This is a genomic window from Flavobacterium orientale, assembly GCF_014638005.1.
Lineage (GTDB): Bacteria > Bacteroidota > Bacteroidia > Flavobacteriales > Flavobacteriaceae > Flavobacterium > Flavobacterium orientale.
On the sequence record NZ_BMFG01000001.1, the window covers coordinates 173,015 to 264,324 of the forward strand.

77 protein-coding genes and 5 tRNA genes (1 of these 82 cut by a window edge) are annotated in these 91,310 nt (G+C 35.6%); 53 read left to right on the top strand and 29 right to left on the bottom strand.

The features are described 5' to 3' along the window. The 7 genes in view from IEV15_RS00810 to IEV15_RS00840 are tightly spaced (at most 18 nt apart) and all read right to left on the bottom strand, a layout consistent with a single transcriptional unit that may run on beyond the window. Window positions 1-372: the 5' portion of a sodium/sugar symporter gene (locus IEV15_RS00810; protein WP_188360593.1), read on the bottom strand. It extends 1,290 nt beyond the left edge of the window; only the first 372 of its 1,662 coding nucleotides appear in the window; its start codon is at window positions 370-372; the stop codon falls past the left edge of the window. 6 nt (window positions 373-378) lie between these two features. Then, window positions 379-1,437 (bottom strand): UDP-glucose--hexose-1-phosphate uridylyltransferase, encoded by a 1,059-nt coding sequence (locus tag IEV15_RS00815; RefSeq protein ID WP_188360594.1) that lies wholly within the window; start codon window positions 1,435-1,437, stop codon window positions 379-381. Window positions 1,438-1,440: 3 nt separating this feature from the next. Then, window positions 1,441-2,604: a galactokinase gene (gene galK / locus IEV15_RS00820; RefSeq protein WP_188360595.1), complete on the bottom strand. Its 1,164-nt coding sequence runs from the start codon at window positions 2,602-2,604 to the stop codon at window positions 1,441-1,443. Next, a complete protein-coding gene (locus IEV15_RS00825) occupies window positions 2,601-4,928 on the bottom strand; it encodes a glycoside hydrolase family 2 protein (RefSeq protein WP_188360596.1) in 2,328 nt (775 codons plus the stop codon). The genes galK and IEV15_RS00825 overlap by 4 nt, the downstream gene beginning before the upstream one ends. A gap of 18 nt (window positions 4,929-4,946) precedes the next feature. Continuing rightward, entirely contained in the window at window positions 4,947-5,954 is a 1,008-nt protein-coding gene (locus tag IEV15_RS00830; RefSeq protein WP_229734068.1) for a glycoside hydrolase family 53 protein, read from the bottom strand. A gap of 2 nt (window positions 5,955-5,956) precedes the next feature. Next, complete coding sequence (locus IEV15_RS00835; RefSeq protein WP_188360597.1) at window positions 5,957-7,042, bottom strand: glycoside hydrolase family 53 protein; 1,086 nt, start codon at window positions 7,040-7,042, stop codon at window positions 5,957-5,959. Window positions 7,043-7,048: 6 nt separating this feature from the next. Next, window positions 7,049-8,104 carry an aldose epimerase family protein gene (locus IEV15_RS00840; RefSeq protein ID WP_188360598.1) on the bottom strand — a complete coding sequence of 352 codons (1,056 nt, stop codon included), beginning with the start codon at window positions 8,102-8,104 and terminating at the stop codon, window positions 7,049-7,051. Between the two features lie 101 nt (window positions 8,105-8,205). Here IEV15_RS00840 and IEV15_RS00845 point away from each other — a divergent pair, with 101 nt between their 5' ends. Then, entirely contained in the window at window positions 8,206-9,204 is a 999-nt protein-coding gene (locus IEV15_RS00845; protein WP_188360599.1) for a GntR family transcriptional regulator, read from the top strand. Window positions 9,205-9,215: 11 nt separating this feature from the next. On the opposite strand, the gene IEV15_RS00850 is transcribed toward IEV15_RS00845, so the two are convergent. The 5 genes from IEV15_RS00850 to IEV15_RS00870 all read right to left on the bottom strand — a co-directional run bounded on the left by IEV15_RS00850 (window position 9,216) and on the right by IEV15_RS00870 (window position 14,331). Beyond that, window positions 9,216-9,668 carry a KTSC domain-containing protein gene (locus tag IEV15_RS00850; RefSeq protein ID WP_188360600.1) on the bottom strand — a complete coding sequence of 151 codons (453 nt, stop codon included), beginning with the start codon at window positions 9,666-9,668 and terminating at the stop codon, window positions 9,216-9,218. A 174-nt stretch (window positions 9,669-9,842) separates the two neighbouring features. After that, a complete protein-coding gene (locus tag IEV15_RS00855) occupies window positions 9,843-11,786 on the bottom strand; it encodes an OmpA family protein (RefSeq protein WP_229734069.1) in 1,944 nt (647 codons plus the stop codon). A 130-nt stretch (window positions 11,787-11,916) separates the two neighbouring features. Next, on the bottom strand, window positions 11,917-13,701 hold the full coding sequence (locus tag IEV15_RS00860) for an Ig-like domain-containing protein (RefSeq protein WP_188360602.1): 1,785 nt from the start codon (window positions 13,699-13,701) through the stop codon (window positions 11,917-11,919). Between the two features lie 126 nt (window positions 13,702-13,827). Then, window positions 13,828-14,031 carry a DUF3185 family protein gene (locus tag IEV15_RS00865; protein WP_188360603.1) on the bottom strand — a complete coding sequence of 68 codons (204 nt, stop codon included), beginning with the start codon at window positions 14,029-14,031 and terminating at the stop codon, window positions 13,828-13,830. A 227-nt stretch (window positions 14,032-14,258) separates the two neighbouring features. Then, window positions 14,259-14,331 (bottom strand) — tRNA-Met (locus IEV15_RS00870). A 106-nt stretch (window positions 14,332-14,437) separates the two neighbouring features. Between IEV15_RS00870 and IEV15_RS00875 the strand changes: the two genes are divergently transcribed. Beyond that, entirely contained in the window at window positions 14,438-15,799 is a 1,362-nt protein-coding gene (locus tag IEV15_RS00875) for an alanine/glycine:cation symporter family protein (protein ID WP_188360604.1), read from the top strand. Continuing rightward, entirely contained in the window at window positions 15,786-16,673 is an 888-nt protein-coding gene (era, locus tag IEV15_RS00880) for a GTPase Era (RefSeq protein ID WP_188360605.1), read from the top strand. The genes IEV15_RS00875 and era overlap by 14 nt, the downstream gene beginning before the upstream one ends. A gap of 46 nt (window positions 16,674-16,719) precedes the next feature. Here era and IEV15_RS00885 read toward each other — a convergent pair whose 3' ends face one another. Continuing rightward, window positions 16,720-17,217: a hypothetical protein gene (locus IEV15_RS00885; protein ID WP_229734070.1), complete on the bottom strand. Its 498-nt coding sequence runs from the start codon at window positions 17,215-17,217 to the stop codon at window positions 16,720-16,722. Window positions 17,218-17,391: 174 nt separating this feature from the next. Between IEV15_RS00885 and der the strand changes: the two genes are divergently transcribed. Together der and IEV15_RS00895 are read left to right on the top strand one after the other, a co-directional pair. After that, window positions 17,392-18,702, top strand: coding sequence for a ribosome biogenesis GTPase Der (gene der / locus IEV15_RS00890; RefSeq protein ID WP_188360606.1), 1,311 nt, complete (start codon window positions 17,392-17,394; stop codon window positions 18,700-18,702). A gap of 208 nt (window positions 18,703-18,910) precedes the next feature. Further along, window positions 18,911-21,694, top strand: a complete 2,784-nt coding sequence (locus IEV15_RS00895) for a TonB-dependent receptor (RefSeq protein WP_188360607.1) — start codon at window positions 18,911-18,913, stop codon at window positions 21,692-21,694. A gap of 52 nt (window positions 21,695-21,746) precedes the next feature. On the opposite strand, the gene IEV15_RS00900 is transcribed toward IEV15_RS00895, so the two are convergent. From IEV15_RS00900 to IEV15_RS00920, 5 genes are all read right to left on the bottom strand, one after another. Further along, complete coding sequence (locus tag IEV15_RS00900) at window positions 21,747-22,547, bottom strand: TPM domain-containing protein (protein ID WP_188360608.1); 801 nt, start codon at window positions 22,545-22,547, stop codon at window positions 21,747-21,749. After that, window positions 22,547-22,984: a TPM domain-containing protein gene (locus IEV15_RS00905; protein ID WP_188360609.1), complete on the bottom strand. Its 438-nt coding sequence runs from the start codon at window positions 22,982-22,984 to the stop codon at window positions 22,547-22,549. The genes IEV15_RS00900 and IEV15_RS00905 overlap by 1 nt, the downstream gene beginning before the upstream one ends. A 6-nt stretch (window positions 22,985-22,990) precedes the next feature. After that, window positions 22,991-23,575: a LemA family protein gene (locus IEV15_RS00910; RefSeq protein WP_188360610.1), complete on the bottom strand. Its 585-nt coding sequence runs from the start codon at window positions 23,573-23,575 to the stop codon at window positions 22,991-22,993. Between the two features lie 136 nt (window positions 23,576-23,711). After that, a complete protein-coding gene (locus tag IEV15_RS00915) occupies window positions 23,712-24,041 on the bottom strand; it encodes a MerR family transcriptional regulator (RefSeq protein ID WP_188360611.1) in 330 nt (109 codons plus the stop codon). Continuing rightward, complete coding sequence (locus tag IEV15_RS00920; RefSeq protein ID WP_188360612.1) at window positions 24,041-25,021, bottom strand: M23 family metallopeptidase; 981 nt, start codon at window positions 25,019-25,021, stop codon at window positions 24,041-24,043. Before IEV15_RS00920 ends, IEV15_RS00915 begins: the two co-directional genes overlap by 1 nt. 180 nt (window positions 25,022-25,201) lie before the next feature. Here IEV15_RS00920 and alaS point away from each other — a divergent pair, with 180 nt between their 5' ends. From alaS to IEV15_RS00955, 7 genes are all read left to right on the top strand, one after another. Further along, a complete protein-coding gene (alaS, locus tag IEV15_RS00925; protein WP_188360613.1) occupies window positions 25,202-27,874 on the top strand; it encodes an alanine--tRNA ligase in 2,673 nt (890 codons plus the stop codon). 7 nt (window positions 27,875-27,881) lie between these two features. Next, window positions 27,882-28,835, top strand: coding sequence for a GSCFA domain-containing protein (locus tag IEV15_RS00930; protein ID WP_188360614.1), 954 nt, complete (start codon window positions 27,882-27,884; stop codon window positions 28,833-28,835). A 111-nt stretch (window positions 28,836-28,946) separates the two neighbouring features. Continuing rightward, window positions 28,947-29,477 carry a DUF6252 domain-containing protein gene (locus tag IEV15_RS00935; RefSeq protein ID WP_188360615.1) on the top strand — a complete coding sequence of 177 codons (531 nt, stop codon included), beginning with the start codon at window positions 28,947-28,949 and terminating at the stop codon, window positions 29,475-29,477. Window positions 29,478-29,753: 276 nt separating this feature from the next. Beyond that, complete coding sequence (locus tag IEV15_RS00940; RefSeq protein ID WP_188360616.1) at window positions 29,754-31,718, top strand: tetratricopeptide repeat-containing sensor histidine kinase; 1,965 nt, start codon at window positions 29,754-29,756, stop codon at window positions 31,716-31,718. Between the two features lie 131 nt (window positions 31,719-31,849). Continuing rightward, a complete protein-coding gene (locus IEV15_RS00945) occupies window positions 31,850-32,041 on the top strand; it encodes a hypothetical protein (RefSeq protein WP_188360617.1) in 192 nt (63 codons plus the stop codon). A 6-nt stretch (window positions 32,042-32,047) separates the two neighbouring features. After that, a complete protein-coding gene (locus tag IEV15_RS00950; RefSeq protein ID WP_188360618.1) occupies window positions 32,048-32,698 on the top strand; it encodes a response regulator in 651 nt (216 codons plus the stop codon). Between the two features lie 29 nt (window positions 32,699-32,727). Beyond that, the gene (locus tag IEV15_RS00955; protein ID WP_188360619.1) at window positions 32,728-33,420 is read left to right on the top strand and encodes a DUF4230 domain-containing protein; all 693 of its coding nucleotides are present in this window, start codon (window positions 32,728-32,730) and stop codon (window positions 33,418-33,420) included. A gap of 32 nt (window positions 33,421-33,452) precedes the next feature. On the opposite strand, the gene IEV15_RS00960 is transcribed toward IEV15_RS00955, so the two are convergent. The 5 genes from IEV15_RS00960 to IEV15_RS00980 all read right to left on the bottom strand — a co-directional run bounded on the left by IEV15_RS00960 (window position 33,453) and on the right by IEV15_RS00980 (window position 38,985). After that, the gene (locus IEV15_RS00960; protein ID WP_188360620.1) at window positions 33,453-33,761 is read right to left on the bottom strand and encodes a rhodanese-like domain-containing protein; all 309 of its coding nucleotides are present in this window, start codon (window positions 33,759-33,761) and stop codon (window positions 33,453-33,455) included. Window positions 33,762-33,840: 79 nt separating this feature from the next. Then, window positions 33,841-35,598 carry an aromatic amino acid hydroxylase gene (locus IEV15_RS00965; RefSeq protein WP_188360621.1) on the bottom strand — a complete coding sequence of 586 codons (1,758 nt, stop codon included), beginning with the start codon at window positions 35,596-35,598 and terminating at the stop codon, window positions 33,841-33,843. A gap of 548 nt (window positions 35,599-36,146) precedes the next feature. After that, a complete protein-coding gene (locus IEV15_RS00970) occupies window positions 36,147-36,677 on the bottom strand; it encodes a DUF4136 domain-containing protein (RefSeq protein WP_188360622.1) in 531 nt (176 codons plus the stop codon). A gap of 92 nt (window positions 36,678-36,769) precedes the next feature. After that, entirely contained in the window at window positions 36,770-38,755 is a 1,986-nt protein-coding gene (hutU, locus tag IEV15_RS00975) for a urocanate hydratase (RefSeq protein ID WP_188360623.1), read from the bottom strand. 53 nt (window positions 38,756-38,808) lie between these two features. Continuing rightward, window positions 38,809-38,985 carry a C1orf53 family protein gene (locus IEV15_RS00980; protein ID WP_188360624.1) on the bottom strand — a complete coding sequence of 59 codons (177 nt, stop codon included), beginning with the start codon at window positions 38,983-38,985 and terminating at the stop codon, window positions 38,809-38,811. A 28-nt stretch (window positions 38,986-39,013) separates the two neighbouring features. Between IEV15_RS00980 and IEV15_RS00985 the strand changes: the two genes are divergently transcribed. From IEV15_RS00985 to hemL, 4 genes are all read left to right on the top strand, one after another. Beyond that, window positions 39,014-39,349: a hypothetical protein gene (locus tag IEV15_RS00985; RefSeq protein WP_188360625.1), complete on the top strand. Its 336-nt coding sequence runs from the start codon at window positions 39,014-39,016 to the stop codon at window positions 39,347-39,349. Between the two features lie 93 nt (window positions 39,350-39,442). Then, window positions 39,443-40,339 (top strand): 1-aminocyclopropane-1-carboxylate deaminase/D-cysteine desulfhydrase, encoded by an 897-nt coding sequence (locus tag IEV15_RS00990; protein WP_188360626.1) that lies wholly within the window; start codon window positions 39,443-39,445, stop codon window positions 40,337-40,339. Next, window positions 40,332-41,186, top strand: a complete 855-nt coding sequence (locus tag IEV15_RS00995; protein WP_188360627.1) for a glucosaminidase domain-containing protein — start codon at window positions 40,332-40,334, stop codon at window positions 41,184-41,186. Before IEV15_RS00990 ends, IEV15_RS00995 begins: the two co-directional genes overlap by 8 nt. Window positions 41,187-41,213: 27 nt before the next feature. Next, window positions 41,214-42,500, top strand: a complete 1,287-nt coding sequence (hemL, locus tag IEV15_RS01000; protein ID WP_188360628.1) for a glutamate-1-semialdehyde 2,1-aminomutase — start codon at window positions 41,214-41,216, stop codon at window positions 42,498-42,500. Between the two features lie 52 nt (window positions 42,501-42,552). On the opposite strand, the gene IEV15_RS01005 is transcribed toward hemL, so the two are convergent. Beyond that, window positions 42,553-42,906, bottom strand: a complete 354-nt coding sequence (locus IEV15_RS01005) for a hypothetical protein (protein WP_188360629.1) — start codon at window positions 42,904-42,906, stop codon at window positions 42,553-42,555. A gap of 65 nt (window positions 42,907-42,971) precedes the next feature. After that, window positions 42,972-43,436 carry a DUF4890 domain-containing protein gene (locus IEV15_RS01010; protein ID WP_188360630.1) on the bottom strand — a complete coding sequence of 155 codons (465 nt, stop codon included), beginning with the start codon at window positions 43,434-43,436 and terminating at the stop codon, window positions 42,972-42,974. Window positions 43,437-43,583: 147 nt separating this feature from the next. Between IEV15_RS01010 and IEV15_RS01015 the strand changes: the two genes are divergently transcribed. After that, window positions 43,584-43,844, top strand: coding sequence for a hypothetical protein (locus IEV15_RS01015; RefSeq protein ID WP_188360631.1), 261 nt, complete (start codon window positions 43,584-43,586; stop codon window positions 43,842-43,844). A gap of 68 nt (window positions 43,845-43,912) precedes the next feature. On the opposite strand, the gene lysS is transcribed toward IEV15_RS01015, so the two are convergent. Beyond that, on the bottom strand, window positions 43,913-45,601 hold the full coding sequence (gene lysS / locus IEV15_RS01020) for a lysine--tRNA ligase (RefSeq protein ID WP_188360632.1): 1,689 nt from the start codon (window positions 45,599-45,601) through the stop codon (window positions 43,913-43,915). 125 nt (window positions 45,602-45,726) lie between these two features. Here lysS and IEV15_RS01025 point away from each other — a divergent pair, with 125 nt between their 5' ends. Then, the gene (locus IEV15_RS01025) at window positions 45,727-46,569 is read left to right on the top strand and encodes a hypothetical protein (protein ID WP_188360633.1); all 843 of its coding nucleotides are present in this window, start codon (window positions 45,727-45,729) and stop codon (window positions 46,567-46,569) included. A 6-nt stretch (window positions 46,570-46,575) separates the two neighbouring features. Further along, window positions 46,576-47,286, top strand: coding sequence for a lipoyl(octanoyl) transferase LipB (gene lipB / locus IEV15_RS01030; RefSeq protein ID WP_188360634.1), 711 nt, complete (start codon window positions 46,576-46,578; stop codon window positions 47,284-47,286). Window position 47,287: 1 nt separating this feature from the next. On the opposite strand, the gene rnhB is transcribed toward lipB, so the two are convergent. Beyond that, the gene (gene rnhB, locus IEV15_RS01035) at window positions 47,288-47,893 is read right to left on the bottom strand and encodes a ribonuclease HII (protein WP_188360635.1); all 606 of its coding nucleotides are present in this window, start codon (window positions 47,891-47,893) and stop codon (window positions 47,288-47,290) included. Between the two features lie 194 nt (window positions 47,894-48,087). Here rnhB and IEV15_RS01040 point away from each other — a divergent pair, with 194 nt between their 5' ends. The 13 genes from IEV15_RS01040 to IEV15_RS01100 all read left to right on the top strand — a co-directional run bounded on the left by IEV15_RS01040 (window position 48,088) and on the right by IEV15_RS01100 (window position 66,285). Continuing rightward, entirely contained in the window at window positions 48,088-51,228 is a 3,141-nt protein-coding gene (locus IEV15_RS01040) for a SusC/RagA family TonB-linked outer membrane protein (RefSeq protein ID WP_188360636.1), read from the top strand. 11 nt (window positions 51,229-51,239) lie between these two features. Next, window positions 51,240-52,871, top strand: a complete 1,632-nt coding sequence (locus IEV15_RS01045; RefSeq protein WP_188360637.1) for a RagB/SusD family nutrient uptake outer membrane protein — start codon at window positions 51,240-51,242, stop codon at window positions 52,869-52,871. 17 nt (window positions 52,872-52,888) lie between these two features. Further along, a complete protein-coding gene (locus tag IEV15_RS01050; protein WP_188360638.1) occupies window positions 52,889-53,623 on the top strand; it encodes a hypothetical protein in 735 nt (244 codons plus the stop codon). A 375-nt stretch (window positions 53,624-53,998) separates the two neighbouring features. Beyond that, complete coding sequence (locus tag IEV15_RS01055) at window positions 53,999-55,885, top strand: S8 family serine peptidase (protein ID WP_188360639.1); 1,887 nt, start codon at window positions 53,999-54,001, stop codon at window positions 55,883-55,885. A gap of 230 nt (window positions 55,886-56,115) precedes the next feature. Then, window positions 56,116-58,014 carry a putative porin gene (locus IEV15_RS01060; protein WP_229734071.1) on the top strand — a complete coding sequence of 633 codons (1,899 nt, stop codon included), beginning with the start codon at window positions 56,116-56,118 and terminating at the stop codon, window positions 58,012-58,014. A 57-nt stretch (window positions 58,015-58,071) separates the two neighbouring features. Next, window positions 58,072-59,433, top strand: a complete 1,362-nt coding sequence (locus IEV15_RS01065; RefSeq protein ID WP_188360641.1) for a pyridoxal-phosphate dependent enzyme — start codon at window positions 58,072-58,074, stop codon at window positions 59,431-59,433. A 102-nt stretch (window positions 59,434-59,535) separates the two neighbouring features. Then, window positions 59,536-60,816 (top strand): DUF2851 family protein, encoded by a 1,281-nt coding sequence (locus IEV15_RS01070; RefSeq protein WP_188360642.1) that lies wholly within the window; start codon window positions 59,536-59,538, stop codon window positions 60,814-60,816. A 5-nt stretch (window positions 60,817-60,821) separates the two neighbouring features. After that, window positions 60,822-61,244: a 6-phosphogluconate dehydrogenase gene (locus IEV15_RS01075; protein ID WP_229734072.1), complete on the top strand. Its 423-nt coding sequence runs from the start codon at window positions 60,822-60,824 to the stop codon at window positions 61,242-61,244. Continuing rightward, window positions 61,241-61,468 (top strand): PspC domain-containing protein, encoded by a 228-nt coding sequence (locus IEV15_RS01080; RefSeq protein ID WP_188360643.1) that lies wholly within the window; start codon window positions 61,241-61,243, stop codon window positions 61,466-61,468. The genes IEV15_RS01075 and IEV15_RS01080 overlap by 4 nt, the downstream gene beginning before the upstream one ends. 86 nt (window positions 61,469-61,554) lie before the next feature. Then, window positions 61,555-63,051 carry an alanine/glycine:cation symporter family protein gene (locus IEV15_RS01085; protein ID WP_188360644.1) on the top strand — a complete coding sequence of 499 codons (1,497 nt, stop codon included), beginning with the start codon at window positions 61,555-61,557 and terminating at the stop codon, window positions 63,049-63,051. Window positions 63,052-63,164: 113 nt separating this feature from the next. After that, entirely contained in the window at window positions 63,165-64,034 is an 870-nt protein-coding gene (locus IEV15_RS01090; RefSeq protein ID WP_188360645.1) for a ComEA family DNA-binding protein, read from the top strand. A gap of 36 nt (window positions 64,035-64,070) precedes the next feature. After that, window positions 64,071-65,240 carry an acyl-CoA dehydrogenase family protein gene (locus tag IEV15_RS01095; RefSeq protein WP_188360646.1) on the top strand — a complete coding sequence of 390 codons (1,170 nt, stop codon included), beginning with the start codon at window positions 64,071-64,073 and terminating at the stop codon, window positions 65,238-65,240. Between the two features lie 103 nt (window positions 65,241-65,343). Beyond that, window positions 65,344-66,285 (top strand): hypothetical protein, encoded by a 942-nt coding sequence (locus IEV15_RS01100; protein WP_188360647.1) that lies wholly within the window; start codon window positions 65,344-65,346, stop codon window positions 66,283-66,285. Window positions 66,286-66,307: 22 nt separating this feature from the next. Here IEV15_RS01100 and IEV15_RS01105 read toward each other — a convergent pair whose 3' ends face one another. Next, the gene (locus tag IEV15_RS01105) at window positions 66,308-67,375 is read right to left on the bottom strand and encodes an endonuclease/exonuclease/phosphatase family protein (RefSeq protein WP_188360648.1); all 1,068 of its coding nucleotides are present in this window, start codon (window positions 67,373-67,375) and stop codon (window positions 66,308-66,310) included. Window positions 67,376-67,561: 186 nt separating this feature from the next. Here IEV15_RS01105 and rpsU point away from each other — a divergent pair, with 186 nt between their 5' ends. The 21 genes from rpsU (at window position 67,562) to IEV15_RS01210 (ending at window position 90,702) form a co-directional block, all read left to right on the top strand. Continuing rightward, the gene (gene rpsU, locus IEV15_RS01110) at window positions 67,562-67,756 is read left to right on the top strand and encodes a 30S ribosomal protein S21 (RefSeq protein ID WP_188360649.1); all 195 of its coding nucleotides are present in this window, start codon (window positions 67,562-67,564) and stop codon (window positions 67,754-67,756) included. Between the two features lie 70 nt (window positions 67,757-67,826). Further along, window positions 67,827-68,720, top strand: coding sequence for a tyrosine-type recombinase/integrase (locus tag IEV15_RS01115; RefSeq protein ID WP_188360650.1), 894 nt, complete (start codon window positions 67,827-67,829; stop codon window positions 68,718-68,720). Between the two features lie 35 nt (window positions 68,721-68,755). Further along, complete coding sequence (gene hpf / locus IEV15_RS01120) at window positions 68,756-69,058, top strand: ribosome hibernation-promoting factor, HPF/YfiA family (RefSeq protein ID WP_188360651.1); 303 nt, start codon at window positions 68,756-68,758, stop codon at window positions 69,056-69,058. A 90-nt stretch (window positions 69,059-69,148) separates the two neighbouring features. Next, window positions 69,149-69,222: transfer RNA gene (locus IEV15_RS01125), tRNA-Thr, on the top strand. An 85-nt stretch (window positions 69,223-69,307) separates the two neighbouring features. Beyond that, window positions 69,308-69,388: transfer RNA gene (locus IEV15_RS01130), tRNA-Tyr, on the top strand. A gap of 102 nt (window positions 69,389-69,490) precedes the next feature. Then, window positions 69,491-69,562: transfer RNA gene (locus IEV15_RS01135), tRNA-Thr, on the top strand. Between the two features lie 53 nt (window positions 69,563-69,615). Then, a complete protein-coding gene (tuf, locus tag IEV15_RS01140) occupies window positions 69,616-70,803 on the top strand; it encodes an elongation factor Tu (RefSeq protein WP_188360652.1) in 1,188 nt (395 codons plus the stop codon). A gap of 56 nt (window positions 70,804-70,859) precedes the next feature. Continuing rightward, window positions 70,860-70,933, top strand: a tRNA-Trp gene (locus IEV15_RS01145). A gap of 13 nt (window positions 70,934-70,946) precedes the next feature. After that, window positions 70,947-71,144, top strand: a complete 198-nt coding sequence (gene secE / locus IEV15_RS01150; RefSeq protein ID WP_188360653.1) for a preprotein translocase subunit SecE — start codon at window positions 70,947-70,949, stop codon at window positions 71,142-71,144. 8 nt (window positions 71,145-71,152) lie between these two features. Next, a complete protein-coding gene (gene nusG, locus IEV15_RS01155; protein WP_188360654.1) occupies window positions 71,153-71,704 on the top strand; it encodes a transcription termination/antitermination protein NusG in 552 nt (183 codons plus the stop codon). Window positions 71,705-71,769: 65 nt separating this feature from the next. Further along, window positions 71,770-72,207 carry a 50S ribosomal protein L11 gene (gene rplK / locus IEV15_RS01160; protein WP_188360655.1) on the top strand — a complete coding sequence of 146 codons (438 nt, stop codon included), beginning with the start codon at window positions 71,770-71,772 and terminating at the stop codon, window positions 72,205-72,207. A 10-nt stretch (window positions 72,208-72,217) separates the two neighbouring features. Then, complete coding sequence (gene rplA, locus IEV15_RS01165) at window positions 72,218-72,907, top strand: 50S ribosomal protein L1 (RefSeq protein WP_188360656.1); 690 nt, start codon at window positions 72,218-72,220, stop codon at window positions 72,905-72,907. Between the two features lie 22 nt (window positions 72,908-72,929). Beyond that, window positions 72,930-73,445, top strand: a complete 516-nt coding sequence (gene rplJ / locus IEV15_RS01170; RefSeq protein ID WP_188360657.1) for a 50S ribosomal protein L10 — start codon at window positions 72,930-72,932, stop codon at window positions 73,443-73,445. 62 nt (window positions 73,446-73,507) lie between these two features. Next, window positions 73,508-73,885, top strand: a complete 378-nt coding sequence (rplL, locus tag IEV15_RS01175) for a 50S ribosomal protein L7/L12 (RefSeq protein ID WP_188360658.1) — start codon at window positions 73,508-73,510, stop codon at window positions 73,883-73,885. A gap of 267 nt (window positions 73,886-74,152) precedes the next feature. Next, on the top strand, window positions 74,153-77,965 hold the full coding sequence (rpoB, locus tag IEV15_RS01180; RefSeq protein WP_188360659.1) for a DNA-directed RNA polymerase subunit beta: 3,813 nt from the start codon (window positions 74,153-74,155) through the stop codon (window positions 77,963-77,965). 78 nt (window positions 77,966-78,043) lie between these two features. Next, window positions 78,044-82,351, top strand: a complete 4,308-nt coding sequence (gene rpoC, locus IEV15_RS01185; RefSeq protein ID WP_188360660.1) for a DNA-directed RNA polymerase subunit beta' — start codon at window positions 78,044-78,046, stop codon at window positions 82,349-82,351. Between the two features lie 5 nt (window positions 82,352-82,356). Continuing rightward, on the top strand, window positions 82,357-82,668 hold the full coding sequence (locus tag IEV15_RS01190; protein WP_188360661.1) for a DUF3467 domain-containing protein: 312 nt from the start codon (window positions 82,357-82,359) through the stop codon (window positions 82,666-82,668). A gap of 318 nt (window positions 82,669-82,986) precedes the next feature. Continuing rightward, window positions 82,987-83,349, top strand: coding sequence for a hypothetical protein (locus IEV15_RS01195; RefSeq protein WP_188360662.1), 363 nt, complete (start codon window positions 82,987-82,989; stop codon window positions 83,347-83,349). A 319-nt stretch (window positions 83,350-83,668) separates the two neighbouring features. Then, window positions 83,669-83,863 carry a DUF8694 domain-containing protein gene (locus IEV15_RS01200; RefSeq protein ID WP_188360663.1) on the top strand — a complete coding sequence of 65 codons (195 nt, stop codon included), beginning with the start codon at window positions 83,669-83,671 and terminating at the stop codon, window positions 83,861-83,863. Between the two features lie 269 nt (window positions 83,864-84,132). Next, window positions 84,133-84,474: a hypothetical protein gene (locus IEV15_RS01205; RefSeq protein WP_188360664.1), complete on the top strand. Its 342-nt coding sequence runs from the start codon at window positions 84,133-84,135 to the stop codon at window positions 84,472-84,474. Window positions 84,475-84,816: 342 nt separating this feature from the next. Continuing rightward, window positions 84,817-90,702 carry a RemA C-terminal-like gliding motility protein gene (locus IEV15_RS01210; protein WP_188360665.1) on the top strand — a complete coding sequence of 1,962 codons (5,886 nt, stop codon included), beginning with the start codon at window positions 84,817-84,819 and terminating at the stop codon, window positions 90,700-90,702. 258 nt (window positions 90,703-90,960) lie between these two features. On the opposite strand, the gene IEV15_RS14665 is transcribed toward IEV15_RS01210, so the two are convergent. Next, on the bottom strand, window positions 90,961-91,089 hold the full coding sequence (locus IEV15_RS14665; RefSeq protein ID WP_262891219.1) for a hypothetical protein: 129 nt from the start codon (window positions 91,087-91,089) through the stop codon (window positions 90,961-90,963). Between the last annotated feature and the right edge of the window lie 221 nt (window positions 91,090-91,310).

The window sequence follows — 91,310 nt, forward strand, 5'->3', positions numbered from 1 at the left end:
TTTTAGATTGGTAGAAAATCGTTTTTCAACAAACTCCGGTATGGTATAAATTCCTTTTTCAATAAAAATAGGGAGGAAGTATTTTCCAACAATGATTAGCGTAATGGCTGCCATCCATTCATACGAGGAGATGGCTAAACCAACGGCAAATCCTGAGCCTGACATTCCGATAAATTGTTCGGCAGAAATATTAGCGGCAATTAAGGACGTTCCAATTGCCCACCAAGGCAATGATTTACTGGCTAAGAAATAATCTTCTGCATTTTTTTGATGTCCTTTTTTGTCGCGAGACATCCATAATCCTACGCTTAAAATTAAGATTGCATAGCAAACAAAAACAACATAATCTAATGTTTCAAAACCTGTATTCATATTCGTCTAGTTTGGTTCTTTTTTCAATTTATAATGTAAGGTAGGTAAGTCTCGTAAAATTGCTGCACTTTTTTCGGGAGAAATATCCCGTTGTGCTTCTCCCATCATTTCATAGCCTACCATAAATTTTTTAACGGTAGCACTTCGCAACAAAGGTGGATAAAAATGCATGTGAAAATGCCATTCAGGGTGGGAAACTCTATCCGTTGGAGCTTGATGGATTCCGGACGAGTAGGGGAATGAGGTTTCAAACAAATTATCATATTTGATTGTGATTCCTTTTAAAATTTCGGCAAATGCAAGTGTTTCTTCTTTCGACATTGCGATGATGGTTCCAAAATGTCTTTTGCTGATTAGTAGGGTTTCATAGGGCCAAATTGCCCAAAAAGGAACCACAACTGCAAAATGTTCGTTTTCTAGAACGATTCGTTCCTTTTTTATTAATTCTGCATCTAGATATTCTTTTAACAAGCTTCTTTTGTTGGTTTCAAAATATTTTTCAAGGCTGTTTTGTGTTTTAGCAACTTGAGTGGGTAATGACGATTGTGCCCAAATTTGTCCGTGCGGATGTGGATTACTACAACCCATCACAGCCCCTTTGTTTTCAAAAATCTGTACGTAATTGATAAAGTCTTTGCTTCCCAATTCAATGTATTGTTCCTTCCATGTTTGAATTACTTTTTCAATGTCTGAAACCTCCATTTCAGGAATTGTTAGGTTATGCTTTGGCGAAAAACACACTACTTTGTTGATGCCGCGTTCCGGTTTTAATTGAAACATCGGATTTAAATTAGGTTCATGAACTACTTCTTCTTCTAACAAAGCGGCAAAATCATTCTCAAACACAAAACAATCGGTATAGTTGGGATTTTTAATCCCGTTGGAACGTTCGTTGCCGGGACACAAATAACAATTGGCATCATATTCGGGTAATGCCTCCGAATTATTTTTTTCATTTTGCCCTTGCCATGGTCTTTTGGTGCGATGTGGCGAAACCAAAACCCATTCGTCTATTAATGGATTATAGCGACGATGTGGGTGATCGTTGGGGTTGAATGTTTGCATCTTTTATACTTTTGTTGTTCCTTTTGAAATTTTGATTTTATAGGCGGATAGTTCAATACCAAAAGCATTTCTATACGTTTCAGATACTTTAGCTATTAGCTCATTTTCGGTTCCTTTTTCTACCAGATTGATGGAGCAACCACCAAAACCACCACCCATCATTCGGGCTCCTAAAACTGATTTTTCAGAACGTACAGCGTTCACTAAAAAATCAATTTCAGTACAGCTTACTTCATATTCTTTTGATAAACCTTCGTGGGTTTCATACATCAATTGTCCTAGTTTTTCAAAATCATTTTTGTCTAATGTTGCCACGGCTTCATTTACTCTTCGGATTTCATTGATTACAAAATGACATCGTTTAAAAAGCAATTCGCCCAATTCATTTTTTACATTGGCTAAATGATTTTCGGTGCAATCTCTAAAGCTTTTCACTTCCGGGAAATGACTTTTGATGATGGACAAACCTTGCTCCACTTCATTTCTACGGTCATTGTATCCGGAAGTTAAATGGGTGTGTTTCACATTGCTATCCAGTAAAAGTAATGCATATTTTTTAAAATTGGCGTTGTGGTATTCATATTCAAGCGAGGTGCAATCTAATTTTATTGCTTTGTTTTTCTTTCCAAATACACTCGCAAATTGGTCCATTATGCCACATTTTACGCCTACAAAAGTGTGTTCAGATTTTTGGCCGATTAAAGCAATTTCTTCTTTGCTTACGCCTAAATCAAACAACTTGTTCATTGCATAGCCAAAACCACATTCTAAAGCCGCAGATGAAGATAAACCGGCTCCCATAGGGATGCTACTACTGAAAACTATGTCAAACCCTTTTTCTGGAAACCCTTTTGATTTTAATTGGTGTAAGACTCCTAAAATATAATTCACCCACATTTTGTCAACGGGCACTAATGCATCATTGCTATGAAATTTATAAGCGTCATTTAAATCTTTTGCTACAATGGTACAAACACCAGTATCGTTTGTTGAAACGGCAAAGCAAATGTATTTGTTGATGGCTGCCGGGAGTACAAATCCGTCGTTGTAATCTACGTGTTCACCAATAATGTTGATTCGTCCCGGAGATAAAAAAACAGCTTCGGGTTTGTTGTGGAACTGCTTTTCAAAATGTTTAGTCGTTTCTTTGATTAACTTCTTTTTCATGGCTTTAATTCAAGTGTTGCTTCTTTCAATCCTTTGGCTGTGGCTTTAATTTTGATTCCTTTTTTAAAAGTAGTTGTTCGCACTAAAATTGTAGCCATACCAGCTTCTGCCGGAAATGGATTTTGACCAACTAATTCAACATCGGTACCTTCAATACTAAATGTAATCTCGGTTGTTGCATCCGAAACCAAATTTCCATTTGCATCAGTTATTGTAGCATACACAAAAACAACATCGGGAAAATCAGGATTTATTTTCACGGTTGATTCATCATAGCTTACAACTATTTTTGAGGGTTCATTGGCTGATTTTACACTATGTTCCGCTACTTTTTTTCCATTTATAAATCCTTCAGCTCGTAGTGTTCCTTTTTCAAATTTTGGAATAGAAAAAACAAATGGCGGATGGGGTAATTCATTAGAAAAAGGAGAAATAGTTGGTTTTTGTCTACTGATCAAAATGTCATTCACATAAAATGCGACTTCCTCACAATTACTGAAAACAGTTACGTCCAAAGGCGATTTTTCATTCCAATAGGAAGCAATATGAATCACGGGACCCGAAACTAATTTTTCGTTTAACTTCACTTTTGGAGAACGCTGACTTTGGTAGAAATAATGAGCAAATTTCGGGATACGAAAAATATCGCTGATGCCAGAACTTTCGATATCATCGGCATATCCGCGATTGTAATCAAACATCAGCCAATTGGCTTGACCAATAGTGTGTTTCCCTTTCAAATTTGAATTGAATGCTTCTTGATAATTGAATGCTTGTTGCAGCAATCGTTTTTCGCCGAAAGCACGCAATTGTCTGCTGGTGCGTTCTTCTTCTTTCAAATTGGAATAGGAAGTTTGATTAAAACCGGCGTTTTGAGCGTAATATTCCCAATCGCCATATTCAGCTATGAAGATTTTTCGGTTTTCTTTTTCGTAGTTGTTCCAATACTCCGGTGCTTTTCCGTGTTGACGAGCGGGAATATAAAGGTCGTAATTCGGATTATCAATCCAACCGGCGGTATATATGTTGGCATAAGGCAATTCACCCCGCAAGATTTCATTCGCCTTTTTCATGTAGGGTTCCTTCATGTCGCTTTCGTTCAGTGAAACTTCCCAAAAAACGACACTAGGATGATTTCGGTCTCTTCGGGCTAAATCCCGAATTTCCTGATAGGAGTTTTCTATAAATTTTTCGTCACCCGTAAATTGCCAACCTGAAATGCAATTCATCACTAAAAGTCCTAATTCATCACAAGCTTTCATGAAAGATTCGGTTTGCGGATAATGGGACATTCGAACAAAATCAAAACCTGCATTTTTAATTTTCACTGCATCGCGGTAATTGGCTTCGTCGGAAAGTGCATAGCCAATGTATGGATATTCCTGATGACGATTGGTTCCGTTGATGAATACTTTTTCATCATTCAAATAAAAGCCATCAGCTTTGAGCTCTGCTTTTCTGATTCCGGTTTGAATAGTTTGAGAGTCGATGGTTTTTGAATCAGCAATCAAATGTACTTCTACTTCGTATAAATTTGGGTTTTCAATTCCCCATAATTTTGGATTTAAAATTTCAACACTTTGCGAAAGTGATGCGTTCGAATTGGGCTCCATCGTGACTTCATTCGTTGTAAAAGAAATCGCTTCTGAACCATTTTTAAATGTGATGGATGCTTTTACTTTTTTCGATTTATCATCTTCATTCTTCACATGAATTTTTACACTACCGCTCGCTTTTTCTTTAGCAATGGTGTTGAAATTCACTAAAATTCCGCCACTATTTACTTTATTAGCATGAACGGCATCTGTGATATACGTTTTGTTTGTTTGGATTAAATAGACATTGCGATAAATACCGCCGTAATAATTAAAATCTAATGTTTTTAATGTTTTCCCCGGAGGAATTTGCGGATTGTCCTGATTATTTACTTTGACAATAATAGTGTTGTCGTGTGGTAAAACGATGTCAGTTATGTCAACGGTAAACGGCAAATAACCCCCTTTATGGTGTGTCATTAATTCACCATTCACCCAAACCCAAGCTTCATGCATAACGCCTTCAAAGTAGAGGAAAACTTTGTCATCAGTTTTTGGATGGTCAAATTTTTTCTGATACCAACAATCGCCTTGCCATTGATTGTTGACAATCAAAGGTTCCACTTGAGCCGTGTGTGGAAGTTGTACTTTTTCCCAATTGAGAGCAGTGGAGTCTTTCGTAAAAGTCCAATCGGAGCCAAAATTAACTTTGGTGCGGTTGGAAGTAGTTTCTTTTCCACAAGAAATAAAAAGCAGCGAAGTTAAGAAGAGTAAAATATAGTGTTTCATTGAGAATTTTTAAGCAAATTAATCTTTAAAAGCATCCAAAGCCGGAGAGGGTTGTCCGTTTTCCAGCCAGGCACTTAAACTGTAACCACTCCAGCTTTTTTCGCCTTGGGGTTCCCAGTATAAAATACCTAAGCCTTTGTTGTTAGGAACATTCTTGACTGCTTTGATGGTGGCTTCTAAAAGTTCTTTCGTGTTTTCAACTTTGTCATATTCGCCTCCCACTTCCACCACCATCACTTCGGTGTTGTAACGAGTTACTAAATCATTCAAGTTGAATTCTAAATTGGCAATAGTTTCTGTGTAATCTTTTTTCACCCAAAACGGATAATAGGAAAGTCCGATGACATCATATTTTACATTTTGAGCTTTGGCATTGTCAAAGAAAGTTCTGAATTTTTCGATGTTATCACCTTCGTCTAAATGCACGATTACTTTTATGGATTTATCCACCGCTTTTACAGCATCGTAGCCTTTGTTTAATAGAATTCCCAATTGGTTCCAATTGTCGGTACTTCCTTCGGGCCAAAGCATGCCGCCGGGAATTTCGTTACCGACTTGTACCCATTCGGTTTTTACTTTGGCTTTTTTTAAAGCCGTCATTACATCAAAGGTGTGGTTGTAGACTTCTTGAGCTAACTTTTCAAACGGAAGGTCTTTCCAAGCGGCGGGTTTGTTTTGTTTTCCCGGATCGGCCCATGAATCACTGTAATGAAAATTAATCATGATGCGAAAACCCATTTTTTGAGCCCGTTGAGCTAGAGCAACCGTTTCCTCTTTGCTACAATGGCCACTTCTTGGATCATCAGACGGATTGACAAACACACGCAAGCGAACCGTGTTCATGCCTCGGTCTTTCAATAATTGTAAGCCATCTTTTTTGGAGCCATCCGTATCATAAAATTGATAACCGGTTGCTTCCATTTGTGGTAACCATGTTACATCGGCACCTTTTGAAAATTCAACATTGTTTTGAGCAAAAGAGAGTTGCATGGTTACAACCAACAGGAGTACTTGAATTTTTTTCATCATTATTCTTTATTAAATACCTGAATTGCAGGTAAGGCGTTGTTTTCAAAATTCCAAAGAGCTTGGTTTTCCCAAGACGAACCATTGGTAGCTTGGCTTCCTCTGAAAGAAATCCACTCGGTTCCCCAATAGGCAAAACCTAATCCGTGGGGACTCTGTTTTAAACGGTTTTTAATTTCAAGTAAAAAGTTTTTTTGTCCTTCGGGGGTGGCAGGATAAGCCGGAATCAATTGGTCTTCTAAGCCAACGATGTTGTTTGTCCAGTCGTTCCATTGCAAGGTGAACGGATAGGCTGTTTCTGCCAAAAGCACTTTTTTATTGTGGGTTTGTCCCAATGTATTCATGGTTGAAGAAAGTGTTTCTAAATTTTTTCCATGCCAAATGGGATAATAGGATAAACCGATGTAGTCATAATCAACCGTAGTCATTTTGTTAAAAAACCATTCTGCACCGTTTAACCCTGCAAAATGCACCATGATTTTTGCTTGCGGACGAACGGAGCGAACGGTGGCACTTGCCGTTTGAAGTAGCTGAATACATTGGGCTTCATTGTTAATCAAATGGCCATCAGGGAAAAGTAATCCCACATTAATTTCATTGCCAATTTGGATGATGTCCGGTTGGATTTCATTCAGAAGCGATGTGGTATAGGTGGCTACTGCTGCTTTTAATTCTGTGAAATTTAACCCTTGCCACTCGGCAGGTTTTGCTTGATGACCCGGATCTGCCCAAGTATCGGAATAATGAACCGTAAGCCAAACTTTCATACCCGCTTGTTTCGCACGTTGGGAAAGAATTTTTGCTTCCACCAAACTCGAATGAATCGAAGATGGATTTTTCCACACTCGGATGCGGACTGTGTTGCAACCCGAATTTTTTAATGTGGTTAAGACGGCTTCGTTTTGTCCGTTATTTTTATAAACAGCTCCTGCACCTTCTGCTTCGGGTAGAAATGAAAGGTCGGCAGCTCTGATGAAATTATCTTCAACGACCGGAATTTCTTCTTCAGGAGTTTTATCATTATCAGAACAACTTACGAAAAGAAGTAAAGCGGGAATAATCAGAAAAAGTAAGTGTATTTTTTTCATAGTTTTTTAATTTATATGTTCAAAAGAAAAGATGGTTTGATGGTGGTAACGCTCTCCTTTTTTTAAAATAGCAGAAGGAAAATGAGCATGATTTGGTGCATCAGGAAAATTTTGTGTTTCAAAACATATCCCGCTTTTTGTATGATAGGCTGCGTTTTCTTTTCCCTTAATCATTCCAAAACAATTACCACCCACATAAATATGCACTGCCGGTTGATTGGTTGTAATATTCATATTGATTTTTGTTTTATCACTGAAAAGCGAAGCAGTAATTTTTGCCTTTTGATCAATAACGAATGTTGTGTCAATTGAAGTAGGACATTTTTTTTGCTGCATGAAATCAAAAGGACAGTTTGCAGTATGTAAAAGATTTCCTGTTGGAATATTTAGTGTGTCAGTTTCAAGAACTTTAGCCGCATTCACAAGCAAAGATTGCTTTTCGATACTATTTTGATGACCTTCTAAATTGAAATAACTGTGTTGTGTTACATTTAAAATGGTATCCTCGGTTGCATGAGCATGATATTCTACCACTACTTGATTGTTTTCCGTCAATAGGTACGTAACTTCAATCGTCAAAATTCCAGGATAATTTTCTTCTTCGTTTTTACTTATATATTGTAAAGTAATAGATGGAGATTCTCCTTCAATTCTATTTTTTAAACTCCAAAATTGTTTACTTAAGCCGTCATTTCCACCATGAAGGTGATGATTACCATGATTTTTATGTAATTGAATTGTTTTTCCGTTTAAAATAAAAGAGCCTTCATTTATTCTTCCGGCATACCTGCCCACTACAGCTCCAAAATAAGGGGCGTTTGGCAAATTGAACGAGTCCACATAAGCTTGTAAAGTATCAAAGCCTAAAACTACATCGATTTTTTCTAGATTTGCGAGAGGCACTTTTATAGATGTAATGGTTGCTCCATAATTGATTACAGCCAATTCCATCCCGTTTTTATTGGTCAAAGTATAACAAAAAACTTCTTTTCCGTCAGGAAGCAAACCGAAGGATTTCGTGTTTTTAGGGGAGGCAAATTGTGAATAATTATTTTTTTGCATGCTATTTTTATAGATATGCTAACAAAATTAGAAAAGTTTTGTTGTTTATCATACCAGTACCTACCAGTTTTTGTAACTTGCCCACCAGTTAATTCCTTTTTATGAAACTAATAAGCTTAGAGACTCAGTCAGGTATTCCAAAATACAAACAAATTATTTCGTCTGTAGAAATTGCTATAGCAGAAAATCGTTTAAATAGAGGAGATCAATTGCCATCCGTTAATAAATTGTGTTTGGAATTCTCCATTTCAAGAGATACTGTTTTGTTAGCCTATGATGAGCTCAAAAAACGTGGAATTGTATTTGCCATTCTTGGGAAAGGGTATTACATAAAAAGCACCGAATTTAGCTTTGAGCACCGCTATTTTGTTTTGTTTGATGAATTGAATGCCTTTAAAGAAAATTTATATAATTCTTTTTTAGAAGCAATTGATAATCGGGCACAAATTGATATTTTCTTTCATCATTTTAATTTGGACATGTTTCGAAAGTTAATTAATGAAAGTAATGGAAATTATTCCAAATATATTATCATGCCCACTAATTTAAAAGGAGCGGCTGCCATTATAAAAACATTGCCTAAAAATGATGTTTATATTTTGGATCAAACCAATGATGAACTGAGTGGATATCCTTCGGTGCATCAAAATTTTGTGAAAGACGTTTTTTCCGCTTTAGTGAAAGCCAAACTTTTGTTGAAAAAGTATGAACGCTTGGTTTTGATTTTTCCGGGATTCAAAGAACCATTGGGAATGGTGGAAGGGTTTGAGAAATTTGGTGCTGATTTTTTATTTGAAAATACAATTATTCCAAATTTTGAGCATCAAATTATAAAAAAAGGGACTGTTTATATTATTCCCAATGACCGGCATTTGGTAGAAGTAATTGAACAAGCTAAAAAGCAAGAGTTACAGATTGGTTTGGATTATGGGATTATTTCCTATAATGATACGCCTTTAAAAAAGGTAGTAGAAAATGGAATTACTACGATTTCAACTGATTTTACAGCAATGGGATTGCTATTGGCTGAAATGATTTTGAACAACAAAAAAGATAAAATAGAAAATCAAAGCGACTTACTAATCAGAAAGTCGCTTTAATGTTTTTATATTTATTCTGCTGCTACTAGTTTGCTGGCACTACGGTATACAAACTCATTATAGATATGTCTGCGTGCAAAACGAGCAGGCGATTCCGCATTCACCAATTTGATATAAGTAACTTTGGGTACGCCAAAATATTCAAACGAATTTCCGTCTAAAAAGTTGATGTATAAAACTCCGTTTTCGAAATAAAAATCAAGAATTCCAGAAGTTGTTGTCGTTTTTACATACTCTTCTTTTACTTTCTCTTGAGTTTCAGGTGCGATACTTACTAAAAAGTGGTAGGCTTCAATAATTTCTTTACTGCGTTCTTCAGCGGCATGGCGTTCATCAGCATCAGCAATGGTGTCAGGATGAATGTCTTTCATGCTGTTGCGGTAAATAGTTTTTAATTCCTTAAGGGTTGCTGTTTTAGTAACATCAAGCAATTTTCGGTATTCTGAGATTTTCTTCGAATTCATAAGTTAACTGTACATTCGTGATTGTTCACGATTTAAATTTTTTGCAAAAGTAGTCTTTTTATTTTACTATTCACCATAAAAGTAGCGACCAACCCTTTGGTAGTGAAATCGTTTTCAATCAAAAAGGCAAGGAATGTATCCTTGCCTTTTATTTTAATTGTGTTTTTTGGCGTTTTATTTTGCCGGAAAAATATCGATAATTACTGTACGATTATAAAATCGTTCTTCAGGAAGTTTGTTGTCAAAAGGAGATAAAGCTTCATTTTCACCATTTCCTTTAACTGTGAAAGTCACATCTTTTCTTCCCGCTTTTAATAAGCTGTTTTCCAAAATTTGTTTTACATCATTTGCTCTAGCCAAAGATAATACTTGATTATTTGCAGCATCACCAATCACATCAGTATAACCATTTATAACTACCCGTCCGTTTGAAGGGATTTTTGGAGTTACAATTTTTGATAAATAATCTTCATAGATTTTAATTGCTTCCGAATTGTTGAAATCATAAATTACACTATAACGCATGCTTTCTTCGTTAACTGAAGGTTTCCAAAGCACTACATGAGCTTCTTTATCTTCTCTCACAATTTGACCATCAGGAGTAGTTGCTATCATAGAAATGGTATAATGACCTTGTTCACGAGTTCCTAAAATAGTTTTAGTTGGAATGCTGGCCGATTCTTCTGTATAAGGGCCGTATTTTTGAATAGTCCCTTTTTCATCTTTTACTTCTACATTCCAAAATTTGAAAGCCTCTTTAGCACCCGGTAAATCAAAAGTAACATAGCTACTTTGTGGGGCTACTTTTGGACCTGTTAAAACTATTGGTTTCAATGGAGCATTTGATCCACTTTGAAATTCCATCAATAATTCAGGAGAGCTACTTTCAATAGAAACTCTTCGGTCACCTTGACGTAATAATTCCAGTTCTAATGTTCCACCAACTTGTTCTGATGGTAATTTAGGTTTTGTTCTACCTTCAACTGTTATTCTTGCCGGAGCAATTTCAAACACAGAAGTTAAATACGATTTAACCGACTCTGCCATTACTTTTGCGTCTTCAGGTCCTTTTTCTGATGAACCAACCAATTTGATTGTAGTAGATGGGTTTTTTTGCATACGATCACCTAAAATATTCAAGATGTTATAATAGACAACCATTCCACGATCAGAGCGACCAGAAAGATTGATTGGCTTGGTTGTTTCCAACTGATCTTCTTTAAAATCCTTAACTTGATTTTTGTTTAACAACACATATCGTGAAGGAATTTCTGTAGAGCCTAAATCAAAAAACACATAGTTTCTCAATGGAAAAGTCTCACTTACACTTGGTGAAGTATTTTCATTGCTTGGTGAATTAACACTAAAAGCATAAGGTTTGATTGTAGGTTCTTTTGTCAACGATTCAATTTCTTTTCCTTGACCAAATTTTAAAACGGCACCAACTCTAAGCGTTGAAACATTCCATGATTCAGATGAACGCGGGTTTTGTCCAAAATAAGGGTGAAAAGCAACATAAGGAGACACTACAAATTGTGTTTTGTTCTTTACTGAAGAAAGCATGATATCATATCCCATTCCAACTTGCATGGAAATTATTGATTCTCTTGTATCGCTAAAATCACCTCTTACTGCCGGTGTTGGTTCTTGATCAGGAAAATCAGGGTTTATTCCTAATTGATATCGGAATGAATTTTCAAGATTGAAAGCAAAACGAGGACCTCCATAAATATAAAAATCATTTCTAAAAGGAGCGATTCTTAAACTTGGCTCAATAGTAAGATAGGTAGTTTTTGTTTTTAAGTCGGCCGGACAATTACAAACGGTCATCACCTGATCAAAAGAAGCACTTCGGTCGTCAAAGCCTGCTTGAAAGATAAAACCTAGAACCGTTTTTGGTTTATAATATTCGATAGAAGGAGCGATGAATAACCCTGAACCAAAACCATTGTGAAATGCAGCAGGCACAGTTAAATCAGCATTTAAATTTTGTGTGGTACCACGATAAAAGTTCAAATTAGAACCGGCTGCTACACCAAAATACCAACTTGGTCGTGTAAAAACTGTCTCCTGTGCCTGAGATGAAAATTGAACTCCCATTATAAAAACAAGTAGCATAATGACGCTCTGTTTTTTTAAACTTGAATAGGATGTTTTTGTTAATTTAATATTATTGTTCATTGTAATGAAATTATAGTTGTTAAAAAAGGGTTTCAAACACCTTGGTGATTAAAACCCTTTTGTTTTTTTAGTTAGGTACGTTTATCGTTGTGTTAACCATAGTTACTGAAGCAACCAAAGAAATAGCTCTACCATTAAGAACGGTTTGCACTGTGTTTCCAGCGGTAGATAAAGTTACACCAGAGTTTGTTACAATGGTTCCCACCATTACACCACCACCGGCACTATTAATTATTGCTGTACTTCCCACTTGCCAAAACACATTTGAAGCAGAAGCTCCATTGATTAGGTTGACACTTTTTGCACCGGTTGGTCCGGCGATTCCAACTGTTAATCCTGAAGCTGTTTGGAAAACCCAAACGGCATTTGGATCGCCTTGAGCATCTAAAGTCAAGTTACCATTCGAAATATTAAAAGTGCCACTGTTTGATTTATAAACTCCCGGAGCTAAAGTCAATCCTCCCAATTCACCTGCACCCGGATCAATTCCGCCAGGCATTGCAGCTGGAGATAAGGCAATGTATAATGCATTGGCATCAAGCAAGGCTTGTTGAGCAATAGCAAAAGTAGTAGCATTACCCGGTGTTGGAGGGGCAGTATATATTCCGCCTGAAACTAGACCAACATTTAACGGTGTTTCTGTATAAATAGCACCTGTTAAACCATCGTGAAATCCAGTAACTAAGGTAGAAGCTGCAGTTGTTGCAATGCCTCCATTGATAATTACAGTGTTTATTCCTTGATTGGTAACGCCCGCATTTCCGCCAAAACTGGCGATATCGTCAAGCGAGCCTATATCAGGAATTCCTGCGGCACTTCCAATAGTTGTAAAACTCCAAACATAATTAGCAGTTAAGCCATTTCCAGTTGGATTTTGAGCACCAGTAGTAATGGTCGCCGTATAGGTAGTGTTTTCAAGCAAAGCTGAGGTAGGAGTAAAACTTACCATAGCACCTGTAAAACTAAAAGATACCGGAACCAAAGTTGTTCCGTTCATTAAAGTAAATGTACTGTTGTTAATAGTGGTAGGATTCATTACTTCACTAAATGTAGCTCTAATCACTTTATTCAAAGAAACATTTGTAGCATTGTTCAAAGGATCAGTAAAAACTACAAATGGAGCAACGATTGCACCTGTTGTGAACGTCCATTCATAATCACTTGCCATTGTTACACCAGATAAATTTTGTACACCACTTGCTATTATAGCAGTATAGGTTGTGTTTGGAAGTAAATTTACTGTTGGAGTAAAAGTTACTAAGGCACCAAAATAGTCAAATGTAACAGGAACAGCAGTTGTGCCGTTCATTAAAGAAAATGTAGCGTTTGTAATTGACAAAGGATTCATCGCTTCACTGAATGTAGCCGTGATAACTTTGTTTAAAGGAACACCGGTTGCTTCATCAATAGGATCGGTTGCTAAAACAATTGGTCGTATAGTGATGCCTGTTGTGAAACTCCAAACATAAGCAACTTGTAATGCGTTTCCTTCTTGATCTTTTACAGTTGTTTTAATTCTACCTGTATAGGTAGTGTCTTCGGATAGGTTGTTAGAGGGAGTAAATTTTACAGTAGTACCTGATGCATCATCTTCAAATGTAATCGTTCCTTCAATAGGAGACAATCCTTCAATTGTGAACGATTCATTTGTAATTGTAGACGTTCTCATTTGTTTGTTAAACGTCACAGAGATTACCTGATCAAAAGGAACATTTAATGCACCATTAGTCGGAATAGTAGAAGTTACCAAAGGACATAAACCACTTACAGCAATCTCTTCGTCGTCAGAACAAGATTGAAATAGCACGATAACGGCCAAGGTTAAAATCTTAAAAAAGTTTTTTGTTTTCATTATTTATTAGGTTAAATTATAGATTGGGGAATGAACCATAATCCACAACAAAGGTTGCCTAATAAATAAGTGATGTTGTTACACAATTAGTGTTTTAAATTATACAATTCAGGTTTGTTGCATGTGTCATGATTTTTTTTTCAAAAATGTTACCAATCCTGCAACAGCTAGAACACCACCGATAATCATGCTTATCATTCCTTTATTATCTGTTTTGCCAAACAATTCACCAATTTGAGAACTAGCGGAATCCATGTGATTCATGCCATAAATAAGTAGAGCTACACCAACGCCGATAAGTACCAGGCTAATAATTTTTTTAGAATCCATGATTGAAGTTTTAGAAGTTATTAGTTAGCAAGGTAGGGTATTATTTAATAGGGGAATGATTTAATTTCTTTTTCGGAACTTTTTAAATAAAAAAAAAGAACCAATTTCTTGATTCTCTTTGCTTAGTAGTGTGAGTTTAAATCTTACCTGTGTCCGTCTGGGCTGATATGAGCCTTCCGATTTATGTAATAAAAAAAGCTTCATATTTCTATGAAGCTTAATTCTAGTAGCGGGAACAGGACTCGAACCTGTGACCTTCGGGTTATGAGCCCGACGAGCTACCTACTGCTCTATCCCGCGATGTTTCGGGTGCAAATATACAACCTTTTTATACAATTGCAATATTTTTTTTAATTATTGTGTTTTTTGATCGTTGTAATTTGGGTATATTTGAGAAACAAATCACATGATTTATCTGACCGATCTTATTTCAAAATGGACTAACTCTTTGGAGTGGATGATGTTAGTTATGGTAATTGGTGGTGGTTTATTTTTGATAAGTTATGCGAAGTTTAAGCCCTATTTTTATTTTAAACACGCTCTTCAAATTGTTGCAGGAAAGTTTGATAAAACCGAAGATGTTGGTCAGGTAAGTCATTTCCAAGCTTTATCGGCTGTAATTGCAGCAACGGTTGGATTGGGCAATATTTCCGGAGTGGCTGTTGCTATTTACAGTGGTGGTCCCGGAGTTGTTTTTTGGATGTGGGTTACTGCTTTTATCGGCATGGGAATCAAATTTTATTCTTGTACGTTGGCAGTATTACTGCGTGAGGTGGATGCAAATGGCATTGTCAGAGCCGGTCCGATGTATTATATGTCAAAAGGTTTAGGGAAAATAGGGAAGACTCTGGCGGTTTTCTTTGCATCGGTCACTCTATTAGGCGTATTGCCGGTTTTTACAGCCAATCAGTTGACGCAATCGTTGATGGAAGTTTTGCAACCCAATACTTTTTGGGCAATTGGAGATTTTAATTGGAAACTACTTTTTGGTTCACTATTGATTGTGATTACCGCCACAATTATTTTTGGCGGTTTAAAGAAAATTGTTCGCGTCACTTCGGCTTTGGTTCCTTTTATGGTTGTGATTTATTTGTTGGTGGCACTATTTATTTTGGTAACAAATGGTACTAAAATCTTACCCACTTTTCAATTGATTTTTACAGAAGCTTTCAATTGGGAGACTTCCGTCATTGGTGGTTTGTCGGGTTTAATCATCATTGGTATGCGAAGGGCTGTTTTTTCTAATGAAAGCGGATTGGGAACAGCACCCATTTATCATGGTCAATCCAAAACTAACGAACCTGTTCAAGAAGGTTTGGTTGCCATGCTCGGACCGTTTATTGACACGATTATAGTTTGTACGATTACGGCATTACTGATTTTGATAAGCGGTGTTTATTTGGAAGGCGATAAAAACGGTATTGTTTTAACCATGGCTGCTTTTGATCTATTATTGTTCGGATTTGGCAAACCCTTGTTGTTAATTTTGGTGTTGGTTTTTGCTTTATCTACGTTGTTTACCTATTCTTTTTATGGTACACAATGTTTAACTTTTCTCGGAGGAATAAAAATTGGCAAGTATTACAACCCAATTTACTTATTGAGTATTATCTTTGCAGCAATTGCCTCTCTTGAATTTGTAATCGGATTGATAGATTTGGCATTTGCTCTAATGAGTATCAGTAATATGATTGCATTAGTGCTTTTGGCACCCAAAGTAAAAGAAGCGACCTATCATTATTTTAAAAATCAGTATGGAAAATCATAAAGCCGGATTCGTCAATATCATTGGAAATCCAAATGTAGGAAAATCAACTTTGATGAATGCGTTCATTGGAGAAAAATTGTCCATTATTACTTCAAAGGCACAAACAACGCGTCACAGAATTTTAGGAATTGTAAACGGCGATGATTTTCAAGTGGTTTTATCAGACACTCCCGGAATTATAAAACCGGCTTATGAAATGCAGGAATCCATGATGCAGTTTGTAAAATCAGCTTTTGAAGATGCCGATGTTTTGATTTATATGGTTGAAATAGGAGAGAAGGAGTTAAAAGACGAAGCTTTTTTTAATAAAATCATTCACACTTCCATTCCGGTTTTGTTGTTGTTGAATAAGATTGATAAATCCAATCAAGAACAATTGGAAGAACAGATTGCTTTGTGGAAAGAAAAAGTGCCCAATGCCGAAATTTTTGCCATTTCAGCTTTAGAAAATTTCAATGTTAAAGAAGTGTTCAATAGGATTTTAGAATTGTTACCACTTTCACCGCCCTACTATCCAAAAGATACCTTAACCGATAAACCGGAGCGTTTTTTTGTGAACGAAACCATTCGCGAAAAGATTTTAATGCATTATGATAAAGAAATTCCTTATGCTGTTGAGGTAGAAACGGAAGAGTTTATCGAAGATGAAAACATCATCCGAATTCGTTCCATAATCATGGTGGAACGCGATACACAAAAAGGAATTATTATTGGGCACAAAGGTGCTGCTCTAAAAAGAGTAGGCGTTCAATCTCGTGAAGATTTAGAAAAATTCTTCGGTAAACAAATTCACATCGAACTTTTTGTTAAAGTAAGTAAAGATTGGCGAAGCAATGCGTTTCAGTTAAGACGATTGGGGTATAATCAGAAGTAGGTGATTGGTGATGGGTGATTGATCCTTTCGTTTAAAAAATAAAAAGTTATTCTTCCAAAATTTTATCCATCAAAACTTCCAATTCTTTGGCTTGCTTCAATCCTTTTTTTCGGTTAAGACGAGCAATAAAATAGAGCAAAAACCAAATGTTTACCATGGCAAACATCACAACCAAATCAAATCCATAGGCTTGATTTAATGACCATTTGGAAAAAGCTATCATTGAAAAAATGACAAATATTCCTGCCACTACAAAGTGAAGAAACATAAATAATGTCCACAAAACAGGATCCGGGCCATACAAACCTCTTATAAAAGTATTGCCATCTTCCATTTTTTCAATTTCTAAATGCAAATGAGGCGAATGTTTCTCTCGATGTAACATACCGATGTTTAACCAAATATGATGTCCTGAAACTTTTATTTTATAATCAGGTTCAACTTTTTCTTTCAGTTGTTCGCAACTGTTTAAAATGTCATCATAGGATTTGGTCACTACTTTATCAAAGCGATATCGAAGCGATATTTGTTCGTCTATATCCATTTTTGGTTGGGCTTGTTTTTGAGATACTAATTTACGAATTATATATTGGAACGTAAAATTAGTAGCTTTATTTTTAATTATTACTTCAAAAAGCAGCTCAAAATTTGCATAAAAGTTTAAACGCTGTACTTCAAACAAAAAAGCTACCTTTGCAAAATATTAGAAATTAGAAGTATGAGTACTATTGTAGCCATTGTAGGAAGACCAAATGTTGGAAAATCAACACTTTTTAATCGTTTGATAAAACGAAGAGAAGCAATTGTTGACTCCGTAAGTGGTGTAACCCGCGACCGAAATTATGGAAAAAGTGAATGGAATGGAAAGGAATTTTCAGTAATTGATACCGGTGGATACATTAAAGGTTCAGACGATATTTTTGAAGCAGAAATCCGTAAACAAGTAGAATTAGCCATTGATGAAGCTGATGTTATTATGTTTGTGGTTGATGTTGAAGAAGGCATAACGCCAATGGATGATGAGGTGGCAAAATTACTTCGCAAAATCACCAAGCCTGTTATTGTGGTGGTTAACAAAGTAGATAATGCCATGCGTGAAAAAGACGCCTATGAATTTTATAATTTAGGATTAGGCGAGTTCATCACTATTTCAAGTACTTCCGGAAGTGGAACAGGAGAGTTGTTGGATGAACTAATCAATGTTTTTCCAAATAGACCCGAACCTACACAAGAAGAAATAGAATTGCCTCGTTTTGCTGTAGTTGGCCGTCCTAATGCCGGAAAATCAAGCTTTATCAACGCACTTATTGGTGTAGATCGTTATATAGTTACGGATATTGCCGGAACAACTCGAGATTCTATTGATACCAAGTACAACCGATTCGGTTTTGAATTTAATCTGGTAGATACTGCCGGAATTAGAAGAAAAGCCAAAGTGAAGGAAGATTTAGAATTTTATTCTGTTATGCGTTCTGTTCGAGCTATTGAACATGCAGATGTTTGTATTTTGATGATTGATGCTACTCGAGGATTTGAAGGTCAGGATCAAAGTATTTTTTGGTTAGCTGCTAAAAACAGAAAAGGGATTATCATTTTGGTTAACAAATGGGATTTAGTTGAAAAAGAAACCATGTCAACCCGTGATTATGAAGTAAAAATCAGAAAAGAGTTAGAACCTTTTACAGATGTCACTATTTTATTCGTTTCGGCTTTGACCAAACAACGTTTGTTGAAAGCGTTAGAAGAAACCGTTAAAGTTTTTGAAAACAGAAGACAACGGATTCCAACTTCAAAATTCAACGATTATATGTTGAAATTGATTGAAGCCTATCCGCCACCGGCTTTAAAAGGTAAATATGTGAAGATTAAATATTGCATGCAGTTGCCAACTCCAACACCTCAGTTTGTGTTTTTTGCCAACTTACCACAATATGTAAAAGAAGCTTACAAACGATTTTTAGAAAATAAAATCAGAGAACATTGGGATTTTTCAGGTGTTCCGATTGATATTTATATTAGAGAAAAATAAAAATTAGATTTCTATTCTAATCCATTAAATAATTAAGGTTCATTAAGTTTTATTGACTAATGAACCTTAATTGCTTAATGGATTTTTTATTTCGAGTTTGAATTGTAATTTTAAATGTTAAAGTTTGTGTAAGAAATTTTAACATTTCATACTAAAAGTGTTATTTCGCTGTTATAGAATTTTCTCACAGCCAAATTTTTAACATTGTATGTCTAAACATTTCCTAACCCTAGCTTTGTTTTTTTGTATTTGTATTGCCAATAGTCAAAATTTTGTAACCGTTAAAGGTAAAATAATTGATGAAACATCTAAACTTCCCCTTGAATCGGCAACAGTTTTTTTAACTTCAAAAAAAGACTCCACCGTAATTGATTATACTATTTCGGAAAAAAACGGGAATTTTGAACTCAAAACGCGTAAGAATGACCAAGCGGTATTTTTAAAAGTTTCCTACATGGGCTATAAAAGTTTCAGAAAAGAAATCAATGATTTGAAAGAAAACTTAGAATTGGGATTTATCTCTCTGAGTGAAAATGGCACCGCATTGGATGAAGTGGTTATAAAAGGCGAAGCACCACCGGTTCGAATTAAAAACGACACTTTAGAATTTGATGCCGCTTCTTTTAAAGTAGGAGCCGATGCCAATGTTGAAAAACTGCTCAAACAATTACCCGGAGTTGAAATTTCTCCCGAAGGCAAAATTACAGTAAACGGAAAAGAAGTCAACCAAATTCTTGTGAACGGAAAACCGTTTTTTGGCAAAGACGGAAAAATAGCTACGCAAAACCTACCTGCTGAAATTATAGAAAAAATTCAAGTAGTTGATACAAAAACCAAAGCAGAAGAATTGTCTGGAGATACCGCTTCCGGTGAAGAAAAAACAATCAACCTAACCATTCAAGAAGATAAAAATAAAGGTTTTTTTGGTAAAATTATGGGCGGTTATGGTTCCGATGAACGGTATGAATCCAGTTTGTTGCTCAATTGGTTCAAAGGCGAACAAAAGATTAGTGTCTTAGCTTCGGCAAACAATATCAACTCGGTCGGGTTTTCGATGAATGAGATTTTTGATAATATGGGTGGCGGTAGGAATGTATCGGTTTATTCCAGTGATGACGGCTCTTTTGGAATTAACGGAATGAGTTTTGGCGGAAGTAATGGCATAACCACTTCCAATTTAATTGGAATTAATTATGCCGATAAATGGTTAAAAAAAGTAGATGTAAATAATAATTATTTTTTCACCAATGCCGAAACCGAAAATGTAAATCGAACTTCACGGACTAATTTATTGCCAACTGAAACTACGTTTACTGAATCAAATTCTACTTCAAATCGAATTGGGAATTCGCATAATTTGAGTTTTAATTTCGAAATAAAATTAGACTCAACCGCTACTATTTATTTGGAGCCAAGACTTGTTAAAGCTTTAAATAAAGACCGTTTCAACACTAATCAAGAAACACGTAATCAGGCAAATGAACTTTCCAATGAAAGTAATTCTAATACATTTTCAGATGTGGATGATACTTCTTTTGAAAACAGTATTTACTTCTTTAAATCATTCAAAAAGAAAGAGCGTGGAATTTCTGCTTCGTTAACAAATGAACATAAAAAAACAAACACTTTTTCTAATTTGAATTCTTCTACATTTTATTATTTAACGGGAGAACCGGATGATATTCGAGATCAAAATGTTTTTAGGGATAGAAAATTTAATAAGGTCGAAACAGAAGTTCGCTACAGTGAACCCATAACCGATTCATTAAAAGTAAGTGTAGCGTCGCAGTTTACTTATTATGCTTCTAAAGATTCAGATGCAACCTTTGATTTTGATGAAGTTGCCGGGAGTTATTCTGAATTTAATGCTCCGTTATCCAACGAAATTAATTCGAGTGTTATTAAAATTCACCCATCTGTCAGATTAAGTTGGAATAAAAAGAATTTAAGAGCCGGATTTGGAGCCGGTCCTGAGTTTGTTACATTTAAAAACGAATCCGATTATTTGGCAGTTACTACACGATTGAATAAAAATTATGTTTTCCCAAGAGGTAATGCTAATTTATATTACACGATTAGCAAAGGAAAATCTATTTACGCCAATTATAATTTTAAGATGGAATTGCCATTGGCTAACCAATTTCTTCCGGTTGAAAATCTTTCTAATCCATTAAATACGATTGTTGGAAACGGCGACTTAAATCCTACTCAACAGCATTCTGTTTATTCTAATTTTAATAATTATGATTGGCAATCAAGAAGTGGTTTTTTCTTTTATGCTGGAATGACAATGTCTAAAGATCAAATTGTTTCTTCTACTGTTTATGATGAAAGTTTTAGAGCACAAACCACGTATGAAAATGTAGACAAAGGATTGAATAGTTATATGGGTGTTTCCTGGAGCAAATCATTCAAAAAAGAAAAAAGAAATTTACGTTTAAGCGTTGGTTTAGATTCCGGTTACAATATCAATCAAGGATTGACTAATGCCGAATTGTACGAAGCAAAAGGATGGAGATTAGAACCACGAGTAAGTTTAAATTGGAGTATTGAAGATTTAGTAACCATCGCACCAAGTTATAGTTACAATTTCAATTCAACCGATTTTAAAAATTATGTAATTGAAAACGCCAACAATTTTGTACATCGTTTCAAAATGGAATTTACCAGTTATTGGCCGAAGAAAGTAGTTTTTGGAAATGATTTTGGATATACCTATAACTCCAACATTGCCGATGGTTTTCAAAAAGATTTCTATTTATGGAACACCAGTTTGGGATACAATTTTTACAAAGACCGATTGCTGGCCAAAGTGAAAGTATATGATGTATTAAACCAAAATGTAGGTGTTAGGCGAACCATCACGCCAACCGCAATTACCGATACGGAAAACATCGTTTTACAACGTTATGTCATGTTTTCTCTGACTTACAAATTAGATAAATTTGGAGGTAAAAAAGATAAAGAAGGCGGAATGTTTATTTTAGATTAAAAGAAAAAAGCGACTTGGAATAGTCGCTTTTTTTTATGTTTAAGTTGTTTTTTTACCAACCACCACTTGCACCGCCGCCGCCAAATCCGCCGCCGCCGCCAAATCCGCCAAAACCACCTCCGGAAGAACCGCCACCAAAACCACCTCCGAAACTACCACCACCGCCTCCACGGCCCATTCGGCTTAGGATGATTACGTCAAGTAAATCAGGCCCGGAAAAAGTTCCTGTGTTGTTGTTTCCACCATTTTTTTTGTTTGAAAGGATGATAATCATGATTATAAAAAAAAGAAGAATAAAAAAAATAAAACCACCACCACCATTTTTATTTTTTAAATCGTTTTTATATTCACCACTCATAACTTGCATGATGGCTGTTGTTCCCTTGTCAATTCCTTCAAAATAGTTGCCGGTTTTGAATTCGGGTTTAACTACTTGCTCAATGATTCGTTTAGCTAAAGCATCGGTTAACAAATGTTCTGCTCCGTATCCTGATTGAATGGACATTTTACGGTCGTCTTTTGCAATTAAAAAAACAATACCATTGTCTTTACCTTTTTGACCAATTTTCCATTTATGACCAATATCGGTTGCATAACGATTAATATCATCTCCGTTGGTAGTTTTGATCACTAAAACCAATAGTTCTGTTGAAGTGCTGTCGTAATAGTTTTTTAATTTTTCATATAAAAAACGATATTCATTTTCAGATAAAGTATTTGTTTGATCTATGATGGGCTCAATCTTAGTTGGAGCTTCGGGTATTTTATTACTTTGAGAAAATCCAACAAATGAAATTGTGGCTATCATCAAGATAAGTAGTGGTGTACTGATTTTCTTAAAATAACTATACATTATCCTTTTGATATTTCGTTGGAAAGTTCATTAGAATCATCATTTTGAAAAGGAAAATTATGTTTAAGTTTTTCGCCGGCTCTCAAAATGCCCTCAATCAATCCTTTTTTGAATTGTTTCTTTTTAAAATTTTCTATCACAATATCTTTGGTACAATCCCAAAAATCAGATTCAACAACATCGTTGATTCCTTTGTCTCCAATAATTGCAAAAGTGTGATCTGAAACACCAACATAAAATAATACACCATTTCGCAATGCCGTTTCATCCATTTTAAGTTGATGAAAAACCTCTTGAGCTCTTTCAAGAGGTTTTAAATCTGTATGGTTTTCAATGTGAACTCGTATTTCGCCGGAGGTGTTTTGTTCAGCACTATGAATAGCTTGCACAATTTCTGCTTCTTCCTCTGCCGTTAGAAAATCTTCAACGATTGACATATTTTTTTAAAAATTAAAATTTACATCCGGGGCAACATCGGCTCCCTCAACAGATTTGAAACGTTCCATTTCTTTGAAGCCCATAATTCCGGCAAATAAAACAGCAGGAAACGATTTGATTTTTTTGTCATAAACATTAACCGTTTCGTTATAGCGATCTCTAACTACATTAATTCTGTTTTCTGTTCCTTCTAATTGTGATTGCAATTCCAAAAAGTTTTGATTGGCTTTTAAGTCAGGATAACGCTCAACTGTTACTAATAAACTTTTTAAAGCACCGGCTAGACCATCTTGAGCTTGTTGAAATTGTGCCATTTGTTCAGGTGAAATATTTGTAGGGTCAATAGTAATTGAAGTGGCTTTTGCTCTAGCCTCAATAACTGCTGTAAGGGTTCCTCTTTCAAAATCGGCAGCACCTTGAACGGTTTTAACCAGATTTCCAATTAAATCATTACGTCTTTGATAACTGCTTTCAACATTTGACCAAGCAGTTTTTGCATCAGCTTGAACAGCTACCAATCCATTGTAGGAAGAAGCAGCAATAATTACCAACACTAAAATAATTCCAACGGGGATTAACCATTTTTTCATACTATTTGTTTTTTAAGGTTTGATGTTGCGTTACTGAAAACCTGAGTTTCTTAGCAACTGAGTTTGTTTTTAATTATTTATTCTGTTTTTAAAACTTTTATTTAAAAGACCTTTTACCGGTCACCAATCACCATTTTTAAAGTCCTTCTTTAATTTGCATTAGTTGAGCTTTGATTCCCTCTAATTTAGAGATAATTTCATATTTGTCTAACGTTTTCTTTTGTCCTTCTTTCAAATGGATTTTTGCTCCATCCAAAGTAAAACCTCTTTCTTTTACCAAATGAAAAATCAATTGTAGATTTTTGACATCTTCCGGCGTAAACATTCTGTTTCCTTTGGCATTTTTCTTTGGTTTTAAAATGTCAAATTCTTTATCCCAAAAGCGAATTAACGATGCGTTTACGTCAAATGCTTTGGCCAGTTCGCCAATGCTGTAATATCTTTTTTCTGGTAAGTTTAAATGCATTAGTCGAGAGCTTGGTTTTCTTGGTTAGCAATTTTGGAAATAGCAATATATTCTTGAGCGGAAATACTTCCGTAGTAAAAGTTAATCGGGTTGATAGGTTCGCCGTCTTTGTGCACTTCATAATGAAGGTGAGGAGCCTCACTACGTCCGGTGCTTCCAACTAAACCAATGATGTCACCTCGTTTCACTTTTTGTCCGGCTCTCACTTTAAATTTGCTCAAATGAGCATAAAAAGACTCATAGCCATAACCATGTCTGATAACTATTAAGTTACCATAACCCGACAATGAATTGTCAGCTCGTTCTACAACTCCATCACCACTGGCATAAATTGGAGTTCCGGTTTTAGCAGTAAAATCCATTCCGTAATGGAATTTCCTAATTTTGGTAAACGGGTCATTTCGATAACCAAAACCGGAAGCCACCCGAGTTAAATCTTCATTTTTAACCGGTTGAATTGCCGGAATAGCGGCTAGTAATTTTTCTTTATCTTTTGCTAATCGTAAAATTTCATCTAATGATTTTGATTGTATGGCAAGTTGCTTAGAAAGCATATCCACTCTTTTTGTCGTGTTGATGACCAATTCAGAATTATTATAACCTTCCAATTCTTTGTAGCGGTTTATTCCGCCAAATCCCGCTTTGCGTTGTTCGTTTGGAATAGGAGAGGAGTTAAAATAGACGCGATATAAGTTGTTGTCTCTTTCTTCAATGCTTTCAATCACTTCGTCCAGTTGACTCATTTTTTTATTTAAAATAGCATACCGCAATTTTAAGTTTTCAATTTCTCGAGCTTGCAAACGGTCTTTTGGCGTTTCAAAATAAGGCGTGTTGATTAAAAGTACAAAACATAAAAAACCAAATAGAGCTGCAGAAACTAAAAACAATGTTATATAGCCGAGTCTTCGGCCCTTTTTCGGACTGATTTTTTTATAAGCTAAACTTTCGGTATCGTAATAATACTTTACTTTCTTCGACATTTCTTAAATTATACTATTTTTGTGCTTTCAAAATGGATTAGACGAACAAATTTAAGAAATGTTTCATTCTAATACTAATTTTAATTTTTTTAGGTTTGAATAAGTAACAAACGATAGAAACTATTCTAAATTGTAGTAAAATTCCAAAATTTTGAATCGTAAACATTGAATTTATTTTAAATGAAATCACAAGATATCCGCAAGCAGTTTCTGCAATTTTTTGAAAGTAAAGGACATTTAATCGTTCCTTCGGCTCCTATTGTTCTGAAAGATGATCCAACCTTGATGTTTAACAACTCAGGAATGGCTCAATTTAAAGAATATTTTTTAGGAAATGCCGAGCCTAAAAGCAAGCGAATTGCCGATACTCAAAAATGTTTGCGAGTTTCCGGGAAGCATAACGATTTGGAAGATGTTGGGTTTGATACCTATCATCACACCATGTTTGAAATGCTTGGCAACTGGTCATTTGGTGATTATTTTAAAAAAGATGCCATCAATTGGGCTTGGGAATTGTTGACCGAAGTTTATAAAATTCCCAAAGAAAATTTATATGTTTCTGTGTTTGAAGGAAATCCCGAAGAAAATGTGCCTTTTGACCAAGAAGCTTGGGATATTTGGAAGGAATTGATTGATGAAGACCGAATTATTCTAGGAAATAAAAAAGATAATTTTTGGGAAATGGGCGATCAAGGACCGTGCGGACCTTGTTCTGAAATTCACGTTGATTTGCGTTCGGAAGAAGAAAAAGCAACCGTTTCCGGAAAGAGTTTGGTGAATAACGACCATCCTCAAGTGGTGGAAATCTGGAACAACGTTTTTATGGAATTCAATCGTAAAGCCGATGGTTCGTTAGAAAAATTACCCGCTCAACATGTAGATACCGGAATGGGATTTGAACGTTTGTGTATGGCTTTGCAAGGAAAAACATCCAATTATGATACCGATGTTTTTTCGCCTTTAATTGAAAAAGTTGAACAACTTACTAGTTTGAAATATACTTCTAACGAAGTTGCAACTATATCAGAAGAACAAAACAAAACCAATATTGCTATTCGTGTAATTGTAGATCACGTTCGTGCTGTTGCTTTTGCAATTGCAGATGGACAATTGCCTTCTAATACCGGAGCCGGTTATGTGATTCGTAGAATCTTGCGTCGGGCGGTTCGTTATGGATTTACATTTTTAAATAAAAAAGAGCCTTTTATTTATGAATTGGTTGCTGTTTTATCCAATCAAATGGGCGAGTTTTTCCCAGAGATTAAAATTCAAAAACAATTTATTGAAAATGTAATTAAAGAAGAGGAACAATCGTTTTTACGAACAATTGCTGCAGGTTTGTTGATTTTAGAAAGCTTAATGCAAGAAGTAAAGATTTATCAAGAATTAAGTGATAAAAATGTCAAACCAATCATTTCGGGAAAGAATGCTTTTGATTTATATGATACCTATGGCTTTCCAATTGACTTAACTGAATTAATAGCAAAAGAGAAAGGTTTTGAAATTGATTTGGCAGGCTTTTATAGCGAAATGCAAAAGCAAAAAACACGTTCCCGTGCCGCTTCTGAAGTTTCAACCGAAGATTGGTCAGTTTTAATTCCAGGAAATGTTGAAACATTCGTTGGTTACGACAAAACCGAAAATGAAGTAAAAATCACTCGAATTCGAAAAGTAAATTCAAAAAAAGACGGAATTTTATACCAAATCGTTTTAGATAATACACCATTTTATCCCGAAGGTGGAGGGCAAGTGGGCGATACAGGTATTTTAGAATGGGATAGTCAATCTGTATTGATTTTAGATACGAAAAAGGAGAATAATTTAATAATGCATTTGACTCATTCTTTACCTGACGAAGATGATTTAAAAGGAACATTCAAAGCTAAAGTGAATGAAGTTGCAAGGTTAAAATCATCCAAAAATCACTCCGCTACACACTTGATGCATTTGGCTTTGAGAACAATTTTAGGGAAGCACGTGGAGCAAAAAGGTTCATTAGTGAATCCGAATTATTTGCGTTTTGACTTTTCGCATTTTTCGAAAGTTTCTGATGAAGAAATCAAGCAAGTGGAAGACTTCGTAAACCAACGCATTGAAGAGCAACTGCAATTGGTTGAACACAGAAATATTCCAATTCAGCAAGCGATGGAACAAGGTGCAATGGCTTTGTTTGGCGAAAAATATGGCGATTCTGTTCGTATGATTGAATTTGGCGATAGCAAAGAATTATGTGGTGGCATTCACGTGAAAAATACAGCCGATATTTGGCATTTCAAAATTATTTCTGAAGGAGCTGTAGCAGCGGGAATTCGTCGAATTGAAGCGATTACCGGTGATGCCGTAAAAGACTTCTACAAAAATCAAGAAAATACATTAGTTGAACTAAAAGAAATGTTGAAAAATCCGCAAGATATTTTAAAATCCGTGGTTTCTTTACAAGATGATAATGCCAAATTGAAAAAGCAAATTGAGCAATTGTTGCGTGAAAAAGCAAAAAACTTAAAAGGTGAATTAGCTTCAGAATTACAAGAAGTTAACGGCATAAAATTCTTAGCCAAACAAGTCGATTTGAATCCGGAAGGTGCAAAAGATTTGGCGTATGAATTAGGTAATTTAGGCAATAATTTATTTTTAGTTTTGGCTACAGCCGATGAAAATAAACCGATGTTAACCTGTTATATTTCTAAAGAATTAGTAGCTTCTCACAATTTAAATGCCGGACAAGTCGTTCGAGAATTAGGAAAATATATTCAAGGCGGCGGCGGCGGACAACCATTCTTTGCAACAGCCGGTGGTAAAAATGTGGACGGAATTAAAGAGGCGTTAGCGAAGGCGGTTGAATTTATAAAATAGTTTATAAATGAATTTCAGAACTCCAATTTCCCTTTCTACAAATGATAATCAAATTGATTATACTGCCAGATTGGTGTTAATGGGTTCGTGTTTTGCTGAAAACATTTCTGAAAAATTCAGTTATTATAAATTCCGTAATTTGGTAAATCCTTTTGGTATTATTTTTAATCCGTTTTCAATTGAAAGTAGTATTGAACGAATTACTCAAAAGAACTATTTTACTGAAGATGCTATTTTTTTTCACAATGATTTATGGCATTGTTTTGAGGTGCATTCCGAATTGAGTAATGCCAATAAGGATGAATTGCTGGCAACTTTAAATGTTATAATTGATACTGCATTTCTCGAATTTCAAAATGCTACAACTTGTATCATAACTTATGGAACTTCTTGGGTTTATAGAAATAATGAATCAGGGAAAGTAGTAGCCAATTGTCATAAAGTACCTCAGAAGGAATTTTCAAAAGAATTGCTTTCTATTGCTCAAATTGAAGCCAGTATTCAAAGAAGTTGTGCTTTACTTCAAGAAATAAATCCAAATTGTCATTTTATATTCACCATTTCACCCGTTCGTCATTTAAAGGATGGTTTTGTAGAAAATCAATTGAGTAAGTCGCATTTAATTGCAGCAATTCACAACTCGCGATCCGCAACCCGCAATTCAAACTATTTTCCAAGCTACGAAATTATGATGGATGATTTGCGAGATTATCGTTTTTATGCAGAAGACATGTTGCACCCCAACCAAGTTGCGATCGATTATATTTGGACTATTTTTAAAAACACCTTTATTTCAGAGGGTTCGTTTTCTCTTATGAAAGAAATCGAAACGATTCAAAAAGCATTTTCACATCGACCTTTTAACTTACAATCTGAAGCACACCAAAAGTTTTTATCCAATTTAGAAAGAAGCATACAACAATTGCAAAAGTTGCATCCCGGATTAAACCTGACATTTTAAATTTCTAATTTACTACATTGAACTACTAAAAATACGGCAAATGCCCTATTGATTGTTTTGTAATTGTATTGCAATTTTGGTTTATAATTTTAACCAATAAAAAATACTCTTATGAAATCAATTAAACTTATCTGTGCGTTATTAATTGCCGGTTCATTTTCATTTTTTACATCATGTAGCAGTGATGACAATGGAGGTGGAGGTGGTAATGCTGCAGCGGGAACCATTAAAGCGAAAGTAGATGGGACTAATGTAACAACAATGGAAATGGTCACATTAGCTAATCAAGTTGGTACCATGTTGTCTATTCAAGGAAATACGGGAGGCACTTCCAGTAAAGCATTTGTCTTGAATGTGACCACATTTGACGGGGTTGGCACTTATGATATTGGTGGAACACTCGGTTTAGGTCAAGCTAATGCAAGTTACACCGAGTTCAATGTCAATTTATCTAATCCTGCCGCTTCCGAAACAAATATTTGGTCAGCTCCTTATACAGGTGGCGATAAAGTTGGAGAAATTAATGTTTCTGAGATTACTGCTACTCACATCAAAGGAACATTTAGTTTTTCTGCTAAAAATTCTGATGATAATAGTATGAAACAAATTACTGAAGGTTCATTTAATGTTGAACTAGACTAAAAATAGTTTTGGTGGTTTTTTTTAAACTTTCCATTCGAACTACTTCTCGTTTGGAAAGTTTTTTTATTTCATTTTATAAATTATGATACAAAATTTAATGAAGTCTCCCAAATCAACAATTGTGACTGTTTTTATTTATTTTATTGTAATAGCTGTGTTACTACTTAATATAATTTACTTAATTAGTTAATTATGTAGTAATTTTTATGAAAATTTGTCAAATTAATTGTTGTAGTTTTTGAAAAAAGTTATATTTGAGAATTAACAATCTAAATAATGAAAAATAATTTTTTCAATTTTTTGATTCTCATTTTGATTCTATCTTTTTGTGATACTTCTGCTCAAGTTATAAAGCAAGCTAAAAAGGATAGTTTACAAACAATAACCAAACAAAGCAATTCTCTTTCTAAAGTAAAACACTATTTAAATCTTTCTGATAAATTCAGTACGGTTAATCTAGACTCGTGTTTGATTTATGCTCAAAAAGCTCATGCTGAATCAAACAAGATAAAAAGTGATTCTGTTTATGCTGATGTTTATAACAATTTGGCCAATTCCTATGAATATAAAGGAATGGCAGATTCCGCATTAGTTTACCATCTCAGAGCTTTAAGCAAAAGAAAAATTCTTGGAAATCAAATCGCAATTGCTGATTCCTACAACAATCTAGGTGTGGCATATGATCAATTGGGAAAATTCAAAGAAGCACTTTATTATTATTTTAAAGCCTTAAAAATCTATGAAAATCAAAAGGATTTAACTAAAACGGCAATGGTGAATGCCAATATCGGAATTATTTATAAGCAACAGAAATCCTTTGATAAAGCCTATTTTTATTATAAAAAAGCCAATGAAATTTATGTCAATCAGCAAGATGATTTTGGCATCATGGTTACCAGCGGAAATATTGGTTCTGTTTTGATAGATTTGAAACGTTTCGAAGAATCAATTTCCTATTCTGAAAAGGCACAAGAGGGATATGAGAAATTAAAATATGATCGATATGTGCCCTATTCTATTTCAAATATTGGAATTGCTTATGATAGTTTGAAGCAATTTGAACAAGCAGAAAAAATGTATCAAAAGTCAATTGATTTACATAAAAAATATGGAAATCATTTCGAAACAGCCAATATTTTGAATGCACTTTCAACGTGTTTAATCAAACAAAAAAGATTCAAAGAAAGTATTGCATATTCTAATGAATCACTTGCCTTTATCAACAAGACCGATGCAAAAAAATTACTGGTTAGTCAACTGCAAAACTTAGCAAAAGCACATGCCGGTTTGGGTGATTTTAACACTGCTTTTTCATATTCAGAACAATACAACAAAATAAAAGATACACTTTTTGAAAATGAAAAAACCAAAGCTATTTTTGAATTAGAAACCCGTTATGAAACCGAAAAAAAGGAAAAAGATTTAGCAAATGAAAAGGTAAAAGTAACACAACGCGAATTAGAATTAAAGCGAAAAAACATGCTGCTTTATGTTGCATTTGGATTGGGATTAACCTTTCTGATAATTGGCTATTTATTGTATAAGCAACAAAAATTAAAGAACATTCAATTGAAAAAAGAAAGTGATTTAAAAGCAGCTTTAGTTAAAATTGAAACACAAAACAAACTACAGGAACAACGACTTCAAATTTCGCGAGATTTGCATGATAATATAGGTTCGCAACTTACATTTATAATTTCTTCTATTGATAATTTAAAATATTTTGATTTAGCAAAAGAGAAACTTAATTTGAAATTTGATTCCATTAGTGGTTTTACAAAAAATACGATTATCGAGTTGCGAGATACTATTTGGGCGATGAATAAAAATGCAATTACCGTTGAGGATTTGCAAATCAGAATAGCCAATTTTATTGAGAATGCACAATTAGCTACTAACGGCATTTCATTTGATTTTGTAAAAGGAACTACAGGTAATACAGATAACATTTTTTCATCTGTTGAAGGGATGAATATTTACAGAATCATTCAAGAAGCAATTAATAATGCTGTTAAATATGCTAATGCAACCCATATAGAAGTGACATTTTCTCAAGAAGAATCAGGTTATACATTTGTGATTTCTGACAATGGAGTTGGTTTTTCAGAATCTGAAATTCAACATGGAAACGGATTGAATAACATGAAAAAAAGAGCCTTAGATTTACATGCCAATTTAATGATTACATCTAAAACAAACGAGGGAACGAAGGTGACTTTAAAAAAACAACAAACAGAATAGGGCAGTTGTCGTATTGCATTGTGTTGATTTTGAAATTACTTTTAAAGACTTTATCGGATTTAATTATGAGTTTAGTTTTTGTGTTTTTTAGTTTACTAATTGGGTTCATTTTAATACTTAATCATTTTAAAATGAAACAAAGTATGAAACATCATGATTTAAAAATAATTTCTATTCAAAATTCGATTATTGATGAAAAAAACAAAGCATTTGAATTGATAATTGAAAACAATAAAGCAAATACCAGTGATACTATCGTAAATGATATGTTTAGCTCAATTCAATTAAAATTAGAATTATTACACGCTCTTTCTAATAAATAAAAGTCAATGAAAATTAAAATAGCCATAGTAGATGACAATAGTTTTTTGATTAAAGCTGTTGAAGAAAAATTGTCTTTTTTTGATACTATTCAGGTTAAGTATTCTGCTTTAAATGGAGCTGAATTATTAACAAAATTAGATGCCAATCACAATATTGATTTGTTATTGATGGATATTGATATGCCTATTTTGAATGGAATTGAAGCAACTGCACTTGTTAAGCAAAAGTACCCTCATATCAAAGTGATAATGCTGACTGTTTTTGATAATGATGAAAATATATTTAATGCTATCAAAGCCGGAGCCGATGGTTATTTACTGAAAGAAGTAAACCCCGCCGATTTGCATCAAGGTATTTTGGATACTTTGAATGGAGGAGCCGCAATGAACCCGTCGATTGCCTTAAAAACCCTCAAGTTGTTGCGAAATCCTGAAGATTTTAATTTTAAGGAAGAACAAACAGATATAAAATTATCTACCCGTGAAATTGAGGTTTTAGAACAACTAAGCAAAGGATTAAATTACAATCAAATTGCCGATAATCTATTTCTATCTCCTTCAACAGTCAGAAAACACATTGAAAATATCTATTCCAAATTGCAAGTTCACAGCAAATTAGAGGCGATTCAAAAAGCTCAAAGTAATAAATTGATTTAACTTTTTTACCTTCGTAGCAAAATAACACAATGGCTACCCGAAGAAATCAATCTACAGAAACTCAAATAAAGAATGTTTTAGTGCCAATAATTCAAGCAATAGGAAGATCAGGCAAGCTGATTTACATTCTTATTTTTGGTGTTTTGTTTTATTTGGCCTATCAATTTTTTACTAGTGACAGAAGTTCTTCGACTTTGGAATATAACTCCTCTTTGATTGAAAAGCAGCTAAAAAATGTTTCCAAGTTGGTGGTTACTGAAGGTCATTATTCTCAAGTGATGACCTATAAAGACCAAAAAAACTATTTTATGAATTTGGTTTCTTTTGATAAAAAAGCTTTGATGGTTGTGAATGCAGATGTTACAATTTCCTATGATTTAAGTAAAGTTACTTATGATATTGACGAAAAAAATAAATCCATTACAATAAAAAATATACCGGAAGCTGAAATGAAAATCAATCCTGATATTCATTTTTACAGTATTGATGAAAGTATGTTTAATCCGTTTGGAACTTCCGATTACAATAAAATCAGAACCAAAGTAAAAGCGGAGCTCGTCAAAAAAATGGAAAAATCCAGCTTGAAAAAAAATGCTGAAAATCGCTTGATAAGTGAGCTTTCAAAGATTTTGATCTTGACTAACACAATGGGATGGACATTAAAGTATAACGGCGAAGTTATTATTACAGAAACTGCCTTATCAACCAAAATAAAAACATAAAAAAAAGCCCTGAAAAGAGCTTTTAAAATATATTATAACTTATTTTCAAGGCTTTGCCAACCGCCTCCGTTAATCACATCGATTCCGTTATTTTTTAAAATGGATGCCGCTTGACTGCTTCGCATACCGCTTTGACAACAAACAATAACCGGTTTGTTTAGTTTTTTAATATCACTAATTTTAGAGGACAAACTTGACAACGGATAATTTTTTGAGCCACTGATATGTCCTTGCTTAAATTCTTCTGTTGTTCTAACGTCAATAATTATTGCCCCTTTTGATTTAAACTCTTGAATAGCATCGTTTTTTGATCCTAAACCTAATAATTCTAATAATCCCATGGTTTTAAATTTTAATGAGACAAAGATAGATAGGGTTAATAAATAGCACAGTTACAAATGTTACAAATCTAAATAGCAATTAAACAGCTTGTGATTCAAAAATTAATTCAAGTCCATCGTTAATCAAATTCGAAACTTGAGGGCGTTGCGTTTTTACTTTTTCCAAATGAATAATAACCTGTTCCAGCAAAGCTTGGTCGTTTGTTTTATGAGCTAATTCAATGATTTCAAGAGAAAGCAACCAATCGTTTGGATGGTTTTGTTTTAGCATTTCAAATGTTTTTTCAATGGACATTAGTGCTGTTTTGTTGTTTCTAACTTGGCGAATGTTTAAATATAATTGTTCTAATTCTTCACGCTCAGGAGATTTTTTTGCTTTAATGGTATGACTTGATGGTACATGATCAATCATGTCAAAACTATTTACATCGGCAGGACCTGAAAAAGCCGAGATTACTTTTTTACCAACGGCCATGTCATAAATACCCCATTCCGGTTGAAATAAAACGGTGTCATTGTGTTTTACCGTACAGTTTTTAAAACTAATCAGTATGATTTCACCTTGTAAATTTCTTGAGCCTGTAATTATCTCTCCGGAAACAGTAATGTTCCCTTCAAATTCTAAAGTAACTTTTTCTGCTTCATAAATATCATAAGCTCTCAAATCTCTTGGACTCATGTCTTCAATGGCAAGATTAATCCCTTTTAACATGCCAATAGGGCTTCCAAATCCATCTTTATGTGAATTTGTGCCGTGACCTACTAATTCTTTGTTTCGGTAGGATAGAGCCGTTTCTCCGGTTGTTTGAATGTAAATGGATTTTCCGTTATGTTCAATTACGTTGGTGAACACACCTGAAATTTGCAATCCTGTGCTCAGCTCAATGGTTCCTAACGTTTTCGAATCGATCAGTTTTTGAACACCTTTTGGGCCACCGGTTCGTATCGCCATTGTATTGGCAAATTCTTCTAGAACAAGACTCAAATGAGCAAAATCAGGAGTTACATAAAGTTGTGGTTGTGGTTGCGTAATGTCAAAACTTTGGTCTGCAGCCGAAATATCGTAGGGTATTTTTTTTACTTGGTCGGTCATACACCAAGCACTTTCTCCAATCGATGATAAAAGTCCTGCTCCATAAATCTTTGGGTTTTCGGGTGTGCCAATTAAGCCGTATTCTACAGTCCACCAATGTAAATTTCGGATACGTGACATTTCTGAAAGTTCACCCATGTTATTTTGTAAATAAGCCACTTGGTCTTCGGCTTTTTGAATTTCATCTTCAGGAGTGCCTTCTGCTTCTTTTAAGATGGATAGCAAGCGGATGGCTTCATACATTTCGTAATCACGTGACGATGAAATGGCTTTGCAGCCAATTTCTCCAAATCGACGTAAATATTCAGCATATTCGGGATTGGCAATAATAGGAGCGTGGCCGGCACCTTCATGAATGATGTCCGGTGCTGGGGTGTATTCAATATGTTCTAATTGTCTGATGTCGCTGGCAATAACCAAAACGTTATAAGCCTGAAATTCCATAAAAGCATTTGGTGGAATAAATCCATCAACGGCAACAGCAGCCCATCCTATTTCTTTTAGGATGCGGTTCATGCCATACATGTTAGGGATGTTATCTACTTCTAGTCCGGTTTTTTTTAATCCGTCTAAGTAGGATTCGTGTGCTACTTTTGAAAGATAGTCCACATTTTTCCGCATAACATACCTCCAAACCGCTTGATTGATTGGTGTGTAATCTTCATAAACCTGAGGTTTTATGAACTGTTTTAGATGTTTTGGAAGTCTGTCTATCAGTGGGTTGCTTTCAAAATGGGTTTCCATACCGTTTGTTTGTTGATGTCTTGTAAAGGTAAAAAACTTTAGTGTCACTGCAATCAAACCGGAATAAGTTTAACTTATTTTAGTATTTGTGTTGTTTTTTGAAGTTTTTAAATTTTTTTTTGATTCTGAATAGGAAGGAATAAAAATGATGTTTTTAATGCATTTTTCATACACTATCTATGCTTTATCTATGCTTTATCTATGCTTTTGACCTGTCCCTGACCCGTCCTAAAATAACTATACAGGTTATTAAATAAATCCTATTATAGTTATACAACTGTATAATACTTTCGGTTTGTATTGTGTTATTTTCTTCTGTCTCTAAATTATGGTATTTGTTAAAATCTGTCACCTTTAGTGCTTTATTCTTGCTTTATTTAGGCATTATACATGCTTTAATCCTATCGTTGACCTGTCTTAGCGTGGTAAATGACCCTTCTAAATGACTATACAGATTATTTAATAAATCCTTTAATAGAGCTTTGAATATTATAAAAAAAACCACAGGGTTGCTGTGGTTTTAGTTTTTCAATTCTATTTCTTGACTTTTATTTTTTCGGTGGATATTGTGCTAAAATTTTAGTTACAAATTCTTTAATTCGTTCGTCTTTTTTGTTGGTGTTTTGTGTTAAAACTCCCGAACCTTCGCCTTGCCAAACCAGTTCATTTTTTTTGGTATCGATTATATCGATGTAAAGGGTTCCTTCGTTAACGGTGCTAACAGAGGTTCTACCTCCCCACATCCAAGGGTCAAATCCCCAACCCCAGCCCCAACCCCAGCCAAAGTTGTTGTTCCAAACATCAACCCGTTTGTTGTCTTTGGTGAAGATGCTGATTAATACATCCGGATTTTCGCTTTTAGCGAATCCTTTTGCGAGTAATTCTTCATCAATTGCTTTTAGTATTCTTTTTTTATCCAGATCAGAAATTTCCACTTTGTCAATACTTGGTTTGTGATAAGCAAAAGTTTTGTATTGTTCAAAAGGTGCGGTTTTGTCGAAATCTGAAGCTACTCTCACGGAGCTACACGAAGCTAGGGCAAAGAGTAGAAGAAAGGGAATGAGTTTCATTGTTTTCATCGTATTTTTTGTTTAATCGTTTAACTGTTTAATCGTTTGATTAGTTGGGATTTGATTAAACAAGGTTCAACAATTTTAAACAAAATCAAATTTTAAACCCTTTTAAACAAATCATCATCTACTACATTAGGGATGGTAACTTTTAATAAAGGTTGCGTTTCCATGGCTCTTTTTATTGCAAAGATGGCTCCTTCGTTTCTGGCCCAATTTCTTCGGGCTATTCCATTGTTTACATCCCAAAACAACATGGCTTTTAACCGTCTGTCGCTGTCACTACTACCATCAAGAACCATTCCAAATCCTCCATTTATAACTTCGCCCCATCCAACACCACCACCGTTATGGATTGATACCCAGGTAGCTCCGCGGAAACTGTCGCCAATCACATTATGAATGGCCATGTCTGCCGTAAAACTAGAGCCGTCATATATGTTGGACGTTTCCCGATAGGGTGAATCGGTTCCGGAAACATCGTGGTGGTCTCTACCTAAAATAATATAGCCAATTTCATTGTTTGCAATGGCTTTATTGAACGCTTCCGCAATTTTCATTCGTCCTTCTGCGTCGGCATATAAAATTCGGGCTTGTGAACCCACAACCAATTTATTTTTTTGGGCTTCTTGAATCCATTTGATGTTGTCCTGCATTTGTTGTTGGATTTCGATCGGAGCTTTTTTAGTCATTTCTTCCAATACTTCACAAGCTATTTGGTCTGTTTTGGCTAAATCTTCCGGATTTCCACTAGCACAAACCCAACGGAAAGGACCGAATCCGTAATCGAAACACATCGGTCCCATGATGTCTTGCACATAACTTGGGTATTTGAAATGAATGCCATCTAATGCCATAACATCGGCTCCTGCTCGAGAAGCTTCTAATAAAAAGGCATTTCCATAATCAAAGAAATAGGTGCCTTTTGCGGTATGTTTGTTGACTGCTGCTGCATGACGAATCAATGTTTCTTTTACTTTAGTTTTGAACAATTCGGGATTGTTGGCCATCATTTCGTTTGATGCTTCAAACGATTGTCCTACCGGATAGTAACCACCAGCCCAAGGATTGTGAAGTGATGTTTGGTCAGAACCTAAGTCAATATGAATGTTTTCTGTGTCAAAACGTTCCCAAACGTCTACGATATTGCCAAGGTAGGCGATAGAAACAACTTCTTTAGCAACTTGAGCTTTTCGAACACGTACGACTAAATCATCTACGTTTTCAATTACTTCATTGATCCAACCTTGTGAATGACGAATATGTGTAATTTTCGGATTTACTTCTGCACAAACCGTAATACAACCCGCTATGTTTCCTGCTTTGGGTTGAGCTCCACTCATGCCGCCTAAACCCGAGGTTACAAAAAGGGCACCTGCGGGTTCTTTTTTAATTTTTCTAAATCCGTTTAAAACCGTAATGGTTGTTCCGTGAACAATACCTTGCGGTCCAATATACATATAGCTTCCCGCTGTCATTTGACCGTATTGCGAAACGCCTAACGCATTCATTTTTTCCCAGTCATCCGGTTTTGAATAATTTGGAATAACCATACCGTTCGTTACCACAACTCTTGGAGCCTCTTTGTGTGATGGAAACAATCCCATCGGATGACCGGAATACATTACCAAGGTCTGTTCGTCTGTCATTTCAGACAAGTATTTCATGGTTAACAGGTATTGTGCCCAATTTTGAAACACAGCACCATTTCCACCATAGGTAATTAATTCATGCGGATGTTGAGCCACAGCATAATCCAAATTGTTTTGAATCATTAGCATAATGGCTTTTGCTTGCTCGCTTTTTCCCGGATATTCTGAAATGGGTTTTGCATACATGCGATAGTCCGGTCTGAAACGGTACATGTAAATCCGACCATATTTTTCTAATTCTTCTTTAAATTCAGGTAGTAGCGTTGCGTGGTGTTTTGCTTCGAAATAGCGTAATGCATTTTTTAAAGCCAGTTTTTTTTCCTCTTCAGAAAGAATTTCTTTTCGCTTTGGAGCGTGGTTTATTTCAGTATCGTATGGTTTTATTGCCGGAAGTTCGTTAGGAATACCTTGTTTAATTTGTTCTTTGAATGTCATTTTTTTTCTGTTGTAAGTTGTCTGTTGTCTGTTGTCTGTTGTCTGTTTTCTGATTACTTTTTAATCGCACCTGTTTTTTTATCATAGCCATAGGGACAATGACGGCAGCCGCTTTTGCAGCAATAGCCTCGTTTTAAATGGTGTTTTTCGGTGAAACATTTATACCCTTCAGGGGTGTAATAAAAATCTTCACCTTCGATTAATTTATTTTCAGAATTTGGTGTATTCATAGCTACAAAATTAGCAACTTTGCAACAAATGATTGTAGTAGTTTTTAAATATTTAACCCCAAAGCGTTTTCGAGGCATTACGCTTTTTCCTTTTGTGGTGTTAAAAAGCAAATTAGATAAGCAAAATTTGGTTTTGCTGCATCATGAACGCATTCATTTGAGACAGCAACTTGAACTGTTGGTTGTGCCTTTTTTTATTTGGTATGGTATTGAATTTCTAATTCGATTGTTTCAAACCCGCTCCCGAATTAAAGCGTATCGCATGATTTCATTTGAGCAGGAAGCTTATGAAAATGAAAATGACCTCGACTATTTGAAGAAGAGGTCATTTTGGAATTTCTTAAATTACCTAAATTTTAAGTAATCCACTTACTAGTAGCCCTATTTTTTCTTATTTTGTTATATATCTTAAAATAAATACGCTTTTTATTAAATTTGAAATTTTCTTTTCCACTTCATGAATCAACAAATTATAAAATTCAAAACTACTTCTCAATTTGTTTCCATTAAGCGAGACGATTTGATTCATCCCTTTGTTTCCGGAAATAAATACAGAAAATTGAACTATAATTTAAGGGAGGCAAAACTTCAAAAGGCAACAACTTTGCTTACTTTTGGTGGGGCTTTCTCCAATCATATTGCTGCTGTTGCTTTTGCAGGAAGAGATAATGGGTTACAAACCATTGGTGTTATTCGTGGCGATGAATTAGACAATCAGATTGCACAAAATCCCACTTTGCAATTTGCTCAAGAAAACGGGATGCAGTTTAAATTTGTTTCAAGAGCTGCTTATAGAGACAAAGATAGTCCTGATTTTTTGTTGGCATTACAAGCTGAATTTGGTAATTTTTATCTACTCCCTGAGGGTGGTACAAACGGCCTGGCAGTAAAGGGTTGTGAAGAGATTTTAACACCCGAAGATGCTGATTTTGATTACATCTGTTGTGCGGTTGGAACAGGCGGCACAATTTCCGGGATTATAAATTCCACCTTGCCCCATCAAAAAGTTTTGGGTTTTCCTGCCTTAAAAGGTGATTTTTTATCAAATGATATTCGTAAATTTGCCAACAATGAGCGTTGGGAATTGATTACAGACTATCATTTTGGGGGTTATGCGAAAGTTACACCTGACTTGATTTTGTTTTTGAATTCTTTTTATGAACAAACTAAAATACCTTTAGATCCCGTTTATACCGGTAAGATGGTTTTTGGTTTGTATGATTTGATTCAAAAAGATTATTTTCCTGAAAATGCAAAAATATTACTAATTCACACCGGAGGTTTGCAAGGAATTGCCGGAATGAATGAAAAAATTGGTTTAAAAAATTGGCCCAAAATTAAATTCGATGATTAAAAAACTTAGTCTTTTATTGCTTTTATTTTCCATTGTTGCTTGTAACACTTCTAAACCAGTGGTTCGCACAACAAAGTCAGAACCGGTTACTCGAACTGTTCGAAAACCGGTAGCTAAAACTTCTTCAACAACTAAACCAACAACACAGTATAAAACAGCTCCAAAGACAGAAGTTTTACATGCCACTTCTAATGTAAAAGTTACCACTGAAATTGTTTTGAAATACATTGATGATTTTAAAGATATTGCCAAAAATAACATGCAACAATATGGCATTCCTGCCAGTATCACTTTGGCTCAAGCTATTTTGGAATCGGGTTCAGGATTGGGTTCGTTAAGTCAACGAGCTAACAATCATTTTGGCATCAAATGTCATAAAGAATGGACGGGGCCTTCTGTAGCTCATGATGATGATGCCGCTCAAGAATGTTTTAGAAAATACGATCATCCAAGCGAGTCTTTCAGAGATCACTCCCTTTTCTTAACTTCAAGAAGTCGTTACTCCAGTTTGTTTCAATTACCACAAGATGATTATAAAGCTTGGGCAAGAGGTTTAAAGGCAGCCGGTTATGCTACTGATCCGAAATATCCGGATAAATTAATCAGTTTGATTGAACGTTACCAATTGCAACATTATGACCAAGAAGTACTGGGAGGTTTAACATCTACTTCTAAAAATGCAGTTGCTTCAGTTGAAACGCCCAAGAATATGCAGATTTACACTGTAGAAAAAGGTGATACTTTGTATGGCATTGCCCGAAAGTTCAATATGACCGTTGATGAGATAAAAAAGAAAAATAACCTAAGAGATTCCGATTTGATTATTGGACAAACGCTACGATTATAATTCCACCTATAAAAATTTAAGATTATTATGTTATATCAAAGAAGCAGTTCTTTATTTGCTGCAGCAGAACAAGTTATTCCCGGTGGTGTTAATTCACCTGTGAGAGCGTTTAAAGGTGTTGGTGGAACTCCCATCTTTGTAGAAAGAGCAAAAGGAGCTTATTTGTATGATGTAGATGGCAATCGGCTGATTGATTATATCAATTCTTGGGGTCCTATGATTTTAGGACATGCTTATGAACCTGTTGTTGACGCTGTGATTTCAAAAGCTAAATTAGGTACTTCCTTTGGAATGCCTACTGAAATAGAAACTCAAATCGCTTCTTTGGCTTTATCGATGATTCCGAATGCGGATAAAATCCGTTTTGTAAACTCCGGTACAGAAGCATGTATGAGTGCTATTCGATTGGCTAGGGGTTTTACCGGACGGGCAAAAATTGTAAAATTTGCGGGTTGTTATCACGGTCATTCGGATTCTTTTTTAATTCAAGCGGGTAGTGGAGCCATTACCTTTGGTACTCCAAACAGTCCCGGAGTTACACAAGGAACGGCTCAAGATACTTTATTGGCAGACTTCAATGATTTGGATTCTGTCAAAAAATTATTTGAAGCGAATCCCAATCAAATAGCTGCTATAATTGTTGAACCTGTAGCCGGAAATATGGGATGTGTCCCGCCATTAGCCGGTTTTTTAGAAGGATTACGGGCAATTTGTACGGCTCATAATTCTTTATTGATTTTTGATGAGGTCATGACCGGTTTTCGATTGGCAGCGGGCGGTGTTCAAGAGCTTTACAATATCAAAGCTGACATTACTTGTTTTGGGAAAGTAATTGGCGGAGGTTTACCTGTTGGAGCTTTTGCGGCCCGAAATGAAATAATGAATTTTTTAGCTCCGGTTGGGCCGGTTTATCAAGCGGGCACCTTGTCCGGTAATCCATTAGCTATGGCAGCCGGATTGGCGATGTTGACTGCTATTTCAAGTGATAAAACCCTTTTTGCCCGATTGGATGAAAAGACTGCTTATTTGGAAGTCGGCATTCGAAATGTTTTGAATAAGTACACTTTACCTTTTACCATCAATAGGGTGGGTTCTATGATTTCTGTTCATTTTTCAGAACAACCTGTAATTGATTTTGCAACAGCAAAAGCCGGAGATAATGAAACGTTTAAGAAGTTTTTCCACGGTTTGTTGAACGAAGGTGTATACATTGCTCCATCAGCATATGAAACATGGTTTATTACTGATGCTTTAACTTATGAGGATTTGGATTTTACTATTTCAGCTATAGATAGAGTTGTAGCAACCCTATAAAAAAAGGCTCCAATTTTCGTTGGAGCCTTTTTTCTTAGTTTAGGTGTTTTATTTATTTTGTAAACTTTTCAAACAATTCTTGGTTTGTTTTTAGTTTTTCAATCTGTCCTTCATTTAATAAACTCAAAAACTTTTTGCCTAAGCCTTTTTTCAATGCTGCTTTTTCTTCTTTAGAGATGGTTGAATCGTTTAATAATTCCATTCTCAATTGTAAAAAACTTTTAAGATTTTCCTCTTGCGTGCCATCAAAATCAACATATTCAGACAATAAAATCATATCCGATTTTAAAGTTTCCTGCATTAAAATTTCTTTTCTTTCGTCAGACATTGAATCGTCTAATTGTTGAGCTGACATTGTTGTTGAAAAAGCCAAACAAGCTAATCCGGCAAAAATTATATTTTTCATTGTGTTCAAGGTTATTGATTAGAAGGCGAATATACTTTATTTTTTAAAACCTTCAAAATTTGAGCTTACTTTTTTTCTTCTTTGTTTTTGAATTTACCCATTTTTTTCTTTGCCATTCTTTGTTTTTGCATTGCTTGTTTTTCTTCAAACTTTTCAAATTGCTCTTGAGTTAGAATTTTTTTCATTTCAGCTTTCATAGCGATTTGATTGTCCAATCTTTCGTTTTGCATTGCATATCTTTCCTCAGCACTCATCGCTTTTTTGTCCGCTTTTTTTGCTTTCATTTCTGCTCTTTTGGCTTCGCTTTTTTTGCTGTTTTCTAAAACAATTTTTTTAATCTCAGTGCGTTGCTTTTCCGTTAAATCCAAATCTAGGGTCATTTGCTTAACACGAAGTTCAGCTCTTTGTTCCGGAGTCATTGCTTCCATTGTAGCAGCTCTATTTTGTCTGTCCCCTTTTTTTGTTTCTTTTTCTTGTGCGAATGTGGCAGCACTTACTACCATCAATGCCATAATAATTACTTTTTTCATGATTGTTATATTTTATGATTATACCACTTTGACCGAAGTAGCTTCAAAAGGTTTAATCGGTTGCTGTCTTTTAACTTTTTAAATGGATTTATTTAACATTATTAAAAAAATAGTATCTTGCTTTTTCTAACCAAAAAAACATAAAAAATGGAAACAATTCAAGATCAAAATTTAAAACCAATGTCAGTTAAAGATTGGGTTATCACGCTGTTAATCATGGCTATTCCGCTAGTGGGTTTTATAATGCTTTTTGTTTATGCATTCGGTTCTAATGAAAACATAAACAAACAAAATTGGGCCAAAGCTCAGCTTTTGGTTGCGGCTATTGTACTTGGTTTTGTTTTGCTGTTGTTTATGATTTTCGGAGCCTTTTTTGCATCAAGCTTTTCAGGAATGCAACACTATTAAAAATAGAATTGCAACTAAAAAAGGTGTCCTTGTTTAAATGACACCTTTTTTTATGTTTAAAGTACTAATTATTTCAATTCCACTGTTTTGAGGTCACCATCTACTTTTACAGTGATTAATCCGTGTTTTGATAATCCTTTCATGGCCGCATCCCATTTTTTTCCACTTAAAGCTGCTTTTTCTTTAAGTTCAGGAAGCGACATGATGTTTTCTTTTTTCAATAATTCAATAATGCCTTTTTCTTCTTCTGTCAATTCAATTTGTTTTTTCTCCGGACGCATTTGCGGGAAAAACAACACTTCTTGAATCGATTGGTTGTTGGTTAAAAACATGATGAGTCGGTCCATTCCAATTCCCAATCCGGAAGTTGGCGGCATTCCATATTCTAAAGCTCTAAGGAAGTCGTTGTCAATAAACATCGCTTCATCATCACCTCTATCTGCTAATTTTAATTGGGCTTCAAAACGTTCTCTTTGGTCAATGGGGTCATTTAATTCAGAATAGGCATTGGCTATTTCTTTTCCGCAAACCATTAATTCAAAACGTTCGGTTAATTCCGGATTGCTGCGGTGTACTTTACACAGCGGACTCATTTCTTTTGGATAATCTGTAATGAAAGTAGGTTGGATAAAATTTCCTTCGCATTTTGCACCAAAGATTTCATCAATTAATTTTCCCTTACCCATAGTTTCATCTACCGGAATGTGCATTTTTAAAGCGGCTTCTCTAATCTCATTTTCTGTTTTTCCTGAAATGTCAAAACCTGTAAACTGAATAATGGCATCAGTCATAGTTACTCGGGCATAAGGAGCTTTGAAGTTCACTTGATGTTCGCCAAAAGTAGCTTCGGTGGTCCCATTTACTTGAAGGGCACAATATTCCAAAAGATTTTCAGTGAATTCCATCATCCAGTTATAATCTTTGTAAGCCACATAGATTTCCATGGCTGTAAATTCCGGATTATGAGTTCTATCCATTCCTTCGTTACGGAAGTTTTTAGAAAATTCGTAAACCCCATCAAAACCACCCACGATTAGACGTTTTAGGTATAATTCGTTGGCAATTCGCATGTATAAAGGAATGTCTAAGCTGTTGTGATGAGTGATAAACGGGCGGGCTGCGGCACCTCCAGGGATTGGTTGCAACACCGGAGTTTCCACTTCAAAATAACCCTTGTCGTTGAAAAAAGTACGCATTGCATTAAACAATTTTGTTCGCTTCACAAATACTTCTTTCACTTGTGGGTTTACAACTAAATCCACATAACGCATTCGGTAACGCAATTCGGCATCGTTAAAAGCATCGTGTACTTTTCCTTCATCATCTACTTTTGGTAAAGGTAACGGTCGTAACGTTTTACTCAGAAAAGTAAAATGATCCACTCGCACACATTGTGCACCTACTTTTGTTGTGAATAATTCGCCTTCTACTCCTATAAAATCTCCTAGGTCGGTTAATTTTTTAAAAACTTGGTTGTATGTTGTTTTATCCTCTCCCGGACAAATTACGTCACGGTTCAAGTATAGTTGTATTCTGCCATCACTATCTTGTAGCTCTGCAAAAGAAGCTTTTCCTTGGTCTCTAACGCTCATGATTCTTCCGGCAAGATTTACTTTTTTGCCTTCTTCAAATTGGTCTTTTACCTGTTTTGAAGAGTGAGTTACCGGATAAAGATCAGCGGGATATGGGTTTATACCCAATTCGCGTAACGCATTCAGTTTTTCTCTTCTTATAATTTCTTGTTCCGAAAGTTGCATAGCCTAATTTTTAGCGTGCAAAGATAGGTATAAAATAAAAATGTAACAATTTGTTTTTTAGAATTGAAAACAAAGATTATCAAAATTTAAAAACATATTTGTAGTTTTGAAAAAAATAATAACTCATGAAAACAAACTCACTTATTTTATTGATTGGTATCTTATTCTGTTTAAGTAGCTGTGCGATTACGGAAAATTTAATTATTAATGAAGACGGTTCCGGAAAGTTTGCCTACGATATTGACATGTCAGAATTGATTGCGTTAGCAGGCGAGGTTGGACAACAAGAAGAATCAAGTTCAAAAAACAAGAAAAGTAAAAAAGATAAAAAAGGCAAAGAAGCTGTCAATGAAAAAATAATGGACAGTACGTTTTCATTTAAATCCCTATTAGCTGAAAAAAGTGACAGTATTTCTAAGTTGCCGCTTGAAGAGCAAAAACGGTTGAAAATGTTAGAACGTTTTTCGATGCGAATGGTTGTTAATGAGCCAGAAAAAATCATGACCTATTCGATGTTTACCGATTTTAGTTCGGTAAATGAATTGCAAGAAATCATGTCGCCCATGAATTCTATGAAATCGTTAGGCGGAAATAATAAATTGGCCGGGTCGTTAAGTGAAATGAAAGAAGATGACAGTTCTACCCGTTTTTATTATGATGGTAAAAAATTTACTAAAACGGTTACTGCAACAAATCTGAAAGAAACGTTGTTGAATGAATTAAAAAATGAGGAAAACGACTTGGAAGATTCAGAAGAACTTTCAGAAGAAAGTCTTTCGGAATCCTTTTCTATGATCTATGAGCAAAGCTCTTTTAAAATGGTTTATCAATTTCCAAAACCTGTAAAAAGGGTGTCTATTGAAAACGCTCAATTTAGTGCCGATAGAAAAACCATTACGGTTGAATATCCCATGGAAACCTATATGGAAAAACCGGAATCTATGAGCTTTGAAATAGATTTTGAATAAAATACAATGAATAAAAAAATTGCATTTACCGATTTAGGATTAAAAGATTACAAAGCAACTTGGGAGCTACAGGAAAATTTGTTTGCTTCCATAGTTGATTTAAAAATTCAAAATCGTCGTCTTCAGGAAGAAACGCCAACACCTAATTATTTTCTATTTGTTGAACATCCTCATGTTTACACTTTGGGAAAAAGTGGTGATTTGTCTAATTTGTTACTTTCCGAAGAGCAATTAGAAAAAAAAGAAGCCACTTTCTATAAAATAAACAGAGGAGGTGACATTACCTATCATGGTCCGGGACAAGTTGTGGGTTATCCTATTTTGGATTTAGAAAACTTTTTTACTGATATTCACAAATATCTTCGTTTTTTGGAAGAAGCTATTATTCTCACCTTACAAGAATATGGCATAGAAAGCGAACGCAGTCCCGGAGAGACAGGAGTTTGGTTAGGAGTAGGTACGCCATTTGCCCGTAAAATTTGTGCTATGGGTGTTCGAGCCAGCCGATGGGTAACTATGCATGGATTTGCTTTGAATGTAAATGCTGATTTGGGTTATTTTGATAATATAATTCCTTGTGGCATTCGTGGTAAAGCGGTAACTTCTTTGCATGTTGAATTGGGAGTTACCTCCGTTGATGAAGAAGAAGTGAAACAAAAAATTACCGCCCATTTTTTGAATTTGTTTGAAGGCAGTATCGAAGTTGCTACTTTTTAATTTATACATCAAAATCCAATTTCAATTGATCGGGCAATAATCTGAAGCTTTTTCTGTGGTATTTTGTGATGCCATATTTTTGAATGGCTTCTCTGTGTTCAATGGTTGGATAGCCTTTATTTTTTTTCCAATTATACATTGGGAATTCTTCGTGAATTGTATTCATGTATTCGTCTCTATAGGTTTTAGCCAAAACAGATGCTGCGGCAATACTCAGGTATTTACTATCCCCTTTTACGATGCAAGAAAAGGGTGTCTCATTGAAAGGGTAGAATCGATTTCCGTCTACAATAATATATAAAGGTGTAGGATTTAATTTCTTTATTGATTCCTGCATGGCTTTTATGGATGCGTTGAGAATGTTTATCTCATCAATGATTTCCGGTTCAAGATGTGTCACTGCAAAAGCAATTGCAACTTCTTCAATTATGGGTTTTAGATTAAATCGGGTTTTTTCAGAAAGTTTCTTCGAATCGTTTAAAAGTTTTAATTGAAAGCTACTTGGCAGAATTACTGCGGCGGCGGTCACCGGACCTGCCAAACAGCCTCTGCCGGCTTCGTCAGTTCCGGCTTCGGGGTATAAAGATGAAAAGTTTTGATATAGCATAAATTAGTAAAAAATAAGTTAAAATCAACGCAACCATTTTATGTAAACATCATCTAAAAGATATGTTTGCGTTACAACATCAAACCATCCGCAAGATATTTAACAAAAATAAATAATATTATTCCGAAGTAATATTTGTTTATTTAAGAAATTATTAAGAAGTTTGCGGAATAACTAACTCAAATAAATTTAATATGAGATCGAAATTTAAATGGATTTACACGCTTTTGTTAGCGTTTTTTATTCAGTTTTCTTATGCTCAGGAGAAAACTATCACAGGTACAGTGACAGAAGGAGGATTACCACTTCCTGGAGTAACAGTAATTGTTAAAGGTACGCAAAGAGGAACTTCGTCTGATTTTGATGGAAAATATTCCATATCAGCAAGACAAGGTGAAGTACTTGAGTTTACTTTTATCGGTTTAAAAACTCAAACGTTCACAGTTGGTGCTTCTAATTCTATTAATGTTGTGATGCAAGCTGACGTAGATGTATTAGAGGGTGTTGTTTTGGAAGGGTATAGAACCAGTTCAAAAGCAACCTCTGTTTCTTCTATTGCAACTGTAACTGCTGAAGGAATTGAGAACAGACCAAATCCAAACGTGCTTTCTTCATTACAAGGACAAGTTGCCGGAGCAAACATTTCTGCTTTTTCAGGTCAACCAGGTACTAATAAAATCGACGTTATCATTAGAGGTGTTGGTTCGCTTAGTGCTTCATCGGATCCATTATATGTAATCGATGGTGTGCCTATGAATCAAGCTTTCTTCCGTAATTTAAATGCTAATGAGATCGAATCAGTATCTGTATTGAAAGATGCTGCTGCTACAGCTATTTATGGTAACAGAGGATCTAATGGTGTAATTGTAATTACTACTAAAAAAGGTAGCTTTAAAAAATCATTCTCTGTTAATTATTCTACCTCGTATGGTTTGACTGATTTTAGAGGTGACAATTATGGTTTGCCTACGGCTGTTCAGCACTTACAGTTACAACGTAAAGGTTTTGACGAAGGTGTAAATACTTTGTCAAGTGCTTTAGCTAACAGTGGTTCCTTTTTAGGAGGTGCGGTTACAGCTGATATCAACAACTTAGAGGGTTTTGCAACTAACACTGATTGGCAAGATTTGTTCTTCAGAACAGGAACAACAGCTTCTCATGATTTAAGTTTTACTGTAGGTAGTGATAACTTGAACAATTATACTTCGTTTGGTTATTTTGAACAAGATGGTATTACACCAACTACAAATTTCAAAAGATTTACTATCAGAAGTAATTTTTCAGGAAAAAGCACAAATGAGAAATTCAATTACGGTTTAAATATTTTTGGTGCTTTCTCAAGAAGACAACAATTAGAGCAAGAAACCAGAGGTGATATTAACAGCAACGTTCTTCAGAATCCACTTACAGGTTATTTGGCTTCCCCACGTTTTGTTAGTCCGGATTTGTATGAGTCAGGTCAGCAATTATTCAATGATTTTGGTAACCCTGCTTTGAATTTGACGCCTTTAATGTTGTTGGACTTGTTTCAACATAATTCTGCTCCTAGTTTCTTTAACGAAATCAAGACCATTATTACAGCAACAGGATCTTATAAAATTACTAATGATTTAACTTTCTCTTCAACCGGTGGTGTTGATTTTGCAGATGACAAAAGAAACTTTGCTATTGGACCAAATGCTTACTTATCTATTGTAAGAGCATCAGGAGCTGCACAGCCTTTCCATGGTTTGGAGACTATCAGTTCTACATCAGAGTTTTCATTTAACTATGTGAACCGTTTGAACTACAAGAAAACTTTTGCTGAAAAACACACTATCGATGCTTCTGTTTACAGTGAGTATATGAAAGCTCACAGAAGAGTTTCTTTACAACAACAAATTGGTTTGAATCCATTAACATGGGAGCCAGGAGCTGGTACAGGTTATATTATATATAACCCAGCAACTCAACCTGTAGGATACAGACCAACTGTAGCTGCTGCAAAAATTGATGCCGGTATGTTGTCTGTTTTCTCTTCTATAGATTATGATTATGACAGAAGATTTGGTTTTGCTGCTACTGTACGTAGAGATGGAACTTACCGTTTTGTGGATGATTACAAATGGGGTACTTTCTGGTCTGTAGCCGGTAGATGGAATATTTCTAATGAAGCTTTCTTAAGTGATAGCAGCTGGTTGTCAGAATTGAAATTAAGAGCTTCTTATGGTACTACAGGTAATCAAAACGTAATCGCCAGAGGTGTTGATTCTAATACATCTCCTTTCTTTATCGGAAGTCAGTTGGTAAGAGATTTGAACTCTTCACAAGTAGGATATAATAACTCTGCTTCATTTGGAGTTTCATCTTATGCTAACAGAGATTTACGTTGGGAAGAAACAGCTCAATGGAATATTGGTTTGGATTTCGGAATTCAAAGAAGATTAACCGGACAGTTTGATGTTTATAACAGAAGAACGAATGACTTATATGGTGCTACTCCTATTTCTGCCGGAAATGGTATTACCAACTTATCTGCTAACAATGGTACTCTTGAGAACAGAGGGGTTGAGTTGGCTTTAAAGTATGATGTATTTAAAGACAGTGAGTTTAAATTGTCTTTCTTTGGAAACGGTGCCTACAACAGATCTGCATTTAGAGATTTAGGGGTATTGGATAGTGATGGTGATGGAATATTTAGAGTTGGTACTGATTTCCAATATCGTGTTGGTGGTCCACTTAATGAGTATTTCCAAGTTCCTTATGCAGGAGTAAATCCAGCAACAGGTAACTTGTTATTCTACGATATTGATGGTAATTTAACAGAAACACCAACTGATGGTGACAGAAGAAGTACCGGTAAAAATGCATTACCTGATTTTCAAGGAGGTTTTGGTTTTAATGCATCGTACAAAGGATTCTTTTTGGATGCCTTATTTACATACGCTATTGGAGCCTACAAGTTTGATATCGATTATGATGGTTTGATGGATATCAGAAATTCTACTAACTTCCCTGTTTCAACAGATTTGTTTAATGCATGGACGCCAACGAATACGGATACTAATGTTCCCGCTTTGAATGCAAATAACTATGATACCGGTAGTGTTTTATCTGACCGATTCTTGCGTGATGCTTCGTACATGAGATTAAGAAACTTAACTGTTGGATATAGTGTTCCTGCTAAGTTTTTGGAAAGATCATCTATCAATACTATTCGTTTGCGTGTTCAAGCAGAGAACTATTTCACCTTCACCAATTGGAAAGGATTTGACCCAGAAAGTTATGTAACTTCTCAAACAGGATATTACCCTACACCTAAGATAATAACTTTTGGTTTAGATGTTAACTTTTAAAAAAAATTAAAATGATAAGAAAATATTTATTATTAGGATTATTATCTCTTGGACTATACTCGTGTAGTGATGCACTTGATGTTATTCAAGATGGTGAATTAAGCGATGCCGCTTTATTTACGAACACTGCTAATTTGCAGTTGTTTTTGAATGAGACTTACGATCAAGTTTCAATTCAAAATGAACTTATGGTTTCCTCACGATTAACTGATGAGGTTGGATTAGGTAGTGCCGGTTTCTCCAATGAAACTTTACGATTTTTTGTTGTATCAACCAATGGTTTTGCTGCAGCAATATGGAATCAACACTACAGAGCTATTAACTACTCAAATCGATTATTGAGAGGAGCAACTTTATTTACTCCAGCACCAGGTACTGAGGCTGAGTACAATAATATTATTGCACAAGGTAGAGCTATTAGAGCTTTTTCACATCTTCAATTGTTGACTTATTTCTCAACCGATTTAAGTAACAATGACGCTTTAGGTGTTATGAAAATTGATTTTGTTCCTACAACACAGCAAACTGTTCCTCGTTCTACTAACGGTGAAGTTTTTGCTTTGATTGAAGATGATTTAACTTTTGCTGCTGCCAATTTGACGACAGCTACTGCAGGACCTAACAGTTGGAAATTTTTCAACACCAATGTTATCAATGCTATGAGAGCCAGAATGTATTTGTACAGAAAAAACTATGTTTTAGCAGAGCAATATGCTGATGCTGTTATAAACACATCAGGTATTTCTTTGGCTTCTTCTACGTTTGCATTGCCAGCTGATTTTCCATTAACTTCTGCTACTGTTGTTCCAACCGGTCCAGCTGTAGGTTCTGAATCTTTTGATGCACAACCACCAGCAGGTATCCAAAGAGCGTTGTTCTTAATGGACAGATGGACTGCTACTACAGCATCTCCTGAATACAAAAAGATGTGGGTAGATGCTGCACAAGGTGAAGCTATTTTTTCTTTAGCTCGACCAAATAATGCAATTAATTTCAGTAGTCAATATAACACCAACCAATCGTATACTTTAGGAGGTCCTTTGTATGATATGGGAAGAACTTTATTTGACCTGTATACACAACCTCTTGGAGGTGGCGCACAAGATTTCAGAAGATGGGCTTTTGTTGACCGTTCTGCTACTATTGCTGCCGATCCTTCAACTGCAGATCAATTATCTGAAGTTATTGTGATTGATAAATATCCAGGTAAAGCAGGTAGTCACAATTCAAATGATTTGAAAGTTTTCCGTATGTCTGAGATGTATTTCATTAAAGCTGAATGTAGAGCCAGAGCAAACGATTTAACCGGAGCTGCAACACTTATTCAAAATGTAAGACAAAACAGAAACTATATTGCGGGTGCAATTGTACCAACTCCTGTTTATGCTAATCCAACTCAAGCTTATGCTGATATCTTATTAGAAAGAAGAAAAGAATTGGCTTTTGAAGGACACCGTTATATCGATTTAAAACGTTTAGGTCTTGATGCAGGTGTTACTGAAACTGACAGATATGCTCAGGATTCAGAAAATGCTACAGCAACTAACCCTTATAATATCTCGGTAACTGACTATAGATTTACTTTGCCTATTCCGCAAGCGGAAATCAATGTAAACCCATTGGTTCAAAATCCTAATTATTAATAAAAAAATTGAATAATATGAAAAAAATATTTTTAACCCTTAGTGTCTTAACACTATTTGTGTTGGGAGCTTGTAGCGAAGATGATTCGAACAACATTGGAGAAGCTTACTTTTTTACCAATGCTGCTGCGAGTTATGCTGTAAGCGACGATGAAGCAGGAGATTTTGTAGAATTAGAAATTAATTCTACACAAAAATCTAATGTTGACAGAACATTTACAATTTCTGTAGATGAATCTAGTACTGCTACTCCAGCTATGTATAGTTTGGAAACTACACAAGTAGTTATCCCAGCCGGTAGCTTTAGTACTACTGTAAAAGTGTTCGGTAACTACACTGCTTTACCAGAAGAGGGTTCAGTTGATTTAGTTTTAGCGATTGCTGATACAGAAGAATCGTTGAGTGATAAACGTACTGCAACGGTTAATATGTTCAGATTTTGTACGCCAGAAAATGTTACATTATCCTTTATATTTGACTTTTACGCTAGTGAAACCACTTGGCAAGTAAAGAATGCAGCAGGAGTAACTTTATATTCAGGTGGCCCTTACGCTGATGGTAATGCACCAGTAAACGTTAACTTGGAATTGTGTTCAGGAGCTTATACATTGACTGTAAATGATTCCTATGGAGATGGTATGTTTGACGGTGCTGTAAATGGCTCTTTCACACTAACTCAAAATGGTGTTGTTTTAGGAACAGGTGGTGGAAATTTTGGAGCTACTACAACTTTAAACTTTACAGTTAATTAATTAACTTTAAATTATAGAATAAAATACCTCGTGAGAACGAGGTATTTTTTTTTGATTTTTTCTCAGATTAGCCATATATTGAAATCTACGATTTAAGGACTTTTTAGCTATTTCTTTTTTCAACAAAAATTTGGATTCCCAGAGGCTTTTTAGTGAATTAAATATTTGATTATTTTTAGAAATCAAGTCTTATTAAGTGTGTCTATTAATAGTTTTAGTTAGCTATTAACTACTTATTTCTTTATGCTATCATGAAAAGCAAATGATTATCAATTACATTATAGATATAAAGAATTGTACAATTATTGTTTTTTTAAGAATTGTTTCTCGACTTTTAGGTTATATTTGCGTTATCATATTATAACATCATTTCCTATGCGTATTTTATATTTATTCTTATTTAGTTGTATTTTTTCTTATTCACAAAATAAGGAGCAGCTTGAAATCATTAAATCCAAGACCAATCAGGACGAATTAGCCAGATTAAAGACTTTGTTTGATTCTGAACATTTGGAACGTCAAGCGAGAATTGATGCTTATTTGGTGGCAAATCCTACAGTTGAGCGAAGAACGTCTGATGGGTTATCAGATAAAGAGATTTATGACATATCGGATACAGGAGCAGTTATCTATCTGGAAACCGGTAATGCTACTTCGGCTATAACCAGTAGAGTTTCCCCATTGTATTCGGGTGGAGGTCTTGGGTTATCTCTTCAAGGTCAAGGCATGAAAGTGGGCGTTTGGGACTCCGGGCAAGTTAGAGACGACCATGTTGAATTTGATTCGTTTAAGGCTACAAATATTGATTTTACTCCCACAGTTAGTAATCACGGAACCCACGTAATGGGCACTGTAATCGCTAATGGATTAAATCCTGCAGTTCGAGGAATTGCTTTTAATGCATCTGGTGATTCTTATGATTGGAGTAATGATTACAGTGAGATGGTTTCTGCAGCAGCAGGTGGTTTGTTGGTTTCGAATCATTCCTACTGGATAGGTGTAAGTGGTTTTGGAACTTGGCTCTTAGGGGCTTATGATTCAAGAGCTTCTCAATTTGATCAAATAGCTTTTAATGCCCCTTATTATTTAGCTGTTACAGCTGCCGGTAATGATAGAAATGACAACAGCCATGCAATCATTGGCCCTCATTTAATCAACAAGTTTGGCTATGATTTGATACGAGGAATGCAAAATGCTAAAAATTACTTGACAGTTGGAGCAGTTAGTCAAGTTTTGAACTATGTAGATGCTTCCAGTGTTTCAATGTCAAGTTTTAGTAGTTGGGGTCCAACAGATGATGGTAGAATTAAGCCTGATGTTGTAGCAAAAGGTGTTGGTGTTAATTCTACCACTTCTGCTTCTACAACCTCTACAGGTTTTTTAAATGGAACATCAATGGCCTCTCCTTCTGTTGCCGGTGTTGCTTTATTATTACAACAACATAGTTTTAATTTATTTACTAGTTATATGCGTGCCGCAACCGTTAAAGGTTTGATTATGCATACTGCAGATGAAGCCGGTTTTTATGACGGGCCTGATTATGAATATGGATGGGGACTGGTTAATGCCGCTAAAGCTGCCACTACATTGTCTCAAAAAGTAACTGACAATGCAATAGTTGACGAATTAAATTTAGCTAATAATCAAAGTTATTCCCGCACTGTTGTAGTTACTAATAACCAACCGTTAATGGTATCTATTTCATGGACGGATAGACCAAGTACACCCAATAATGGTGTAGTTGACCCCGCAACTATTCATTTGATCAACGATTTAGATGTTCGAGTTACTAAGAATACGGACGTATATTATCCGTGGACTTTAAATCCAGCTCTACCGTATGATGGACCATTGCAAAATGCTGACAATTTCAGAGATAATTTTGAAAAAATTCAAGTTGATAATCCAAGTGGTAGCTATACTATTACAGTAACTCACAAGGGTACCTTGGTTGGTGGAAGTCAAGATTTCACTTTGATAGTAACCGGTTCCAATGTTTCTTTGTCAGCTAATTCCATTGATGAAGCATCTAATTTTGCCATTTATCCAAACCCTTCTAACGGAGTTTTTAATGTGGATTATGCATTTTCGTCAGATTCCAAATTAATCGAAGTATTTGATGTTCAAGGTAGAATTGTTAAACAATTTATTCCTCTAGATGCTATATCTGTTATTGATTTGTCTTCACACAGTTCCGGTTTGTATTTTGTAAAATGTACAGATGGTCAAAATTCAATTACAAAAAAAGTAGTTATTCAATAGCTTAAAATGCGATACCAATTTAAAAACACTTTCCTTAGGAAAGTGTTTTTTTTATCTCTATGAATTACTTCCGCAGTCAGTAATTTAATTAAATTTTAAATGTTCTATTGTCAAAGGTTGCCTTCAAATGAATTATATTTGCCATTTATTTTTAATACGCAATGTACCGTTACTTACTCTGTTGTCTTTTGTTTTCTGTTTCGCTTTTCTCGCAGGTACCCCCAGGACGTGTGCAGAAAAATAACACAAATAGGCCAGCACAAGATTCTACTGCTTTTTCAGAGGTAACGGAAAATAAAGCTCCTGTTGCAAAAATTGAGCAATATCAAATTTTTACCATCGAGCGAGATACCACTATTATTGATACTTCACTTACTGTTAAAAAAGAGTATGCTTTTAATTATTTAAGAAGAGATATTTTCGGCTTGTTGCCTTTTGCTAATGAAGGACATGCTTATACTGTTTTGGATTACGGATTAAATTCTTTTACCACTTTTCCGGAAATGGGGTTCAAAGCCAAACATTTCGGATATATGGATCCTGAGGATATGTCTTATTATAAAGTAGCAACACCTTTAACGGAGTTGTATTTTAAAACCGTCATGCAACAAGGTCAATCATTGGATGCCTTTATTACGTTAAATACCTCAGAACGTTTAAATTTTTCCATCGCTTATAAAGGATTACGTTCCTTAGGAAAATATGTAAATCAATTAGCAAGTAATGGTAATTTTCGGTTTACGACTAATTATACCAATCCGAATGAGCGTTATCATTTACAGGCTCATTTTACCTCACAAGATTTTTCTAATGGTGAAAACGGAGGTATAGTTCGAACCGATGATTTTGAAAGTGATGATGAAGATTTTAAAAACAGGGTGCGATTGCAGGTTTATTTTGAAGATGCCACCAGCTTTTTGAAAGGGAATCGTTATTTTATTAATCATTCCTATCATTTAACAAATTCAAAAAGTGATTCGAAACTGACCTTGTTGCATCAGTTTAATTATGAACACAAGTTTTTTGAGTTCAAACAACGTACTCTATCCACAACAATTACAACAGATGCAAGTTCAGTGACAATTAATCGACTTGGTGATTCGTATCGTTTATCGGATATCAATGATCAAACCCGATACAATCGAATGTATAATAAGTTTGGAGCTTCCTATGAACATGAAGTTTTGGGTAGTTTTGTTTTTTTTACGGAGGATTTTAGATTCAATCAATATTATAATAGGGTTTTACTATTGCCAGACACCACCATACCAAGTACTTATAGTGATGAAATAACAACAGTTGGTGGTCAGTATTCTTATCGAAAAGGAGATTTGGACGGAAAAGCGATACTAACTCAAACATTGTCTGATCAAGATTTATCTTCTTTGGATTTGCAATTGGTTTATCAATTTCTAGAGTCGTATACCTTGGATTTTCATTACCAAGCTATGACGCAAATGCCTGATAATACCTATGCTTTTTTTCAAAGTAATTATATGACTTACAATTGGAACAATTCCTTTAAAAACGAGAAAGTTCAAAATATAAAAATTAAAGCATCAACACCTTGGGTTAATGCCACAGCTCAGTTTACTTCAATTACTGATTTTTTGTATTTCAGTAATGATGATCCAACAGCAGTTCAATTGCTTGTTACTCCCAAACAGTTTGACCAAAGCGTTACTTATTTTTCATTAAAAGCTGAAAAAGAATTTACATTCCGAAAGTTTGCTTTAGACAATACACTTTTGTATCAAAAAACCGATCAATCTGAAGTAGTTTTGAATGTTCCGGAATTGGTATTGAGAAATACATTTTATTATTCCAATCATTTTTTCAAAAAAGCCTTGTTTTTGCAAACCGGAGTAACCTTTACTTATTTTACAGATTATTATGCGGATGATTACAATCCGTTATTGGGCTCATTTTTTGTACAAGATCAAAAGAAAATAGGTGGGTTTCCAATGTTTGATTATTTTGTCAATGCAAAAATCAAACAAGCCCGATTGTTTTTCAAAGCAGAACATTTCAATTCTTCGTTTACCTCGTCTAATTTTTATACGGCACCGAATTATCCTTATCGTGATTTTATGATACGGTTTGGAATCATTTGGAATTTTTTCCAATAGTCGAGTGTATGAACTATATTAAATAATTTAATTACCTTTATTAAAAAGCATTAAAAAATGAAATTTGCAAAAAATATATTAGAAACAATCGGAAACACGCCTTTGGTAAAAATCAATAAAATTACCAGTGAATTGGACTGTTTGGTACTGGCCAAAGTAGAAACATTCAATCCCGGTAATTCTGTAAAGGACAGAATGGCTGTAAAAATGATAGAAGATGCGGAAGCCGATGGAAGGTTACAGCCGGGTGGGACAATTATTGAAGGTACGTCCGGAAATACAGGAATGGGATTAGCACTTGGAGCCATTGTAAAAGGTTATAAATTGATTTGTGTTATTACAGATAAGCAATCCAAAGAAAAAATGGATATTTTGCGAGCTGTAGGTGCCAAAGTTATTGTGTGTCCAACCGACGTAGAACCTGAAGATCCAAGGTCGTATTATTCTGTTTCCAAGCGATTGGGTACTGAAATTCCAAATTCTTGGTATGTAAATCAATATGACAACCCGAGTAATGCAATAGCTCATTATGAACAAACGGCTCCTGAAATTTGGGAACAAACCGATGGAAAAATCACCCATTTTGTTGTTGGAGTAGGAACAGGAGGTACTATTTCCGGAGTTGCTAAATATTTGAAGGAACGCAATCCGGCAGTTAAAATTTGGGGTGTTGATACTTATGGCTCTGTGTTTAAAAAATACCATGAAACCGGCATATTTGATGAGAATGAAATTTATTCTTATATCACAGAAGGTATTGGTGAAGATATTTTGCCCAAGAATGTTGATTTTTCTGTCATTGACGGATTTACAAAAGTAACCGATAAAGATGCTGCCGTTTTTACTCGAAGGTTGGCTTTAGAAGAAGGAATTTTTGTAGGGAATTCTGCAGGAGCCGCGATAAAAGGAGTTTTACAACTAAAAGAACACTTTAAACCTGAAGATGTAGTTGTGGTATTATTTCATGACTCGGGAAGCCGTTATGTTGGTAAAATGTTTAATGATGATTGGATGCGTGAGCGAGGCTTCTTAGATGAGGAAGTTACGAAAGCTTCCGATTTAATTAAATCGCATAGCGATAAACCTTTAGTAATTGTTCGTACAGAAGAATTGGTTTCACATGCTATTGAACGTTTAAAAAAATACAACATTTCTCAAATTCCAGTTATTGACACTACCGGATTTGTAGGATCCATTGATGAGTCGGATTTGTTTAAAAGCTATTTTTCAGATAAAAATATAGCGGAGAAACCAATCAAAGAGATCATGGGTAAACCGTATCCGATTGTTCAAGAAAACACGCCTATTGAAGAAGTTTCAAAATTGATAAGTAAAGACAATCAGGCAGTTTTAGTAGAAATGGCGAATAAAAAATACCATATTATTACCAAACATGATATTATAAGTTCTATCAACTAATAGTATTTTCACTTTAAAAAAAATCCCTGAGTTAATGAATTCAGGGATTTTTTTGTATTTTAGTAGTTCCAATTTATAAACGCCAAAAAAATAGTATACGCCATGAAAGAAGACTTTCTGCATTATGTGTGGCATTTTAAAAAATTTAAGTTCACACAGTTACACACTTTTCAAAACCATGAACTTTCAATTCTTCATACGGGTTACTATCTAAAGCAATCCGGTCCCGATTTTTTTAATGCCCAATTGCTTATTGATAATCAAAAGTGGGCAGGAAATGTTGAAATACATTTAAAATCTTCCGATTGGTATGTTCACCATCATGAAACCGATTCCAATTATGACAATGTGATTTTGCATGTGGTTTGGGAACATGATGTAGAAATTTATCGAAAAGATGCTACTGTAATTCCTGTTTTAGAATTGAAGCATTATGTTGACCAGTCCGTTGTGGAAAATTACAACCAATTGGTTGCTGCAAAATCATGGATAAATTGTGAAAATCAATTAAAAAATTTACCTGAGTTTACCCTCTCTCATTGGATAGAGCGATTGTATATTGAGCGATTGGAACAAAAAACGAGTGAGTTGGAACTGGTTTTGTTGAAAACTACTACTAATTGGGAGCATGTTTTTTACATTTCGTTGGCAAGAAGTTTTGGATTGAATACCAACGGCGTTTCTTTTCAAGAACTTTTACTTTCAATACCCTTTTCGGTTCTAAAAAAAGAACAACATGATTTATTGGCTTTAGAAGCTTTATTTTTTGGAAGAGTCGGATTATTAGAAAATCATTTCGAAGACAACTATTATCAAGATTTAAAAAGTAAATGGCACTTTTTGGTTCACAAATACCAATTGCAATCCACTTCCATTGTGGCTCCTGAATTTTTTAAGCACCGACCTGATAATTTTCCCACTATTCGTTTGGCTCAATTGGCTCAATTGCTGCATCGGGAATCCAATTTGTTGCAACGTTGTTTGGATACTACTTCACTTTCAGCGTTCTATACGCTATTCAATATTCAAGTTTCCGACTATTGGAAAACGCATTATACTTTCGATCATAAAAGTACTTTTAAATCAAAATCACTTTCTAAAGGTTTTGTGGATTTGTTGTTGTTGAATTGTGTTTTACCGATTAAATTCAGTTATTCAAAAAGTAAAGGCATTCAAAATATTGAAGAGTTACTCGCGTTAGCTCTGGAAATTAAATCGGAAAAGAACAGCATCATCGAAAAATTTCAACAATTTGGATTAGCATCAAGTTCCAGTTTGCACTCTCAGGCCTTGCTACATTTGAAAAGTAAGTATTGTAATCAAAATAAATGTTTACAGTGTGAAATTGGGAAAAACTTAATTAACTTTACCTCACCAAAATAATTCACATGGAAACTTCTCCAAATAAAACAACGTTTGCTCAAAAAGTTGCCAAGTATTTCAAGCGATTTCTTTTCTTTTTGATTTTGGCTGTATTTGCTTTTTTTACAGTTATCTATTACGTACCTTATTCCGAAGGATTTCGTTCAGGTGAATTGATTAAAATAAGTAGAAAAGGGGTGGTGTTTAAAACATGGGAAGGTGAGATGAGTCAAGGGATTTCCGGAGCTCAAATTTTTAAATTTTCCATTGCGAATAAGGAGAAACAAGTTGTGGCAGATTTAGAAAAATACCAAGGAAAGTATGTGAAGCTGACTTATGTTGAGCGTTACCGAGCTTTTTCTTGGTGGGGAGACACCCGTTATTTTGTGACTCATGTAGAAGAAGAAGATTCGCCCTTTGTTCGCCCTAAACAAAATTCAGAGCAATGAGTTGGATAAAATCAATGCGGCATTTTTTTGAAAAGCATGGTTTTCATGTTTCTTCTCGTGTAGCAGATCGATTAGGTATGCGAGCTACCAATGTTCGCTTGTTTTTTATTTACAGTACCTTTGTCACGGCTGGACTTTGGTTTTTTGTGTATTTGACTTTAGCCTTTTGGTTAAAACTCAAGGATATGATTTATACTAAAAGAAGTTCTGTCTTCGATTTGTAGTTTATTCTTAAAAAACCGGCTTAACTTTTTTTTAAAAGCATTTTTTTTCGCATCTTGCTATCCTATTTAAAAAAACCAACACTTTTATGAAAAAAGTAACGCTTCTTTTAGCCTTATTATTACCCATTTTTTCGTTTGCTCAAGAACGAGGAATAGATGAAAAAATTAATGATATAATTCAGCCGGCAGTTGATGCATTAGCGGCTGTATTTTTTTATAAACCGCTTGCTTTTATAGGTTTTGAAATGCCTTTAGTTGTTTTGTGGTTGGTTATTGGAGCTACTTTTTTTACCCTTTACATGGGTTTTATCAATTTAAAAGGAATCAAACATGCTTTTCAGTTAATTCGAGGTGACTATGATAAACCGGAAGATGAAGGAGAGGTTTCTCACTTTCAAGCTTTGGTTACCGCATTATCAGGTACTGTTGGTTTGGGAAATATTGCCGGTGTTGCTGTTGCCATAACAATTGGAGGAGCCGGAGCCACTTTTTGGATGATATTGGCCGGATTTTTAGGGATGTCTTCCAAATTTGTAGAGTGTACCTTAGGAGTTAAGTACCGTAAATTAAATGACTTGGGTGAGGTTTCAGGTGGTCCCATGTATTATTTGTCCGAAGGATTGCGTAGAAGAGGGAAAGCCGGTTTAGGAAAAGTATTAGCCGTTGTTTTTGCAATTTTGGCTGTTGGAGGTTCGTTTGGTGGCGGTAATATGTTCCAAGCCAATCAATCATTTGCTCAGCTGGCCAATGTATTTCCTTTTTTTGAAGGAAAAGGATTTTGGTACGGTTTGGTCATCGCCTTTTTTGTTGGGATAGTTATTATTGGCGGTATTAAGAAGATTGCCAAAGTAACTGACAAGATTGTTCCGATGATGGTTGTTTTGTATATAGTAACCTCTTTAATAATTATACTTGTAAATATCAGCCATCTTGGTGAAGCATTTGGTCTAATAATAGACGGAGCATTTACCGCAGATGGTATTACAGGTGGTGTAATAGGTGTATTGGTTGTTGGATTTCAACGAGCTGCTTTTTCAAACGAAGCCGGGGTTGGTTCTGCGGCTATTGCACATTCTGCCGTTAAAACGGATGAGCCTGTAAGCGAAGGAATAGTAGCTTTGTTAGAGCCATTTGTTGATACTATTGTTGTTTGTACCATGACTGCCTTAGTGTTAATTTTTTCAGGTTTTGCACAAGATACCCAAGGATTAGTTGGTTCCGCTTTGACCTCTGCTGCTTTTAGCAGTGTGTTTCCATGGTTTCAATATGTGTTGTTGGTTGCTATTATTTTATTTGCTTTTTCTACCATGATTTCCTGGTCGTATTATGGCATGAAATCATGGACCTATCTTTTTGGAAACACTAAGAAAATGGAAAATATTTATAAATTACTTTTCTTGGTATTTGTTGTAATTGGTTCCTCGGCTAGTTTAGGTGCGGTGATGGATTTTTCAGATATGATGATTTTAGGTATGGCATTCCCGAATATTTTAGGATTGTATTTCCTTTCCTCAGAAGTTAGAGATGATTTGAAAGATTATTTTAAACGTTTGAAATCTGGTGAGATAAAAAAATATAATTAGTTTTTTATTAATCCTATAAGTTATGTAATTTTATTGTATTGAACTATAAGGTTACATTTAGTTCATGTGTGAGTTTTCAGAGAAGTTTTATTTAGTATTAAAATAAGTAAGATATGAGTTATACATCCCTTTTTAGTTTTTCTTCTGATCAACGAAAAGGGATTTTTGTTTTATTGTTTCTTATTGTAGGTTTGCAAGGAGCTTATTGGTTTTGGGTGTCAAAAACTGACAATCAACCGAATACTAAATTACATGCTGAATGGATTGCCATGCAAAGTCACATTGATAGTTTAAAAGAAGAAACTTCAACTACTACTTTTAAAATTTATCCTTTTAATCCCAACTTTATAACTGATTACAGAGGTTATCAATTGGGAATGACTACTGCGGAAATAGATCGTTTGTTTGCTTTCCGAAAAGAGAATAAGTATGTCAATTCTGCCAAAGAGTTTCAACAAGTGACTCAAGTTTCCGATAGTTTGCTTCAAGCAATTTCTCCTTATTTTAAATTTCCAAGTTGGGTCAATCAACCCAAGTCTAATTTTAAATTTAAAGATTATTCCAAACCAAAGAATGAAATTATTGTTCGTAAGGACATCAATCAAGCCAGTCAGGAAGATTTAATTAAACTGTATGGTATTGGTCCTGCTTTATCGGAACGAATTTTAAAACAAAAAGAAATTTTTGGCGGTTTTGTTTCCATGGATCAAATGGAAGCTATTTGGGGTTTGTCGCCTGAGGTTATTGAAAATCTCAAGAAGCATTTTGAGGTACAACAACAGCCTGCTATTAAGAAGATTAAGATAAATGATTTGTCAACAAAAGAGTTGGCTAAGTTTCCTTATTTCAACTATGCTATTTCCAAGGAGATTGTAACTTTCAGAAGCATGAATAATGGAATTAAAGATATTGAGGATTTAACAAAAATTAAGGGGTTTCCCGTTGAAAAATTAAATATTATTGCCTTATATTTGGAATTCTAAAAAAATAACCCAAAAAGGGCAATACAATTTAATTATATGAATTCAATTTACTTCACAGAAGAGCATCATTTGTTTAGAAAAACGCTACAAGATTTTTTACATAAAGAAGTGGTTCCTCACATTGAAAAATGGGAAAAAACAGGAACAATAGACCGATTTATATGGAAAAAATTCGGTGAAATGGGTTTTTTCGGCATTAACTATCCTGAGGCTTATGGTGGAATGAATTTGGATTTATTCTATACTGTAGTCTTTTTAGAAGAACTTCAAAAAATAAAATCGGCAGGTTTTGCTGCTGCTATGTGGGCTCATGCTTATTTGGCGATGACACATTTGAATGCTGAAGGTGATGAACAAATTAAACAAAACTATTTGGCACCAAGTATTTTGGGTGATAAAATTGGAGCATTGTGTATTACAGAACCTTTTGGAGGAAGTGATGTGGCAGGAATGCGAACTTCAGCAGTAAAAAAAGGGGATACCTATATAATTAATGGTTCAAAAACTTTTATCACAAATGGTGTTTATGCGGATTATTATATAGTAGCTGCAAAAACAAATCCGGATATTGGTAACAAAGGAATCAGTATTTTTTTGGTTGACACTACTACAAAAGGGATTTCAGCAACTAAGTTAGATAAATTAGGATGGCGAGCATCGGATACGGCAGAAATTGCCTTTGATAATGTTATAATTCCTGCTAGCAATTTGATGGGAGAAGAAGGAAAAGGTTTTCCTTATATCATGCAACACTTTGCTTTGGAACGATTAATCATGGCAATCAATGCTCATGCCAGAGCAGCATATGCTATTGATTATACCATAGATTATATGTCGCAAAGAGAAGCATTTGGCACTACAATTAATAAATTTCAAGCCTTACGACACACGATGGTAGAACATGCAACAGAAGTTGAACATTGTAAGGTTTTTAATTATGCTGCAGTAGCTCGTTTAGATAAAGGAGAATATGTGGTTAAAGAAGCGACAATGGCAAAATTGAAATCAACAAAAGTAGCAGATGAAGCGATTTATAGCTGTCTTCAAATGTTGGGGGGTTATGGTTATATGGAAGAGTATCCTTTGGCCCGTTTGTTACGTGATAGTCGTTTGGGTCCAATTGGTGGCGGAACTTCTGAGATTTTAAAAGAGATTTTATCTAAAATGATTATTGACAAGCAAAACTATAAACCGGCAGTGGAATAATTTTTAATAGTTTATAGCAAATTAAGAAGCCTTACACTATTTTTTGTAAGGCTTTTGTAATAAATTAGTAAGTTTAGTCGTTGTGTTATTAAATCTAACTAACATGAGGACTAAACATTTTATTTATCTTTTCGTTTCAGTATTTTTTGTTTTATCTTGTTCGGAAGAGAATGGGAATACTTTAAATCAATTTACTAATCAGACGATTACAGGTTACACATTTGTGACTGAATCAATTTATCAAGATAATCCGGATATCCAAAGTTACAAAAAGATTAATACAGGAACTGTTGTAAATAACAAAATAACAACAGTAACTTCTGAAACTTTTTTTAATGGAATTAGTAATGGTGTTAATTTGGCTTACGAATATATTTATGATAATTCAGGTAGAATACAGAGTCATATAATTTACGGTGGTCCGGAAATCGATGTAAAATATGATTTTTTTTATGAAAATAATTTAGTGGTAGCTATGGATAAACATTTTTTAGGAGGAGTTTTAAATTATAGAGTTGTTAATCCATCCCAAAATGTAGTTTATTTTGAGAAGTTAACCGAATCTCATCTAAATCCTGCTGCCCAAGCACTTTTTAGGCATATAGTTCATTTCGATCAAAATCAAAATATCATAAAAGCAGGAAGAGATAATAATTTTGATGGTGTGATGGATAATGAAAATAATTTTGTTTATCAAAATAATAATTTAATATCAGCACAATTTCCGGATGTGACCACTACTTATGAATATTCACCAATTATCAACACAGACAGTTTTTTGCACCTTTCATCTTTTGGGAAATTAAATTATTTAGTAATGTGTGCCGAACAATTTTCGACCCCAAATTATAATTCTTCTTATTTTAATACGGAGAGTTATGGTCGTTCAAACATTAATTTCAATTTGTCGGTAGGTCAGTCGTTAGAAGGAACTATAACTGTGAATAATCAAAACTTCATTCAAAGCAAAGTAAAAACTACACAAATAAGTACAGAAGAATTTAATGGTCAAAATACTGAAACAACTACTTATTTTTTCGAATAAGTAATTTTTCTTGAAGCGAAAATCAATCACGGTTTTCGCTTTCTTCGTTAATGCCGTCTTTTATTATTTGATTTATTTCCGTTTTCTCTTCATTTTCGAGAGTTTCAATCAATTCTTCCTGTTCCTTATTTTTTTTATTGATGTAAAACGAACTATAAATCGGAAAATGATCGGAGCCAAAATAGTCCAATGTTTTTAGCTTGTCAACAAATACATCCGTAGAGTGAAAAAACAAATCAATCGGAAATCTAAAGAACCAATATTTGGCATGAAAAGTAGAAAACAAACCTCTTCCGATTCGAGCATCAATAAGTTCGCTTGTTTTTCTAAAAAGCAATGCCGATTTGGCCCAAGCAACATTATTAAAATCACCCACCACCACACTAGGTTCCTTTTTTGACTTGACCACTTTGGCAACACTTAACAATTCACCGTCTCTCTCTTTGGCATTTTCTTCTTCTGTTGGGCTAGGTGGGGGAGGATGCACTCCAAAAAAGTTAAACACAAAACCGTCGTTTGATATGAGTTTTGCTTCAATACACGGAATGTCATCGGCAACAAAATAATGTACTTGATGAGAAATGATTTTCAATTTAGAAAACAAATGAATACCATAGGTGTTTTCTAAAGCGACTTTTATATGAAAAGGATAGGTTTGGTCAAAATGTGAAAGTGCATTTTCCCAATCTTTATTGGATTCCATGGTTAAGAATATATCCGGATTGTGTTTTACTACTACCTCCGAAAACCGATTATAAGCCGTGTTTTTTTGGTAAACATTAGCAGAAATAATACTTATGGTTTGAGAGCACGAATTCGTTTTTATGTTTTTAGGGATTGCATGTAGTTTTGAATAAGGGAATAAGTGGATCCCATGAAATAGTAGCGTTAGCAAATTTAAACTGATAACTACAATAAATAAGAAGCCTTTATCTTCAATGAAAATAAACCCGGCAGTACTAGTTATCAATAAAAGTTGAAATAATTGTACTTTTCCAAATTCGAAAAATCTAAAAAACCAATGAGGGTTTTGAAACAGCGGAATATAACTTGAAAGGATTAGTATGATGGAGCAACTATAGAAAAACATATTTTTCAATAAAAATAATCAAAAAGAAATAAATGAGGATAAAAATATTTTAGAAATGGAAGCGTTAAGAATTTATTTTTAAACTCCTATTCAAAACGGTTTATAAAAATAATTTCAAGTTTCTGATTTAGAATTCAAAATAAATGTTACTTTTGCACCCACTAAATGAGAGGAGGTGTCTAGATTATGTTAATTATCCCAATTAAAGACGGAGAAAATATCGACAGAGCGTTAAAACGCTACAAAAGAAAATTTGATAAAACAGGAACTGTTCGTCAGTTAAGAGCACGTCAAGCATTTATTAAACCTTCTGTTGTGAAAAGAGCACAAGTTCAAAAAGCTCAATACATTCAAACATTGCGAGACAGTGTAGAAATTTAAGAGCATTTTAAATACAATAGTAACCGCTAGATTGAGAAGTTTTTATAACTTTGAACCTAGCGGTTTTTTTATGGAATCAAATGTTAAGGCTTTTATCGATTATTTGCAGTATCAAAAGAAGTATTCTCCTCACACTGTTTTGGCGTATCAAAGGGATATTTTGGAATTTTCGACTTTTGTAAACCAAACCTATGATCAAGACACTATTACTTTAGTAGTGTATCCACAGATCCGAAGTTGGATTGTTTTCCTTTCTGACCAGGAAATTTCTAATCGAACGATTAATAGAAAAATTTCCTCTTTAAAAGCGTATTATCGATTTTTGCTTAGAATTAAAGCTATTTCATCTAGTCCGTTACTCAAACATACCGCTTTAAAAACACCTAAAACGTTACAAATACCCTTTTCTGAAAAAGAAATTAATTTGGTATTGAATCAATTGGTATATCCGGACGGATTTGAAGGCATTCGTGATAAATTGATTATTGATTTATTTTATACTACCGGAATTCGTAGAGCCGAATTAATTAATCTGAAATTAACATCCATTGATTTTGCGACCAACACTATTAAGGTGTTAGGTAAAAGAAACAAAGAGCGAATACTGCCTTTGCTTCCGATTATAATTCAGCAACTCCAAAGCTATATGAAAGAACGTGAGTCATTTGGCAATATGGGTGGGTCTGACTATTTATTTCTTACCCAAAAAGGTGTTAAATTGAATGATAGTTTTGTATATCGTTTAATAAATTCTTACTTTAGTGGTGTCTCCGAGAAGGTAAAAAAAAGTCCTCACATTTTGCGTCATACGTTTGCGACGCACATGTTAAACCACGGAGCAAATTTAAATTCAGTAAAAGAATTATTAGGACATTCCAGTTTGGCATCTACACAAGTATATACTCATAGTAGTTTATCAGAGCTTAAAAAAGTTTACCAAGATGCACATCCCAGAAACAACTAATAATTTATTTTGTGTAACCCAATAAAAACTTAATTATGAAGGTAAACATTCATGCCGTTAACTTTAATGTTGACAGAAAGCTAGTTGATTTTGTTCAAGAACGTATGGATAAATTAGAAAAATATTATGACAAAGTGATTGTGGCAGATGTTTTTTTAAAGGTTGAGGCAACCAGTGAAAAAGAAAATAAAATAGTAGAGATTAGAATGCATGTTCCGGGAGATGATTTGATGGTGAAAAAACAGTGCAAAAGTTTTGAAGAAGCTGTTGATTCATCGGCAGATGCCCTAGAACGATTGCTTTTAAAAAGAAAAGAAAAAATCAGAACACATATATAAGAAAAAAATTTGAATATTTTTTTTGATTGACAAATAAAATCTCTACATTTGCAGTCCGTTAGAAATAGCGGACTTTTTTTATTGAGTCATGCCGGTGTAGCTCAGCTGGCTAGAGCAGCTGATTTGTAATCAGCAGGTCGTGGGTTCGAGTCCCTCCATCGGCTCAAAAAAAATGTGATTTTAAATTTAGAATGTAAGATAAAATATACATTTTGAAAAAGTTCATTAAAAGATTGTAATAAAAGGTTCGGGGAGATACTCAAGCGGCCAACGAGGACGGACTGTAAATCCGTTGGGAAACCTTCGCAGGTTCGAATCCTGCTCTCCCCACTATTCTTTTGAATATGTTTCAAAAGATTGCGTATAAGAGTTTGCTCTTATGAATTATCGAAGCAATGAGATGATTCAAGTTGGTAATTAACCAAGGAAACTGCCGGTGTAGCTCAGGGGTAGAGTGCTTCCTTGGTAAGGAAGAGGTCACGGGTTCAAATCCCGTCATTGGCTCAAAATTGTATGAATTAAACACTATTATATAACTAAGATTTAAATTAATTAAAATGGCAAAAGAAAATTTTAATCGTAACAAGCCACACCTTAATATTGGTACTATTGGGCACGTGGATCATGGAAAAACAACATTAACTGCGGCTATTACTAAAGTATTATCTGACGCAGGTTATTGTCAAGCAAAATCATTTGATCAAATTGATAATGCTCCAGAAGAAAAAGAAAGAGGTATTACTATCAATACATCTCACGTTGAGTATGAAACTGCTAATCGTCATTATGCACACGTTGACTGTCCAGGTCACGCGGATTACGTAAAGAACATGGTTACAGGTGCTGCTCAAATGGATGGAGCTATCCTTGTAGTAGCTGCAACTGACGGACCAATGCCACAAACTCGTGAGCACATCCTTTTAGGACGTCAGGTAGGTATTCCTAGAATCGTTGTATTCATGAACAAAGTGGATATGGTTGATGATGCTGAGCTTTTAGAGTTAGTAGAAATGGAAATCAGAGATTTATTATCATTCTATGATTATGATGGAGATAATAGTCCAGTTATCCAAGGTTCAGCTTTGGGTGGATTAAATAATGATCCTACTTGGACTCCAAAAATTCTTGAATTGATGGAAGCTGTTGATAATTGGATTCAAGAGCCGGAAAGAGATATTGCAAAACCTTTCTTAATGCCAGTTGAAGATGTATTTACAATTACTGGACGTGGAACTGTTGCTACAGGTCGTATCGAAACAGGAATTTGTAATACTGGAGATCCGGTTGAAATCATTGGTATGGGTGCTGAGAAATTAACTTCTACAGTTACCGGTATCGAAATGTTCCGTCAAATCCTTGATAGAGGTGAAGCTGGAGATAACGCAGGTATCTTATTAAGAGGTGTTGCAAAAGAAGATATTAAAAGAGGAATGGTTATTTGTAAACCAGGTTCAGTTAAACCACACTCTAAATTCAAAGCTGAGGTTTATATCTTGAAAAAAGAAGAAGGTGGTCGTCACACGCCATTCCACAATAACTACCGTCCACAGTTCTATGTTAGAACAACTGACGTAACTGGTACTATTAATTTGCCAGCCGGAGTTGAAATGGTAATGCCAGGTGATAACTTAACTATCGACGTAACTTTATTAAGTGCAATTGCTTTGAACGTAGGTTTACGTTTCGCTATCCGTGAAGGTGGTAGAACTGTAGGTGCTGGTCAGGTAACTGAAATCGTTGAGTAATTTTTAAATATATAAAGCCAGTTCATGTTCTTAGGGATATGGCTGGCTTTTAACAAACGGGTGTAGTTCAAGGGTAGAATAGCGGTCTCCAAAACCGTTGATGGGAGTTCGAATCTCTCCATCCGTGCCAAAACGATAAAACAATGACAAAAGTTGTAAATTATATCTCAGAAGCTTTCGGAGAGTTGAAGTCAAATGTTACTTGGTTGCCTTGGGCAGAAGTGCAACGACTTACGATTATTGTAGCCGTGTTTACAATAGTTTTTTCATTAGCAATCTGGGGAGTTGATGAAGTTTTTACAAAAGTTATCTCCGGTATTTTTAGTTTGATAAAAGGATAATGACTATTATGACTGAAAATAATTTAAAGAAGTGGTATGTAGTTCGGGCAGTAAGTGGTCAGGAAAACAAAGTTAAGACCTATATAGAAACTGAAATTTCTCGTCTTAATTTGGCTGATTACATTGCTCAGGTATTAGTTCCAACTGAAAAAGTGTTTCAAGTGAGAGACGGAAAAAAAATTGCTAAAGAGCGAGTTTATTTTCCGGGTTATGTGATGATTGAAGCTAATTTATCAGGTGAGATACCACATATCATTAAATCAATTACCGGTGTTATTGGGTTTTTAGGTGAAGTTAAAGGTGGTGATCCTGTTCCATTACGTATGGCAGAGGTGAATCGCATGTTAGGAAAAGTGGATGAATTATCTGTTTCTACAGACACTCAAAATATTCCTTACAACATCGGAGAAACTATAAAAGTTGTTGACGGTCCATTTAACGGATTTAATGGAACTGTTGAAAAAATAAATGAGGAGAAGCGTAAACTGGAAGTAATGGTTAAGATTTTCGGAAGAAAAACACCATTAGAGTTGGCTTTTGCTCAAGTTGAAAAAGTATAATTGTTACATCTATTATAAATCACGTCTTGCTTCCAACTGAGATGTGCTAAATTTTTTTTAAACAAATGGCTAAAGAAATTAGTAAAGTAGTTAAACTACAAGTTAAGGGAGGTGCCGCGAATCCTTCGCCACCGGTCGGACCTGCTTTGGGAGCTGCTGGAGTTAACATCATGGAGTTCTGTAAGCAATTTAATGCGAGAACTCAAGATAAGCCCGGCAAAGTTTTACCCGTACAGATTACTGTATACAAAGACAAATCATTTGATTTTGTTGTAAAAACTCCACCAGCCGCTATCCAATTATTGGATGCTGCAAAATTAAAGTCAGGGTCAGGCCAACCGAATCGTAAGAAAGTAGCGAGTGTTACTTGGGACCAAATTAGAACTATCGCAGAAGACAAAATCGTTGACTTAAATGCTTTTACAATTGAAAAAGCGATGAGTATGATTGCAGGAACTGCACGTTCTATGGGTATAACTGTAACAGGAGCTGCTCCTTTTTAATTAGATAGACATGGCAAAATTGACAAAAAAGCAGAAAGTAGCTGCATCAAAAATTGAAAAAAGTAAATTGTATTCTTTAAAAGATGCTTCATCTTTATTGAAAGAAGTTGCTTCAGCAAAATTTGATGAATCAGTAGACATCGCAGTTCGTTTAGGTGTAGATCCAAGAAAGGCAAATCAAATGGTTAGAGGAGTGGTAACATTGCCTCATGGAACAGGAAAAGATATGAGAGTTTTGGCTCTTGTAACTCCGGATAAAGAAGCAGAAGCTAGAGCTGCGGGTGCAGACCACGTAGGTTTAGATGACTATTTACAAAAAATCAAAGACGGTTGGACAGATGTTGATGTGATCATCACTATGCCTGCTGTTATGGGTAAATTAGGTCCATTAGGACGTATTTTAGGTCCAAGAGGTTTAATGCCAAATCCAAAAACCGGAACGGTTACTATGGATGTTGCAAAAGCTGTTGCCGAGGTTAAAGCCGGTAAAATTGACTTTAAAGTTGATAAAACAGGAATTGTGCATGCAGGTATCGGAAAAGTTTCTTTCGAGGCGGACAAACTTGTAGATAATGCTCACGAAATTATACAAACTTTATTAAAATTAAAACCAACTGCGGCAAAAGGTACTTATATTAAGTCTATTCACTTATCAAGTACTATGAGTCCTGCTATTGCTTTAGATCCTAAAGCAGTTTAATTGGTAGTTAAACAATTATATTATGACTAGAGAAGAAAAATCAAGAGTTATTGAAGATTTAACTGCACAGTTGGCTGATAGTAATGTTGTCTACATTGCAGATATTTCTAACCTTAATGCTGAAACTACTTCAAATCTAAGAAGAGCTTGTTTCAAAGCCGGTATCCAATTGAATGTTGTAAAAAACACCTTATTGGAAAAAGCAATGGAAGCTTCTGCTAATGATTATGGAGATTTACCTTCAATATTAAAAGGAAATACTTCAATAATGATTGCTGAGAACGGAAACGCTCCTGCAAAAATCATTAAAGAATTCCGTAAAAAATCGGATAGACCTCTTTTAAAAGGAGCTTACATACACCAGGCTGTATTTATTGGTGACAACCAATTAGACGCCTTAGTATCTCTTAAATCAAAAGAAGAAGTTATCGGAGAAATCATCGGACTTCTACAATCTCCTGCTAAAAATGTTGTATCCGCTCTTAAATCAGGTGGTGGCAAAATTGCAGGTATTGTTAAAACCTTATCTGAACGATAAGAAAACCGCGAGAACGCACTTAATAAATCATATATTACAAACTTTTTAAATCGATAGAAAAAATGGCAGATTTGAAACAATTCGCAGAACAATTAGTTAATTTAACTGTAAAAGAAGTTAATGAGTTAGCTACAATATTAAAAGATGAGTATGGTATCGAGCCTGCAGCTGCTGCTGTAGTTGCCGGTCCTGCTGTTGGTGGTGGTGAAACTGCTGCTGCTGAAGAGCAAACTGAATTTACTGTAGTTTTAAAAGAAGCTGGTGCTTCTAAATTAGCTGTAGTAAAAGCGGTTAAAGAATTAACAGGTTTAGGTCTTAAAGAGGCTAAAGATTTAGTTGATGCTGCTCCATCAAATGTTAAAGAAGGCGTTTCTAAAGATGAGGCTGAAGGTCTTAAAAAATCTTTAGAAGAAGCTGGAGCTGTTGTTGAGCTTAAATAAGTTCACTTAAGTTTTAAGAACTAGGTTTAGGTCTTGGATTAACCTCCAACGACCTAAACCATTTTTCGTATAATAAAATTATATATTATTTTATTATCAAATAGTTTAAAATACCCAATTATTTTTGATCACTACGAAGAAAGAAAATTAAGACAGAGCAATCTGAAAAATTTTTAAAGATGTATTGATTACAAAAAGAAAGTATTAATTAAACAGTGTGTTTACACAAAAATAATTACTTTTTTTTAATCAAAATTTTGTCCATAGATGATAACTAATCAGACTGAAAGATTGAATTTTGCCTCAACTAAAAATATACCTCAATATCCTGATTTTTTGGATATACAGGTAAAATCTTTTAAGGATTTCTTCCAATTGGAAACGAAATCTGACGAAAGAGGCAACGAAGGTTTATATAACACCTTCATGGAAAACTTTCCAATCACCGATACAAGAAATAATTTTGTACTTGAATTTTTAGATTATTTTGTAGATCCACCTCGTTATTCTATACAAGAATGTATCGAAAGAGGTTTGACCTACAGTGTGCCATTAAAAGCACGTTTAAAACTTTATTGTACTGATCCTGAACATGAAGATTTTGAAACCATAGTACAAGATGTCTATTTGGGAACTATCCCTTATATGACACCTAGTGGTACTTTTGTTATAAACGGTGCTGAGCGAGTTGTAGTTTCGCAATTACACCGTTCTCCAGGGGTTTTCTTTGGTCAATCTTTCCACGCTAATGGAACTAAATTATACTCAGCCCGTGTTATTCCTTTCAAAGGATCATGGATTGAATTTGCTACCGATATCAACAATGTCATGTATGCTTACATCGACAGAAAGAAAAAGTTACCGGTAACAACACTTTTCAGAGCTATTGGTTTTGAAAGAGATAAAGATATTCTTGAAATTTTTGACTTAGCTGAAGAAATTAAAGTTTCTAAAACAGGTCTAAAAAAATATGTAGGTCGGAAACTTGCTGCACGTGTATTGAACACATGGCATGAAGATTTCGTAGATGAAGATACAGGAGAAGTTGTTTCTATTGAAAGAAACGAAATCATATTAGATCGTGATACTATTATCGACAAGGATAATGTTGAGGAAATCATTGATTCTAATGTGAAGTCTATTTTGTTACACAAAGAAGATAATAATCAAGCAGATTATGCTATCATCCACAATACGTTACAAAAAGACCCTACCAATTCAGAAAAAGAAGCCGTAGAGCACATCTACCGTCAGTTGCGTAATGCAGAACCGCCTGATGAAGAAACTGCTCGAGGCATTATTGATAAATTATTCTTCTCTGATCAACGTTATAACTTAGGTGAAGTTGGTCGTTATAGAATGAACAAAAAATTAGGTTTAGATATTTCTATAGACAAACAAGTATTGACTAAAGAAGATATCATTACCATTGTGAAATATTTGATTGAATTGATCAACTCTAAAGCAGAGATTGATGATATTGATCACTTATCAAACCGTCGTGTGAGAACAGTTGGTGAACAACTTTCTCAACAATTTGGTGTTGGTTTAGCCCGTATGGCAAGAACCATCCGTGAGCGAATGAACGTTAGAGATAACGAGGTGTTTACACCAATCGATTTGATTAATGCGAAAACATTATCATCGGTAATCAATTCTTTCTTCGGAACCAATCAGTTGTCTCAGTTTATGGATCAAACGAATCCATTGGCTGAATTAACACACAAAAGAAGATTATCAGCACTTGGACCAGGTGGACTTTCAAGAGAGAGAGCCGGATTTGAGGTGCGTGACGTTCACTATACGCATTACGGGCGTTTATGTCCGATTGAAACACCTGAGGGACCAAACATTGGTTTGATTTCTTCGCTTGGTGTTTATGCAAAAGTAAACGGTATGGGATTCATCGAGACACCTTATCGTAAAGTAACCAACGGAAAAGTTGATTTAGTTTCTGAACCAATCTACTTAAGTGCAGAGGAAGAAGAAGGTAAATTAATTGCTCAAGCTAACATTGAAATGTCGGCTGATGGTAAAATTTCAGCAGATAAAGTTATTGCTCGTGAAGAAGGTGATTTCCCTGTTGTTGATCCTGCAAGTGTACATTATACAGACGTTGCACCTAATCAAATTGCATCGATTTCTGCTTCATTGATTCCTTTCTTGGAACATGATGATGCGAACCGTGCGTTGATGGGTTCAAACATGATGCGTCAGGCTGTACCTTTGTTGCGTCCTGAAGCTCCAATTGTTGGAACTGGTTTAGAGCGTCAAGTTGCTAAAGACTCTCGTGTTTTGATTAATTCAGAAGGTGATGGTGTTGTAGAATATGTAGATGCGAACATGATTACTATAAAATATGATCGTTCTGATCGTATGCGAATGGTAAGTTTTGATTCGGATGAAGTAACCTACAACTTAACCAAATTCCAAAAAACCAATCAAAGTACGTGTATCAACCTAAAACCAATTGTAAGAAAAGGGGATAGAGTTGCTAAAGGTCAGGTTTTATGTGAAGGTTATGCTACACAAAACGGAGAACTAGCTATCGGTAGAAACATGAAAGTGGCGTTTATGCCATGGAAAGGTTACAACTTTGAGGATGCTATTGTAATTTCTGAAAAAGTAGTTCGTGATGATATTTTTACTTCTATTCACATTGATGAGTATTCTTTAGAAGTTCGTGATACAAAATTAGGTAATGAAGAATTAACTAATGATATCCCTAACGTATCGGAAGAGGCTACTAAAGATTTGGATGAAAATGGTATGATTAGAATTGGTGCCGAAGTTAAACCCGGCGACATTCTTATCGGAAAGATTACTCCAAAAGGAGAATCTGATCCAACACCGGAAGAAAAATTATTACGTGCCATTTTTGGTGACAAAGCCGGTGATGTGAAAGATGCTTCTTTGAAAGCGTCGCCATCTTTACACGGTGTTGTGTTGAACAAAAAATTATTTGCAAGAGCGGTTAAAGATAAACGCAAACGCACAAAAGATAAAGATGATTTAGCGGTATTGGAAACTGAATTTGAAGTTAAATTCAATGAGCTAAAAGAAAAATTAGTTGACAAGTTGTTTACTATTGTTAATGGTAAAACATCACAAGGTGTCATGAATGATTTAGGGGAAGAAGTTTTACCAAAAGGTAAAAAATACACCTTAAAAATGTTGAACGCGGTTGATGATTTTGCTCACTTAACAAAAGGACAATGGGTTTCTGATGACGAAACAAACTTCTTAGTAAACGATTTGATTCACAATTACAAAATCAAATTGAACGATTTACAAGGAGCTTTACGTAGAGAGAAATTCACCATTACCGTTGGAGATGAATTACCAGCCGGAATTTTAAAATTAGCTAAAGTTTATATTGCTAAAAAGCGTAAACTGAAAGTGGGTGATAAAATGGCAGGTCGTCACGGAAACAAAGGTATTGTGGCACGTATCGTTCGTCAGGAAGATATGCCATTCTTAGAAGACGGAACACCGGTTGATATCGTATTGAATCCACTTGGGGTACCTTCTCGTATGAATATCGGACAGATTTATGAAACGGTATTAGGATGGGCAGGTCAAAAATTAGGTAGAAAATATGCTACACCAATCTTTGACGGAGCAACACTTGATCAAATCAATGAATTGACTGATGAAGCCGGAATTCCACAATTTGGTCATACCTATTTGTATGATGGTGGAACCGGAGAGCGTTTCCATCAAGCAGCAACAGTGGGTGTTATTTATATGTTGAAATTAGGACATATGGTTGACGATAAAATGCACGCACGTTCCATCGGACCTTACTCGTTGATTACTCAACAACCATTAGGTGGTAAGGCACAATTTGGAGGTCAGCGTTTTGGAGAGATGGAGGTTTGGGCTTTAGAGGCTTATGGAGCTTCAAGTACCTTACGTGAAATTTTGACGGTTAAATCGGATGACGTAATCGGAAGAGCTAAAACTTACGAGGCAATCGTTAAGGGTGAGCAAATGCCGGAACCGGGATTGCCTGAATCGTTCAATGTATTAATGCATGAATTGAAAGGTCTTGGATTAGACATTCGTTTAGAGGAATAATAGCGTTGTAAGGTGTTGGTTGTAATTTAATTTTTTACAACCAACACCCACAACAAACCACTTTAATTTTCAGAAATTATGATGAATAATAGAAACAATAAAGATAAAACTACCGTTAAAAGGTTTGACAAAATCACCATCGGCTTGGCTTCTCCGGAATCTATGTTGGCAGAATCAAGAGGTGAGGTATTAAAGCCTGAAACAATTAACTATAGAACACACAAACCGGAACGTGACGGATTGTTTTGTGAGCGTATTTTTGGACCTGTAAAGGATTATGAATGTGCTTGTGGAAAATACAAACGTATCCGATATAAAGGAATTGTTTGTGACCGTTGTGGTGTTGAAGTAACAGAGAAAAAAGTACGTCGTGACAGAGTTGGACACATTAATTTGGTAGTTCCAATTGCTCATATTTGGTATTTCCGTTCGTTACCAAACAAAATTGGTTACATATTAGGTTTACCGTCTAAGAAATTAGATATGATTATTTACTACGAACGTTATGTAGTAATTCAAGCCGGTATTGCTAAAAATGCAGAAGGCGAATCCTTACAGCGTTTGGATTTCCTTACAGAAGAAGAATACCTTACTATATTAGATTCTCTTCCAATGGAGAATCAATATTTAGATGAGAATGATCCAAATAAATTCATCGCCAAAATGGGTGCTGAATGTATTATGGATTTATTAGCGAGAACAAATCTTGACCAATTGTCTTATGATTTGCGTCATGCTGCTAATAACGAAACATCAAAACAAAGAAAAACGGAGGCGTTAAAACGTCTTCAAGTTGTAGAATCGTTCCGTGAAGCTAATTTAAACAGAGAAAACCGTCCGGAATGGATGATTTTAAAAGTAATTCCGGTTATTCCACCAGAATTACGTCCGTTGGTGCCGCTTGATGGAGGTCGTTTTGCAACTTCCGATTTGAATGACTTATACCGTCGTGTAATTATACGTAACAACCGTTTAAAAAGATTGATGGAGATTAAAGCTCCTGAAGTAATCTTGAGAAACGAAAAGCGTATGTTGCAAGAAGCGGTAGATTCGTTGTTTGACAACACGCGTAAAGCGTCTGCTGTTAAAACAGAATCTAACCGTCCGTTGAAATCACTTTCGGATTCGTTAAAAGGAAAACAAGGTCGTTTCCGTCAAAACTTATTAGGTAAACGTGTGGATTATTCTGCTCGTTCGGTAATTGTTGTTGGACCGGAATTGAAATTGTTCGAATGTGGTTTGCCAAAAGATATGGCAGCTGAATTGTTCAAACCTTTTGTTATCCGTAAATTGATAGAAAGAGGTATTGTTAAAACAGTAAAATCGGCTAAGAAAATCATAGATAAAAAAGAGCCTGTAGTATGGGACATCCTTGAAAATGTAATCAAAGGACATCCGGTATTACTTAACCGTGCTCCTACATTACACCGTTTGGGTATCCAAGCTTTCCAACCAAAATTAATTGAAGGAAAAGCAATCCAATTACACCCATTAGTGTGTACGGCTTTTAACGCGGATTTTGATGGTGACCAGATGGCGGTACATTTACCGTTAGGACCAGAGGCTATTTTGGAGTCACAATTATTAATGTTGGCTTCACACAATATCTTGAATCCGGCAAATGGTGCTCCAATTACGGTACCTTCTCAAGACATGGTTTTGGGTCTTTATTATATGACCAAAGAGCGTTTGTCTACACCGGAACATCCAATTTTAGGTGAAGGTTTATCCTTCTATTCGGCTGAAGAAGCAAATATTGCTTTGAATGAAGGACGCGTAGAATTGAATGCTCGTGTAAAAATCAGAGCTAAAGATTTTAATGAAAAAGGCGAATTGGTTTATAAAATAATACAAACTACTGCAGGTAGAGTATTGTTTAATGAAGTAGTTCCGGAAGCTGCAGGATATATCAATGAGGTATTGACTAAGAAATCGTTACGTGACATTATCGGTAAAATTTTAGCGGTAACCAATGTACCAACAACAGCTGCTTTCCTTGATAATATTAAAGATATGGGCTTTAAGTTCGCTTTCAAAGGAGGTTTGTCCTTCTCTTTAGGTGACATTAAAGTTCCGGATCAAAAAAATGAATTAATTGCAGATGCCAATGAGCAAGTTGATGCTATTTCTGTCAACTATAACATGGGTCTGATTACTAATAATGAGCGTTACAACCAAGTAATTGACGTTTGGACATCAACCAACGCCATGCTTACTGAATTAGCGATGAAAAACATTAGAGAAGACCGTCAAGGTTTCAACTCAGTGTATATGATGCTTGATTCAGGAGCGAGGGGTTCTAAGGAACAGATTCGTCAGTTAACCGGTATGCGTGGTTTGATGGCTAAGCCTAAAAAATCTACAGCCGGTGGTGGAGAGATTATTGAAAATCCAATTCTTTCTAACTTTAAAGAAGGTCTTTCGATTTTAGAATACTTTATCTCTACTCACGGTGCTCGTAAAGGACTAGCGGATACGGCTTTGAAAACAGCTGATGCCGGATACTTGACCAGAAGGTTACATGATGTATCGCAAGATGTAATTGTAAACTCTGTAGATTGTGGTACTTTACGTGGTATTGAAGTTTCTGCTTTGAAAAAGAATGAAGAGATTGTTGAAACTTTAGGAGAACGTATCTTAGGACGTGTTGCTCTTCAAGATGTAATCAATCCTATGAATTTAGAAGTGTTGATTGAAGGTGGTGCTGAAATTACAGAAGCTGTAATGAAAGCTATCGAAGCATCTCCAATCGAACGAGTAGAAGTACGTTCGCCTTTAACTTGTGAAGCTGAAAAAGGTATTTGTGCTAAATGTTACGGAAGAAACTTAGCTACGGGAAGAATGATTCAACGTGGTGAAGCTGTTGGTGTAGTTGCTGCTCAGTCAATTGGTGAGCCGGGAACTCAGTTAACACTTCGTACGTTCCACGTAGGTGGTGTTGCCGGTGGTATTTCTGAAGAGTCAAGCATCATCACCCGTTTTAGAGGTCGTTTAGAATTAGAAGATCTTAAAACGGTTAAGAGTGAAGACGGTGAAGGTAACTTAGTAGATATTGTTGTTTCTCGTTCAACAGAATTGAAATTGGTTGATGAAAACACAGGAATTGTATTGAATACACACAACATTCCTTATGGTTCTACTATTGCTGTTAAAAATGGCGATGTAGTTGATAAAGGAACGTTAATCTGTAAATGGGACCCTTATAATGGGGTAATTATTTCGGAATTTACCGGTAAAATTGCTTACGAAGATTTAGAACAAGGACAATCGTTCCAGGTTGAGATTGATGAGCAAACCGGATTCCAGGAAAAAGTTATTTCTGAGTCTCGTAATAAAAAATTAGTACCTACATTATTGATTTACGGTAAAGATGGCGAGTTAATTCGTTCGTACAACTTACCTGTAGGAGCCCACTTAATGGTAGATGATGGTGATAAGATTAAAGCCGGTAAAATTTTAGTAAAAATCCCAAGACGTTCTTCTAAATCAGGAGATATCACCGGAGGTTTACCAAGAATTACCGAGTTACTTGAAGCTCGTAATCCTTCTAACCCAGCTGTGGTTTCTGAAATTGACGGTGTTGTTACTTTTGGAAAAATCAAACGTGGTAACCGTGAGATTATCGTAGAATCTAAGTTTGGTGAAGTTAAAAAGTACTTGGTTAAATTATCAAACCAAATCTTGGTTCAAGAGAACGACTTTATCAAAGCAGGTTTACCTTTATCTGACGGAGCTATTACACCGGAAGATATTTTGAGAATTCAAGGACCTTCTGCTGTTCAACAGTATTTGGTTAATGAAATTCAAGAGGTATACCGTTTGCAAGGGGTAAAAATCAACGACAAACACTTTGAGGTAGTTATTCGTCAGATGATGCGTAAAGTGCGTGTTGAAGATCCAGGAGATACCTTGTTCTTAGAAGAGCAATTGGTTCACACGAAAGACTTTATTGTTGAAAACGATAAGTTGTTCGGAATGAAAGTTGTGGAAGATGCAGGTGATTCTCAAAATTTAAGACCGGGTCAGATGATTACGCCAAGAGAGTTGCGTGATGAAAACTCACAGTTAAAACGTGAAGATAAGAATTTGGCAGTAGCCCGTGATGTAATTACAGCTACAGCTACTCCGGTGCTTCAAGGTATCACAAGAGCGTCGTTGCAAACCAAATCGTTTATATCGGCAGCATCGTTCCAAGAGACAACCAAAGTATTAAACGAAGCGGCAGTTGCCGGAAAAGTAGATACTTTAGAAGGCTTGAAAGAAAACGTTATTGTAGGTCACCGTATTCCGGCAGGAACGGGTATGAGAGAATACAACAACATCATTGTAGGTTCTAAAGAAGATTACAATGAGTTAATGGCGGCCAAAGAAGAATATAATTATTAAGAGCTATGAGTGATAACAATCCACAACAAGGTCAAATCAATATTGAATTGGATGAAAAAATAGCAGAAGGGATTTATTCCAACTTAGCTATCATCAATCATTCGCATTCTGAATTTGTCTTGGATTTTGTAACTTTAATGCCTGGTGTACCTAAGGCAAAAGTAAAATCCAGAATCATTCTCACGCCTCAACACGCTAAGCGTTTGTTGAAAGCAATTGCAGAAAACATTCAAAGGTTTGAAAAAGCAAATGGTGAGATTAAAGATTCTGATCAACCTCAGATTCCTTTGAACTTTGGTCCGACAGGACAAGCTTAATAGAAAATAGATTTTTAGAAAACTCCTCAAGCAATTGGGGAGTTTTTTGTTTGCTACACTTTACTTTTGTTAGCTCTAAGCTATTGTGATTGTTTAAGTTAAAATATACTGCTTGTAGTATTCTGTAGCCAATTTAGTAGTTACTGTTATTACTTTTATCGACAAACGGTACAAAAGGTTTCATTTAACGATTATTTCAGTATGTTATCGAAAAAAGTACCTATCCATAGATAAACCCCTTAGTTTTACGCTCAACAAATGGTTTAGGTTCTTCATAATTAGAAGATTAAGTTGGCCTCCATTCCGTAAAATTAAATTATGCGTCACCTTTTATTTGCATTTATCGGGTTATTGCTTTTAACGAGCTGTGAAAGCGAGCCGATACAAGAAGCCTTTGTAGAGCAAACCATAGCCGTTCCCGGTTGGTTGGTTGGCACTTACGATGGTGTGCATACGCAGAAGGAATTAAGTGTTTATCCGGATAAAATAACTTTTGAATATTTGGATATTTCCAAAGAGATTGTAGCATCACAAGTAGTTCAAGTGCAATTGGAGGAAAGCCGTTTTTTGGTTTATACAATTGATAACGAATTACTGATATTTAATAAAACCACTTTGGATTCTGAAATTAACTTTCATTTTAATGAATTGAATTTAGGATGGTTCCGCAATAAGAAATAACGCCATTTGGCTTTATACATTTTTAGTTAGCATTGTTCAAACACCTTTCCCGCCATAGAAGGGTGTTTTTTTTTATCCTATTTTTTTACCTTGTTCTTGCTGATCAACCTTTGAATTTTATCACTTCTTTTTAGCTCAATACGCTAGTTTATTTGGATTGCTGTCAGTTGTTTTTATTTGGGTTTTCTTAGTAAGAAAAAACATAAAAACAGTTATTTTGTTTTTCATAGCTTCACCATGGCTTTTCTATGGGATTACCATGGCGTCAACAAATCAAAAAAGATGTAGGAAAATACAATTACAGTAAATGCCTTTTTTTATGACTTTTGCAAAAGTTACTGAAACTGATTTAGTAAACGTAACCGTTTATGATTTGAGTGGACGAGTTATTGCAACAAGAGGTGCGTTTAACTCTAACGAGGCTTCACTTTCTTTAGGAATGTTGTCTAATCAAGTGGTGCTCGTAAAAGTAGTCACTACTTCAGGCGAGATGACTCAAAAAGTACTTTGGTAAGCAAAAAGGTTATTATAAATTCAGAACAGCCCTTCCCTTTTGGAAGGGTTGTTTTTTTATAAACCAGCCTTTGAAAATCGTTGATATACTTCATTTTCTCGATAAAATGCACCCTATTGATTTTAGATGAATTATCGACGAAATGCACATTTCCACCTTTCAAAAAATCGGCAAGAGGACTTCAACGAGTATTCTAACAGTTTGACGAAAAAATGTTGAAACCCTTGTAAGCTACTCTAGTTTTACATCAGAAATCAGAAATAACAGATATGAAATCAGTAGTTAACAAGTCACTTTTCTTAAGCATCGTTTTAACCCTTATGGTTGCTTTTTCAGGAACTGCTCAAAATGCAACTTCTACTCAAGGGATGACAATTGTTACGGAGAAAGAAGCGGTTGCTTTGTTGCAAACTGCAAACGAAACTGTTGCTGCTTTGAATATGACTTCATGGTTTTCGGGAGCTGCAGTATCTGTTCAAGGTGTTTCTGTTCAAACGGTTAAATTACCATCAAAAAAAGAGCAGTATTTACAGTCTGGTTTTTCTACTAAAACGTTGTTGATTCGTGCTTTAATGAAAAAAGCAGACCGTCAATATAATGGAATGGCTTAAGCATTTAAAACTTATATACCAGTACAAAGCCCTTTCGTTATGGAAGGGCTTTTTTATTATCCGATTTAAGATTGTAGTTTTAACTTACACCTTCCTGTAAAAAGGGAATCCGGGAGCACTACAAAAAAACGATTTTATTAATTCATAAGAAATATAGTATTGCAAACGTGTAGTTTGGCGAAAAAAAAACACCTTTGGTCGAATACTTCAAAATACAAGTTGTAGAATTGAAATATTTGAAGAATTGATGTATTTTTATAGGCTTTCCAAAAACAAGCAGTCACTTGTAGTTGATTTATTTTTAGGCAGTTACAATGGCCGTATTTATAGTATTTAATTCAGATGACAAAAGATTACTTTACGTCTTCGTTCCATAAAAAAACAGCTTTAGTGGGCGTCTTATACCATAAGATTGTTTTGCTACTGCTATTTGTTTTTGTGTGTTTTACAGCTACGGCTCAAGTTGCTACTTATACTTTTGCGGAGTCGTTGAGCACCTATACTCCTTTGTCAACCGGTACTACAATTGCTTATGACGTGCCTTGGGACAATCATGTTTCGGGCAGCACTTATATTGCTCCTTTAGGGTTTACATTTACTTATGATGGTGTTACTCACAATCAGTGTTTTTTGAATCCCAATGGTTTTATCTCCTTTTCCAATCAAATCGCCCCTACTGCTTACAATCCTTTGAGTAATACCGCCACGTTTATAGGGGGTGGAACGATTAGTGCCTTAGGTATGAATTTAATCAGTACCACTGATCCTATTGTTTATGCCACCATCGGAACAGCACCTAACAGGACTTTTGTTGTTCAGTGGACCAATGCCAGAAGAGGCTCACTTCCGGGGAATTTTAATTTTCAGATTCGATTGCAGGAAACCACTAATGTTATTTCGTTTTCTTATGGGGTTTGTGCTCCTGAAGAAGTTTCGGCAATCAATGCACAAGTAGGTATTCGTGGAGCAACCAATGTGTTTCTTCAAGGTAATATTAACAACAGATCACAGGCGGGTTCTAATACCAATGCTCCATGGCATACAAAAACAGCCAACGGAGTAGCGAATTCAAATACCGTTCGAACCAGTCTTACCGAATATCCTAACAATGGTTTGCGTTATACTTATACGCCGTCAGTAGCCTGTGTTACTCCAACGGGAGTTCCGTCTAATTTAGGGATTGGAAATTCAAATGTGACTGCTACTAGTTTTACCGGAAACAGTTTTACAGCTGCCAGCCCGGCTCCGACTAATTATTTGATACTAAGAAGTACTGTCAATACGCCACCCACTGTTGCCGATGTGCCCAACCGTACTTTTTATGCTGTAAACAACATCATTAACGGAACTTACACAGTTGTTGGCATTTCAGCAGCTACTACTTTTAACCAAACCGGTTTGACACCCAATACCACTTATTATTATTGGGTGATTCCTTATAACTCGGGATGTTTAGGAGCTCCGTTTTACAATTTATCTTCTATGCTTTCGGCTACCCGAACTACCTGCATTCCGGCTCCTTTGAATCCGAATGCTACGGCTGTTGGAGGTAATGCATTTACGGCTAATTGGGATGCTGTAGCCAGTGCATCTGATTATTTAATTGATGTCTCTTTAAATGCATCATTCACAGCATTAGTTCCCGGTTATACTGCTTTGTCAACCGGAGGTGCAACTTCAATTGTTATAAATGGGCTTGAACCTGTTAAAACCTATTATTTTAGGGTGAGAGCGGTAGGTTTAAGTTGTAATTATAATAGCGTCACCACAACAGTAACTACGCTATGTGGTTATTATACCATACCTTATTTTCAAAACTTTGATACTACACCTGTTGATGCTGCTCCGGTTTGTTTTACGGTTTCCGATGAAAACACAGATGGTGTGCAATGGCAAACAAAAAATTCTATAGCGGCTTCTTTGCCTAATGCTTTTCATTTAACAACATCAGGAGCTGTGGATTCTAACGATTGGTTTTTCCTACCGGGGTTGCAGTTGACTGCGGGGGTTACTTACCGTTTAAAATTTAGTTATACCACTTTGAGTGCCGGTTTGTTTGCTGAGAATCTTAGGGTTCGATTGGGTACTGATCCTTCGGTAGCGGGAATGAATATTACTATTTTGGACTTACCAAATATTATTAATACGGTCTATCAGCCGGCTACAGTTGATTTTACTCCGGTGACAAATACGGTGTTTCACCTAGGATTTCAGTCGTATAGTTTTTCTAATCAAAGCCAATTGATGATTGATGATATCAGTGTTATTGTTTCTCCCACTTGTTTTGAGCCGACTGCTTTAACAGTTACAAGTGTTGGCGTTACAACAGCCAACCTTTCTTGGACCGCTTCTGACCCTGAACCTTCCAATGGTTATGATTATTATGTGAGTACGTTTAATTCCATTCCGGGTAGTGGTGTGACACCAACCGGAAGTGTTGCTGTCGGTATCACTACAGCCAATATCACCGGTTTGAATGCGGCTACACTTTATTATGTTTGGGTTAGAGGTAATTGTGGTCCTACGAATCAAAGTATTTGGAGTTTGGTGCAAACGTTTAGTACTGATTGTGCTGCTCCGGCTCTATTGCCGGTTGTTGGTGGTTCTTTGTGTGGTGGTGGTTCCACTGTGTTGAGTGCTACTGCTGCTCCAGGGGCTACCCTTGAGTGGTATTCTAATGCTACTTTAGACGAGTTGGTGGGTGTTGGAGAAACATTTACCACGCCAACTTTATTTGCTACCACTACCTATTATGTTCAGTCGAAGGCTCCGGGGGGCTTGGTAACAGCAGGGCCATTATCTCCTGTTATTCAAGGTGGAGCTCAAGGTATTTTGAACATTGAAACATTTGTATCCTTTTCTGTTTCTGCGGCAACTAATTTTCAGTCGGTGGATATTTATCCGAATGTAGCCGGTCAGAGTGGGGTGTTGGTTTTGCGAAACTCCTTTAATGTTACGTTAGCTACTATTCCATTTGTCACAAGTTCGGCAGGGGGTTCTACAGCTCAATTGATTCCAATAGGTGTTGATTTGCAGCCCGGCAATTATTTGTTGTATGTGGAAGACATGCCCACAGACGGTTTGTTAGTTAATATTGAAAATGCAGCCTATCCTTATTCGTCCTCTGTAGCTTCTATCACCGGTAATGGTTATGATAATACCTTTTATTTGTATGCGTATAATTGGCGATTTACTAATATATGTACCTCTTTAGTAACTCCTGTTACCGCTTCGGTGAGTGCGGCTCCGGCGGTGAGTTTGAGTGAAACTTCCATCAGTATATGTAAAGGCGAGACTACCGGATTGATTACGGTTACCGGATATGAAGCCTATGATACGTTTACTTGGTCACCGGCGTTGGGTGTCAATGGTTCAATAGCTGCCGGATTTACTTTTACTCCCGAGACTACTACTACGTATCAATTGACTTTGACGCAAACTTCGGGTAGTTTGTGTACACGCGTGGTCACTTATTCGATTACGGTAAGGCCTGAGCCACCCGCTATATCTGTTATCCCCGCTACGGCTACAATTTGTGAGTCGGAGAGTATTTTGTTAACGGCGAGTTTAGAAGCTGCCGTACCCGTAACTATCTTTTCAGAAGATTTTAATGGCTTGACCAATAACTGGACCACTACCAATTTGTCAACCGGAGGAAATATAGCTGCTGCCGCGTGGACCTTACGCAACAGTATTTATAATTATACGAGTACTTATTGGAACATCGCCTTCAGCAGTAATGATGCGTCTCGTTTTTATTTGAGTAATTCGGATGCGCAAGGTTCACCCAGTAGTAACCGAACCCGAACCTATTTGGAGTCGCCTTCCATCAGTTTGGTGGGTTATACTACTGCCAATTTGAGTTTTTGGCATTATTTGCGGTTCATTCCCGGAAACAGAGCCCGAGTTGAATATTCGTTGGACAATGGAGCTACTTGGGAATTGTTGCAGGGATACACGGCTTCACAAGGAGCTGCGTCTTCGTTTGTAAATGCGAATGTGAATATGACTAGTTTGGTGGGTAATTCCAACGTGAAAATACGGTTCTATTTTGATGCTACTTGGGATTATGGCTGGGCCATTGACAATGTTCGCATTTCGGGTAATCTGGCTCTTGAAGTAACATGGACACCGGATACCGGTTTGTATTTTGATGCGGCAGGTACGCAACCTTATATTCCCGGAACACCCACCGGTATAGTTTATGCTAAACCTTCTACTACTTCTGTTTATACCGGAACTGCTTTAGGGGCTAACGGTTGTTTTACCAGTAGTTCTGCTACTATTACGGTGTTGCCGTTGCCGGAAATAGGCACTATTTCTGCTAATCAGTCGCTTTGTGGAACAGTAGCCCCTGAACCCATCACACTAAATGGATTCACCGGATCTATTATTGGGTGGGAGTATGCGGATGATGCTGCTTTTACGCAGAATGTAACGCCTATTGCTAGCACCGCTTCTCAATTGGAATCTACGGATATGGGCACCTTTTGGGGCGATCGTTATTTTAGAGCGGTTTTACAAGCCGGCGCTTGTCCGTCTATTGGGTCAACCCCTGTATTGGTGAGTCGTCCGGTTTCTATTTGGAATGGTACGGCTTGGTTGCCTGAACCTCCAAATGCTAACCGAACCGTTGTGTTTGACTTTGTGGGTAATTATACGATTGCTTCCAATATGCAGGCTTGTGCGGTGCAGGTGATTAACGGCAATATTTCGGTTAATTCGAATGTTACGTTATGGGTGGCTAATGAAGTGGTTGTGGCTCCGGGTCAATTGCTTTACTTTGATAATTTATCCAGTTTGTTGCAGGATGCTGATGTGACGAATACGGGAACGATTACCTACCGTAGGTTGTCGCAACCTATGTTTAAAAGTGATTATACCTATTGGTCCAGTCCGGTGATGGGGCAAAACATTCGAAGTTTTTCTCCTTTGACCAACATCATTCGGTATTATTCTTATAATGCATTGATAGACAATTGGCATCAGTTGTTTTTAGCGACTGACCCTAATCCGATTCATTTGATGGTACCGGCGAGAGGTTATATTGTTCGAGGTCCCGAGAGTTTTAACAATACTACGCAAACCATCTTTCAAGGGGTATTTACGGGCGTACCTAATAACGGGACGTATACCCATGCGGTGGATGCTACGGGAACCAGTGATTGGAATTTGTTAGGTAATCCGTATCCGAGTGCGTTGGATATTCATGCCTTTTTATTGGATCCTTTGAATGAAAATGTATTGGATGCCACGGTTTATTTGTGGACACACAATACGCCATATACTAACGGTCAATATTCACCAAACGATTATGCCACCTATAATTTTACGGGGGCTACCATGACGGGATTTGGAACGCCGGTAGCGGGGCCTAATCCTACAGTGCCTTCTCGGTATATTTCTTCAGGGCAAGGGTTTTTTATTGGGGCTTTGCAGAGTGGTGTGGCTACGTTTTCTAATTCGATGCGAGTGGCGGGTAACAATATGTCGTTTTTTAGGACGGCAGCTACTTCTGTTAGTACTGATCCAGCGGACGCTATTGATAATTTAGAACGTCATCGTTTGTGGTTGCATATTACTAATCCGGCTACGCAGGCTTTTAAGCAGGCTTTGGTGGGTTATGTGGAAAGTGCTACCAATGGTTTAGATCGTGGTTTTGACGGTAAAACGACTAGTGGTGCTAATGGTTTGAATCTGTATACTTTTGTTGGTGCCACTAAATTAGGTACGCAAGGGAAGGCTCTTCCTTTTTCTGATAGTGATCTTCTACCTTTAGGGTATGTTTGTACGGCAGCCGGTATGTATCAAATCGGTTTGACTCATTTTGATGGTTTGTTTGACAATCAGGACGTTTACTTGGAGGATTTACAGCTTCAGGTGGTTCATGATTTGAAATCGGGACCGTATTCTTTTTCTTCGCCAACGGGAACGCATGATACTCGTTTTGTACTTCGTTTTACGAATCAAACGCTAGGTGTGGATGAGGTGATAGCTTCTAATTCGGTGTGGGTGTATAAGGAGGCTACTTCTTTGCACGTCTCCAGTTCGATTGCTGCTTTGGCAACGGTGGAGTTGTTTGATGTTCGGGGTCGATTGTTGGCTTCGACATCTTCTATTAACGGGTTTACTACTTCTTTTGACTCGTTGGAGGTTGCTTCTCAGGTGCTGCTTGTTCGTGTGACTACTTCGGATGGGGTGGTTGTTGTGAGAAGGGTGGTTTTTTGATTGTTTAAAGTTTAAAAGTTTAAGGGTTTAACCGGTTAATCGTTGTATTTTCTGTTTTACGAAACTTTTTCGTCGCATTAAAGTCGAACTATCGTCGGGGTATCGTCGGAGTATCGTCGAAGTATTGTCGGGGTATTGTCTGGGTGAGGTTAAATAAACGTCTTGATTTTGTTTGCCCCGACCCTAAAGGGAGCAAAATCAAGACGTTTATTTAACCTCACTGTGCCGTCTTAAAAAGAGTTTACAGTTTTTAGATTTTTAGATTTTTGGATTTGAATCATTGGGATTGGATAGACTTCCTATCGTCGGAGTATCGTTGAAGTATCGTTGGAGTTGACCCGTCTTTGGTTTATCGGTATTCATTGGTTTTTGTCTAAGTAGAATCATTTTTGCTAGTTAGCACAAACTTTATGATTAGATTAATCACAATTCCTTATTGAGCTGTCAGTCTGAGCCGATAGAGCCATCGGGAGTCGAAGACTTATAAGTGACTTCGTAGAGCGTGATTCGTAGAGTATCAAGAGCACTTCGACAGGCTCAGTGTGACAAGCAGTGGTTTTCATTGGTTTTTGTCTAAGCTTACGCATTTTTGCTAGTTAGCATAAACT

Coding starts and splice junctions, on each gene's coding strand:
- IEV15_RS00815 (WP_188360594.1), bottom strand. CDS start 1,437: ATGCAAACATTCAACCCCAACGATCACCCACATCGTCGCTATAATCCA.
- galK (WP_188360595.1), bottom strand. CDS start 2,604: ATGAAAAAGAAGTTAATCAAAGAAACGACTAAACATTTTGAAAAGCAG.
- IEV15_RS00825 (WP_188360596.1), bottom strand. CDS start 4,928: ATGAAACACTATATTTTACTCTTCTTAACTTCGCTGCTTTTTATTTCT.
- IEV15_RS00830 (WP_229734068.1), bottom strand. CDS start 5,954: ATGAAAAAAATTCAAGTACTCCTGTTGGTTGTAACCATGCAACTCTCT.
- IEV15_RS00835 (WP_188360597.1), bottom strand. CDS start 7,042: ATGAAAAAAATACACTTACTTTTTCTGATTATTCCCGCTTTACTTCTT.
- IEV15_RS00840 (WP_188360598.1), bottom strand. CDS start 8,104: ATGCAAAAAAATAATTATTCACAATTTGCCTCCCCTAAAAACACGAAA.
- IEV15_RS00845 (WP_188360599.1), top strand. CDS start 8,206: ATGAAACTAATAAGCTTAGAGACTCAGTCAGGTATTCCAAAATACAAA.
- IEV15_RS00850 (WP_188360600.1), bottom strand. CDS start 9,668: ATGAATTCGAAGAAAATCTCAGAATACCGAAAATTGCTTGATGTTACT.
- IEV15_RS00855 (WP_229734069.1), bottom strand. CDS start 11,786: ATGCTACTTGTTTTTATAATGGGAGTTCAATTTTCATCTCAGGCACAG.
- IEV15_RS00860 (WP_188360602.1), bottom strand. CDS start 13,701: ATGAAAACAAAAAACTTTTTTAAGATTTTAACCTTGGCCGTTATCGTG.
- IEV15_RS00865 (WP_188360603.1), bottom strand. CDS start 14,031: ATGGATTCTAAAAAAATTATTAGCCTGGTACTTATCGGCGTTGGTGTA.
- IEV15_RS00875 (WP_188360604.1), top strand. CDS start 14,438: ATGATTTATCTGACCGATCTTATTTCAAAATGGACTAACTCTTTGGAG.
- era (WP_188360605.1), top strand. CDS start 15,786: ATGGAAAATCATAAAGCCGGATTCGTCAATATCATTGGAAATCCAAAT.
- IEV15_RS00885 (WP_229734070.1), bottom strand. CDS start 17,217: ATGGATATAGACGAACAAATATCGCTTCGATATCGCTTTGATAAAGTA.
- der (WP_188360606.1), top strand. CDS start 17,392: ATGAGTACTATTGTAGCCATTGTAGGAAGACCAAATGTTGGAAAATCA.
- IEV15_RS00895 (WP_188360607.1), top strand. CDS start 18,911: ATGTCTAAACATTTCCTAACCCTAGCTTTGTTTTTTTGTATTTGTATT.
- IEV15_RS00900 (WP_188360608.1), bottom strand. CDS start 22,547: ATGTATAGTTATTTTAAGAAAATCAGTACACCACTACTTATCTTGATG.
- IEV15_RS00905 (WP_188360609.1), bottom strand. CDS start 22,984: ATGTCAATCGTTGAAGATTTTCTAACGGCAGAGGAAGAAGCAGAAATT.
- IEV15_RS00910 (WP_188360610.1), bottom strand. CDS start 23,575: ATGAAAAAATGGTTAATCCCCGTTGGAATTATTTTAGTGTTGGTAATT.
- IEV15_RS00915 (WP_188360611.1), bottom strand. CDS start 24,041: ATGCATTTAAACTTACCAGAAAAAAGATATTACAGCATTGGCGAACTG.
- IEV15_RS00920 (WP_188360612.1), bottom strand. CDS start 25,021: ATGTCGAAGAAAGTAAAGTATTATTACGATACCGAAAGTTTAGCTTAT.
- alaS (WP_188360613.1), top strand. CDS start 25,202: ATGAAATCACAAGATATCCGCAAGCAGTTTCTGCAATTTTTTGAAAGT.
- IEV15_RS00930 (WP_188360614.1), top strand. CDS start 27,882: ATGAATTTCAGAACTCCAATTTCCCTTTCTACAAATGATAATCAAATT.
- IEV15_RS00935 (WP_188360615.1), top strand. CDS start 28,947: ATGAAATCAATTAAACTTATCTGTGCGTTATTAATTGCCGGTTCATTT.
- IEV15_RS00940 (WP_188360616.1), top strand. CDS start 29,754: ATGAAAAATAATTTTTTCAATTTTTTGATTCTCATTTTGATTCTATCT.
- IEV15_RS00945 (WP_188360617.1), top strand. CDS start 31,850: ATGAAACAAAGTATGAAACATCATGATTTAAAAATAATTTCTATTCAA.
- IEV15_RS00950 (WP_188360618.1), top strand. CDS start 32,048: ATGAAAATTAAAATAGCCATAGTAGATGACAATAGTTTTTTGATTAAA.
- IEV15_RS00955 (WP_188360619.1), top strand. CDS start 32,728: ATGGCTACCCGAAGAAATCAATCTACAGAAACTCAAATAAAGAATGTT.
- IEV15_RS00960 (WP_188360620.1), bottom strand. CDS start 33,761: ATGGGATTATTAGAATTATTAGGTTTAGGATCAAAAAACGATGCTATT.
- IEV15_RS00965 (WP_188360621.1), bottom strand. CDS start 35,598: ATGGAAACCCATTTTGAAAGCAACCCACTGATAGACAGACTTCCAAAA.
- IEV15_RS00970 (WP_188360622.1), bottom strand. CDS start 36,677: ATGAAAACAATGAAACTCATTCCCTTTCTTCTACTCTTTGCCCTAGCT.
- hutU (WP_188360623.1), bottom strand. CDS start 38,755: ATGACATTCAAAGAACAAATTAAACAAGGTATTCCTAACGAACTTCCG.
- IEV15_RS00980 (WP_188360624.1), bottom strand. CDS start 38,985: ATGAATACACCAAATTCTGAAAATAAATTAATCGAAGGTGAAGATTTT.
- IEV15_RS00985 (WP_188360625.1), top strand. CDS start 39,014: ATGATTGTAGTAGTTTTTAAATATTTAACCCCAAAGCGTTTTCGAGGC.
- IEV15_RS00990 (WP_188360626.1), top strand. CDS start 39,443: ATGAATCAACAAATTATAAAATTCAAAACTACTTCTCAATTTGTTTCC.
- IEV15_RS00995 (WP_188360627.1), top strand. CDS start 40,332: ATGATTAAAAAACTTAGTCTTTTATTGCTTTTATTTTCCATTGTTGCT.
- hemL (WP_188360628.1), top strand. CDS start 41,214: ATGTTATATCAAAGAAGCAGTTCTTTATTTGCTGCAGCAGAACAAGTT.
- IEV15_RS01005 (WP_188360629.1), bottom strand. CDS start 42,906: ATGAAAAATATAATTTTTGCCGGATTAGCTTGTTTGGCTTTTTCAACA.
- IEV15_RS01010 (WP_188360630.1), bottom strand. CDS start 43,436: ATGAAAAAAGTAATTATTATGGCATTGATGGTAGTAAGTGCTGCCACA.
- IEV15_RS01015 (WP_188360631.1), top strand. CDS start 43,584: ATGGAAACAATTCAAGATCAAAATTTAAAACCAATGTCAGTTAAAGAT.
- lysS (WP_188360632.1), bottom strand. CDS start 45,601: ATGCAACTTTCGGAACAAGAAATTATAAGAAGAGAAAAACTGAATGCG.
- IEV15_RS01025 (WP_188360633.1), top strand. CDS start 45,727: ATGAAAACAAACTCACTTATTTTATTGATTGGTATCTTATTCTGTTTA.
- lipB (WP_188360634.1), top strand. CDS start 46,576: ATGAATAAAAAAATTGCATTTACCGATTTAGGATTAAAAGATTACAAA.
- rnhB (WP_188360635.1), bottom strand. CDS start 47,893: ATGCTATATCAAAACTTTTCATCTTTATACCCCGAAGCCGGAACTGAC.
- IEV15_RS01040 (WP_188360636.1), top strand. CDS start 48,088: ATGAGATCGAAATTTAAATGGATTTACACGCTTTTGTTAGCGTTTTTT.
- IEV15_RS01045 (WP_188360637.1), top strand. CDS start 51,240: ATGATAAGAAAATATTTATTATTAGGATTATTATCTCTTGGACTATAC.
- IEV15_RS01050 (WP_188360638.1), top strand. CDS start 52,889: ATGAAAAAAATATTTTTAACCCTTAGTGTCTTAACACTATTTGTGTTG.
- IEV15_RS01055 (WP_188360639.1), top strand. CDS start 53,999: ATGCGTATTTTATATTTATTCTTATTTAGTTGTATTTTTTCTTATTCA.
- IEV15_RS01065 (WP_188360641.1), top strand. CDS start 58,072: ATGAAATTTGCAAAAAATATATTAGAAACAATCGGAAACACGCCTTTG.
- IEV15_RS01070 (WP_188360642.1), top strand. CDS start 59,536: ATGAAAGAAGACTTTCTGCATTATGTGTGGCATTTTAAAAAATTTAAG.
- IEV15_RS01075 (WP_229734072.1), top strand. CDS start 60,822: ATGGAAACTTCTCCAAATAAAACAACGTTTGCTCAAAAAGTTGCCAAG.
- IEV15_RS01080 (WP_188360643.1), top strand. CDS start 61,241: ATGAGTTGGATAAAATCAATGCGGCATTTTTTTGAAAAGCATGGTTTT.
- IEV15_RS01085 (WP_188360644.1), top strand. CDS start 61,555: ATGAAAAAAGTAACGCTTCTTTTAGCCTTATTATTACCCATTTTTTCG.
- IEV15_RS01090 (WP_188360645.1), top strand. CDS start 63,165: ATGAGTTATACATCCCTTTTTAGTTTTTCTTCTGATCAACGAAAAGGG.
- IEV15_RS01095 (WP_188360646.1), top strand. CDS start 64,071: ATGAATTCAATTTACTTCACAGAAGAGCATCATTTGTTTAGAAAAACG.
- IEV15_RS01100 (WP_188360647.1), top strand. CDS start 65,344: ATGAGGACTAAACATTTTATTTATCTTTTCGTTTCAGTATTTTTTGTT.
- IEV15_RS01105 (WP_188360648.1), bottom strand. CDS start 67,375: ATGTTTTTCTATAGTTGCTCCATCATACTAATCCTTTCAAGTTATATT.
- rpsU (WP_188360649.1), top strand. CDS start 67,562: ATGTTAATTATCCCAATTAAAGACGGAGAAAATATCGACAGAGCGTTA.
- IEV15_RS01115 (WP_188360650.1), top strand. CDS start 67,827: ATGGAATCAAATGTTAAGGCTTTTATCGATTATTTGCAGTATCAAAAG.
- hpf (WP_188360651.1), top strand. CDS start 68,756: ATGAAGGTAAACATTCATGCCGTTAACTTTAATGTTGACAGAAAGCTA.
- tuf (WP_188360652.1), top strand. CDS start 69,616: ATGGCAAAAGAAAATTTTAATCGTAACAAGCCACACCTTAATATTGGT.
- secE (WP_188360653.1), top strand. CDS start 70,947: ATGACAAAAGTTGTAAATTATATCTCAGAAGCTTTCGGAGAGTTGAAG.
- nusG (WP_188360654.1), top strand. CDS start 71,153: ATGACTGAAAATAATTTAAAGAAGTGGTATGTAGTTCGGGCAGTAAGT.
- rplK (WP_188360655.1), top strand. CDS start 71,770: ATGGCTAAAGAAATTAGTAAAGTAGTTAAACTACAAGTTAAGGGAGGT.
- rplA (WP_188360656.1), top strand. CDS start 72,218: ATGGCAAAATTGACAAAAAAGCAGAAAGTAGCTGCATCAAAAATTGAA.
- rplJ (WP_188360657.1), top strand. CDS start 72,930: ATGACTAGAGAAGAAAAATCAAGAGTTATTGAAGATTTAACTGCACAG.
- rplL (WP_188360658.1), top strand. CDS start 73,508: ATGGCAGATTTGAAACAATTCGCAGAACAATTAGTTAATTTAACTGTA.
- rpoB (WP_188360659.1), top strand. CDS start 74,153: ATGATAACTAATCAGACTGAAAGATTGAATTTTGCCTCAACTAAAAAT.
- rpoC (WP_188360660.1), top strand. CDS start 78,044: ATGATGAATAATAGAAACAATAAAGATAAAACTACCGTTAAAAGGTTT.
- IEV15_RS01190 (WP_188360661.1), top strand. CDS start 82,357: ATGAGTGATAACAATCCACAACAAGGTCAAATCAATATTGAATTGGAT.
- IEV15_RS01195 (WP_188360662.1), top strand. CDS start 82,987: ATGCGTCACCTTTTATTTGCATTTATCGGGTTATTGCTTTTAACGAGC.
- IEV15_RS01200 (WP_188360663.1), top strand. CDS start 83,669: ATGACTTTTGCAAAAGTTACTGAAACTGATTTAGTAAACGTAACCGTT.
- IEV15_RS01205 (WP_188360664.1), top strand. CDS start 84,133: ATGAAATCAGTAGTTAACAAGTCACTTTTCTTAAGCATCGTTTTAACC.
- IEV15_RS01210 (WP_188360665.1), top strand. CDS start 84,817: ATGACAAAAGATTACTTTACGTCTTCGTTCCATAAAAAAACAGCTTTA.
- IEV15_RS14665 (WP_262891219.1), bottom strand. CDS start 91,089: ATGATTCTACTTAGACAAAAACCAATGAATACCGATAAACCAAAGACG.